This window comes from Bradyrhizobium sp. WSM4873, assembly GCF_055811355.1.
The window spans coordinates 334,758-422,510 of the sequence record NZ_JBVVPS010000001.1; the positions used below are offsets into that span (position 1 = coordinate 334,758).

Consider the following 87,753-nt stretch of genomic DNA (forward strand, 5'->3'; position numbering starts at 1 on the left):
GCTCGAGAACGCATCGTAGATCAGGCCGCCGGCGAGCGGGCCCGTGGCCATGCCGAGACTGCCCGCCATGGCGGTGCCGCCGATCACCGTGCCCATCATCTTGAGCGGAAAGTTTTCGCGGATCAGCACGGCGTAGAGCGGCATGGTGCCGGCATAGATGAAGCCGAAGACGGCCCCGACCGCATAGAATGTCGTGAGCTGGTGCGCGAAGACATAACCGAGTGCGCCGAACGCCTGCAACAGCAGGCCCGAGACGAGCACGCGCTTGGCGCCGAAGCGGTCACCCATCAGACCGAAGGCGATGCGCCCGCCGAGGCCGGCAAAACCCTCGATGCTGTAGATCGTCACCGCCGCGACCAGCGGGATGCCGCAGCTCACGGCATAAGAGACGGTGTGAATGATCGGGCCGGAATGGGTGGCGCAGCAGAAGAAATTGGTCGCGAGCAGGATCAGGAATTGCGGCGAGCGCAATGCCTCTCCCATCGACATCTCACCTTGCACGGCGCCCTCGCCCGCAGGCGCGGCCAAGGCGTGCGCGAGCGCCGGCGGGCGGCGCACCAGGAATGAGACCGGGATCATGATGGCGCCGACCACCAGCGCCACGATCTGCATCGAGGTGCGCCAGTCATGTCCGGAGACGAGCCAGGCCGCGAGCGGCGCCATCGTCATCGGCGCCATGCCCATGCCGGCCGACACCAGCGAGACCGCGAGGCTGCGATGGGTGTCGAACCAGCCGGTCACGGTCGCCATCATCGGCGCGAAGATCGCGGCACAGGACGCCCCGACCAGAAGGCCGAAGACGAACTGAAACGCAAGCAGCGAAGTGGCGTGGCTCGCCGCGAACAGGCTCACGGTCAGCACCGTCGATCCCGTCAGCACCACCAGCCGCGGCCCGAACCGGTCCGTCAGCGTCCCCCAGGCCATGCTGGTGCAGGCCATCGCCAGAAAGCCGATCGTCATCGCGCTGGAGATGCCGGTCACGGACCAGCCGGTATCCTTTGCGATCGGCTGCAGGAACACCGGCAGCGAAAACATGCCGCCGATGGCGACGCAGCCGAGCAAGCCGCCCGCGGCGACGATCACCCAGCGATAGGAGGAAGAGTTCATTTTTGGTCTCCCGTCAGGTCTGTCTGGGTGGAAGACGAATGGGAACATGGTGGGCCGACAGGCCGACGCAAGTTTTTGCGGCACGCATTTGTGACCTGCCAAACAAAAAATGCGAAAACAACCCCATGCACAGTAGCCGGGCGCTTTGGGATCAAGGACTTACAGCGCAGCTCTTTGCAGTGCGAAGAAAGACTCGCCGTTTGACTCGTCGGGCAAAACACCTGCATCATGGCATCATCCCGCCGCTCTTGATCGTCTTCCCTTGCGCAGCCGATTAGCCGTCTCCTCGCCCGCAAGGGTTCCGGCCAGGAGCCTGCATGACCATTCGCCCGATCGTCCGCTATCCCGACCGCCGCCTCACGTTGCCGGCCCGCCCCGTCACCGCGTTCGACAATGCGCTTCGCGAGCTCGCAACGGATCTGCTCGAGACCATGCGCGCCGCGCCCGGCATCGGCATCACGGCGCCGCATATCGGCGTGCCCTTGCGCGTCGTCGTGCTCGAGCTCGACGCCAAGGAGGGTGCGCAGACCTACGTCAATCCGGAGATCGAATGGGCCTCACCCGAGATGATCCTGCATCGCGAAGGCAGCGTCTCGATGCCCGGCGTCAACGACGACATCCAGCGCCACGCCCGCGTGCGGATCAACTATCAGGATCTCGACGGCGAGATGCACACTGAAGAATCGGAAGCCTTGCGTGCCGTCTGCCACCAGCACGAGATCGACCAGCTCGATGGGATGTTCTGGATCCAGCGGCTGTCGCGGCTGAAGCGGGAGCGGCTGGTGAAAAAGTTCGACAAGATGTCGCGCGGGTGAGCGTGCCGGCGAAGATCGGACTCGTGTGAAATCGCGCAGGCTGTTCGATGTGGAGAAGTCAAACGAGCCTGATATGATTGGAACGGTCGGCCCCGTCGGGAGGGAGACGAACGACATATTCAGGTCGTTGCGCCTGCGGCGCGGTTTGTTACACCATTGCGTCCGCGCCGATCCGCGGCTTCCAATGCCAGTGCAGCGACTGTCAGCGCGACACCGGCAGCGGCCACAGCTCCATCTTCGTGTTCGCGCGCAGCGCAGTCTCGGTGACAGGCGAGGTGCGCGAAATCGAGCGCACTGCCGACAGCGGCGCAGTCAAGCGCAAGGGATTCTGTCCGAGCTGCGGCTCGCCGATCTACAACAAGCCGGACGAGAAGCCGGAGTTCATCGGCATCCATGTCGGCACGCTGGACGATGCCAGCACGTTCAAACCGTCCGTCGTGCTGTTCTGCTCGCGCGGATATGCCTGGGACCACCTCGATCCCGAGATTCCCAAACTCCCGGAATGGCACCCGGGATCGCGCTGATTTCTTGCAGCTTGGGGGACAGCCAATGGCGATGAGCTTCGAGCTATCGATGCTGGCCGCCGCGATCGTCTGGGGCTTCGTACAGCTTGTCGCCGCCGCGCAAGCCGCGAACCTGCAGTACGGCCTCAGATGGGCTGCGAGCCCGCGCGACACCGAGATGCCGCCGCTCAAGGCCATCCCCGGCCGGCTCAACCGAAATTTCCGCAACTACATGGAGACGTTTCCATTCTTTGCCGCCGCGATCCTCATCTCTCACTCCGCAGGCGTTCACAACGAGCTGACTTATTGGGGATCGATCGCCTATCTTGGCGGACGCATCGCCTACACCGCGCTTTACCTATCCGGCATACCGCTCGTCCGCTCGCTGTTCTGGAATATCGCCAGCTTTGGTATGCTTGCTGTTTTGGCGGCGGCTTTCGTGCCTCACTGAAGCGGCGCGATGCGACTTTGCCGCGACGCCATCACGCCCGCTTCCCGCTCCGCTTGGTCATTGGCGCGTTGCGACGCTCGCGTTTGCCGCGCGCGATTTCCGTCGCCAGGGCGTCCAGCTTCGGCTCCCAGAAATTGCGGAACTGACCGACCCATGCATCCACCGCTTGGAGCCCCGCAGCATCGACCGAATAGAGCCGTCGTTGCGCCTCCGCCCGAACGGTCGCGAAGCCGCTCTCGCGCAGCACCTTGAGGTGCTGCGACACGGCTGCCTGCGTGATCCCGAACTCCGCTCCGATCACTTCGACGACCTCACCGGACGCCATCTCGCCGGGCGCAAGCAGCTCCAGGATGCGACGGCGGACAGGGTCGGCGAGGACCTCGAAGATTTGCATCAGCTTCCTGTGCCCGGATGCGCCACGTCGGGCGGCGTCTCTCCGCGATAGAAAGCGATGGTGCGGTCCGACCGCTGTTTCGCGGAGGCAGGATCCACGCCGCTTGCGACATGCGCCGCGCGCCAATACTCGCCGCTACTCGTCATGAATTCCTTGCCCGCGGGAGAGCCCATCCACGCCTCGGCCGTCTCATGGTCGACCGATGCCCCGGTCGCAACATATCGCTCCAGCCCCGCAATGGCGAGATCCCAACCGATCCCGACTGCCCCTGGACCGAACTGATTCCAATGATCCTCGATCATCGCGGTGTGCTCAAGCGTCAGCCGCGCCTGGCTTCGTTCTGTCGTCAGCTTGACGTCGATCCAGCTCATCGCGCCGCCGAATTCCCACGTCGCCGCAAAATGGGTCGGCGGCGTACATGCCGTGATGGTCCCGCCTGCATTCCCCTTGAGCTGGTACTTTCCGCCGAGCCGGAGATCTCCCTCGACCGGCAAGAACCAGCGCGGAATGCGTTGCTCGCTGGTCACTGCGTCCCAGAGATCGTCGACGCTGGTCTCGTAAAGCCGCGTCAGTGTCACCGCACTGGCCGCTTTCCCGTCCTTCTCGAAATTCCTCACCGAACGCGTAACCAGCCCCAATACCCTGACGACGTCGATCTCCATAGCACTTGCTCCCTGTCGTTTCGTGCAAGGATGAATATCGATCTATACTAATATAAGTCAACTCTTATATTCTGGCGAGATGCCGCTCAGATATTTGCCCGGCGGTTTCCCGAGCGCCTTCTTGAACATGGTGATGAAGGCCGCGACGGAGTCATAACCGAGATCGGCGGACACCTGCTGCACGCTCGCGCCGGAGGTCAGCTCGCGCAAGGCGACGATCAGGTGCAATTGCTGGCGCCAGCGCCCGAAGCTTAAGCCCGTCTCGCGGACAACGAGACGCGCGAGGCTGCTCTCGCTCAGCGCGACGCGAGCGGCCCATTCGGCCAGCGTCCTGCGATCGGAAGGGTTTTTTGCCAGCGCCGCGGCAATCTTCTTTAACCGCGGCTCGGGCGAGAGCGGCAGATGAAGCTGCTGAACCGGCATGCGGGGAAGCTCGCGCAGAAGGACGCTCGCCAGAAGGTTCACCCTCGCCTTGTCATCCGCGATCTGATCAGACAATTCGACGATCACTTCACGCAGCAGCGGGGAGATCGAGAGCGTGCAGCATCGATTCGGCAGGTCCACGGCGTCAGGCTCGATATAGACGAAGAACAGCCGGGCATTTTCTGTCGCGAGGTTGCTGTGCTGCAGGCCCCCGGGCACCCAAACCGCGCAATGCGGCGGCACCATCCACAGGCCGGTGGGAACGCGGCACGTCACGGCGCCTCCCAGCGCAAAGACAAGCTGCCCCTTGCGGTGGCTGTGATCGGGCGCTTCGCCTTTGGTCCCGATCACGTCGACGCGCACCGCGATAACGGGCGCGGAGACATCATCCACATCGAGATCAGGCCATGGAAAACGGAGCGGCTGCCGCATGCTTGCCGGTTTTTAGCAATTGATTGGCGGAACATCTAAATCGAACGGAGAGGAATGTCGATAGGCTGCTGTCTCCCGGCGGTGGTCGGGCACGCTCTGCGATCAGGAGAAACGACCATGCATGGTTTCACCAGTGCGACAGCAGCCGAGCTGGAACGCGGGGTCCGCACGCAAGCAGGCTCCGTGCGTGGCGGCCCGCGCGATGCAAGCGGCGTGATCGCGTTCAAAGGCATTCCGTATGCCGCGCCACCGGTCGGGCCTCTGCGTTGGTGCGCACCGCAGCCGCCGACGCCCTGGGAGGGCGTGCGCCATGCGCGCGTGTTCGGCGCGGGGTGTCTGTCGGCGCTCGAAAACGACCAGCGGCCGGGACCGCGCGACGAGGATTGCCTCTATCTCAACGTCTGGACCGCGGCGAAGCGCGCGGATGAGAAGCGGCCCGTGATGGTGTGGATTCACGGCGGCGGCTTTCAGTTCGGCTCCTCGGCCAATCCTGCAACCGATGGAGGCGCGCTAGCAGTGAAAGGTGTCGTCGTCGTCAGCTTCAACTACCGCCTCGGCATCCTCGGCTTCTTGGCTCATCCCGAGCTCGATGCGGAGGCGCCGTCAGGCAATTACGGCCTGCAGGATCAACTGGCGGCGCTGCGCTGGGTCAAGGCCAACATCGCCGGCTTTGGCGGCGACCCCGGCAACGTCACCCTGTTCGGCGAATCCGCCGGCGCCATGGCCATCGGCATCTTGATGGCCTCGCCGCTCGCGCACGGACTGTTTCACAAGGCCATTGGACAGAGCGGCGCGTTCTGGGACGGCAAGCACGGCCCACTCCAGGGCTTTGAAGAAGCCCGCGCGCGTGGTCTGGCTTTTGCCCGGCAGCAGGGCAACGGGTCGGTCGCAGCTTTGCGCAGCATGCCGGCCGATCGGTTGAATGCAGCCGCGCCATGGAGTTTCAGGACCAGCCCGGTCGTGACGGCCTTCTCGCCGAGCATCGATGGTCGTGTCGTGCCTGACGTGCCCGCGCGGCGCTTCCTGCGCGGCGAACAGATGCACATCCCGCTGCTGGCGGGCTGGAATGCCACTGAGGAATTTCCTTTCCGTTCGCAGTCACTTCCCGATCAATCGGCGCAAGCCTTTGTCGCCGCGGCCGAGGCGATGTTCGGCAGGGAGCACATGGCCGATTTCGTGAAGGTCTACCCCGCCGCGACCGACGCGGAGGCCAAGGCGTCCGCGTCCGCGCTCACCGGCGGCATCGTGGTCGGCGAGCAATGCTGGCAGTGGCTGCGTCTGCATCGGCGCGGGGGACGCGCGCCGGTCTACGGCTATCACTTCAGCCATACCTCGCACTACACGCCGATCGCCTCGCATGTCACCGAAATCCCGTTCGTGTTCGGCACACTGACACCGCAACAGGTGATCGGCAGCTCGGCACCGCCGGCCGAAGAGGACCGCGCGCTGGCGCGGACCATGATGGCCTATTGGGTGAATTTCGCAGCGCATGGCGATCCCAACGGATCAGGCCTGCCACCCTGGCCCGCCTATGACGAAGCAGACGTCGTGCAGATCCTGGGCACACCGATCGAAGCCCGCCCCAATCCGCAAGCCGCCCGCTTCCGCTTCCTCGCCAGTTTCAGACAGGACGGCATTTTGCCGATGCGCTGGCGGGAGCTGCCGTAAGGCTCAGGCCGGTTTCGCGTCACTATCCGCATAGGCGCGCATGAGGTTCGGCGTCCACCATGTCGCGACACCGGTTCCGGCGAAGTCGCGGTCTGTCGTCCAAACGTCAGCCTCGACGCTCCAGGCCAGCGCCAGCACATGCGCGTCGCGCTCGGACCCATTGCGGCTTGCCACGGCGTCGCGAAGCGTCTCTTCGCATCGGGCGAGCATAGGCTCCAATGCGGCTACCGGAACGATCGTGAGCAGCTCAGCCAACGCGTCCAGCAGCTCGGTCAGCTCCGGGCGCCGCAGCCCAAGCGCGATACGGCGACGCGCTTCCTGGACAACGCGGTCCGTCGTCACCAGGATCGCCATTTCAGCAGCCTTCAGGAGCGCGCCGGAGCTTCGGCCTCGAACGGCGGCAATCAGAATGGCTGCGTCAACGACGATCGTGGTTGACGGTCGTCTCATGCCTTCGACTTGGCCGTGAGCTTCTTCACGGCCGAGACCGACCAATCGACCGGATCGACGTCACCGAATTCAGCCAGCGCTGCGTTGTCCGCGGCCACGTCGCGTCCCTTCGCGAACCGCTCGGCCCGCGCCAGAACCGCCGCGAGCTTGCCTGAATCGACTGCCTTGAGGGGGATGAGCAGCCCTACGGTCCGCTCACCCGATTTGACAGGCGTCGGGCCGGGCAACGCACCGATGGCCTCGCCTGAAATCTTTTGCAAATCGCGGATGCTGATGTGCGCCATAGGGGCTTACATACACCCATATGTAATGCTTCGCAAGATGATCGACAGGCACCCGCGCCCTCACTCGCCCGCCATCAGCTCCTTCGCCAACGCCATGTAGGCCGGCAGCGTCATGGGGTCGTTGGCGGCATTGCCCGCTGCGGGGTGCGAGGCGTAGCGCGCGATCACCATCTCGGCCTTGGGATCGATATAGGTGCCCTGGCCGTGAACGCCGCGCGCCATATAGGCGCCGTGGGCGTTGTGCGTGACCCACCATTGATTGCGATAGGACGCACCGGGGAGCGTGGTGTAACCGGCGGGCTTGAATTTTTCGGGATCGCCGCCACGCGCGATGTCCTCGACAACAGATGAAGGCACGATCTGCCGGCCGTTGAAGCGGCCGTGATTGCGCATGATCTCGCCGAAGCGGGCGAGATCGCGCAAGGTGGTGGAGAGGCCGCCGCCGCCGCTTTCGGTGCCGATGCGATCGACGTGGTAATGCGCGTCTTCCTCCGCGCCCATCGGCTGCCAGATGCGCTCGGAGAGCAGATCGGACAAGTTCATGCCGCTGACGCGCCGGATGATCCAGGCCAGCACGTCTGTGTTGACGGTCTTGTAGGCAAAGGTCTTGCCGTGCTCGCCCTGCTTCTTCTGCGCCATCAGAAACTCGAAGATGGTGGTCGCACCGTCATAGTCGGGTGGAATCGGCGCCATGCCGTTGGCGCGCCGCAGTCCCCACACATGCGAGTTCTTGTCGGTGTAGACTTCGGTGTATTCGAGCCCCGTGGTCATATCCATGACCTCGTGCATGCGCGCATCGCCGAACGCGCTCGCCTTCAGCTCCGGCACATAGTCCGTGACGGGCGCCTGCGGGTCGATCTTGTCCTCGGCGACCAGAATGCCGGCGAGCACGCCCGTGAACGACTTCGTCACCGACATCGCGATATGCGGCTTGTGCGGCTTCAACGCGCCGAAATAGCGCTCATAGATCAGCTTGCCCCGATGCAGCACGGCGATGCCGTCGGTGTAGGTCTCCTCGAGCATCTTCGCGAAGGTCATGGGCCGGCCGTCCATCGTGGTCGAGGCCGACGCGCCGATGTCATGGTCTTGCCGCGGCAGCACCGACGCAGGCCCCGCCCCGCGCCAGACATTCACGGTCGGCACCAGCTGGCGGATGTTGCTCCAGGCCCAGCGCAGCTCGGGGAAGCTGCGGAACGAACCATCCTGGAAGCTGATGGTGCGGTCGGGGGAAGGCGGGAAGCCCTTCATCCAGCCGAGTGTTTCGGGATCGGTTTCGGCGGCGGTCGCGGGCGACTGACTCGGGGCGGTGGCGGCGGACATCAATATTGAACTCCGGAAGCGAACGACGGGGTCTCGTATCATGGAGATACGTGGCGAACATCCAATGTTTGCGCCGAGGTGACCGTCGCCGCGCGCTTGGCGGGTTCGTCGTCACGTCAGGCGGACCGACATGCCGCCGTCAACCGTCATGGGGCTGCCCGTCATGAACGATGCCCGGTCGCTCAGGAGAAAAACGGCCGCCTGCGCGATCTCCTTGGGACTGGCCATCCGCTTCATCGGGTGAAGCCCGGCGATGAAATTCAGGGCGTCTGGATTGCCCTCGCCTGCCGCCGGGGTGATGGTTCCTCCAGGCAGAAGCGCGTTGACGCGAATGCCTTCGGCGGCGTGCTCGGCGCCAAGCGATTGGGCCAGGCCGATCAGTCCCGCCTTCGAGGCTGCGTAGGCGGCCATCCCCGGCATGCCGCCGTTGCTGAAGCCAACGAAGGAGGAGGTCAAGACGATGGAGCCACCGCCCTGCTTGCGCAGTGCCGGGATTTGCGCCCTTGCGCCGAGGAAGGCGGAGGTGAGGTTCACCGCAAGCACATCGGACCAATTTTCGAACGCCATCTCGGGGACCGGCGTCATGTCGCCGACAATGCCGGCATTGTTGAAGGCGCCGTCGAGCTTTCCGAAGGTCTTGATGGCGTGTTCGACCAGACCTTCAGCGTATCCTGCGTCCCGAACGTCGCCCACGAGAAAAGTCGCGCGCCCACCGGCGCCTCTGATGCCGTCCACGACAGCCTGCAGCTCGGCGGGGCGACGCGCCCCGAGCACCACATTGGCGCCTTCGGACGCGAACAACGACGCTGCGGCAGCACCGATACCGCTGCTGGCGCCGGTTATGATGATCGTCTTGTTTGCAAGTTCCACCGTGAGACTCTCCTGATGTCGAAAAGGAGCCGAACAAGACATCAGGCACCGGCGAGCGGCCACCCGTTTCCCGAGGTGAACGCGGGATCACATCGTGGCGGTATTGATCCGCCAATGGCGGCCTGCCGGTTTCCGTGATCGGAAGCGACAGGCGCCGTCAGCGGACGCTACTTCAGCGGCAAGAAAACGTCCGCGACGGTCTCGTGCTCCGGCACCTCGGGGAAGAAGCTCAGCCGCTGGCAGTAGATCGGGAAGTCGCGGGCCTCCTCGCCGCTGGCCGGAAGCCAGTCGCGATAAAGGAAGAGCGCGGCCGGCTCGAGATTGTCGGTGTAGCCGACGACGCGCAGCACCGCGCAGCGTCCGCCGGGGATCTCGCCGGCCTTGATCTCTTCGCCGTTCGCCGCGGTCGGCTGGTCGGTCCCGACGCAGAGGTCCGTGCTGTACTCGGCCGGCGAGGCAGGACGCCGCTCGGAGCGCCAGACCGTGAAGGTCGGACTTGTCCTGGGGTGCAGGTTCGCCGCCTTGCGCCACGCGATGAAGCGCTGGATCGTGGCGGGAAGCGTCGCCGGGTCGCCGCGATGCTCCATGATCGCAACCGGCGTAGGGGGCACATCGCGGATCGTCACGTCGTCGGTGGTAAACGTCTTCTGCATGAGCGTGCTCCTGGCGCTGTCGAGAGGCCCTAAGGCCGCAAGCCACGGCTCCCAGTCGGGAGACTTCCGGAACGACGACGGCGATTGCCCGAACCGTTGCCGAAAGGCGCGGGCGAAGGCATCCGGTGCGTCGTAACCGGCATCCATCGCAATCTCCGTGACATCAAGAGCGTCCATGTAGGCCAGTTGATGCGAAGCGCGCTTCATGCGGGCCAGCTGGACATGCACTGATAACCCGAAGGTTGCCGAGAACTGCCGGTGGAAATGATATTTTGAGAAAGCCGCAACAGCACTCACCGTGTCCAGATCCAGATCATCGTCGAGATGCCGGTCGATATGATCCAGCACCCGTCGCATCCGGTCCTGATAGTTCTGCAGCGCCGCCTTCATCGTCCCTCCTCCGTGGCGGCTCCATCTAGTCGCTGACGGCGATGACACGCTCGACCGATCTTGCGGTATGGCAGGCATCCCGTCGATCCCATTTTGAGCGTGATGGGCGCCTGCGCAAGGATCAAGACGGCGGCAACGGACGTGGCGAACTTCAGCAAGATCTGGCCGCCGTCAAAACGGAAAAAGGGAGCCCGCATGTCGCGGGCTCCCTTCTCGTACATTCCGACGTAGCCGGCTGTCAGTGGCCAGCAGTCTCCAGCGCCTTCTGCACCATCGCGGTGTCGACATATTGCGTCATCCCGGCGATCTTGCCGTCCTTCACCAGATAGAGATGCGCGAAATTGGCGCGCATGGATTTGCCCGTCGCCTTGTAGGTCCCGGAGTAGACGCCGAAGGCGGCGACGCGATCGCCGTCTTCCAGATAGGTGTGAACGTCGGCACGATAGCCGGTCCATTCGGTGGCGAGACATCGGAACACGCCTGATATGATCGCGTCGGGTCCGACATAAGTGCCCGCATAAGGAAACCCTTCCGCTTCGGTCCATGCGGCATCCGGAGCGAGAGCGGCCAGCAAGTTGCGGCCGTTCTGTTCCGACGACGATCCCTCATAGGTGGCGCGGATCAGGTCGAGGTTCGCCCCCATCTCAACCCCATTTCATCTCGCCGGTGGCGACCTTGGCGCCGATGTCGAGCGCAACGCTCATGCCGAGGCCGGGGAAGCGCGCCTCCATCGCCGCCTTGAGCGCCGCGGACTCCTTGGCCTTGGCCAGCTCTTGGTCGAACGCCTTGAGGTAGGTGATGGTGTGCTCGACACCGGACAGATCGGTCTTTGCATCTACCGACAGATGGCCGGGGACGACGATCGCCGGCTTGCGCGCCGCGATCTTTTCGAGATTGGCGATCCAGGCGGCGCGCTGCTCCTTGGTCGGCGTGTCGGCGGTCCAGACATGGACGCCGGAGAAGATCAGCACGCCGCCGAACACCGCGTTGAGCGAGGGCACGAACAGATAGCGCCGGTTGGCCAGGCCGTCGGCGCTGACGATCTCGATGGTCTCGCCGTCCACGCTGAGCGACTTGCCGTCGAACGCTTCGGGAATGACCACATCGGCGAGCACCTGCGGGCCGTTCGCCTTGAGTTGCGGCCCCCAGACGGCAAGCTTCTTTTCGACGCTGGCGTTAATGGCCGCCACAGTTGCGGGCGCCGCGAGCACGCGGGCCTCCGGGAACGCCGCCTTGATGGCGCCGAGGCTGAAATAGTAATCCGGGTCCGACTGGCTGATATAGATGGTGGTGAGCTTCTTGCCGGTTGCCTTGATGGCGTCTGCGACAGCCTTGCCATCTGACAGCGTGAAGCCGCCATCGATCAGCACGGCTTCGCTCGGCCCGGACACCAGAACGGGAGCCCGGAAGAAGCCGTTCGGTCCTGCGGGAAAATGCTTCCAGGCGAGCCCGCCGGCGGCATGGCCGAGGCCTGCGGGTGCGAAGATGGCGGCAGCGCCTGCGGCGAGAGTGGTTTTCATGATGGTTCTCCTTGTCGGCATGCTGGTCTCCTGGTGCTGGTCTGGGATCGCGAAATGAAAGCTGGATGGTCCGGTCTGTGTTGATCGCTGCGCTCAGGCCGCCTTCAGTCCGTCGACAAGGACGTCGAGGCTGCCGAACAGCGCGCTTGCTTGCACGAGGCGGCGATCATGGCGCGTCCCGACGATGAGGGCCGGGACGCCGTTGGCGCCGAACCGGCGCATCTCGGCACGCGCAGCCTCGAGGCGCGCGCGATACGCGGCGATCAACGCGGCGTCGGGCGTTGCCAGACGCGCGGCAACCTGCGGCAAGTTCATCGCGCGCAGTACGTCCGACAGCACGGACATGTCCGTGCTGTCGCGGCCTCCGACATAGCGGACGAGTTGGAAGGCCTTCAGCGCCGCGAACTCCCGATCAGGTGCCGTGAGCGCAACAGCCGTGAGCGCCAGTGTTGCCGGGCCGGAATCGAACAGGCGCGTGCGGTCGCCCAGCACATCGCGGCGATAGGCTTCGCTGAAAGGCTGGCCGCTCAAGCGCGAAATCCGCTGGTCGTTGGTCCAGGCATAAGCGGCAAAGCCGTCGTCCATCGGACGGGCGCCCTCGCCGGCGAACAGGCCTGTCGGCGCAAGTTGGACCGCGAAATCTGGTCGGGCCACGAGCTGTTCGAGCAGCGCGGCGGCGCCGTAGCACCAGCCGCAGAGCGGATCGAACAGGTAGGTGACATGAATGGGCGCGGACATGGCGATCTCCTTGAAATGCAATGTGGCACGCGCGCATTGGTAGATAAATATCAACAAAATATACAGAATGTATGGTATTGGCTGACAATAGATCTGACCGGACGAACCAAATGAACCTGAACCGACTGGCCTATTTCGCAGCCGTCGTGGACACCGGATCCTTCACGCGGGCCGCCGAGCGGCTCGGCATCACCAAGGCCGTGGTGAGCCAGCAGGTGGCGCAGCTGGAGCGCGATCTCGGCACCAGTCTTCTGGTGCGCACGACGCGCCGGGTCCATCCGACCGAGGCGGGCCGCATGTTTCATGCGCGCTGCGTCATGATCTTGCGCGAAGCGGAGGATGCCTTCGACGAGCTCGCGCAGGCGGCCGCCGCGCCGACCGGCACATTGCGGATCACGGCGCCGAACGACTACGGCACAGCCGTCGTCGTTGCCGTCGTCACGGCCTACGCGGCACGCTATCCCAACTGCCGCGTGGAGTTGACGCTCGAAGATCAGACGGTCGACCTCGCCTCAGGCCAGATCGACATGGCGATCCGTGTCGGCTGGCTGGTCGATTCCAGCCTGCAGGCGCGCAAGATCGGCGCGTTCCGGCAATGTCTGGTCGGCGCTCCCGCATTCACGGATCGGATCGCCGCCGCGCGCGATCCCGACGATCTCGCGACGCTCCCGTTCGTCGCCAACATGGCGCTGCGCGAGCCGCTGCTGTGGCAGTTCTCGCGCGGCGATCTCGACCGACGCGCTGTGCGCCTGCAGGCCAGCATCGCCATCGACACGACGCCTGGGGTGCTCGCGGCCGTGCTCGCCGGCGGCGGCCTTTCGGTGCTGCCGGATTTCCTGGTCGCCGACGATCTCGCGGCCGGGCGCCTCATTCACATCCTGCCGCAATGGCAACTGCCATCCGGCGGCATCCACACGGTGTACCCGGCGGCTCGATTCCGCCCACCCAAGGTGACGGCGTTCGTGGAGATGCTGATCGCGGCTCAGCGACGGGCGGGTTCGGTCGAATGAGCCGCACGGCTTTGCTTATTGTTTGAAACAATGCTCGCGGTGCCACTTCAAGAAATGCGGATGTGGCCGATCCGACGCCCGGCGCGGCGCAAGCGCACGCCCCGTCTTGTTGATGATCGATTGCACTCCCCCCAGATCATTTGTCTGGCGCGAGATCAATATCTCCAAATCATCCGCGAAGCTGATGAGACCACGATCGAACATCCAATGTGCGGTGCCCGAAAGAGCAACCCCGTTGCTGATGATGTCCGGCCCGTTTGCCTCGACGGGTCGTATGTGAGCCGCCGCGACCTCCGCGCGCCCCATTCCATTGATGAGCTTGAGGCCGGTGACGGCGCAACGCTCGTCGTAGGCGCGGAGGACGACCCGGCGAAACACTCGATCGCGCAGAATTCTCGAAATCGTCACGCTAACACGGTCGCGCTGCTGCTCAATCGCGAATGGCACCTGAGGCTGGTCGTTAAGCTCGAGCAATGGGAGGTCGCCGTCGCGCCGTGGCAGCAGCGGCGCGTTCTCCGCGAAACCAAGCTCGCATATTCTGCTGAAATCGTCGGAAGAGATTGGGCGGACTGCGGACTGAGCGCGTCCTGAAATCCGTCCCTGCTCGTTAAGGACGCCGCGCTCTACTGGACCTGTCGGTCCATTGAATGGGACTGGATTGGCAAAATCGAGATAGCTTCCGGGTTCAATCAAAGCGAGAAACATCCCGGAAGTACCGGGATCGGGAACAACCTGCTGAACCCGAGCAATTGCAAAGTAACCGCGCGTTTCAGCAACCTTGCTCGGTTCGTAATATACTATCCAATCGCCGATGCAGGCTTCAACGCGATGAAGATATTGACTGGGAAATTGGTACTGCTCAGCGGGGCTGTCATCGTAGATCGAGTCCAATCGATGGATGAATACCCCAAATCCCATGATCTAAGCGGCGCTGCCTCTCCAGGAAACAACACCCAGCAACGCTGGTTCAATAGCAGTCACAACCCTACTCCCACTCGATTGTTCTGAAGCACGATAACGCATTGATCTGTCGAGGCCAACCTTTACGCCCGTGACTTGCCGCGCGTCAGTCGCGCGCCACCGACAGCCCCGCCAGCAGCGGCGCGTACGCGGCGAGCCTGCGGGACACGAACTCGGTGAAGAGCCGCACGCGCTTGGTCTTGCGCGTCTCTCCCTGTGTGAGGAGCCAAACCGTGCCGTACATGTGCAGGTCGGTGCCCGGCACTCGCACCAGCAGCGGGTCGGCATCGCCGACGAAGCACGGCAGTGTCGTGATGCCGAGCCCTTGCCGGACCGCAACGATCTGCGCCCCGGCGTCCGTGACCCTGAATGGAACGCCCGTGGTGCGGACCTCACCCGCGTTGGCCCAATCCGGGATGCCGTGAATGCTGATGACGATCCAGCGGATGGGATCAGGCGCGCCGGCACGCCACGCGGCCAGCCGATCCCTGGACGTGTAGACGGCGCCGAACAGCTCCGGTCCCTTCACGCCGTGAAGATTGAGCGGCAGGGTCTTGCGGTCGTAGACGACGCGGATCGCGACGTCGGCCTCCCGGTTGGTCAAATTGACCAGCTCGCCGAACGACAGGATATCCATCTCGATGTCGGGATGCAGACGCGCGAAATCGGCGAAATCAGGCATGAGCAAATGTGTCGCCATCGGCGGCGCCAGCGTCACCCGCAGACGCCCGCGCACGCTCTGATCGCGCCCGAACACGCGCGTCTCGAGCTGGTGTGACGAGGCTTCCATCTGGTCGGCGAATTCGAGGACCTCCTCGCCCGCAGCGGTCAGGCGGTAGCCCGAAGGCAGCTTTTCGAACATCTGGACGGCGAGGCATTCCTCGAGCTGGGCGACGCGTCGCAGCACGGTGGCGTGGTTCACGCCGAGCGCCTCGGCGGCGGCCCGCACCGAGCCTCCGCGCGCAACGGCTAGAAAGTAGCGAACGTCATCCCAGTCGATCATGGTGCAATCCCGCACCGCGCGGTGCGCCTTTCAAGTCCCATCCAACGCCTCGTACCGCAGTACGGGCGATCATCATAGCCGGTTCCGGCCAGAGGTGCCCATTCCGAACGACGGACACCGCTCTTCGCGGCTGGCGTCGGTCGTCCGGCCGGATCGATTTCGCACCACCGTTGTGCACGCTTCCGCACTCAACGCCTGACGCCGCCGGACCTATCTCGGGGTCGTCGGGGGCAGATGCTGTCCCGACACCACGACAGGAGAAATCATGGGAAAGCTCGACGGCAAGGTTGCGGTCATCACGGGTGGCGCGACCGGCATCGGCCGCGCCGCGGCAAAGCGCTTCATCGAGGACGGCGCTTTCGTCTTCATCTTCGGCCGCCGACAGCAAGCGCTCGACGCGGCTGTCACCGCGCTTGGGCCCAATGCCCGCGCGGTGAAGGGCTCGGTCTCGGATGAGGCCGACCTCGACCAGCTCTACGGGGCGGTGAAGGCCGAGCGCGGAACCCTCGACATCGTCTTCGCCAATGCGGGAGCGGGAAGCCAGCTTGCGCTCGGCAAGATCACTGCCGCGCACATCGACGAAACCTTCGACACCAATGTGAAGGGTACGATCTTCACGGTGCAGAAGGCGCTGCCGCTGATGCGCCGGGGCGGTTCGATCATCCTGACCGGATCGAGCGCCGGCACCACGGGCGCCCCGGCCATGAGCGCCTACAGCGCCAGCAAGGCGGCCGTGCGCAACCTCGCGCGGACCTGGGCGGAGGACCTGAAAGGCAGCGGCATCCGGGTCAACGTGCTGTCGCCCGGAGCGACCGCGACCGAACTCGCGAAGGAAGCGCTGGGCGAGGAAGGCCAGAAGGTCTTCGCCGCGATGACGCCGCTGCAGCGGATGGCCGATCCTGCGGAGATCGGGGCCGTGGCTGCCTTTCTCGCCTCGTCGGACAGCAGCTTCATGACCGCCAGCGAAGTCGCCGTCGACGGCGGCCTGGCACAACTCTGATTCCCGGCGCGGTCCCGCGCCTGACCCACACATACACACACGAAAGAGAAAGATCATGAAAAAACTCGAAAGCAAGATCGCAGTCATCACCGGCGGCAGCAGCGGGATCGGGTTGGCCACAGCCAAGCGCTTCGTGGACGAAGGCGCGCACGTGGTGATCACCGGGCGACGCGAGAAAGAGCTGAAGGAGGCCGCAGCCTTCATCGAGAGAAACGTGACGACGGTCGTGAGCGACGTGTCGCGCCTGGACGATCTCGACCAGCTCTATGCCGTCGTGAAAGAGAAACATGGTCACATCGACATTCTCTTTGCGAACGCGGGCGCGGGAACGATCGCACCGCTCGCAGGAGCGACCGAGGCCCATTTCGACCAGACCTTCGACGTCAACGTGAAGGGGCTGTTCTTTACGGTGCAGAAGGCCCTCCCCCTCTTCAGGGACGGCGGTTCGATCATCCTGAACTCTTCGGTGTCGAACGTGAAGGGGCTGCCGGGGTTCAGCGTCTACGCCGCGAGCAAGGCGGCGGTGCGCAGCTTCTCGCGCGCTTGGACGCTGGAGCTGAAAGACCGCAAAATCCGCGTCAATACGATGAGCCCCGGGCCAACGGAGACCCCGGCCCTAGCGACAACGACGGGCTTGACCCGCGAGCAAGCCGAGCAAGCCGCCGCCGGATTTGCTTCGCAGGTCCCGATGGGTCGCAGGGGCAAGCCGGAGGAAATCGCGGCTGCCGTCACGTTCCTCGCCTCCAATGAAAGTTCTTACATCACCGGCGTGGATCTCGCCGTCGATGGCGGCATGGCGCAGGTCTGACCGCGCCATCGACACCAGATCGGAGAAACATCATGAGCTACGCAATCATCGGCTTCGGCCATATCGGCCAGGCCCTGGCCAGGGCGTTTGACCGCAACGGCATCGAAGTATCCGTTGCAACCACGCGCGACCCGGAAAGCTTTGCATCCGCCGCGGCCGCGATCGGACCCACGATCATTCCCAAAAAGCTGGCGGACGCGGTCAAGGCGGACATCATCTTTTTGGCGGTCCGTTTCGAGTCGCACCAGGATGTCGCGAAGGCGCTACCCACCTGGCAGGGCAAGACCATCATCGATGTGACCAATGCCTACGGCGTGCCGCCTGAGAAACTGGGAGGACAACCTTCGTCCAGGGCCGTCGCGCAAGCCTTCACCGGCGGTCGACTGGTCAAGGGCTTCAACCATTTGGGTGCTGCCGCGCTTGCCCAGGATCCGGCCGTCCATGGCGGCAGGAGAGTCGTGTTCCTGGCGAGCGACGATGACGCCGCCTCTGCGGAGATCGGCACGCTTGCGGAAAAGCTCGGCTTCGCGACGATCAAGCTCGGCGGGCTTTCCGAAGGCGGAATGCTTGTGCAGGCGCGCGGAAACAGCTGGGGCCACCTGATCTTCAAGGATTTGGTCAAGTTCGGCTGATGAACACGAGGTCCCCACCTTGGGGATACGACACACGGGATCGGATCGCGCGCGATCCGATCCGAGCGAAATGGAGAAATCCCATGGGCACCGAAAAGAACGTCCAGACGGTGAAAGACTTCTTCGCCGCGATCGGCCGTGGCGACAGGAAGGCTCTGCTGGAGCTGGTCACTGAGGACATCGAGTGGATCATCCCCGGCGAGGACTGGCCGCTGGCCGGAACGCATCGCGGGCACGACGGGGTGACGGATCTGCTGGAGACGGCATCCAAGTCGATCGAAACGTCCACCGAACCCCGGGAGTTCGTCGCGCAAGGAGACCGGGTCCTGGTCGTCGGCTTCGCGACGGGAAAGATCAAAGCCACGAGCAAGACGTTTAGGGACGACTGGATCTTCGCCATCACCGTTCGCAACGGCAAACTGACGAACATCCGGGAGTACGTCGACACGCAAGCACTGGCGCAAGCCGCGCGCGCGTCGAATGCCCAAGCCTAAAGGAGATCCAGATGTACGACCAATCCAAGCTGTCCGAGTTGATCCGGTTCGCAAGATGAGATGCGGGCTCCACCGTCATCGACGTTCGCAAGGAGGTGGAGGCGGCCGGCTTCGTGCTGGACGCGGAAAGCACCCTGCTCGCGAACAAGGACGATCCGCACACGATCAAGGTGTTCGATCCCGCGATCAAGGGCAAGACCGATCGCTTCGCCTATCGGTTCGTGAAGCCGTGAGAGAGATCGTAGGGCGGACTATAGAAGCGTAACCCGCCATCTTGCGCGCGACTCGGCGAGAGACGGCGGATGACGCCTTGCGGCTAATCCGCCCTACGCATCCGCCGCGGGTCAATTGCAGGTCTTGAGCTTTGGGTGCAGCCGGATCACTTTTTAGGCGTGCCGGCAGATGGCAGCTCTGCCGACCCGCCGATTTTGTTCGCGACCACGTAGACGTCGACGCCGCTCATCGAGCATTCCTCGCTCGATGCCTGGTTTTTCGTGATGACCTCGATCGTCTTGCCATCCTTGGTGTGAAACGTGATGTCGTAAACCTGCTGGTAGAGGTCTTTGCCGATCTTTTCGGACGCGAGACGAACGGCCTTGGTCTGCGCCTCGACCGCTGACGGGATATCAATCAGGCCGGCGTTCTTGAGGTGCACGAGGGCCATGTTCGTGGGCCAACTCGCGCAGTCCGGAGACTTCGCCAGAGCCACCGCAGCCGGCATGGCAAATGTTGCGGCCATCACCACTTTCAACGCGGCGCGCATCAACGCACCACCTCGATGGTGTGGTGACCACTTTCCCGGATCTGCTTACGCCCATTGATGGGCGGGACGGCAACGTACATGCCGTCGCGGTCGCCGCGCTTGCAACGCGTCTTGCCACGCTTGAGCTTCGGAAGTCCCGTATCGGTCAACAAGGTATTCTCCGCTTCAAGGAACGGCAGCAATTGCATCGGCCAATCTATCAATTGTCCAAATCTCAAATGGTACATTCAATAGGGCGCGAACCTCTGCGACCAAAATTGGATGTGCCATTCCAGCGCGGCTCCAATCAACCTTCTTGTCGAGCGAAACTAGAACAACTCTCTCGTACATCTCGCCATCTAGCTGCGCCTCAAGCAAGCCCGTTAGCAAATCAACCCAGATAAAAAAATCACCGTCGCCCTCGTCTCGGAACCCAGGTGGCGTCTTGGTCTTCTTCCGAAGCGTTCCGATCTCGTGGAACATCGCCCTCGGCGCATAGGTCACGGACGCCTTTTCAGCCAAGACCTCAAAAAGAGACAGAGTCTTCCTGACGGTTGCCTCGTCATAAACATGTCCAGCGGGACCACCCAATGTTGGATCGATCATCTGGAGATAGAGCGGAAGATACTCCTTCAATAAGCTTATCAGCTCTTCGGGGTTTGGCGGCTTCTTACCCGGGTGATTGACCCTGCGGGCAAGAAACCCGAACAGATCCTTTGGCAAGATATGCCCACTTCGCACCGTCACTGAGTGACGTATGTACTGCACAAAGTTGTTGGTTCCGTCCTGCAGAAAATGCCCTGAGAGATCTTGCCACTGCCGATACCGGCTCTGCTTCCGCGCGGCGGTGGTCTGACTCAAGACGTAATTCTTCAAGAGATCCGCAGTGGTCAGCTCCTTGCCGCGCGTGTTGATGACTTCATAAACCTGGTAAGCCGATGACGGATCTGGATGAACAAAGACCGCAAAGTAGACTCGGTGCGTGAGAAACTCGGTCCATTTTCCAAGCCTCTTGAACGGATCTTGCTTGAGATCCTGCTGCAGCTTGTCCTTCAGGAAATTGTAGGACTCCGCGAGGCGTTTCGATACAGACTCATCGTCTCCGGTGTTCGACGGCACTTTGCCATCATCGAGAATCGCTTGAAACGTGGCGTTGTCTTCCTCGTCAGAGAGCACGACGCGAGGATTTGTCTCGTCTGAGTCATAGTCTATTGATCGTAAAAAGTCGGCTCGGATCCGATCCGCGAGCGCGGCTCTCCCGCGGGTCCGCGCTTCAAAATAGATTGCGTTTGCAAGGAGACTAAGAGTAATCAGCCGTTGTTGACCATCAACAACGTGCTTCTTCACGCCATCATCGGTGAGAATGATAAGGCCAAGAAAATACGAATCTGATTCGATTCCGTTGCTCAGGTCATTCCAAAACTCTGACACCTCGTCTTCTTGCCACGAGTATTCACGTTGAAACTGTGGCACCTCGAAGACAGAACTCGAGAGCAATGCCCCAGCAGTGCTGGCAGATGCGTTAAGGGGTGTTTGCAAGAGCACCTTCTCTGAACTGGGTCCCGGCACGCCTTCGAAGCTAGAAGGCCTTGGGCCGCAACCATAGATTACTTCACAAATTCCGCAAACCGACAAATGTTAACGGCTCCGCCCCCCTACTCCCACTCAATCGTCCCCGGCGGCTTGCTGGTCACGTCATACACCACCCGGTTCACGCCCTTCACCTCGTTGATGATGCGCGTGGCGGTCTCGCCGAGAAACTTCATGTCGAACTGGTAGAAGTCCGCGGTCATGCCGTCGGTAGAGGTGACGGCGCGCAGGCCGACCACGAAATCATACGTGCGGCCGTCGCCCATGACGCCGACCGTCTTCACCGGGAGCAGCACGGCGAAGGCCTGCCAGATGTCGTCGTAGAGGCCGTGCTTCCTGATCTGGTCGATGTAGACCGCGTCGGCTTTGCGCAGGATGTCGAGCTTCTCCTTCGTGATGTCGCCGGGGCAGCGGATGGCGAGGCCGGGGCCCGGGAACGGGTGGCGGCCGACGAAGATTTCGGGCAGGCCCAGCTCGCGGCCGAGCTTGCGCACCTCGTCCTTGAACAGCTCGCGCAGGGGCTCGACGAGCTTCATGTTCATGCGCTCGGGGAGGCCGCCGACATTGTGGTGCGACTTGATCGTCACCGAGGGGCCGCCGGTGAAGGAGACGCTCTCGATCACATCGGGATAGAGCGTGCCTTGGGCAAGGAAGTCGGCGCCGCCGATCTTCTTGGCCTCCGCCTCGAACACCTCGATGAAGAGGCGGCCGATAGTCTTGCGCTTGGTCTCGGGATCGGTGACGCCTTCGAGCTCGCCGAGAAACTGTTTTGAGGCATCCACGTGCACGAGCGGGATGTTGTAGTGGTGGCGGAACAGGTCGACCACCGTCTTGGCTTCGTCGAGACGCAGCATGCCGTGATCGACGAACACGCAGGTGAGCTGCTCGCCGATCGCTTCGTGGATCAGCACGGCCGCGACCGCGGAATCGACTCCGCCGGACAGGCCGCAGAGCACCCTGCCCTTGCCGACCTGGGCGCGGATCTTGGCGATCTCCTCCTCGCGGAAGGCGCGCATGGTCCAATCGCCGGAAAGGCCGGCGATCTTGCGGACGAAATTGCGGATCAGTTTGGCGCCGTCCGGCGTGTGCACCACTTCCGGGTGGAACATCAGGCCATAATATTTGCGTGTCTCGTCCTGGATGATCGCGAAGGGCGCGTTCGGCGAGGTGCCGGCCACCGAGAAGCCCGGCGGCATTTTCGTGATGCGGTCGCCATGGCTCATCCAGACCTGGTTCTTGCCGCCGGGTGACCAGACGTCCTCGAACAGCTTGCTCGGCGCCTTCACCTCGACGTCGGCACGGCCGAATTCGCGGTGATGGCCGCCCTCGACCGTGCCGCCGAGCTGCTCAGCCATGGTCATCTGGCCGTAGCAGATGCCCATCACCGGCACGCCGGAATCGAAGATCGCCTGCGGCGCGCGGGGCGAGCCCGCCTCATGCACCGACTCAGGCCCGCCGGAGAGAATCACCGCCTTCGGCTTCATCTCGTTGAAGGCTTGCTCGGCCTTGTTGAACGGGACGATCTCGCAATAGACGCCGTCCTCGCGCACGCGACGCGCGATGAGCTGCGTCACCTGGCTGCCGAAGTCGACGATGAGAATCTTGTCGTGCGCCGAGGCCACCGAGGGCGTCGACGCGGAGCGGTCGGTCTGTGCTGCTGTCATGGCAAGCAAATACGCGACCGCGCCCCTGCCCGCAACCGCGCGGGCCGCGCGCCCACATTCTTCTTTGGGCATGGACAAATCGATATAGGTCAGTATTATTGACCTAATATGGCCCATCAATCATTAAGAGCCGATCAGGGAGAACGTCATGCCACAGCACCATCAGCCATCAACGCTTGCCGAGCTCGGCCGCACCTGGATCGAGGCTTGGAACGCCCGCGATCTCGAACGCGTGCTCACGCTCTATGCCGACGACGTCGTGATGACCTCGGACCGCATCCCCGTGTTGGGCTTCGATGAAAGCGGCACCGTGCGCGGCAAGGATTCGTTGCGCGCCTATTGGGGCAAGGCGCTCGCCCTGTTGCCGAACCTGCATTTCTCGCTGATCGAATTGTTCGTCAGCCCTGATAGCATGGTGGTGCTCTACGAGAACGAGCGCGGCAAGCGCATCTGCGAATATCTGCGGGTGAATACGGCCGGAAAGATCGTGCAGGGGTCGGCGAATCATCCGGCGCATTGAGCGGTGCCAACTACCCACCACTGTCATTCCCCGCGAAGGCGGGGAATCCAGTACGCCGCGGCTTCTCCGTATCACAGCGCGGCCTCTGGAATACTGGATCGCCCGCCTTCGCGGGCGATGACAGCGAGAGTTAGGCGCGAGCATGCCCCAAGCGCTTCAGTGCGGGCGCAGCAATGACGGAGACTGTGGCGGGCGCATACGCTAACAACACCGCCGCCGGCACCAACAGGACATCAGCATGAAGCTTCCCACCTCCCCCTTCACCGTCACCGACTGGAGCAAGGTCGAGCCGACCATCCATCCCGGCGAGACCGGGCAAGCGCAGTGGCGCACGCTCAATATCGGCGATCTCCGGGTGCGGATGGTCGAGTATACGCCGGGGTATCTCGCCGATCATTGGTGCGACCGCGGCCACGTGCTCTACGTGCTGCAGGGCGAGCTTGACAGCGAGCTGCGCGACGGCCGCAAGTTCAAGCTCACGGCGGGGATGAGCTACCAGGTCTCGGATTTCGGCGATGCCGCGCACCGGTCCTCGACGGCGACGGGGGCGACGCTGTTTATCGTCGATTGAGCGCCCCGGAAGGGTTAATTTGCACCGCAAAATAGCAAAATCCGGCGACATCCCGAGCGGCGGGTGGTGCCTTGAAGTGGCCCCAAAATCTCGCTATATTGTGATCATCGATACTTGGCCGAACGACTGGGCCGCTTCGCTTCGTTGCTGACGGGCGCGCACGCTTCAGATGATTTCTCCAACATCGACTGATCAGGATTATGGGCGCAATAGTGCGTACCGGTCCGCGTGTTAACTTCTTAAGCAAAGGAAATTCCCATGGCTATGGGCACCGTGAAGTGGTTCAACAATCAAAAGGGTTTTGGTTTCATTCAGCCGGATGACGGCGACAAGGACGTGTTCGTGCACATCAGCGCCGTCGAGCGCGCCGGCCTCTCGACCCTCAACGAAGGTCAGAAGGTCTCGTTCGACATCGTCGCCGATCGTCGCAGCGGCAAGTCCTCGGCCGACAATCTCCGCGTCGGCTAAAGCCCGCGCCCCGTTCTGACCACGGACGTACCGGCAGAACGCAGACTTAGAAAACCCCGCGACCGGGTTCCGGTTCGCGGGGTTTTTGTTTGGGATCCCGTCATTCCGGGGCTCGCGAAGCGAGAGCCCGGAATCCATTCGGCCGCGGAGACTGCCGAGCGATGGATTCCGGGCTCGCCCTGCGGGCGCCCCGGAATGACCGTGAGATCAACCCGCCTTCTTCAAGACCGAGACGAAGAACCCGTCCGTCCCCGTCCGCCGCGGCGTCATCAGCCAGCCTTCCGGCGATTGCAGCGCGGCTTGCGCAAACTCCTCCGCCTTGTCCCAGAGCACGCTCGCGGTCTGCTCGGGCGGCACCACCGCGAACTCGGGATGGCGGCCGATGAACGCCCTCACCTGCTCGCCGTTCTCCTCTGAGAGCACCGAGCAGGTGATGTAGGCGATGCGGCCGCCGGCCTTGACCAGCGGAACCGCGCGCTCGAGCACCTCGGTCTGGTCCCGCAAGCGAATCTCCAGCGCGCCGGGGCGCATGCGCCATTTGGCATCGGGGTTGCGGCGCCAGGTTCCGGTTCCCGTGCAGGGCGCATCGATCACGACGAGGTCGGCGGTGGCGCTGATCTCGGCCAGCGGATCGGCCTCACCCTTGGGCGTGCGCACGTCGGCATTGTGGACGCCGGCGCGCGACAGTCGTTCGTGAATGGGCGCAAGTTGCCGCTTGTCGCTGTCGGTCGCGATCAGCCGGCCCTTGCCCTGCATCATCGCGGCGAGCGCCAGCGTCTTGCCGCCGGCTCCCGCACAGAGATCGATCACCTGCTCGCCGGGTTTTGCCGCGGTCAGGGCAGCTGCAAGCTGCGACCCCTCATCCTGCACTTCAATGGCACCCTTGATGAAATCCTCTTCGGCCTGGATGCCGGGGTTGCGCGCATCGGCCGAAAGCTCGATGCGCAGCCCGGTTGTGGACCACTGCGTCGGTTTCGCATGAAGATGAGCAAGCGCCCCCAGCACCTTGTCGCGATTGGATTTTAGCGTGTTGACGCGCAGATCGAGCGGCGCCCGGCTCGCCATCGCGGCCGCCTCCGCGACGCGCTCGTCGCCGAACGCCTTTGCCAGATACGGATCCAGCCATTCCGGATAGTCGCCGGCGATCGCGGCCGGGGCACTTTGAAGCGACCGCGAGGCGAGCGCGGCCTGCTCGGCCTCGGTCAAGGGCGCCGGAACAAAGCGGCTGCCGTCGAACAGCGCGGCCATGGTCGCGATATCCATGTTGCGCTCGAGGCGAAGCATGCCGATCAGCCGAGCACGCGCGGTGTCGGAATCCATCAGGTAGGCGCTCGAGGCATAGCGGCGCAGCACGTCCCAGACGAGGCCGGCAATGGCGGCGCGGTCGCCGGAGCCGGCGAAGCGGTGCGCGGTGCCCCACTCCTTCAGCGCCTTGGCCGCGGGCACGCGGTCTTTCTCGATGGTGTCGATCAGTTCGATGGCTGCGGACAGCCGGGCAGCGGGAGTCATTTGAATCTTTCAGATCAGGATCGGCGAGTAGCGCTTAGATCAGCAACAGCATTTTCAGCGCGAAGTAGATCCACATCGCGAGCAGGACGAGCACGCCGGCGAGCCAGATCGTGGAGCGGCGGCCAAGATTGTTTGAGGAGACGAAGATTCCGGCATGGACGAAGCGCGTCACCACGAACACCCAGGACATCAGCACGATGAACAGATCGGCATGGCGCAACGGGAGCGCCAGCGCGATCAGGGCGTAGAACAGCACCGGCAGCTCGAACTGGTTGCGGTAGCAATTGGCGATTTGTGTGGCGCCCTTGGGCCAGTTGGGCTCGCCGAGCGCAACGTCGCGGCTCTTGGTCTCGCCGGAGACGAGCGCGCGCCGGCGTCCCATCGCCATGGCGATCAGGAGCGCGAAGGTGAGACCGACCTGCACGAAGACCGGCAGCAAAACCATTTGAATGGACATCGGAATTTCCCGGGATTTTCCTATCCGGCGGAAGGCACAGCTAGCGTCCCTTAGCGGTCACCGCTGGTCCTGACAATCAACGAGTTGAACCGGCGTTCCCGATGAGGCGACCAACTGCCGACAGTTAAAGCGATTTTGGCCCCTCGGGGGCGCAAGGCGAGAGACCGCCATGAACACCCTCTTCAGCCAGTTCGCCAGCCTGAGCGGCGCGTTGACCGAGTCGGCCGACGGCCAGTTCGGCATCCTGATGTCGGCGCTGGCAGGCATCGCGACGGCGCTCGCGGTGGCGCTGGCGATGACGGTCTACTTCCGCATGAGCTATCGGACCTGGCGCGATGTCCTCAGGCATGGCCTCGCTGCGCTCGCCGCCCTCGCTCTGTTCGCTTTTGCCGCCTACGACATGCGCCATGCCGCGCTGGCCTATCTCGGCCTCAATCCGTCAAAACCCGCGGTCGAGTTCGAGATCCGCATGCCCAAGGAGACCTTGGCGGCGGCGTCCGACACCCAGATTGAGCTGCATACCGACCGAAACCAGACGCTGGCACTGGTCGAGGGCGTGCGGGAGCTCGGTGATGGCCGCTCCGTGCTGCGCGGCGCGGTGGTGCTCAACCACCGCACTGCGGACCGCGTGCTGGTCGTGAACCTGCCAGGCAAGGGCACCTTCGAATTTCGCCTCCGCCTGCCCGCCGAGCCGCATCGCTCGGAGCAGTTCGGTCCTCAATTCGGTCCTCAATTCGGTCCTTGGCACCTCGCCGACCGCATCGCCTCGCCGTTGACAAGCGCGGTCGCGCCGCAGGACGCCTACACAATCCGCTATCGCGTGCTTTAAACTTTGTTCGATCGCTGACCGCGGACGCGCCGTCATCGTTCCGACGTCGGGCGTGGCCTATGATCGATCCATGCCCGAATTTCGCCTGACGCAGATCTCCGACACCCATCTTGGCCGGCGCTTTCCTGGCCTGATCGCCAACTCCAGGCGCTCAGCGAGCATATCGACACCGATAGGCCCGATCTCGTCGTCAACACCGGCGACGTCTCGTTCGACGGGCCGACCAGCCGCGACGATGTCGAATTCGCCAAGGGCCTGCACGATGCCCTGCCCGTCGCCTGCCGCTACATCCCCGGCAATCACGACATTGGCGACAATCCGACCGCGATCGGCCCTGCGCCGAAGCCGCCGGTCGCGGAAGCGCATCGTCAGCAATTCCGCGAGATCATCGGAGAGGACCATTGGTCGTTCGAGGCCGCGGGCTGGTGCTTCATCGGCCTGAACTCGCTGGTGATGAATTCAGGGCTCGCCTTCGAGGCCGAGCAGTTCGACTGGCTTGCCTCGGAAGTTTCGCGCACGAACGGCAAGCCGGTGGCGCTGTTCGTACACAAGCCGATATTTCTCAACGGGCCCGACGACCCCGAGGCGCCGGAGACGTCGATCCGCTACGTGCCGCAGCCGGCCCGCGCGGGGCTGATTAAGATGTTTGCACATGTCGACCTGCGCCTCATCGCCAGCGGTCACGTGCACCAGCGGCGCGACTTCACCTGGCGCCACACCCGCCACGTCTGGGCACCGTCGGCCGGCTTCAAGATCAACGATGCGCGCCAGGACCGGATCGCGATCAAGGAGGTCGGGCTCGTGGAGTACCGCTTCCAGCCCGACGGCTTCGAGGTTCGCCACGTCAGGGCCGCCGGCCAGGTCGACATCGATATCGAGGAGCTGCTCGCCCAGATGGACGGCGAGCATTAGCGCTTCCCATGGCTGCTCAAGCGACGCTTTTGAGATCCTGCTGGATCGCTGCAAGCAAGGACTGCAGCGCGTCGCTGTTCACCGGCTTGGCCCCGGTGTTGGCGGGCTGAACATTGGCAGGCCGCGCGGCTTTGACCGGACGCTTGGGGAATGGCGGCGCGGGCATCGCGGATTGCGGGAACGCGCCAGCGTCCTCGGTGTGAACGAACTTGCCATGGATAACGTCGTCGCGACGGCCCATGACAAACATCGTCGCCCAATAACCGGCGGCCAGCAGGATTACGCAGAAAACAACAAGCTCTAACATCATCGCACCTGAAATATGCGCAATGATTCAATGCCTTCGCCTGCCCGTCAATGAACCGACGGTCACACCTGCGGCTTTTACGGGCGGGTGTGGCCGATCGGTCACTCTTTGTTAACCATACCGGCTCCCGAGGGGCCGAGAACGGCGGATCAAGCCCTATCCGGCCCGACCCGCACCAGCTGCTTGCCGAAATTGGCCCCCTTCAGAAGCCCCATGAAGGCGTCGGGCGCGCTCTCCAGGCCCTCGGTGACGAACTCCTTGTACTTGACCTTGCCCTCGCGGACCCAGCCGGACATGTCGCGCAGGAAGTCGCCATGGCGGGAGGCGAAGTCGGAGACGATGAAGCCGCGGAAGGTCAAGCGCTTGGTCAGGGTCGCGCGCATCATGCTGGCGGCCCATTTCGGCGGCTTCGCTTCAGTGTCGTTGTAATGGGCGATGAGGCCGCAGACGGGTACGCGCGCAAACGCATTGAGCAGCGGGAACACAGCCTCGAACACGGCGCCGCCGACATTCTCGAAATAGACGTCGATGCCCTTCGGGCAGGCGTCCTTCAGCTTCGCCGCCAGATCGGGATCGCGGTGATCGATGCAGGCATCGAAGCCGAGCTCCTTCACGACGTAATCGCATTTGTCCTTGCCGCCGGCGATTCCAACCGCGCGTGCGCCCTTGATTTTCGCGATCTGTCCCACGGCCGAACCGACCGCACCGGAGGCACCGGCGACGACGACGGTCTCGCCTGCTTGCGGCTTGCCGATATCGAGCAGGCCCGTGTAGGCGGTCATGCCGGGCATGCCCAGCACGCCGACGGCCGTCGAGATCGGCGCGAGCTTCGGGTCGATCTTGTTCAGCCCCTTGCCGTCGGAGATCGCGTGCGTCTGCCAGCCCGCGCGCGAGAGCACGATGTCGCCCTTGGCGAAGTTCGGATTGTTGGAGGCTGCGACCTCGCAGACCGTACCGGCTTCCATCACGCCGCCGACGGGCACCGGGGTTGCGTAGGACGGACCGTCGCTCATGCGCCCGCGCATATAGGGATCGAGCGAGAGCCAGATCGTGCGCAGCAGGACTTCGCCTGCGGCAGGCGTAGGAACCGCGAATTCCTCGATGCGGAAATCGGACGGCTTTGGCTCGCCAACGGGACGCGCGGCGAGAACGATGCGTTTGCCTTGGGACATGATGGCTTCCTCCAGATTGCTTTGTCGCAATCATTTAGGAGGTGGATGGGAATGAAGCAAACCCAACAGGCGCTGTCATGCCCAGCGATGGCGGGGCATCCAGTACTCCGAGACGGTCTTAATAGAGCCGAGAAGCCGCAGCGTACTGGATGCCCCGGTCGAGCCGGGGCATGACAGCGGAATGTGGAGCGCCTAACCCCCGCCCGGATAGTTCGGCGCCTCGCGCGTGATGGTGACGTCGTGGACGTGGCTTTCGCGCAGGCCCGCGCCCGTGATGCGGACGAACTGGGCCTTGTCGTGCAGGTCCTTCATGTCCTTTGCACCGACATAGCCCATCGCGGCGCGCAGGCCGCCGGCGAGCTGGTGCATGACGTTGCCGACCGGGCCCTTGTAAGGCACCTGGCCCTCGATGCCTTCGGGCACGAGCTTGAGCGTGTCCTTGATGTCCTGCTGGAAGTAGCGGTCGGCCGAGCCGCGGGCCATCGCGCCGACCGAACCCATGCCGCGATAGGCCTTGTAGGAGCGGCCCTGCCACAAGAACACTTCGCCTGGCGTCTCGTCGGTGCCGGCGAGCAGCGAGCCGACCATCGCGATGTCGGCACCTGCAGCGAGCGCCTTGGCGAGGTCGCCGGAGAACTTGATACCGCCGTCGGCGATGACGGGGATGTCGGACTTCTTCGCCGCCTCGACCGCATCCATGATCGCGGTGAGCTGGGGAACGCCGACGCCGGCGACGATGCGCGTGGTGCAGATCGAGCCCGGGCCGATGCCGACCTTGATGCAGTCCGCGCCTGCATCGATCAGCGCCTGCGCACCCTCGGAGGTCGCGACGTTGCCGGCAACGACCTGCACGGAATTGGACAGGCGCTTGATGCGGTTGACCGCATGGAGCACGTGACGGGAATGGCCGTGCGCGGTGTCGACCACGACGAGATCGACGCCGGCGTCGATCAGCCGCTCGGTACGCTCGAAGCCGCTGTCACCTACCGTGGTGGCGGCGGCGACGCGGAGGCGGCCCTGCGCGTCCTTGCAGGCCAGCGGATGGGCGACCGCCTTCTCCATGTCCTTCACGGTGACCAGACCGACGCAGCGATACTGCTCGTCGACCACGAGCAGTTTCTCGATGCGGTGCTGATGCAGCATCCGCCGCGCCTCGTCCTGGCTGACATTCTCGCGCACCGTAACGAGACCTTCATGCGTCATCAGTTCGGAGATTTTTTGCTGGCGGTCGGTGGCGAAGCGGACGTCGCGGTTGGTGAGGATGCCGACCAGCTTGCCCGGCGTGGACTTGCCCGCACCGGTGACGACGGGAATGCCGGAGATGCCGTGATCGCTCATCAGCTTGAGCGCGTCGTCCAGCGTGGCGTCGGGGCTGATGGTGAGCGGGTTCACCACCATGCCCGACTCGTAGCGCTTGACCTGCCGAACCTGGGCGGCCTGCCCTTCGGGATCGAAATTGCGATGGATGACGCCGATGCCGCCGGCCTGCGCCATGGCGATCGCCATGCGGGCTTCGGTGACCGTGTCCATGGCGGAGGCCATGATCGGGATGTTGAGCGGAATGGCGCGGGTGACGCGAGAGCGGATGTCGACCTCGCCCGGCATGACGTCCGACAGGCCCGGCTTCAGCAGCACGTCGTCGAATGTGAGGGCTTCGCGAATGCCTTGTTGCACCGTGGCCATGTGCCAACTCCTTCCGCGGCCCTGCCGCAAATAGCTATGGATGAGCGCCGCCCTCGGCGTACCTTGCGGCAACGCCGGAGAATCGGAGCCCATCGGTGGGGTTGACGCGGGTCGATAGCACGGGCGGGCGACGAATCAAAGCAATTCGGACCGCCGGCCAGCCATGCACAGGCTTTTTGGGCAAATTCAGCGGGGGATAGCCTCGCGGTGCCTCCTACTGGTGAACGGCGTCCCCCCGTGCCGGCCGATCATCGTGATCTCCGGTGAAGGGCGCACCCACCCGGGGTCACCCAGGATTTAGGTGCCATGCGTCGATCCGCAATGGTCGCGGCCCGGTGGCGGTGATAAGCCGCAATCCGCGCCCTTCCTTCCGATGTCCATTACCAATCCGTCATGGTCGACAAGCAACGCATCATTCCGCTGATCGTGGCCACTGCTCTCTTCATGGAGAACATGGACTCGACGGTGATCGCCACGTCGCTGCCCGCGATCGCGGCCGACATCGGCACCAGCCCATTGACGCTCAAGCTCGCGATCACGTCCTATCTGCTGTCGCTTGCGGTGTTCATCCCGGCGAGCGGCTGGACCGCCGACCGGTTCGGCGCGCGCATGGTGTTTGCGATTGCCGTCGGCGTTTTCATGGTCGGCTCGGTCGGCTGCGCGCTCTCGTCATCGGTCACCGATTTCGTATTCGCGCGCATCCTGCAAGGCATGGGCGGGGCGATGATGACGCCGGTCGGGCGCCTCGTGCTGTTGCGGTCGGTCGATAAGAGCGCGCTGGTCAATGCCATGGCGTGGGTGACGGTTCCTGCCCTGATCGGCCCCGTGATCGGGCCGCCGCTCGGCGGCTTCATCACGACTTACGCGTCGTGGCACTGGATCTTCTTGATCAACATCCCGATCGGGCTGCTCGGCATCTTCATGGCCTTGCGCTTCATCGATCCCATCAAGAGCGAGGAACGAGAGCCGTTCGACCTCTACGGCATGGTGCTCGCGGGCCTCGGGCTCGCCGGCATCGCCTTCGGGCTGTCGGTTGCCGGACTCAATCTGCTGCCATGGAGCACGGTTGCCGCCCTGGTCGTCGGCGGATCGATCTCGATGACGCTGTATGTCCTTCACGCGCGGCGAACGGGGTCGCCGGTGCTGGACTTCACGCTGTTGAGGCTGCCGACGCTGCGCGCGGCCGTTCTCGGCGGATTCATGTTCCGCCTCGGCATCGGCGCGCTGCCGTTCCTGTTGCCGCTCTTGATGCAGATCGGCTTCGGCCTCTCGCCGTTCAAGTCCGGCCTCGTCACGTTTGGCTCCTCGCTCGGCGCCATGGGCATGAAGGCGCTCGCCGCGCGCATCATCCGCGCCTTCGGCTTCCGCAACCTGATGACGATGAACGCGATCATCAGTGCAGTTTTCCTCGCCGCCTGTGCGCTCTTCACCGTGACGACGCCGCTGCTGATCATCATGATCATTCTGGTGGTTGGCGGCTTCTTCCGCTCACTCGAGTTCACCGCGATCAACACGGTGGCCTATGCCGAGGTCGAGCAGGCGCAGATGAGCCGCGCCACCACGCTCGTCAGCGTCAACCAGCAGCTCGCCGTCTCGGCCGGCGTCGCCGTCGGCGCCGCCTCCGTGGAGACGACGATGTGGCTCAGCCACGCCAGCGAGCTCAACGCCAGCGTGTTCGCGCCGGCCTTCCTCGTGGTCGCCTTGACCTCGGCGGCGTCGAGCTGGTTCTTCTGGCAGATGCCCGCCGATGCCGGCCACGAAGTCTCCGGCCGCAAGGCCGTGGAGATCGCAAGCCGCAAGGGTGCCGGCAAGGGCGCGGCCAAGGCGGCCGTCAAGGCCGCAACCGAGGATACGCAGGACGTGCGGGATCAGCGGCTGGGGTAGCCTCTCTTCTCGTCGTTGTTGCTATTCCGTCGCTCCGCCCCGAAATCCCGTCGCCAGCACATAGCGCTCCGAGGAATCCGCACGGCTCGCGGCCGGCTTGACGTGACGCACCGTGGCGAAATCGCGCTTGAGCTGGGCGAGCAGCTCGGCATCGGCGCCGCTCTGGAACGCCTTGGCCAGGAAGGTCCCGCCCGGCTTCAGCACATCGCAGGCAAACGCGGCGGCGGTCTCGATCAGGCCGACGATGCGAAGCTGGTCGGTCTTGCGATGACCGGTGGTGTTGGCAGCCATGTCGGACATTACGATGTCGGCGCCGCCGTCGAGCATGGCCTTGAGCTTGTCCGGCGCGTCATTGTCCATGAAGTCGAGCTGCGCGAACTCGACGCCGGCAATCTCGGGGATTTCCAGCAGGTCGATCGCAATGACCTTGCCCTTGCCGTCGACCGAGCCAACGCGCTTGGCGGCGATCTGGCTCCAGCCACCCGGCGCAGCGCCGAGATCGACCACCGCCATGCCGTGCTTGAGCAGCCGGTATTTGTCGTCGATCTCCAGCAGCTTGAAGGCGGCGCGCGAGCGATAGCCCAGCGCCTTCGCCTTCACCACGTAGGGGTCGTTGAGCTGCCGCTCCAGCCACAGCTTCGACGACAATTTGCGCTTGCCGTGGGTCTTGACCTGGACGTGCAAGCGGCCGGTGGTGTCCTTGGCCATCTCACCAGCTCCTGAGCGCGCCGTCTTCGCGCATCATCTCGACCAGCATGCCTTCGCGCAAGCCCCGGTCGGCGACGCGCAGGCGTGGCAGCGGAAAGGCGCGGCGGATCGCGTCGAGGATGGCGCAGCCGGCCAGCACGAGATCAGCACGCTCGACGCTGATGCAGCTGTTCGCGGCGCGCTCCTCGTAGCTCATGCCGAGCAGCTTGTTGATGGTCGCGGTGACGTCGGTATCGTTCATCCAGACGCTGTCGATGCGGCGGCGGTCGTAGCGCACGAGGTTGAGATGGATGCCGGCGAGCGTCGTCACGGTGCCTGACGTGCCGAGCAGATGCATATCAGTGAGATCGCCGCCATGCTGTTCGGCGAACGGCGCGATGTGATGGGCGACCTCGCGCTCCATCGCGGCGTAGATCTCGGGCGTCACGTCGCGGCCCCCGAACTGCTCGGCCAGCGTGACCACACCGAACGGAATCGACATCCAGGCTTTGATGCGCGGCTCCGGATTTGCGGCGTCGCGTTCGATTCGCACCAGCTCGGTCGAGCCGCCACCGATGTCGAACAGGATCGCGCCGCGTCCCCTGGGATCGACCAGCGGCGAGCAGCCGAGCACGGCGAGCGCCGCCTCGGTCTCTCGGTCGATCACCTCGAGCTCGATCCCGGTCTCGGCAGCGACGCGGCTGCGAAAGCCTTCGGCGTTCGAGGCGGCGCGGCAGGCTTCGGTGGCGATCAGCCGCAACCGCCGCGCCTTGCGCAGATTGATCTTGTCGCGGCAGATGCCGAGCGCCACGATGGCGCGCTCGATCGCGGCCTCGCTGATGCACCCCGTCGCCGAGACGCCTTCCCCGAGCCGGATGATGCGCGAGAAGGAATCGACCACGCGAAAGCCGTCGTGGGTCGGACAGGCGATCAGGAGCCTGCAATTGTTGGTGCCGAGGTCGAGCGCCGCGTAGACGCCGGTTCCCGGCGCTTGCGCGCCGACGGCCGGTTCAGTGGCGAACGCCGCCGCCATCGACCCCAGCTCACCGTGCGGCGCAAGGCCGTCGCGGAGCCGCGTGTGGTCATTCATACAAACTGTCTTTCCGCGGCCGATTGGGCCGATCTGGAATTGCTTTTTCGCCTGAAACATTAGCAGCGCGCCAATCCTGCGCAACAACGCATCACATGGGACCATGCCCATTCGTGCGTTGTCGTGAACGGGCCGGTGGGTTATTTTTGAGGGGTCCGGTCCCCCAGGCGCCCCCCAAACCGCGCATTTGCCGGCTTTTCAGGTCAATTCCATGCAAGAACACACCAAATCCTCCACGCTCGAAAACGCTATTGCACTGCAAAAATATGGTGTCGGGCAGCCGGTCCGCCGCAAGGAGGACGATACCCTGGTGCGCGGCAAGGGCCGCTACACCGACGATTTCAACCTGCCGGGCCAGGCCCATGCCGTGATCGTCCGCTCGACCCATGCCCACGGCGTCATTCGCGGCATCAACATCGACGCCGCCAGGGCGATGCCGGGCGTGCTGGGGGTGTGGACCGGCAAAGACCTCGATGCGGCCGGCTACGGCCCCTTCACCTGCGGCCTGCCGCTGAAGAGCCGTGACGGCTCACCCCTGCTCCAGACCAACCGCCAGCCGCTCGCAACCGACAAGGTCCGCTTCGTCGGCGATCCCGTCGCCTTCGTGGTGGCGGAGACGCTGGCCCAGGCGCGCGACGCGGCCGAGGCGGTCGAGCTCGATATCGAGCCACTGCCGGCGGTGACCGATCCCGAGGAGGCCGCAAAACCCGGCGCGCCGCAGCTCTACGACCACATCCCGAACAATGTCGCGCTCGACTACCACTATGGCGACATCGAGAAGGTCAATGCGGCCTTCGCCAGCGCCGCTCACGTGACCAAGGTCGACATCGAGAACACCCGCGTCGCCGTGGTCTCGATGGAGCCGCGCGTCGGCCTTGCCTCCTACGACAAGAAGACCGAGCGCTACACCATCCAGATGCCGACGCAGGGCGTCGCCGGCAACCGCGCCAACCTCGCCAAGAACCTGAAGGTGCCGAACGAGAAGGTGCGCATCCTCACCGCCAATGTGGGCGGCTCCTTCGGCATGAAGAACGTCAACTATCCCGAGTACATGTGCATCCTGTACGCGGCCAAGGAATTGGGACGGCCGGTGAAATGGCTCGACGAACGCTCGACCAGCTTCTTGTCCGACAGCCACGGCCGTGCGCAGAAGATTCACGCGGAGCTCGCGCTGGACGCCGAGGGGCATTTCCTCGCCGCCAAGCTAGGGGGCTACGGCAATCTCGGTGCCTACATCACCGGGGTCGCGCCCAGTCCGCTCTCGCTCAATACCAGCAAGAACTTTTCCAGCGTCTATCGCACACCGCTGATGGCCGTCGACATCAAGACGGTGCTGACCAACACCACGCTGATGGGCGCCTATCGAGGCGCCGGCCGGCCCGAGGCCAACTACTACATGGAGCGGCTGATCGACCGCGCCGCCGACGAGATGGGCATCAACCGCCTGACGATGCGCAAGCGCAACTTCATCAAGCAGAACCAGATGCCGTTCGCCGCGTCCTCCGGCGTCACCTACGACAGCGGCGACTTCCAGGCTGTCTTCAACAAGGCGCTCGAAATCTCCGACCACGAGAACTTTGCCAAGCGCAAGAAGGAGGGCAAGAAGTCCGGCAAGTTGCGCGGCATCGCCGTCGGCTCCTATCTGGAGGTGACCGCACCTCCCGGCGTCGAGCTCGGCAAGATCGTGTTCGATCCCGATGGCTCCGTGCAGCTCATCACCGGTACGCTCGACTACGGTCAGGGCCACGCGTCCGCATTCGCGCAGGTGCTCTGCCAGCAGCTCGGCGTCCCCTTCGACAGCGTCAAGCTGGTGCAGGGTGACAGCGACATCGTGCACACCGGCAATGGCACCGGCGGCTCGCGCTCGATCACCGCGACCGGCATGGCGATCGTGGGCGCCGCCAAGCTCGTGATCGAAAAGGGCAAGCGCGCCGCCGCGCACATGCTGGAGGCATCCGAAGCCGACATTGAATTCGAGGGCGGCAGCTTTACGATCGCCGGCACCGACCGCAGCATCGACATCATGGAGCTCGCCAAGCGCCTGCACGACGGCAAGACGCCGGAAGGCGTGCCCGACAGCCTCGACGTCGATCACACCAGCGAACCGGTGCCCTCGGCCTTCCCGAACGGCTGCCATGTCGCCGAGGTCGAGATCGATCCTGAGACCGGCGTCGTGCAGATCGTGCGCTACAGCGCGGTCAACGATTTCGGCACGGTGATCAATCCGCTGCTGGTCGCGGGCCAGCTCCATGGCGGCGTCGTCCAGGGCATCGGCCAGGCGCTGATGGAGCACGTCCGCTACGACGAAAGCGGCCAGCCGATCACGGGCTCGCTGATGGACTACGCTCTGCCGCGCGCCGAGGACGTTCCGAACATGACGATCGGCGACCACCCGGTGCCGGCCACGACCAATCCGCTCGGCAGCAAGGGCTGCGGCGAAGCCGGCTGCGCCGGCAGCCTGTCGACCGTCGTGAACGCGGTGATCGACGCGCTCTCCGACTACGGCATCAAGCACATCGACATGCCGCTGACCCCGGAGCGTGTGTGGCGCGCGATCCAGGATGCGAAGGGGAAAGCGGCGTAAGTCACGCTCTCTCCTTCGTCATGACCGGGCTTGTCCCGGCCATCCACGCCGTGAGGCATCAAGAACGTGGATGCCCGGGACAAGCCCGGGCATGACGGTGTTGTGACGATGTGCCTTTTTCGCGCCTACGCCGCCGCCTGCTCGCGCGGCTGGTAGATCGCGGTGTGCTGGCAGTGCGCCAGCGGCGTCGTGCCGTTGGCGACCACCAGCGCGTCGAGCTCGACGAAGCGGTGGCCTTTCTTCTCGTAATTCGCGGTGACTTTTGCCCGCGCGCTGATCTCGTCGCCAGCGCATGCGGCTGACAGCAATTGCATGCGGCTGCCGACATGGATCCATGGGCCGAGGATCGTGTTGTCCACGAGCACACGGTTCATCACCCGCTGGATCAGGCCAGGGTGGCCGAGCCCCTCGCGCGCGAAGATCGGATCGGCCTCACGGATGTCGGCGAGGTAGTCGGCTGCATCCTGCCCCGCCCAGCGGCGCGGCGTCGTGCCGAGCCATTTGCCGGTTTCGAAGGTTGCCGAGCTGACCGGCTTGCGCTCGGCAATCGCGGGGACCTCGACATAGTCGCTCAACGACACCGCAGTCGCAATCGCCGGCAGCGACGCCGTCCCCGTCGCGCAGAGCTCGGTGCGGCTGAACACCTCGATCGTGAGCAGGCCGTTGTGTTCGGTCGCATCGACATCGGCGGTCTCGCCGTCATAGACCGGCTTGATGAAACGCGCCTCGATCAACCCGCGCGACAGGAAATCGCGGCCCCAGCGCGCCACCGGCACATGCATCATGTAGGCGAAGACGTCGACGCCGGGGACCAGCCCGCCGGAAAAGCCGAAGCGGCGCGCCACATTGTCGTCATGCATCTTATTTTCGGACTGCTTGGCCGTGTTGTAGGCCTCGACGCGATAGGTTTCGAGCCGGTTCGGCATGGCTTGGCTTTCCCCAAATTCTTGTTGTTTCGGGCCGATCGTAGGCCCTGAGGAACCGGGGTCAATCCCCTCGCCTTTGCGGCCCGAATGGGGTACCACGCGGCTGCTGCGAAACCGCTTCGCAAGCCCCATCTACGGACAATGACGAACCCTCAAAACACCACCCGCATCTATGTCGACGCCGACGCCTGTCCGGTGAAGGACGAGATCTATCGCGTCGCCGGAAGGCACGGCCTGCCCGTGAGCGTGGTCGCGGGCAACTTCATCCGCGTGCCCCAGGATCCGCTGATCGAGCGGGTCGCCGCGGGTGCCGGCATGGACGCGGCCGATGACTGGATCGCGGAACGCGCCGGGCCCGGCGATATCGTCATTACCTCGGATATTCCACTCGCGAGCCGCTGCGTGAAGGCCGGCGCCGATGTGATTGCATCCAACGGCAAGGCGTTCACCGAGGAATCGATCGGGATGACGCTGGCGGTCCGCAACCTGATGACCGATTTGCGCTCGGCCGGCGAAGTCACCGGCGGTCCGAAATCGTATTCACCGCGCGACCGCTCGACGTTTCTGTCGACGCTCGACCAGACCATCCGCCGCATCCAGCGCCGCCGCGCCGATCAGGCCGCAACAAGACAGGACTGAGACACCGCATGGCGCCACCGCTGATTCAACTGCGCGATATCAAGCTGACCTTTGGCGGCACACCGCTCCTGGCGGGCGTCGAACTGTCGGTTTCGACCGGCGAGCGCGTCTGCCTGATCGGCCGCAACGGTTCCGGCAAATCGACGCTGCTCAAGATCGCCGCCGGCCTGGTCGAACCGGATGGCGGCAGCCGTTTCGTGCAGCCCGGCGCCACCATTCGCTACCTGCCGCAGGAGCCGGATTTTTCCGGTTTCTCCACCACGCTGGCCTATGTCGAGGCCGGCCTCAATGCCGGCGACGACCATTATCAGGCGCGCTATCTGGTCGAGCAGCTCGGTCTCAGCGGCGAAGAAGATCCGGCACATGTCTCCGGCGGCGAAGCGCGCCGCGCCGCGCTGGCGCGCGTGCTGGCGCCCTCGCCCGACATCCTGTTGCTGGACGAGCCGACCAACCATCTGGATCTTCCGACCATCGAATGGTTGGAGAGCGAACTGGAGAGCCGCCGCTGCGCGCTGGTGATCATCAGCCACGATCGGCGCTTCCTCGGCAATCTCTCGCGCAGCACCGCCTGGCTCGACCGCGGCCAGATCCGGCAGATCGACCGCGGCTTCAGTGCCTTCGAGGCCTGGCGCGACGAGGTGCTCGCGGAGGAAGAGCGCGACCAGCACAAGCTTGACCGCAAGATCGTCAACGAGGAGCACTGGTTGCGTTACGGCGTCTCGGGCCGCCGCAAGCGCAACGTCAAGCGGCTCGGCAATCTCCACGCGCTGCGCGACCAGCGCCGCACGCATCGCGGCGCGACGGGCAACGCCAACCTCGCGGCTGCCGAAGCCGACAAATCCGGCAAGCTCGTCATTGAGGCCAAGAATATCAGCCGGTCCTATGGCGAGCGAAAGATCGTCGACGGCTTCTCGATCCGCGTCCAGCGCGGCGACCGCATCGGCATCGTCGGCCCGAACGGCGCCGGCAAGACCACGTTGATCGAGATGCTGACCGGCGGCAGCGCACCGGACAGCGGCAGCATACGGCTCGGCGCCAACATCGAGATGGCGACGCTCGACCAGCATCGGGAAAGTCTCGATCCCAAGACGACGCTGGCCGAGGCGCTCACCGGCGGCCGCGGCGACCATGTCATGGTCGGCGGCAAGCCGAAGCATGTCGTCAGCTACATGAAAGACTTCCTGTTCGCCCAGGAACAGATGCGCACGCCGCTGGAGGTGCTGTCGGGCGGTGAACGCGGCCGGCTGATGCTGGCGCGCGCGCTGGCGAAGCCCTCCAACCTCCTGGTGCTGGACGAGCCGACCAACGACCTCGACCTCGAGACCCTCGACGTCCTCGAGGAAATGCTCAGCGACTACGAGGGCACCGTGATCCTGATCAGCCACGATCGCGATTTTCTCGACCGCGTGGTGACGTCCGTGATCGTGCCCGAGGGCAACGGACGCTGGCTCGAATATGCCGGCGGTTATACCGACATGCTGGCCCAGCGCGGCGCCGACGTGAAGCGCGCGACAGCGAAGGCCGTCGAAGAGACGAGAGAACAGCGATCAGCCGCGCCTTCCGGCGTCGCGAGACGACGGCTGACCTTCAACGAGCAACACGCGCTGGAGACGCTGCCCAAGACCATCGCCAAGCTGCAGGCCGAGATCGCCAAGCAGCAGCGCTTCCTTGACGACCCCGATCTCTTCCGCAAGGATCGCAAGCGCTTCGACCAGGCCTCCGACGCTCTGACGAAGGCGCAAAAGGAGCTGGCCGAGGCCGAAGACAAATGGCTGGAGCTAGAAGTGCGGCGCGAAGAGATTGAACAGGCCTAGCGTGCATTTCGCAAAAGTGGGCACCGCTTTTGCAAACGGAATGCGCGCCAACTCAGAGACTTCCATGACAACGACCCTTGCCGCCAAGATCGCCCGTGAGTACGGCACCCCCTGTGCCGTCATCGACATGGACAAGGTCGAGCGCAACATCGCCCGGATTCAGAAGGCCTGCGATGACTCCGGGATCGCCAACCGTCCCCACATCAAGACGCACAAGAACCCGACGATCGGCAAGATGCAGATCGCGGCCGGCGCGAAGGGCATCACCTGCCAGAAGCTCGGTGAAGCCGAGATCATGGTCAATGCCGGGATCGACGACATCCTGATCAGCTACAATCTGCTCGGCGAAGAGAAGATGGCGCGCTTAGGGGCGCTGCAGGCGAAGGCCAACATGACGGTCGCCGCCGACAATTCGACCGTCGTTGCCGGCCTGCCCAAGGCCGCCGCGGCCTCGGGCCGACCGCTGTCGGTCGTGGTCGAATGCGATACCGGCCGCAAGCGCGCCGGCGTCGAGACGCCCGTCGAGGCAATCGCGTTAGCGCGCGAAATCGCCGCGTCCCAAGGGCTCGAGTTCGCCGGCTTCATGATGTATCCGACCGAGACTGGCTGGGCGGACGCGCAAAAATTCTATGACGAAGCTCTGGCTGGCGTGCGCGCGCACGGGCTGGATGCAAAAATCGTCTCGACCGGCGGAACGCCGAACCTGAAGAATATCGGCAAGCTCAAGGGCGGCACCGAGCACCGCTTCGGCACCTACATCTACAACGACCGCATGCAGGTCGCCGCCGGCTCCGCCACCTGGGACGACTGCGCGCTGCACATCTATTCGACCGTGGTGAGCCGCGCTGCACCTGAGCGCGGCATTCTGGACGCCGGCTCGAAGACGCTGACGACCGACACCGGCGGCCTCGACGGCCACGGCCTCATCCTGGAGCACCCCGAAGCGAAGATCGCACGCTTCGCCGAAGAGCACGGCTTCCTCGACCTCTCCCGCAGCAACACCCGGCCCAATGTCGGCGACGTGGTCCGCATCGTGCCCAATCACGTCTGCGTCGTCGTCAACATGATGGACGAAGTCGTGATGGTGCGCGGCGAGGAGATCATCGGCACACTGCCGGTGGCGGCACGGGGAAAGCTGCGGTAGGGCTCCGTGGGATGGGTGGAGCGTGCGCTCTACCCGTCCTTCAGGGCGAGCCGTCGCAACACGCCCCTGGCCGCCGCAGCCCCCGTCGCGAACGAGGCCTGGAGCAAATAGCCACCCGTCGGTGCCTCCCAGTCCAGCATCTCACCGGCTGCAAACACGCCCGGCAGCTTGCGGATCATGAAGTCCGAGTCGAGTTCATCGAAGGAAATCCCGCCGGCGCTGGAGATCGCGCGCGCGATTGGCGCGACGCCCGTGAGCTTGATTGGCACCGCGTTGATGAGCTCGGCCAATCGTTCAGCCGACATTGCCGACAACGATTGGCGAGCACCGATGGCGGCTTCCTGCAACAGCCCGACCGCAACGGGCGGCAGCTGCGCAGCCTTGCGCAGGAAGTTGGAGAACGATTGCTTGCCGCGCGAAGCGGACAGGCGCTTGACGAGTTCGCCATGATCGATATCCGGCCGCAAACCGACCTGCAGGACCGCTTCGCCGTTCGCCGCGATCGCCTCGCGCAGTTCGGCCGACAACGCATAGATCGCCCCGCCCTCGATCCCGCCGCTTGTGATCATCGCCTCGCCGCGCGCGCGGTGCGGGCCGAAGGACAGCGTGATGCCCTTGAGCGGTTGGCCTTCGAAGCGCGCGCGGAAGATTTCGGACCATGCCACGGTGAAGCCGGAGTTCGCCGGCCGCAGCGGCGAGATCGCAACGCCTTTGTCGGCCAGGATCGTCGTCCAGCCGCCATCGGAGCCTAGTCGCGGCCAGCTGGCGCCGCCGAGTGCCAGCACTGTCGCATCCGCGGCGATGGTGGCGCCGCCGCCCAGTGTGTCAAAGACCAGTCGTCCGTCCCCGTCCCAGCCCATCCAGCGCTGGCGAAACGCAAAGCGCACGCCCGCGGCATCGAGCCGTCGTAGCCAGGCCCGCAGCAGGGGTGAGGCCTTGAACGCCTTCGGAAACACACGCCCGCTGGAGCCGACAAAGGTCGGCTCGCCCAGCGCCTCGCTCCACGCGCGCAGCGCGTCAGGCGGGAACGCTTCGATCGCCGCTTGCAACCTCTGCGCCGCCTCACGGTAGCGTGTGATGAACTGCGGCAGCGGTTCGCTGTGGGTGAGATTGAGCCCGCCGCGGCCGGCCATCAGGAATTTGCGGCCCGCGGACGGCATCGCGTCGTAGACGGTGACGCGAGCACCGGCTCGCGCGAGCACCTCTGCCGCCATCAGCCCGGCAGGGCCGGCGCCAATGACGGCGACGGCTGTCAGAGTTTTACCCCGGCACGCGCAGCGGCCTGCGCCACGTATTTCTGCGTCTGCTCGAAAGCCCCCTGCAGCGCCTTCGCCTTCGACATGTCGCTGATCTCGGCGAAATGCTCCGCGACCGCGTCCGGCGTCCACTCGGACTCCGGCAGGTTGATGCCTTCGCTCTCGACAATCTTGATCACCGCGAAGGAACCGGCGCCGGCGCCCATGATGGTACGGGTCGGCGCGTCCTCGCTCAGCATGTACTCGACCGCGGGCGTGATCGCGTTCGGCTTCATCAACTGCAGCGCCTGCGGCGGCAGCAGCTCTTCCGTCATGCGGGTTGCCGCCGTCGGCGAGATGATGTTGACGCGAATGTCGGTCTTGCGGCCCTCCTCCGCCAGCACGTTCATCAGGCCAACCATGCCGGATTTGGCCGCACCGTAATTGGCCTGGCCGAAATTGCCGTAGAGGCCGGAGGACGACGTCGTCAGCACGATGCGGCCATAGTTGCGATCGCGCATGCCGGCCCAGGCCGCCTTGCAGCAATAAAAGGTGCCGACGAGGTGCACGTCGAGCACCTTCTGGAAATCGGCCGCTTCCATCTTGCCAAACGACTTGTCGCGCAAAATGCCGGCATTGGCACACAAGAGGTCCACGCTGCCCCACTCCTTGGTGGCGCGCTCGACCATCGCCGTGACCTGCTCGAAATTGGAGACGTCGGCGCCATCTGCCATGGCGGTGCCGCCCGCTTTACGGATCTCCTCGACCACGGCTTCCGCCGGCGACAGCGAGCCGCCGCTGCCGTCGCGCGCGCCGCCGAAATCGTTGACCACGACCTTGGCGCCGCGGCTCGCCAATCCCAGCGCATGCGCCTTACCGAGACCATTGCCCGCGCCGGTGACGATGGCGACGCGTCCGTCGAACCTGATTGCCATGAGTGCAGTTCCTGCTTCTTCTTCCTTCTCCCCTTGTGGGGGAAGGTGGCATAGGCGGCCAACGGCCGCCGTTCCTGGTTAAAACGCCAACGCGTAGCGTTGGCTACGGCGCCGGATGAGGGGTCTCTCACAACGGATGTGCTCGCGGAGAGAGACCCCTCACCCGCCTCGCGTTCCGCGAGGCACCCTCTCCCACAAGGGGAGAGGGGTCGAGCGCACCGATTTGGACAACTTTTGAGCAGCGTTGGGGAGCCGGGTCAAGCCCGGCAAAAACTGTTAGCGTCAGGCGAAATAGATCAACCCGAGCCAGTCTGCGACCAGCGCGGGCTTGTCCTCGCCTTCGATCTCCACAGTGACGTTGGTGCGGGACTGCAATTCATTAGGCTTGCGCAGCTTGGCTTCCGCCAGCACGAAACGGCCGCGAACGCGCTTGCCCGAGCGCACCGGCGAGATGAAGCGCAGCTTGTCGAAACCGTAATTGACCCCCATCGTGGTGCCCGCGATGACGGGCATCACCTCGTAGGACATGATCGACAGCAGCGACATCGTCAGGAATCCGTGTGCGATCGTGGTGCCGAACGCCGTCTCCTTCTTCGCACGCTCCGGGTCGACGTGAATGAACTGGTGATCCTCGATCACGTCGGCATAGGTGTCGATGCGGGGCTGATCGACCAGGTGCCACGACGACACCCCGATCTCCTTGCCGACCATGGCCTGATAGGCCTCCAGCGCAATCGGCGGCTTCTTCCAGATTTCGTTCACTTAGGTCTCGCTCCGTGTTTTCGACAGCTCCGGAAAATCCTCTTCGCGGAATTCCCGGCCGCGCAGGGGATCGTTGCGATCGTCGTCGCGCTCGAGACGTCTGAGCTGAACGCGGCGGATCTTTCCCGAGATCGTCTTCGGCAGCTCCGTGACGATTTCGAGGCGGCGGATGCGCTTGAACGGCGCAAGACGCGTGTGGAGGTGCTTGAAGATGGAGAGCGCGGTTTCCGGCGAGCGCTCCGCGCCGGATGTCAGCAGCACAAACGCCTTGGGAATCGCGAGCCGGATCGGATCCGGGCTTGGCACGACGGCGGCTTCCGCGACGAGCTCGTGCTCGAGCAACACGCTCTCGAGCTCGAACGGGCTGATGCGATAGTCGGAGGATTTGAACACGTCGTCGGACCGGCCGACGAAGGTGAGATAGCCATCGTCGTCTTCGAACACGACGTCGCCGCTGCGATAGAGTTCGCCTTCGGCGCCGGATAGTCCGCCGTCGTCGCCCTGATAGCCCTGCATTAGGCCGGCGGGGCGGTTTTCGCCGAGCACCAGAGCCACCTCGCCCTCCTTGGCCGGATGACCATCGGCGTCGCTGACTTGCACGCGATAGCCCGGCAGCGGCCGGCCCATCGAGCCGATCTTGATCTTTTGCCCCGGCGAGTTGCCGGCGAGCGCCGTCGTTTCCGTCTGCCCGTAACCATCGCGGATGGTGAGGCCCCAGGCGGCCTGCACCTGGTCGATCACCTCAGGATTGAGCGGCTCGCCGGCGCCGCAGACCTCGCGCAACGCCACCTTGAACGACGCCAAATTCTCCTGGATGAACAGCCGCCACACCGTCGGCGGCGCGCACAGCGTGGTGACGCCGCAGCGGCCGATGGTGGCAAGCAGGCCCTTGGCATCGAAGCGCGGCTGGTTGACCACGAACACGGTCGCGCCCGCATTCCACGGCGCGAAGAAGCAGCTCCAGGCGTGCTTGGCCCAGCCGGGCGAAGAGATATTGAGATGGACGTCACCCGGCTTTAGCCCGATCCAGTACATGGTCGAGAGATGGCCGACGGGATAACTGCGCTGGCTGTGCCGCACCAACTTTGGCTTTGCCGTAGTGCCCGAGGTGAAATAGAGCAGCATCGGATCGCCGGCGTTGGTCGGACCGTCGGCTGCAAAGCTCTCCGACGCCATTGCCGCCTCATCATAGGAAAGCCAGCCATCGGAGGCCTCGCCCACGACGATGCGGACGATATTGTCGGCGCCAAGGCTTGCGAACTTCGCAACCTGGTCCTGCGCTGCCACCACCGCCTTCGCCTTGCCGCGATCGAGCCGGTCGCGCAGCTCGTCGGCGGTGAGCAGCGTTGTCGCGGGAATCACGACGACGCCGAGCTTGATCGCGGCCAGCATCGTCTCCCAGAGCGGAACGACATTGCCGAGCAGCAGCAGGAGATGGTCGCCGCGCTTGAGGCCCTGCGCGCGGAGGAAGTTCGCGACCTGGTTGGAGCGGCGCGACAACGCCCCGAACGAGAGCTTGGTCTGCCGGTCCTGCGCGGCATCGACGATCCAGAGCGCAGGACGATCCTTGCTGTCCGCATTCGCCGCCAGCTCGGCGTCGAACCAGTCGAGCGCCCAGTTGAACGGAACCGGATCGGGCCAGCGGAAGTCCTTGACCGCTGTCTCGTAGTCCGTGCGGTTATGAAGCAGAAACGCGCGCGCTTCCTGAAATGTCGTCATCAAGCTTTCCCGGCCAGCCCCCTAACGTGCTTGATAATTCCGGAAAAATCCACCCCGCCCTGGCCGGCTGCGTCGAATGACTGATAGATCTCCTGCGCATGTTTGCCGAGCGGCGTTGCCGCGCCCGCGGCCTTGGCGGCGTCCTGCGCCAGCGTCAGATCCTTCACCATCAGCGCCGAGGCAAAACCCGGCTTGTAATCGTTGTTGGCAGGCGAGGTCGGCACTGGCCCGGGCACCGGGCAATAGGTCGTCAGCGACCAGCACTGGCCCGACGAGGTCGAAGCGACGTCGAACAGCGCCTGGTGCGAGAGCCCGAGCTTCTCGGCCAACGCAAACGCCTCGCTCACCGCGATCATGGAAATGCCGAGGATCATGTTGTTGCAGATTTTTGCCGCCTGGCCCGCGCCGGCACCGCCGCAATGCACGATCTTCTTGCCCATGTTCTCCAGCACGGGCTTTGCCGCTGCGAACGCGTTGTCCTCGCCGCCGCACATGAAGGTGAGCGTCGCGCCCTTGGCGCCGCCGGTGCCGCCGGAGACCGGCGCGTCGACCGAAAGCACGCTGTGCTTGGCCGCCAGCACATGCGCCTGGCGCGCGCTCTCGACGTCGATGGTGGAACTATCGATGATCAGCGCGCCCTTGGTCATGACAGGAACGACCTCGCCCCACACGCCGAGCACATGCTTGCCGGCCGGCAGCATGGTGACAACGACATCGGCGCCCTTCACGGCGCCTGCCGCGCTCTCGGCGATGCCCGCGCCATCGGCCTTGGCCTGGTTGCGGGAGGCCTCGGCGAGGTCGAAAGCAACGACCTTGTGGCCGGCCTTGACCAGATTGGCGGCCATGGGGCCGCCCATGTTGCCGAGACCGATGAATGCGATCGTGGCCATCTTCATTTCCTCCGCTGAACGCTTCGTTGATTAGTTGAACTTCAATTCGTCGGCGCCGATCTCGGCGAGATACCGCGCAAGCATCTCCGGCGCGACGTCCTCGATCCGCGACGGCGACCACGTCGGATTGCGGTCCTTGTCGATCACGGCGGCCCGCACGCCTTCGCGAAAGTCGTCGCTGCGGAAGACTTCCAGCGCGGCACGATATTCGCGCACCAGGCACTCTTCCAGGCTCGACGCGGTACGCGCGAGCCGTAGCAGCTTGAGCGTCACCACCATGCCACGCGGCGATTTTTCGTTGAGCGTCTTCAACGTCGCCAGCGCGAACTCGGAACCGTCGCGCTTGAGCGCGGCAAAGATGTCTTCCATGCGGTCGAAGCCGAACAGTGCATCGATGATCGGCTCTTTTGCAGCCACCGGTCCCGCGGCTTCTCCAGTCGCAAAACCGTTGATGAGCTTGCTCACATCGGCCGCGGTCACGCCCTGGCGAACCTTGGTCAGCGCCTCGCGCAGCCCCGGCCATTTGGCCGCCGGCACCACAGCGTCGGCGAATTTCGCGTGAATCGCGTCGGGGCCGTTCATGGTCTGGCCGGTCAGGCCGAAATAAGTGCCGATCTCACCGGGCGAGCGCGACAATAGAAAGGTGCCGCCCACATCCGGGAAGAAACCGAGCCCGACCTCGGGCATCGCAAGCCTGGTGCGGTCAGTCACGATTCGATGGCTCGCATGTGCCGAAAGCCCGACGCCGCCGCCCATCACGATGCCGTCCATGAAGGCGACATAGGGTTTGGGGAATTTCTTGATCCGCGCGTTGAGGATGTACTCTTCCCGCCACAGGATCTTGCCGAGGTCGCCGTCGACCTTGGAGCTCTCCCAGAGCGCGCGGATGTCGCCGCCGGCGCACAGGCCGCGCTCGCCGGCACCTTCCAGCACGATCACGGCAACGGCTGGATCGGCCTCAAAACGGTCGAGCGCCTTATCGATGTCGCGAAACATCTCCAGCGTCACGGCATTGATCGCCTTCGGACGATTGAGCCTGATAATGCCGGCGGCGCCCTCGACCCGTGCGACGAGATCGCCCTCCTCCACACCACTCATCGGGCGCCCTCGATCAATTTGCGCGCCACGATCAGCCGCATGATTTCATTGGTGCCTTCGAGAATCTGGTGCACGCGCAAATCGCGCACGATCTTCTCGATGCCGTATTCGCTGAGATAGCCGTAGCCGCCATGAAGCTGGAGCGACTGGTTGGCGACCTCGAAGCCGACGTCGGTGCCGAAGCGTTTTGCCATCGCGCAGAGCATTGTGGCGTCCGTATCTTTCCGGTCGAGTGCAGCCGCTGCCCGCCACAAGAAGGTGCGCGCAGCTTCTAACTCGATCGCCATGTCAGCTAGCTTAAACTGCAGCGCCTGGAATTCGTCGAGCCGCTTTCCAAACGCCTTGCGCTCCTTCATGTAGGCGCGCGCCTTGTCGAGTGCGGTCTGCGCGCCGCCGAGCGAGCAGGCCGTGATGTTGAGACGCCCGCCGTCAAGGCCCGCCATCGCGATCTTGAAGCCAATGCCCTCCTCGCTCAAGCGATTGGCGACCGGCACGCGTGCGTTCTCGAAGATCACGGCGCGGGTCGGCTGCGCGTTCCAGCCCATCTTGCGCTCGTTGGCGCCGAACGAGACGCCCGGCGTCTTGCCGTCAATCACGAGCGTCGAGATGCCGCCGGGACCGTCGCCACCGGTGCGCACCATCGCGACCAGCAGGTCGGTGCCGCCGGCGCCGGAGATGAACTGCTTCTGGCCGTTGAGGACGTAATGATCGCCCTCGCGCACGGCACGGGTGCGGAGCGCTGCCGCGTCCGAGCCGGCGCCGGGCTCCGTCAGGCAGTAGCTCGCAATCAGCTCCATGGTGCAGAGCTTGGGCAACCATGTGTGGCGCTGGGTGTCGCTGCCATAGGCATCGATCATCCAGGACGCCATGTTGTGGATGGAGATGAAGGCCGACGTGGTCGGACAGCCGGTCGCCAGCGCCTCGAAGATCAGCGCAGCGTCGAACCGCGTCATGGCGGAGCCGCCGACATCGTCGCGGATGTAGATGCCGCCCATGCCGAGCGCTGCTGCCTCGCGCATCACCTCGACGGGAAAATGCTTCTCCTCGTCCCAACGCAGCGCATGCGGCGCGATCTTTCCCGCCGCAAACGCCAACGCCATCTCGCGAACCGCGATCTGATCCTCGTTCAGAGCGAACTGCATGATGGGCTGCTCATGTTTTACTCGTCATTGCGAGCGAAGCGAAGCAATCCAGACCGCCTCCGCGGAAAGATGCTGGATTGCTTCGTCGCTGCGCTCCTCGCAATGACGGCGGACGGGATCACTTCATCAGCGGGATCGAGAACTCCGCGCCTTCCTTGACGCCGGACGGCCAGCGCGAGGTCACCGTCTTGGTCTTGGTGTAAAAGCGGACCGAATCCGGGCCGTGCTGGTTGAGATCGCCGAAGCCCGACTTCTTCCAGCCGCCGAAGGTATAATAGGCGATCGGCACCGGGATCGGCACGTTGATGCCGACCATGCCGACGTTGACCTTGGCCGCGAAGTCGCGCGCGGCGTCGCCGTCGCGGGTGAAGATCGCAACGCCGTTGCCGTAATCATGCTCCGACGGCAGCGCCAGCGCTTCCTTGTAATCGTGCGCACGCACGACCGAGAGCACAGGCCCAAAAATCTCTTCCTTATAGATCCGCATGTCCTTGGTGACGTTGTCGAACAGCGAGCCGCCGAGATAGAAGCCATTCTCGTAGCCCTGCATCTTGAAGCCCCGACCGTCGACGGCGAGCGTCGCGCCTTCCTTGATGCCGATGTCGATATAGCCCTTCACCTTCTCGACCGCCTCGCGCGTCACCAACGGACCGTAATCGGCGGAGGGATCGATCGAAGTGCCGATCTTGAGCGACTCGACGCGCGGGACCAGCTTTTCCATCAAGCGGTCGGCTGTGGACTTGCCGACGGGGACCGCGACGGACACGGCCATGCAGCGTTCGCCGGCCGAGCCATAGCCGGCGCCGATCAGTGCGTCGACGGCCTGGTCCATGTCGGCGTCGGGCATGATGATGGCGTGGTTCTTGGCGCCGCCAAAACACTGGCAGCGCTTGCCGGTCTGCGCGGCGCGCTCGTAGATGTATTGCGCGATCGGCGTGGAGCCGACGAAACCGACGGCCTTGATATCGGGATCGTCGAGGATGGCGTCGACCGCTTCCTTGTCGCCGTTGACGACATTGAGGATGCCGGCCGGCAGGCCCGCCTCGATCATCAGCTCGGCAAGCATCATCGGCACGCCGGGATCGCGCTCCGACGGCTTCAGGATGAAGGCGTTGCCGCAGGCAATCGCGGGCGCGAACTTCCACATCGGGATCATCGCCGGGAAATTGAACGGCGTGATGCCGGCAACGACGCCGAGCGCCTGGCGCATCGAGTAGATGTCGATGCCGGGGCCGGCGCCTTCGGTGTATTCGCCCTTCATCAGATGCGGGACACCGCAGGCGAATTCCGCGACTTCGAGGCCGCGCTGGATGTCGCCCTTGGCGTCAGGAACGGTCTTGCCATGCTCGCGGGCGAGCAGTTCGGCGAGCTTGTCGTAGTCGCGCTGCACCAGCTCGACAAACTTCATCATGACGCGGGCGCGGCGCTGCGGGTTGGTCGCAGCCCATTCCGGCTGCGCGGCGCGGGCGTTCTCCACGGCAGCGCGGACCTCGGTCTTGGACGCGAGCGCCACCTTGGCCTGGACGTCACCGGTCATCGGCTCGAAAACGTCGGCGGTGCGGCCCGAGGTGCCCTTGACCTCCTTGCCACCAATGAAATGTCCGACTGAACGCATGGAATGGTCTCCTTGAGGCGAGCTTGAACGCTTTGACAAATCCTATCGACCTGCATTTTATAGGATTCAAGTCTGAGATAATGCACCATAGATGTGCGAAAATGCTGGATCAAGGCGCTATCGACTGGGACGACTTCCGCTTCGTGCTGGCCATCGTGCGGGGCGGCTCGGTCTCGGCTGCGGCAAAGCAGCTCGGCGTCGACCATGCCACCGTCATCCGCCGTGTCGACCGGCTGGAGAAGCACCTCTCGGCCAAGCTGTTTGACCGGCGCAAGACCGGTTACCTGCTGACAGAGGCCGGCCAGCGCGTCGCCGACAGCGCCGAAGCCATCGAATCGACCATCGTCGCCAACCAGGAGCAGGTCGGTGGCTCCGTGGCGCGGCTGACCGGCACGGTACGGATCGGCGCGCCAGATGGATTTGGCACCGCCTTCCTGGCGCCCCGGCTCGCTCCGTTCGCCGACCGGTATCCCGATCTCGATTTGCAACTGGTGGCCACCGCGCGGCTGTTCAGCCTCTCCAAACGCGAGGCCGATATCGCCATCAGCCTCACCATGCCGAAGGAAGGGCGCATCGTCGGCCGCAAGCTGCTCGACTACCGACTCGGACTCTATGCCGCACCCAACTATCTCGACCGCTTCCCGAAAATCACCTCGCGTGAGGTCCTGCCGCAACATCGTTTCGTCGGCTATATCGAGGAGCTCTTGTTCACGCCCGAGCTCGACTATCTGCCGCAGGTGTCGCCGAAGATCTCCGCGCGCTTGCGCAGCGCCAATCTGATCGCGCAACTCAATGCCACGCTCGCAGGCTTCGGTATCGCCGTGCTGCCGCACTTCATGGCGGCCGACTATCCGCAGCTGATTGCGGTGCTGGCGGAAGAGGTCTCGATCACCCGCACCTTCTGGATGCTGATGCACGCCGACAGCAAAGATCTGGCGCGGATTCGCGCCGTGGCGGATTATATTTCCGAGATCGTGGAGCGCGAGCGGGCGCTGTTTGCGGGGCGGACTTCGTAGGGTGGGTTAGCCATACAGATGCGCAAAGCGCATCTGCTCGGCGTAACCCACCAACTTCGTCCAGCACTCACCGAAGCATGGTGGGTTACGCCTTTGGCTAACCCACCATACGCGTTCAACGGCACCTCGGCCTAGCTCTGCTTCGGCTTCTTCGCCACCGTTGCCTTCGGCTCACGCCGCGCGCCGTCCAGCGCGCTGTCCTTGCCCGTCTTCAGCACCTCGTCCGACAGTTCGCTGGAGCCGGCGATGCGCGCCAGCAACATGGTGCCGGCCATGGTCGCCAGGGTCGCGATTGCCTGCTTGCGCGCGGCCTTGCGCGGCAGATTCGGGATAAAGTCCGTGATCATCTCGATCATCTCGTCGAGCTTGCCGGCAAAGGCCTTTCGCGTCTTCGGGCTCTCCCGGGCGATCTCGGCGCCGAGCGCGGGGATCGAGCAACCGTGACCGGGGTTGTCGCGATGCACCGTGGAGAGATAGGTCTCGACGATCTGACTGAGCTGCTTCTCCGGCGCGACCTGGTCGGACTGCTTGCGCCAGTGCTCCATCGAACGATTCATGGCGTAGTCGAACGCCTCGATCACCAGCGCCTCGCGCGAGTCGAAATGGGCGTAGAAGCCGCCATGGGTCAGGCCCGCTTCCTTCATCAGGTCGGCGACGCCAATGCCGTGGGCGCCCTTTTCGCGCAGCCGCACGGAGGCCTTCTTCACGATACGGTCGTGGGTTTCCTGCTTGTGTTCCCGGGAATAGCGCATGCGGATCTCATTGGATGTCGGAGGTCATCTAATAACACGGATATCGGCCTGACGGCGCATTAATTCCTGGTAAAATTGTTGCCGATCATGGAAAAGGTCGCCGTTGCGTGCACCGCAAGTGCCCCCTTACCATCGCGGACGAAGCCCTCGGTGTAGCTGGTCTGGCGTCCCAGCTTGATCACCTTGCCTTCGGCGGCGATCAGCCCGGACCGGACCGAGAGCGGACGCAGGAAGGCCATTTTCAGATCGAGGGTGACGGAGCCCTGCCCGGACTCCAGCCTGGTCGAGATCGCACATCCCATCGCGGTGTCGATCAGCGCGGCGGCTGCGGCTCCGTGCAGGATCCCGATGGTGTTCTCGAGATCCTCACGCGGCTCGAGTTCCATGACGATCCGGCCCGGCTCGACCACGGCCATGACGAAGCCGATCAGCTTGGCAAACGGTGGCGGCGGCAACCGTCCGTCGCGGATGCCCAGCATCGCATCCATGCCTGACAGGCCCATCGCCACTTTCGCAACCGGCGCAGGCACCTGCCACTCCACCAGCCGCTCGCGCCGCTGCGCGGGCGAAAACAGGTCGAGTTGATCGACGTTGGTCATCGCGGCCTCTTTGTATGATTTTCATCATACTATTCTGCGGACTTCGCGCTGGCAACTGCCTCCTCGCCCGCTTGACAAGCCGGGCGTTTCGGCCCGGAAGTGATCCCGACAGGCGCGCCCTCGCGCAAGTCCACGAAACCTTCGAGATGCCACCATGGAAATGCTCAACAACCACTGCGGCGTAACGCGCGATGCGCGCGGCGTCGTTCATGTCGCGATCTGCAACGCCGGCTCGCTGAACATTTTGGGCTCGCCCGTCACCGAAGCGGTGCGCAAAGGCTTGCAGCAGCTCTCGTCGGACCGCAGCATCCGGGTTGTGGTGCTGCGCGGCCAGAGCGAGAAGAGCATGATCGGCGGCGCCGACATCAAGGAGATGGCCGGGCTCGACCAGAAGTCCGCCGAGGCCTTCATCAGCCGCCTGCGCGACCTCTGCGAGGCCGTGCGCCAATTCCCGGTCCCGGTGATTGCGCGCATGCCCGGCTGGTGCCTCGGCGGCGGGCTCGAAGTCGCTGCCGCCTGCGATTTCCGGATCGCCGCCCATGATGCGCATTTCGGCATGCCGGAGGTGCGCGTCGGCATTCCCTCGGTGATCCATGCCGCGCTGCTGCCGCGTCTGATCGGCTGGGCCCGCGCGCGCTGGCTGGTGATGACCGCGGAGAACATCGACGCGCCGACGGCACTGGCCTGGGGATTGGTCGACAAGGTCGCGCCGGAGGGCGGGCTCGATGCCGAGGTCGAGCATCTCGTGACGGCACTGCTCGAATGCGGCCCCGAGGCGCTGCGGTCGCAGAAGGCATTGCTGCGGCAGTGGGAGGAACTGCCGCTCACGGAGTCGGTGAATCTGAGCGTCAAGGTCTTTGGCGAGTCGTTCCTGACCGACGAGCCGACGCGGCTGATGGGCGCGTTTGTGAATCGGAAGCGATAGGGCCACCAGCAACGGTGTCATGCCCGGCGCAGGCCGGGCATCCAGTACTCCGCGCGCCATCGGTTCAATCACAACCGCCTGGGCGTACTGGATCGCCCGCTTGCGCGGGCGATGACAGCAAGTTGTGGGACAACTCTTCGGCTCGCACGACCAAATCTCATGCGAACCACAAGATTTTCTCATGCCGGACGCAGTTGCATTTTTTGCGCCGCATCATATGATGATCATAATCTTACATGTCCGACATCGTAGGGAGTCTCCCCCATGGCAGAAGCCGCCGATCCCGTCGTCATCGTCTCCGCCGTCCGTAGCCCGCTCGGCCGCTTCATGGGCGAGCTGTCGCCGCTTCCCGCACACAAGCTCGGTTCGCACGTGATCGGCGCGGCACTCGAGCGTGCCAAGGTTGCGCCGGAGAAGGTCGGCGAGGTCTTCATGGGCTGCGTCCTTCCCGCCGGCCAGGGCCAGGCCCCGGCGCGCCAGGCTGCGCGTGCCGCCGGCCTGCCCGACGCCACTGGGGCGACCACCGTGAACAAGGTCTGCGGCTCCGGCATGAAAGCGACCATGCTGGCGCACGACATCATTCGCGCCGGCTCGGCCGAGATCGTCGTCTCCGGCGGCATGGAGAGCATGAGCAATGCGCCGTATCTGCTGGCGAAGGCGCGCGGCGGCTACCGCGCCGGCCATGACCGCATCATCGACCACATGATGATGGACGGGCTGGAAGATGCCTACGAGACCGGCCGCTCCATGGGCGATTTCGGCGAGGCGACGGCAGAGGCCTATCAATTCACCCGCAAGGACCAGGACGCCTATGCGATGGAAACGTTGAGCCGTGCGCGCAAGGCGGTCGAGGGCGGTGCGTTCAAGGCCGAGATCGCGCCGATCACGCTGAGCGAGAAGGCAGGTCCCCGCACCGTCGCCAATGACGAGCATCCGCTGAAGGTCGATCCCGCAAAAATCCCCGGGCTGAAGCCGGCGTTCCGCGCCAACGGCACCATCACGCCGGCGGCCTCCTCCGCCAACGCCGATGGCGCCGCTGCGTTGGTGCTGACCAAGCGCTCGCTCGCCGATCGCAGCGGCCTGCCGGCTCTCGCCGTGATCAAGGGCCACGCCACCCACAGCCAGGAACCGCAATGGTTCACCACGGCGCCGATCCCGGCGATCCGCAAGCTCTTGGACAAAGTCGGCTGGAGTGCCGGCGATGTCGATCTGTTCGAGATCAACGAAGCCTTCGCCGTGGTGGCGATGGCGGCGCAGCGCGATCTCAGCATTTCCCGCGACAAGCTCAACATCAACGGCGGCGCCTGCGCGCTCGGCCATCCGATCGGCGCCACCGGCGCACGGCTGATCGTGACGCTGCTGCATGCGCTCGAGGCGCGAAACCTCAAACGCGGCGTAGCGGCGCTCTGCATCGGCGGCGGCGAAGCCACTGCGATCGCGGTGGAGCGCCTGACGCACTGACGTAAAAGTCCGGAAATGAGGGAACTCTGTCATTTCAGACAGACGCGTCCCGTGCCATTCTGCAAACTCGCGCAGGTGTTTCAAATCCTGCCCATCAAGATTGAGGCCCAATGATCTCGAACTGGCTCGCGGCAGCACTCGGCCGCCGCAATATCCATTACGGCTGGGCGATGGTCGGCGTGACCTTCCTCACCGCGCTGATCAGCGCCGGCACGGTCGGCGCGCCCGGCGTGTTCATCGTTCCGCTTCAGAAGGAGTTCGGCTGGAGCACGGCGGAGATCTCCTCCGCACTGTCGATCCGCTTCATCCTGTTCGGGCTGATGGCGCCGTTCGCGGCCGCGCTTCTCAACCGCTACGGGCTGCGCAACGTCACGCTGACCGCGCAGCTCATCGTCGTCTCGGCGCTGGTGCTCTCGCTCGGCATGACAGAGGTCTGGCAGCTCGTCGCGCTGTGGGGTGTGGTGATCGGGATCGGCACCGGCATGACTGCGCTGGTGCTGGGCGCCACCATCGCGACGCGCTGGTTCGCGGCGCGGCGCGGCCTCGTCGTCGGCATCATGACCGCGAGCGTCGCCACCGGCCAGCTCGTATTCCTGCCGCTGCTGGCAAGCCTCACCGAACGTTTCGGCTGGCGGCTTGCACTCGGCTTTGTCTGCATCGCGCTTGGTGTTTCCGCCCTCGCGGTCCTGCTCGCGATGCGCGACCGTCCGAGCGATTTGGGCCTGCGCCCGTTCGGCGACGAAGGCACCACCCCCCTGCCCGCGCCGCCCGTCAGCCATGGCTCGATCACCGGCGTCGCACTCGGCACGCTGCGCGACGCCTCGAAGAGCAGCGCGTTCTGGGTCCTGTTTGCGACGTTCTTCGTCTGCGGTGCATCGACCAATGGCCTCGTGCAGGTGCATCTGATTCCGATGTGCCTCGATTTCGGCATCCCGCAGGTGCAGGCCGCAGGCTTGCTGGCTGCGATGGGCATCTTCGACTTCTTCGGCACCATCATTTCGGGCTGGCTGTCGGACCGCTACGACAACCGCTATTTGCTGTTCTGGTATTACGGCCTGCGCGGGCTCTCGCTGATCTTCCTCCCCTTCAGCGATTTCTCGTTCTATGGGCTCTCGATCTTCGCGATGTTCTATGGGCTCGACTGGATCGCAACCGTGCCGCCCACGGTGCGCCTCACCGCGCAGAAATTCGGACCCGAGCGCGCCAATCTGGTGTTCGGCTGGATCTTTGCCGGCCACCAGCTCGGCGCCGGCACCGCCGCCTTCGGCGCCGGTTTCTCGCGGACGGTCTATCAGAGCTACCTGCCCGCCTTCTTCATCGCCGGCGCGCTCTGCGTGTTCGCATCGCTGATCGTGCTGACGCTGTCGCGACAACCGAAGCCAAAGCCGCAGGCCGCGATGGCTTAGTATCTGATCGTGGTGGTGACGCCGAAGACCGCGGCGTCACCGATCCGCGCAACACCGCTCTGGTCGTCCGGATTCTGGACGCCGCCCGAGGGACGGAACACATATTGGAAGTACGGCGCGATCAGCCAGCCCGGCTTGATGTGCGCCTCGTAGATCATCTCGATCAGGGTCTCGTTGCTGCGCACCGGGCTCTGGATGCCGGAGTAGAGCTGGGTGTCGACGTCGAGATTGCGCGCGGTGTTCGAGATGCGCATGTAGGCCGCGGCCACGCCAAAGCGGTCGAGCGAACGGCCCGGGACGAAGCCGACAAAGCCGATGCCGCCGTCGAGATAGAGATCGATCAGGTTCCGGTCCGGCGGGCTGTAGGCGATGCGGCCGAACGCGGTGACGCCCGGGATCGAGGCCGACGTGCTGTTGTCCTTGACCTCCGGCGGGCGATAGAGCACCTGCTCGATGACGGCAAAGACTCCGTAGTTGCCGCGAAGCCTTGCCGGAATGCCGCTGCCGTCGCGATCGGCGATCGACCGCCCATCCGCGGCAAAGCGCTGGCTGTCGAACGAGCCATAGTGCTTCCAGGCGCCCGGCGTGACATTTCCGGCAAGCGATCGGCCGCCGATATCCATATCGTAATTGAAGCGGACCTGCCCGATCACCCACGGCGGGTCGTTGAAGCGAAAGGCGAGACCATGATGGTCGCGAAGCTGCGGATCTGCATCGCCAGGTCCTGACGGATCGCCGTTGAAGACAGCACCGAATGCCGTGATCTGATCCGTCAGCGCGGCCTTGATGCGAATGCCAGGCACCGCGATTGGCGGAGCCGGGCCGCCGGCCGGAAGGTTCGACGCCTTGATCGCCGGCCAGCCGAACGTGCCGTTGATGAAGAGGTCGTCGGTCTGGCTGTCGAAGAACTCGACATCGGCGGCCTCCTGGCCGGCCCTGATGTTCAAGCGGTCGTTGAAGAAGCTCTGCTCGAAATAGGCATTGTAGAGCCGCTGGTCCGGCAGCGCCTCGATCTCACTGATGGTGGCGAGATTCATGACGTAGTTGCGGCTCAGGCCCCGCCCGTAGATCACGAAGGCATTGGCGTAGAAACGGCCACCGGTCCAGCCGACCAGCTTGTCGAGATCGGCATCGACCGACAGATCGAGCCGGCCGAAATGGATGGCGCCGCGCTTAACACCGCCCGACACATTGCCGATATTGTCGCCGATGTAGGTGGCGCCGAAATTCAGGCCCTTGTTGGCGAGGCCGTCATGCCACGCGTTGAACCATCTTGGAGCCAGCCACTCCGCCGCGCTCTCGTCCTTGGCGCCGGCGAGCGCGCCGGTGCTCGCCACTGTCGAGGCCAGCACAATCGCGGCCGCATTTCGCAGCGAAAATTGATGTGCACTCGCGATCACGGCTGATACCGGCTGGCGTACGCTATTTGAAAATACCGGTACGCCGCATGAAGAGATAGGCCGCACCGACCGACGAGGCCATCAGGAGCGCCGCCCAGAAAAATCCGCTCTCGACATCGGTCAGCGGCAGGCCCTTGGTGTTCATGCCGAAGATACCGGTGATCAGCGTCGGCGGCAGCAGCAGCGAGGTTACGATCGAGAGCGTGTGGAGGTGGTTGTTGCTTTCCTCCTCGTTCTTGAAACGCAGCTCCTCCTCGAGCAGGCGGCTGCGTTCGCGCAGCTCGACGATATCGTGGTCGAGGCCGTCCAGCCGCTGCGCCAGCTTGCCGGCCTGGATTCGCAGGTCCGGCGACAGGTGGTCGGTGTTCTTCTGGTCGAGGCGATGGAACAGCGTACGCAGGCCGGTGAGCTGGCGATGCAGCCTGACGCAGGTCCGGCGCAGCCGGCCAAGATTGCGGCGCATCTCCGGCTTGGCGTCGTCGGCCAAAATCCGCTCCTCGATGTCGTCGATCTCCTGGCCGAGCTTGTCGGCCATCCTATCAAGCGTGTCGGCGACCTCGTCGACGATCTTTTCAAGGAGATGGGCGACGTTGTCGACGCGGTAGCCGCCTTCGAGCACCCGGCGTGTCGCATCCGCCGAGCACAGCGCCTGATGGCGGCCGCTGATCAGGAGCCGCTCGGTCATGGCGAAGCGCAGGAACGCGGTCTCCTCCGTCGCGCTGTCGATCTCGCGCACGAGGTCGGAGAATACGCCGTAGACGCAGTGGTCGATGACGTGAAGCTGCTGGAAGGTGTCGTTGGACAGCAAGAGCTCGCGCGCGAGCGGCGGCAGCTGTGACGCGGCGATCCACGGCCGTGCGCGCGTGTCCGTGAGGTTGAAATGCAGCCAGAGCCGGCCGTCGTGACTGAACCCGATCGGCTGGTCGATCGGCAGCGCCTCGGCGCCGCCGTCGCCGTGGAGGCGGAATGCCCATACCAGGCCGGGAATGCAAGGCACGGAATCCGATATCGCGCTGACAAGCTTAGCCGGCTCAGCCATGACCAACCCCAACGTCAACGAACGCCCCGCTCCGCAAGATGGCTGACGGCATCTTCCGGACCCTCGCGGGTACTCAATTACGGCATTGTTACAGTTTGATGATGACGCCCTACTCCGCGGCCAGCCCGGTGGTGGCCAACTCGGCTTCCCTGATGTAGTCGTGCACGACGCGGCCGAACGGCAGCGTCAGGTCGGCGATGTAATGATGCGCGCCGAGGCAGCGGCGGACCGGGAAATCGGCTACGGGGGCATTGACATGCGGCACCAGATGCAGCCGGCCGGGCCCCATCCAGGAGCCCTTCGGCACGATGTCGATGAGGTTGATCGCGACGAGCTGGCAGATCTCGAGGCGGCCGTCGACGCCGGGGATCATCTTCAGATTGACCTGCGTCTTCGACAGCGTCGCCCGGGTCAGGTCTCCGTTGCCGGCCATGCTCTCGTGCTTGTAGCCCATCGTGCCCATGGCGACGAGCTGGCCGGCATATTCCAGCGTGCCCGTGAGCGTGTCCTTGACGATCTCGAGCTTGGGATGAGCGTATTTCTTGGGAAAGCCCCATATCTCGCGGCCGGCGGCGATCGGCGGATCATCGTCCAGATACATCTGCGAGACGAAGTTGACCTCCTCGCCGTGCAGGCGCGCGGGGATGACGAGGCCAGACTCGGTGTAGCTGCCGAAGCCGGACGAGTCCGGCATCCTGATCCATTCGTAATGCACGATCGGCTGGTCGATCGGCTCCAGCGGCTCAGGCAGGCCGGCGCGGATCAGCTCCGGATCGGTCGCGTAGGTGATGACGAGGAATTCGCGGTTGACGAAGCGATAGGGCCCCGCCGGATAGCTCGGCCCAGCCGCCGGCATGGATGGAAGCCTCAGTAAATCTTCCCTGCGCATCGCCGGTCTCCTCTCGTGGTGCTCATGTGATGCCCGCCCGGCAGCGTCAGGCGGCGATGCAGATTGCTAGCCGCCGTCATTGACTGCGATGTGAAGGATTTCCGTCATCCGCACGACCGCAGCCATTCTTAGGGCGCTCATGGTGCATGCAAGCGATGCATCGGCGCCAGAATGTCATCACGCCGTCACCGCCCGACGCAATCGTTTGGCCTCTGTCATTGAAGCATGATCTCCATGCTTGCCAGGAGGCACACCATGGACGCCCGAACGTCGCAACCGGCTCATCAGACCCATCAGCCTCCCTCGCGAGGCTGGCGGCCCGAGCGCTGCGACCGCGTTGCGCTGGTGTTGCAAGGTGGCGGCGCGCTCGGCGCCTACCAGGCCGGCGTCTACCAGGCGCTGCACGAGGCCGGCATCGAGCCCGACTGGGTCTGTGGCGTCTCGATCGGCGCGATCAACTCCGCCATCATCGCAGGCAACAAGCCGGAGAAGCGGCTCGAGGCGCTGCGCATCTTCTGGGAGCGCATCACCAACCGCAAGATCTGGCACTACACGCCTGACGGAGACATCTTCCGCCAGTGGCGCAATCTCACCAGCGCGTGGATGACGTCGGCGATGGGCCAACCGGGCTTCTTCAGCCCGCATCAGGTCAATCCCTGGCTGAGCCCGGTCGGCGCCCGGACCGCCACCAGCTATTACGACACGATGCCGCTGAAGGAGAGCCTGCTCGAGCTCGTCGACTTCGACCTCATCAACGAGAAGAAGGTTCGCTTCGCGGTCGGCGCCGTCAACGTGCTCTCCGGCAATTTCATCTATTTCGACAATTCCCATGACGAGATCGAGCCGGAGCACATCATGGCTTCCGGCGCCCTGCCCCCGGCACTGCCGATGGTACGGATCGGCACCGATCATTTCTGGGACGGCGGCATCGTCTCCAACACGCCGCTTCAGCACCTGCTCGACCAGGAAGACGCGCTCAATTCGCTGGTGTTCCAGGTCGACCTGTTCAGCGCACGCGGCGTGCTGCCGCGCTCGATCCAGGACGTGATGGCCCGCCACAAGGACATCATGTATTCCTCGCGCACCCGCCACAACACCGACGTCTACCGCCGAACCCACAACCTCAAGGTCCTGCTCTACAAGGCCTTGGCCAAGCTGCCCGACGAGCAGCTCTCCGAGGAGGAGCGCAAACTCAAGTCAAGCCTGCGCCACATGCCGGAGATCGCGATCCTGCATCTGATCTACCAGCAGAAGGCCTACGAGGGCGACGCCAAGGACCACGAATTCTCGGGCACCTCGATGCGCGAGCACTGGACCTCCGGCTACGAAGACACCAAGCGCACCCTCAAGCGCCGCGACTGGATCAAGATGCCCGACGAAGGCATGGGCCTCGTGGTGCACGACGTGCACCGGGAGACGGAGAGCGCGTAGCTCTATCGTCCCGTCGCGATCACCCAATTCCCGTTCCCGGCTTGCAGGCACACTTTCGCATTCTCGCGGCTCATTTTGCCCGAGCTTTGCTCTTGTCTTCGCACCCTCTCGAAGGAAAGGGCGCAGGGAAGGCCGGGCGCCGGCTGGCACCCGTAGTCCCGTGTGCGAGCAAGACGCGCACGGGGTGGACGACAGGTGACGCCGGCAACCGGCCTTCCCTGCGCGAATGGTTTTACGGCTTATGACGCGCTCTCCCCGGGGAGCGATGCACTATTGCCCCCGTCGCCTTGCGGATGGCTGATGTGCTGACCCGGTTGGGCAGAGCATCACCACAAGACTTGACGCACAGACCCCGGGCGTCAGGACCACACGATTTTGCCGTCCGCGCACCTCCCCGCCCCTGTCCTCGATGCCTGGCGTGCGCTCGCCATCGAGACCGAACGAGGAGGCTGTCAGCGCCGTGTCGTACCGCGTGTGCAGCTGCTCACGGGAAAACCCGCCCTGCAGCCTGCCCAGCGCGCCGACGCAGTCGCGGCCACCGCCTCCCGGCCCGCGTCTCGTGACGATCGCGAAACGCCCTTGTAGCAGGCCGGGATGCGCGCAAACTACGCCTTATCCGAACTTCTGTAAATACGAATATTATTTCAGTGCGGGGTTGACAAGGTGTTCCGCGCGATGGCGCACCAGGTCTCGTAACGCACCTGCCGGCCCGCGTCTCAAGCGACCGAACCGCCGCGCGGGTTGACGATCGTGTAGCCACGCAATGAACGCGCATGCATTCGCGTCGCGTGTCCGCCCGAGTTGGCGTCGTACGCCAGCCAGATATCCCCGCTTAGGTGTTGCTCGAGGACGAACACATGTCCGTGTCGGGCTGCGACCATTCCCGGTGCGGGTGATGTCCGCGGGAAGCGCAGCCAGTTCGACGCGAGATTCAATTCCGGCACGATACGGCCGAACACGCGCAGAGCAGCGCCGCAGCCGCAGAAGGAGGAAGGGCAACCTGCCGGACGACCACCGACGATGCGAGCGCCGGAGAGGCTCGCCGTCGCGGCGCCGCCTGCGTCGGTCACTGTCAGTTGCGTCGCGCGATAGGATTGGAGTGAGGACCCGGGCGTTAGGAAGGACCTGGACGTCCGCTCACGACGCATTTGCGAATACGAGAAGTCGCAGGGCATCGTGACGTTGCATTCGGGTGCTTGATGAATGCGATAAGGCCGTGCTTCGGAAGCGACGAAACTAAAGGCAACGAAGAAACACGCGGAAAGAACCGACTTGAACATTGCAGGGCTCCAACTGAGGGTCCCTGCCCCTGCAAAGAAATCAACAACAGTTTGGCTGAAATGGTCTCAAATGACGGCTGAAAGTGGCTGCATTTGCGGGCCGATTTTGGCAATCAATATAGCCACACGTAGTGGCGGAAATCTTTAACTCGCAGAAAACGAATGCGTGTCTGCGCAATCGAGACGCGACCGCTTTGCATTTGTTCGTCGCATCGTTGCGCGCCGCGGCACGATCGGCAGAGCGCGCAATTGCGCAGGCGCGCCCGGAAGCCATAGCCCGGCCGGTGATTGTCGCGCGAATCGTCAGCCCCGAGTCTTCGCCAAGCCCGGTCCTGCGGTTGTCGCAAAGTCCGACTTTGCCGCACCGAGCGCTGCGGCGAGCTCGTCGATGTGGTAGGGTTTCGACAGGATCCGGATCCCGGCCATTTCGGCGTCGTGAACCGCGGCTTCGGCGTATCCGCTCGTCAGCAGGACCGGGATGTCGCTTCGCCGTCGCTGAATTTCGCGCGCCAGTTCGACACCGTTCATGCCGCCCGGCATCATGATATCGGAAAACACCAGATCGACCGAGCGGCCGTCCGCCAGGGCACCGAGAGCCGCCGCAGCACTGGCCGCGCGCGTGACCTGGTAACCGAGTTGCGCAAGCATCTCGCTGACCAGCGCGGCGACCTCGTCGTCGTCCTCGACGAGGAGAACCCGGCCATGATTGGCCTTCTTGGGCCGAGCCCTGTTCAGGTCGATGAGATGCCGTTCACCCGAAGGAATATTCCTGGATCGCGGCAAATAGAGCTCGATGCTGGTGCCCTCGTCGACGATCGATTTTATGCGAACCATTCCGCGTGACTGCGTCGCAAATCCGTGGACCTGGGCAAGCCCCAGGCCCGAGCCTTTCCCGACATCCTTGGTCGTGAAGAACGGTTCGAAGACCCGCGCCAGGATCTCGGGGCTCATTCCAACACCTCTGTCGACCACGGACAGACGAACGTAATCGCCCGCGATCTCGTCCTCGGTCAGGCCGGCCAGGTTCTCCCCCCGGACAACGATGGTGCCACCGTTCGGCATCGCATCGCGGGCGTTGACCGCCAGGTTGAGAATGACCAGCTCGAGCTCTCCCGGATCGACCTCAACCGGCCAAAGGCCCTCGGGAAAATCAAACTCGACGTGAACGTCGCCTCTCAGGCTCCGATCGAGCAATTCGCGCATGCCGCCGATCTGCGCTGGGATGTCGACGGCCTCGGGCCGGAGCTTCTGCCGCCGTGAAAAAGCCAGAAGCTGCCTGGTCAGGCCGGCACCCCGCTGCGCCGCCTGAACCATTCCCTCCAACAGACGACGCCGCCGATCAGGATCAGTCTGCCGATCGAGCATGTCCAATCCACCGGAGATCACCATCAGCAGATTGTTGAAGTCGTGAGCTACTCCGCCGGTCAATTGTCCGATGGCTTCGATCTTCTGGGCCTGACGAAGGGTCTCCTCGACGCGGGCGCGCTCTTCCATTTCGGCCCGCAGATGCTTGTTGGCCTCCTCGAGGGCGCGGGTACGCTCGACCACGAGCTTCTCGAGCTCCTGGGCCGTCCGCTCGCGCGCCTGCAGCAAGGTCCGAATTTCATATTGCCGCCGGCGGGCCCGCATCGCGGATTGAATTGCGCTCGTCAGCGTGATCGGCTGAACCGGGCGCTCGAGCAGCGAAACGTTGCGGAGTGTCTCGACGATGCTGCGGCGCCAGGCAACCACCGCCGGCTGCTCCCGATGGCTGGTGAGAATGACAAAGGGCAAGTCGGACCAGGGCGGCTGCCGCTCGATCCAATGTGCCAGCGGCTGGGTATCCTTCCCGAACAGGCCCTCCTCGGCGAGAAGCACCGCGCCCACGCCCGCCGACATCTCGCTGACGAGTTCAGGCAGACCACGACAATTGATTGCTACGAGATTCGAATTGCGGAAGAGCTCGACCGATGCCGGTCCATCGCGGCCGATCGGAGCAAACACCAGGACGCAATGATCGCGGTCGGCGCTCATTCCGACAGCCCTTCCGGCATTTCCGTGCCCGAGTAACGCGGATTCCCGGAAAAGATGCCGCTGAACCCGGTCAGCGGAGGACCTACCGTAATGCCGGCACTGCCAAGACGAAACTCGCGGATGGAATTTTCATGATTGCCGCTGCGCTTCTTCACGACCGAGAGCGCACGCCGCACCGTTCCGCCGACTTCGAAATAGCGCAGCATGAGCACGGCATCGCTCAAATAGCTGATATCGAGAGCCGTTTCCATCGGACCGACCAGCCCATGCTGAGCGAGGATCAGGACGGTCAGCACGCCTTTCTGTCCGAGATAGCTCAGGAGCTCGTGCATCTGGAGGATCAGAAATCGCTCATCCGGCATTGCGTTGAGGTAGCCGTTCAGACTGTCGATGATAACAATTCGGGCGTTATCGTTTTCGACGCTGTTGCGCACATTGGCGGCGAATTCGCCGGGGGACATCTCGGCGGGATCGATCTGTTTAAATCGGATGAGCCCCGATTGCAGATGGCTTTCAAGGGGCAGGCCCAGCGTTCGAGCCCGGGCCTCCACTGTGCCGCGACCTTCGTCGAAGGCAAAGAACACCGCATGCTCACCGCGATCTGCCGCCGCGATCGCATAGGTCAGCGCGAGAGAAGACTTGCCGACACCGGCGGCGCCCAAGAGCAGCGCACTGGTGCCGCGCTCGAGCCCTCCTCCCAGGAGTTGGTCGAGTTGCGCATTGCCGCTGGGCGTTAACTCACCGATGAACGAGGTGTGATGTTCGGCCGCCACCAGACGGGGAAATATCCGCACCCCTCCTGCTTCGATCGTGAAATCGTGGAAGCCGCCGCGAAAACGAATGCCGCGCATCTTGATCACGCGAAGTCGCCGGCGCTCTGCTCCATAATCAATGGCGAGCTGTTCGAGCATCACGACGCCATGCGCGATCGAATGGAGCTGCAGATCGTCCTGGGAGGACGAGAGATCGTCGAGGAGAATGACCGTGCAATTGCGGTTGGTGAAAAAGTGCTTCAGCGCCAGAACCTGGCGCCGGTACCGCAGCGGGTTCTGCGCAAGGAGGCGGAGCTCGGACAGGCTGTCCAGCACGACGCGCGCGGGATTGATCCGTTCGACCTCCTTGAATATCAGGCCGGTGGTTTCGCTCAGCTCCATTTCGGCGGGATGGAAGACGGTGAGCTCGCGCTCCGGATCGAGCGTCGTCTCCGGCGGCACCAGTTCGAAGATGTCGACGCCTTGCAGCGACCAGCCGTGCCGCTGTGCCACCAGCGTCAGCTCACGCTTGGTTTCCGACAAGGAAATATAGAGCACGCGTTCACCGCAACGGGCGCCCTCGAGAAGGAATTGCAGCGCCATCGTGGTCTTGCCCGAGCCGGGCCGACCCTCGTAAAGGTACATGCGATTGGGATCGAGCCCGCCGTAGAGGATATCGTCGAGGCCGTCACTGCCGGTCGAAATCCTGGGCAACTCTTCGGGGTCGCTGGTTTGCGCCCGGCTTGATGAATTGATCATTGAACCCCCATGAAGCTCCATCGCCGACGTGCGCTCCGGCCCCGAGATGGGACGCGCGGTCAGCGGCCCGGTCCCAGCCGGAAGGCGAAATCTGGCAAAGAACGCCTAAGCTGGGTTCCAAGTTCCGCCTGCGGACGCATGTCCGCCAGACCGCCTGCCGCGGAACCGTTCTCGACCCCAATTTTGCGTTCTACCGCCGGCCCGAAAAGCCGCGCCGCCTCACTGCATCATCGCGGCCGCGATCTTCTCCGCCGACATCAGGACCGGAAAATTGGTGTTGGCGCACGGCACCACCGGGAAGATCGAGGCATCGACGACGCGCAGGCCCTGCACGCCCTTGACGCGCCCCTCTGGATCGACCACCGCCATCGGATCGTCGGCCCGGCCCATGCGGCACGAGCAGGAGGCGTGCCACACGCCGATGGTCGCCTTGCGCACGAAGGCTTCCAGCGCCTCGTCATCGTTGATGACGTCGTCGAAGGTGAAGCCCTCGACCACGAAATTGTCGATCATGTAGTGGCGCAGCGCTGCCGGCCCGTCCATCAGGGCCGCGGCGATCTTGGTCAGAAACCGATTCTTGGTGTTGACCACGCCGATCTTGCGCACGCGGTCGGTATAGGAGGCCGGGAACGGCTTGTCCGTCACGGCCCTGACAACGTCGCTCATCTGCACGGCCGCCATCTTGCGGAAACCGCTCATCAGCCGATCGAGGTCGCGCCGGTCGGACAACAGGTTGAACTCGACGATCGGCTCGACGACCGGATCGCGCGAGGCAAGCTTGACCTGTCCCGTCTCGGAATAGGTCTTGTTGACGAATGTCAGCAGCGATCCGATCTGCTCACCCACCGCGTGCCAGGCCGATTTGCTGAGCAGGACGACGAACATGTCGCCTTTCGGTACGCCTTCGAGCCCGGACGAGTAACGCAGGCCGAGCTGCATGTGTCGCCGGGTGTGCTCATTCATCCGCGCGCCGCGGCGAACAAAGGACGACAGCGAGATCGAGGGATGATCCATCAGGCGCTGGCCGACGCCTTGCAGCCCCATCAGCACGGGAATGCCCATATCCTTGAGGTGACCGACCGGGCCGATGCCGGCGCGCAACAGATGCGCCGGCGAATGGATGGCGCCGCTGGAGAGAATGATCTCGCGGGCGCGGAATTCCTGCTCCCGCCCGTCGACCATCGCCTTCACGCCGACGCACCGCGTGCCTTCGAACAGCAATTCCCTGACTTGCGTGTTGGTGGAGATCGTGAGGTTGGCGCGCTTGCGCGTGTCGCGATCGAGATAGCCCATGGCAGCCGAGACGCGTTGCTCGGCCTGGTTCGAGTGCGTCACGGGGAAAAACCCGTCGACGAACTCGCCGTTCTGGTCGGGCAGGAACTGATGTCCGGCCTGCTGGAAGGCTTGCGCGAACGCCTCCGAATGCCGCGTCCAGTGCTCCCTGGGGATTCGGCGGACCGGGATGCGACCGTCCTTGCCGTGGTAGGGCCCATCGAAATCGAGGTCGCGCTCGACCTTCTTGAAGAAGGGCAGCACATCGTTCCAGCTCCACCCCGCAGCGCCGCGCGCTTCCCATTCGTCGTAGTCGGTCGGCGCGCCGCGGTTGGCCATCTGGCCGTTGATCGAAGAGCCGCCGCCAAGCACGCGAGCCTGCTCGTATTTGCGTAAGGGCGGACGCCCTTCGTTCGGATTGTTGTGGCTGACGATCTGCGTCGTGACCTTGAGTTCGGTCCAGTGGAAGCGCGGATCGAAATAGGCCGTCCCCGGATAGCTGTCCCTGATCTCGGCCGGCTCATCTCCGGGCGGTGTGTCCTGTCCAGCCTCGCAGAGCAGGACCTTGTTGGCGCTCCTGGCGGAGAGCCGGTGGGCCAGCACGGACCCCGCCGAGCCGCCGCCCACGATAATGAAGTCGTACACGATTGGCGCTTCCTCTTGTTCTTATCCGGGAAGCGTAGCGCGTTATTGTTTTGAGGTCACGTCATCACTGCCGCGGCAAAGCGCGAGCACAACGCCGCCGACGCCGAAGGCACCGCCCGGCGGCAGCCATCTGCCGTCCGGTCAGCAGGTGACGAGGTAGCGAGCCAGAAGGCTTTACGGCTTCCTCACGAAGCCCACGCGCAACCGCTCGGCAAACCAAACTACAAAAATTGCAGCGAACGACAGACCGAAAAATATGGCTGTCCAAAGCAGCGCGTTACCAGCGTTTGTCATGACTTCCCTCCCTTGTTCCAGACGAGAGGCTTGCAGACAATTGGACACGAGGCGTTGCGATGGATCAATTTTGCCCATGCGCGATTGGGGCAAAATCCGACATCAGCAGTCCGCAGTGGTAGGGAGCTACGGCCTGATCGAAAAATTCTCCGGCGGCCCTGGCTTTCGCAACGGCTCCGCCAGCCGCGCGAACTCGCACAGCAGCGACCGCGTCTTCCTGGGATCGATGATCTCCTCCACCCAGAACTTTTCGGCGGAGCGGAACGGCGAGCGCAGCTTGTTGAGGCGACCCTCGATCTCCTTCAGCTTCTCCGCCTTGTCCTCGGCCGCGTCGATGTCCGCGCGATAGGCGGCTTCGATGCCGCCTTCGAGCGGGAGCGAGCCCCAATAGGCCGACGGCCAGGCATAGCGGATCGAGAAGCGGTCGGCGGGCTGATGCACCACGCCGGCGACCCCGAAGGCATTGCGCAGGATCACCGTGCACCAGGGCACCGTGGTCTGGTTGACCGCGGCCATGGCGCGAACGCCATGGCGGATGGTGCCCGCCTTCTCCGCATCGAGGCCGATCATGAAGCCGGGGCAGTCCATGAGATAGACGATCGGCAAATGGAAGGTCTCGGCGAAGTCCACCCAGCGCACCACCTTCTGGCAGGCATCCGCGGTCCAGGAGCCGCCATAGTGAAAGCTGTCGCTGGCGAGCACCATCACCGCCCTGCCCTCGAGCCGCGCGAGGCCGACAATGATCGGCTTGCCGAAATTCTTGGCGACCTCGAAGAACGAGCCCTTGTCCACGACCTGTTCGACGATCGGCCGTATCTTGTAGACCTGCTTGCGGTTACGCGGCACTGCGTTCACTAGCGCCTCATCGGTGCGCTCCGGATCGTCGGTGCAGGGCAAGGTCGGCGGCAGCCCGTCAACCGACGACGGCAGATAGGACAGGAATCGCCGCGCGCAGGCGAAGGCCTCCTCCTCGGTGTCGACGGCATGATCGACCGCGCCGGCGCGGGTCTGGATGTCGGCGCCGCCGAGCTCTTCCTTCGAGAGGTCCTGCCCCAGCGCCTTCACCACCGGCGGGCCTGCGACGAACATCGCAGACTTCCGGGTCATGATGGAATAGTGGCTGGCGGCAAGTCGCGCAGCACCGAGCCCTGCGACCGAGCCGAGGCCGAGCGCGACCACGGGCACGCGCGACAAATTCTCGGTGGTGAAGCGATACCAGCGTGTACCGCCGATGCCGCCCGGCAAGTTCGCCGCGCCCTTGGTCTCGATGGTCTTGACCGAGCCGCCGCCGCCGGAGCCTTCGATGATGCGGACGATGGGCAGGCGGAGATCATGAGCCATCTCCTCCGCCATCAGCGGCTTTGCGGAGATGGACGCGTCCGCCGAGCCGCCGCGCACGGTGAAATCGTCGCCGACCACGACGACGGTGCGGCCTTCGACGCGCGCGCGGCCGAACACGCAGTTCGCCGGCGTCAATTTCTGCAACTCGCCGCTGGAATCGTACTCGCCGACGCCGGAGACGGCACCGATCTCGTGAAAGCTGCCCTTGTCGGTCAGTCTGTCGATACGCTCCCGAACAGTCAGTCGGCCCTGGTCATGCTGACGCTTGACCTTGTCAACGCCGCCCATCTCCCGCGCGAAGGCTTCGCGCCGGGCGAGCTCGTCGAGTTCCGACTTCCAGTTCATTCACTCCCTCCGAATTGATCGGCTTGTTATTGTTGTGCACGGCCATGGCGACCGGTTTGCGCGGGATGCGGGCGTTGAAGACGTCGCCTTCCGCGCCGTCCATCAGGCTGCCGAGCGAGCGGCCGAGCGCGACCATCAACGGGGCGACCTCGGCATGCAGACGCTCTTCGTCGTACATCGACGATAGAAGACCGATCGTGATCACCACAAAGGTCTGGTACTGCGGCGACCAGATCGGCACCGCGAGCCCGTTGATATGCGGGCTCCACAGGCCGCACGCGACGACATAGCCGCGCTCATGCAGCGACTGCCGGTTGGCCTCGATGCGCGGCCGCAGGATCTTCGCGGCCTCGGGAGCTTCCCGCTCCATGTCCGCGATGAAGGCATCGCCGACCTCGGGCGCCAATGCCGCGGTGTAGGCTGCGCCCGCAGCGGTCGAGGCCATCGAGATGCGGCTGCCGGTGCCCTCGTGCAGGCCGAGTGCCGAAGCCGAGCGCGCGAACTGGAGATAGACCAGATGGAAGCGATCGGGGACCACGAAGCCTACCGTGCCGGGCAATTGCTCGGCGACTTCCTGGAGCCGCTGACGGATCATGCTGCGCAGCTGCGCGCCCTTCATCATCGAGGCGCTCATCGCCACCGCGCTCGGCCCGATGCGATATTTCTGATCGCGCGGCAGATAGACCAGCTGCCCCATCCGCGTCAGCGTGTGCGTGAGCCGCGACACCGTCGAGCGCGGCAGGCCGCAGCGATTTGAAATCTCGAGATTGCCGAGCCTGCTATCGTGGCCCTCGAAGCATCGCAACACGTCGAACGCGCGCGACACCACCTGGATGACATCACCCTCGCCGGCTTCGCCAGCGAGCGCACCTTGCCTACTCAACCGCTCCGAACGTCGTCCCATGATCCCTACCGCTTGTTCCGCTGTGCGGAATTAAATTCCGCTTGCAGAAGAAACTACCTCAGGCATTTTGCGACCACAACAAAAAGGCGATGGCATGCCAGAAATTAAGATCGTCACGGAGATCGCCGGACGCGTCTGCGCAACTCCCGTGCAAGTTGGAGGAACCGTTGCGGACGGTGAGGAGATTGTGGTGGTCGAAGCGATGAAGATGGAGATACCCGTGCTTTCTCCTGTGAGCGGCGAGATCACATCGCTTCTGGTGAAGCTCGACGACGTCGTTGCCGAGGGACAGACGATCGCGATCGTCGCGAACTGACCGCATATCCGTCGTTTTCCGCGACATTCTGTCAGCCTCATTGCTACGTTCGCGGTACGTCGTTGCCATCGCCTGATCGCAATGACATGATCCGTTTCAAACAAAACCTGTTTCAAACAAAGAAAGAAAATCGTCGCGGCAAACGCGAGGATCATTGGAGGGAAACATGCTTCGTGGGCTGATCATGCTCGCGCCTGCCTTGGTGGCGGGCATTTCTTTTGCGTCTACACGCTATGCAGCCGCCGAAGACATCAAGCTGCCGGCGACATTGACGTTCACCGCCTATGACACCGGCACCGCCGGCTTCAACATCGCGGTCGGCGTCGGCAAGATGATGAAGGACAAATACGCGAGCGACGTGCGCGTGCTCCCCGCAGGCAACGACGTCGCGCGTCTGGCGCCGCTGCGCGCCAAGCGTGCGGTTTCCGCGGCGATGGGATCGGGCACCTATTTCGCACAGGAAGGCGTGTTCGAGTTCGGCTCCAGGGAATGGGGCCCGCAACCGCTGCAGATCATGCTCTCATCCGTCGACTGCAATTGCGGCACGCTCGGCGTGGCCGCGGATACAGGCGTGAAGGAACTGAAGGACCTCAAGGGAAAGCGTGTCGGATTCGTCGTCGGCTCGCCAGCGCTGAACCAGAACTCGCTCGCGGTGCTCGCCTTCGCCGGCCTGACGCAGAAGGACGTCAAGGTGGTCGAGTTCGCGAGCTACGGCGCGATGTGGAAGGGCTTGATCAACAACGACACCGACGCAGCCTTCGGCACCACCATCACCGGCCCCGCCAAGGAAGCCGAGACCTCGCCGCGCGGCCTGGTCTGGCCGCCGCTGCCCGCCAAGGACAAGGAAGGCTGGGCGCGGATGCAGAAGGTCGGCTCGTTCTTCTTCCCGCAGACCGCGACCTGCGGCGCCGGCATCTCGCCGGACAAGCCGATCGAGCTCGGCAACTACCCCTACCCGATCTTCGTCGCCTACGCCTCGCAAGCCCCCGACCAGGTCTATGCGATCACCAAGGCGATGATCGTGAACTACGATTCCTACAAGGACTCCGCGCCCGGCGCCGGCGGGCTTGCGGCCGATCGCCAGACCAAGAACTGGGTGGTGCCGGTGCATCCAGGCGCGGTGAAGGCACTGAAGGAAGCCGGGCAATGGAGTGACGCGCAGGACGCGCACAACAACAAGCTGATCAAGCGCCAGGAGGTGCTTGGCGCAGCGTGGACCGACTACGGCAAGTCCAATCCGCCTGCGGATGACAAGGCGTTCCTCGACGGCTGGATGAAGGCGCGTGCCGCAGCGCTTGCGAAGGCCGACATGCCGAACGGGTTCGAGGATTAGTTCTCAGCGTTAATTGCCCACGCGCGGGGTCGATCATGTCGTCTGCTTCAGTCTCCACCGCCCCGCAGGACGGGGCCAAGCGGATCGTGTTCGACGATCCTCATGGCGCCGCCGGCAACATGCAGGAGGCGGAGGTCACGCGCGTGCGAAGCTTGCGCGGTGCCTGGCGCTGGATGCTCGTCGTCGCGACCGCAGCGACCATCCTGCTCTGCATCAACCAGCAATTCTCGCTGCGCTTCTTCGTCGGCTACACCCAGCTCAACACGGAGTACTTTTATCTCCTGATCGCGCTGATGCTGCCGTTCACGTTCCTGATCTTCCCGGGGACCCCGCGCGCGCCGCTCGACCGCATTCCCTGGTATGACCTTCTCTGCTTTGTCGTGACTTTTGCCGCGGCGCTCGTGTTGATGTCGAACGTCCGCAAGGCCGCGGAAGCGGGCTGGGAATTCGGGGGGGCGCCGAACAGCGTGACCGCCGCGGGTCTCGTGATGTGGGTGATGCTGATGGAGGCGCTGCGCCGGACCGGCGGCTGGAGCCTGTTACTGAGCGTACTTCCCTTCACCGTCTATCCGCTGTTCGCAGAATCCAGCTGGTTAGGTCCGCTCCGCGGCACGCAGTCGACTCTGGAGCAGGCGACCGCCTATCACGTGCTGTCGGGCGAGAGCCTGCTCGGCATTCCCATCCAGGCGTTCGCCGACACCGTAATCGGCTTCCTGGTATTCGGCACCGCGCTGATGATGACGGGCGCCGGAAAGTTCTTCATCAATCTCGCCTTCGCCCTGTGCGGCACGTTCCGTGGCGGCGCGGCCAAGGTCTGCATCTTCGCCAGCGGCCTGCTCGGCATGATGTCGGGCTCGATCATCTCCAACGTGCTCACCGCCGGCACGATGACCATTCCGGTGATGAAGAAGAGCGGCTTTCGCGCGTCCTACGCCGGCGCGATCGAGGCTTGTGCCTCGACCGGCGCGGTGCTGGCTCCGCCGGTAATGGGCGCGACCGCCTTCGTGATCGCGCAATTCCTCAATGTCAGCTACGCCGATGTCGCGATCGCGGCCATCATTCCCGCCGCGCTGTATTACGTCGGCCTGTTCATGCAGGTCGATTCCTACGCCGCACGACACGGGCTGAAGGGCATTCCGCGCGCGGAGCTGCCGCGGGTCATGGATACGATCAAGGATGGCTGGTACTACGTCTTCGTGATCGCGCTGCTGATCGTGATGCTGCTCTACTTCAAGCGCGAGAGCCATGCGCCGTTCTACGCCACCGCCCTGCTTCTGGTCCTCAACCAGCTGTTCGCGAAGGACACGCGCTGGACTGTCGCGACCATCGGCAAATTCCTCGAGGTCAACGGGCGCACCTTCGTCGAGCTCGTCGGCATCCTCGCCGGCTGCGGCCTGCTGATCGGCGCCTTCTCGATGACCGGCGTGGTGTCGAGCCTCGCCAACGATTTGCTGCGCATCGCCGGCGACAATCCGTTCCTGCTGCTCGGCATGTGCGCACTGACCAGCCTGATCCTCGGGCTCGGCCTGACCACGACGGCCTGCTACATCTTTCTCGCCATCCTGGTCGCGCCGGCGCTGGAGAAGCTCGGGTTGAACAGGATGGCCGTGCACATGTTCATCTTCTACTGGGGCATGCTGTCCTCGATCACCCCGCCAGTCGCGATCGCCTCGTTCGCGGCCGCAGGCATTGCCGGCTCGCCAGCGATGAAGACGGGCTGGGAATCGATGTGGGTCGGCAGCATCATCTATTTCATCCCGTTCTTCTTCGTGCTCAATCCCGCGCTGGTGCTGCAGGGGCCGAGCCCCTATCTCGCCGGTCTCGGGCTGATGGCACTCGCGGCGTTCGGCACGCTGTTCATCTGCGGCGGCATCCAGGGCTACCAGCCCTTCGTCGGCGATCTCCGCGGCGCCGGTGCGCTGGAATGGCCGATCCGCGTGCTGCTGGTGATCGGCGGGTTCGTGGTGGCCACCCCCGGCGGCGGCATCATGCCGCTGTCGCAGATTCAGGTGACGCTGCTCGGCCTCGCCATCCTCGTCCCTACGGTTTTGCTCGCCCTGCTGCTGGTCCGGCGGCAGACCGTGGAGCCGGACGGGTTGCGCGTGCCCTGATTGCGTTGCACAAAGAGAGGCGATGAAACCGCTTTCGCCTCTCGCCACCGCCTGGACCCGTTCGAAGCCGCCTTTGCTGCGGTTTCTGGACAATTGCCTCAACGAATTCTCGGCGGAGACCTCCGGCACAGTCGCCGATTACATTCCCGAGCTGAGCAAGGCCGATCCTGCCTGTTTTGGCGTCAGCCTCGCGACCCTGGACGGTCATGTCTACGAGGTCGGCGACTCCAGGGTGCCCTTCACCATCCAGTCGATGTCAAAGCCGTTCGTGTTCGCACTGGCCCTGGACCTGCTCGGCGCAAACAGGGTCGAGAGCGCGATCGGCGTCGAGCCTTCAGGCGATCCCTTCAACTCGATCCGGCTCAACTCGGAGAACCATCCCTTCAACCCCATGGTCAATGCCGGCGCGATCGCCTGCACCGGGCTGATCCACGACAGCAAGGGTCCAGATGCCTTCGAGCAAATTCGCCTCGCGCTCAGTCGTTTTGCCGGCCGCGACCTCGCCGTCGACGAGGCCGTCTACGCCTCCGAAAGCCAGACCGGCGACCGCAACCGCGCCATCGGCTATCTTCTCAAGACCAATGCGGTGATCTCGGACAATGTCGCCGCCGTACTCGACGTCTATTTCCGGCAATGCGCGGTGCTGGTCACCGCGCGCGACATCGCGGTGATGGCGGCAACGCTCGCGAACCGCGGCGTCAACCCGGTCACAGGCGAGCAGGTGCTGACGCCTTACGCAATCTCGCGCACGCTGTCGGTGATGACGTCGTCGGGCATGTACGACTATGCCGGCGAATGGATCTACCGGATCGGCATCCCCGCCAAGAGCGGCGTCGGCGGCGGAATTCTCGCAGCCCTCCCCGCCCGCCTCGGGCTCGGCAGCTATTCGCCAAGGCTCGACAAGCACGGCAACAGCGTGCGCGGCATCAAGGTCTGCGAGGCGCTGTCCTCGCATTACGATCTGCATATGCTCAACCGCAGCGACGATGCGCGCAACGCCGTCATCGCCGATTACGACATCGGCAAAAGTCCGTCGCGGCGCGTGCGCCGCCAGCAGGAGCGCGATATTCTCGCGGCCCACGAACAGGAAGTGCGGATCATCGAGCTGGTCGGCACGCTGTCGCTGTCGGCTGTCGACTATGTCTCGCGCCGGCTTGCGGGCCGGCCGCGGCCGCAATTCGTGATCTTCGATCTCCACCGCGTCACCTCCACCACGCGCGCCGGAGCGCGGCTGGTGGCCGAAGCGTTCGAGGAGCTGGCAGCGCTGAATGTGACTGTCGTCCTGTCAGGCGTCAGGCGCGCCTCCAAGGAATGGGACAGCCTGCGGGAATGGACCGCCGAGCTCAAGAACGTCCGCGACTTCTATCTGCTCGACACCGCGATCGAATGGGCCGAAGACCAGATCATCTATCGGTACGGAGGTTCGATCGATTTCCACGAGACCACCGAGCTTGCCGAACAGCCGCTGCTGGACGGCATGAGCGAGGAAGAGCTGACCGACCTCGCCTCGATCTGCACGATCCGGACCTATCAATCCGGGACAAAGATCCTCACCACGGGCGATCCCGCCGATGCTCTGTTCTTCCTGCGCAGCGGCGCCGTGCATGTCACGCTGCCCGACGGCGTGCGGCTGGCGACGCTCACCGCCGGCATGGCCTTCGGCGAAATGGCCCTGATCGAGACCACTCGCTCCGCCGACGTGTTCGCGGACATGGCGGCGACCGCGTTCGAAGCGCCCCTGAAAGCGTTCGAACGCTTCCGCAAGCAACACCCGCACGCCAGCGAACGCATCATGCGCAATCTTGCGCAGCTTCTCGCCGACCGCCTGATCGTCGCCAACGCCAGGGTGGATATCCTGACGTCGACCTGAGCGGCCTAGCGGCCCGCCGCCTCGCTGATCCGCCGATTGATCTTGGCCGCACTCGCCTTGAGCAATTCGGATGGCTGCTGGCCGGTCGCGGCGCACAGGCAGGCCCAGTAATAGATGACATCGCCGAGCTCTTCGACGAGGCCTGCCTGGTCAAGCCAGTCATCGCGCAGCAGCTTCTTGATGTGCTCAGCGACCTCGCCGGATTCGCCGGCGAGACCGAGGCCCAGATAGGACAGCCGTTCGTTGGACGGATGCTCATCGACTCTTGCAACGGTGGCGGCCCAGGCCGCATATTCATCGATTGTCATGAGCATCCCTCACAGCAATTGCTCGATCAGCCTACCACTTCGGTGACCGGCTGAAGGTCGATCTCAAAGGTCTCCAGAAACTTTGACGTCATGATGTAGAATCCGACCGAGAGCTGCAGTTCAACCAGCGCGGCCGGCGTCAGCTTCGATGAGATCGCCTTGAACGTCGCATCAGTCGGCTTGTTCAATTTCACGATCTCGTCGGTGAAGGCGAGCGCGGCACGCTGCACCTCGTCGAAGCACTTGGCATCCTGCCAGTTCTCGATCGCTTCGTTCTGCTCGTCGGTGACGCCGACATTCTTGCCGATGCGCTTGTGCGCGACGATCTCGTACGGCGCCTCGCACAAAATGCCGGTGCGGGTGATCGCGAGTTCGCGCACGATCGGATCGAGCTCCCCCTTGTGGCGGATGGCGCCGCCGAGCCGGCAGTACTGCTCGAAATAGCTCGGCGAATGCGACATCATCCGGAAGATGTTGGCATTGCGGTTCTTGTCGAGGATCTCGCGGGTGCGGTCGGATGCCTTGGACGGGTCGCTGTAGTTGATACGGGCCATGATTTTCCTGAAGTTTTTCCCTAGGCCTTTGATGCTTTTTGTCGCTAGCGGCGAAAGTTCCACGAAACTGTATTCTTGCGCGTCCGCAGGAGCAACAACATCGAGTCAAAATGCCGCCGCATTGCTGAACGACCTTGGCACAGTCGATATTCGCCGCGTGGGGACTTGATCGCGGCGGATACTCGCAAGGGGTGTTCCGAGTAAAAACAATTGGCCATTGGGCGCTAACCGCGCATCGATGAGTCACGCCCAAGTCTAGGGAGAAAATGGCATGAAGGAAGCCACCAAGGGGGCGGCCTCGGAAGCGTTCGCGCATATGCTGGCGGTGATGGCGATGCTCGTCATCGCCAGCATCTTGTTCTACGGGCGTTAGTTAAGAGTCGCGTAGGAGTTTTCGTCATTCCGGGGTGGCCCTCGCACAAGCCAGGCCCAGAATTCCCGTTCCAGGCTCGGTCTCTCAGGACCGCCCCCGAATGACGAATCCCACTATGATCTCTTCGTGAAAAACGGCACAATCTTCCCAGCGAACAGTTTGAAGCTCGCACTGACCTCATCGCCGATGGCGAGATCATTCTCACCATGCGCCATCATGCGAAAACCCTCGGCGCAATCGACCAGCAGGATGTTGTAGGGCACGTGGGACCGCGTCTCAGGCGTCGCGGCGCGGCAGACCAGCGATGCCGCGTAGACCCTGCCCTTGCCGCTGGCGTGCTGCTCGCGCGGATCGGACGCGCCGCAGGCCGCGCAGAAGGCGCGGTTGAAATACTGCACATGCTTGCATGAGGTGCAGGTCTGAAAGGTGATGACCTGCTCACCTTGGGTCCAATCCGCGATTCGCTCGCTCATCGCACCCGCTCCAGGAACATGGTCACGTGGGACGACAGCACGCCGCCATCCCCGTGCAGCAGCGCGATCGAAGCGTCGCGCACCTGACGATCCGCCGCCCGCCCCGTCATCTGCAGATGCGTTTCCACCAGATGCGCCATGGCGCCGCCGACGCCGCAATGACCGTAGCTGAGCAGGCCGCCATGGGTGTTCAGCGGCATCGCGCCGTCTCGGCTGAAATGGCCGGCGCGCACGCGCGCGGCTGCCTCGCCGCGGCCAGCGAGACTGAGGTCTTCCAGCAGCGTCGCGAGCGTGATCGTAAAGCTGTCATAGATCGCGGCGTAGCGCACGTCGGAGATCGCAAGGCCGGTCGCGTCCTTGGCGCGGCCGACGGAGATCTCGGCGCCGAGTTCGCTCAGGGCGGGCGCTGCAGTGACGTGCTGATGGGTGTGGGCCTGGGCACAGCCGCGAATGCGCACGCCGGCCTCTCCCGTCCGCTCGCGGCTGATCACGAAAGCCGCGCCGCCGTCGGAGACCGGGCAGCAATCGAGCAGCTTCAGCGGCATCGCCACCGGTTTGGAAGCCATGACGTCGGAAACAGTGATGGAATCGCGGAATTGCGCGCCGGGATGGGTGCAGGCATGAGCGCGCATCAGTACCGCGAATTCGGCGAGGTCTTCTTCCGTCACGCCGTATTCGTGCATGTACCTGTTCGCGACCAGGCCGTAGTAGGCGGGAATGGTCGGTCCGAGCGGCACCTCGTAATCGGGATGGCCGACCTGTGCCAGCGCCTGGATCGAGGCATCGCGGCTCTGCCCGGTGAGGCGGTTCTCGCCGGCGACGACGAGCACATTGCGGGCGACGGCTGCTTCCACGAGATGATGGGCGAGCATGGTCATCGCGAGCCCGGTCGCGCCGCCGACCTGGACGGCATGGGCGTAAGCGGGCCGGATGCCAAAATGTTCGGCAAAGACGGTCGCCAGCATGATGTGCGGCGATACGGTGGAATAACCGCAGAGGATGCCGTCGATCTCGGCGCGCTTGAGCCCGGCATCGTCGAGCGCGGACTGCGCGGCCTTGCTCATCAAGTCGAGCGACGATAAGCCTTCGTGCTTGCCGAAAGATGTGAGGCCGACGCCGGTGATGAAGCTCATGGGCGCACCAGTGCATCGTCATTCCGGGGCGGCGAACGGGTGACGCCATCGCGGACCATGGCGTCGATCTCGTCGGCGGAATAGCCGACCTCACGCAGGATTTCCGCGCCGTGCTCGTTGAGCTGCGGGGCAAGCCGCACCGGTTCGGCCTCGGTCTCGGACCAGGTCGCTGTCACCCTCATGCTTCGGATCGGCCCTTCGGTTGGATGGTTCACCACCGGGAAAAAGTTGGTCGCCTCCAGATGCTCATCGTGCAGCATCGACGCGAGGTCGTGCATCGGCATCACAGGCACGTCCGCCTTGGTCAGCAGGTCGATCCATTCCTCGGTGCTGCGCGTCTCGAAGATGCGCGCGAGTTCGGCATAGACGATGTCGATATTGGCGGCGCGGCCGGCGAATGTCGCGAATCTCGGATCGGCGCGCAGATCCTCGCGTCCCGTCGCTTTGAAAAAATTCTCCCACTGCTTGTCGTTGTAGACGATGACGCTGAGATAGCCGTCCGACGTCTTGTAGGGCCGACGGTCGCGCGAGAGGTGGCGGGCGTAACCGCCCTTGTCGAGCGGGGGCTCGTAGGTGAGCCCGCCCATGTGGTCGCCCATGACGAAGCCGGCCATGGTCTCGAACATCGGGATGTCCACGCGCTGGCCGCGTCCGGTGCGGTCGCGGTGCACGAGGCTGGCGCAGATCGCGCCGACGGCGGTCAGGCCGACGATGCGGTCGACCAGCGCGTTCGGCACATAGCGCGGCACACCGTCACCGGTCTGCGCCATCAAGGCCGGCAGCGCGGTGGCGCCCTGGATCAGATCGTCATAGGCGGGCTTTGCGGCATACGGCCCGTCCTGGCCGAAGCCGAACACGCCGGCATAGACCAGCCGCGGATTGATCTCGGAAACAACGTCATAGCCGAGTTGAAGCCGCGCCATCGCCTGCGGGCGGACGTTGTAGACGAGAACGTCGGCATCTTTCAGCAAGCGCAGCACGGCCTCGCGGCCGGCGGGCTTTTTCAGGTCGAGGCAGATCGAGCGCTTGCTGCGGTTGGTGTTGAGGAACACCGGGCCCATGCCCGCGTGCCGCATCGGGCCAATCAGGCGCGTGACGTCGCCGTCCAGCGACTCCACCTTGATGACGTCTGCGCCGTAGTCGCCGAGCATCTGGGTCGCATAGGGACCCATCAGCACGGTGGTCATGTCGACGACCTTGATGCCCTTCAGCGGCCCCATCGTTCGCTCCCGATTGCGCGGGCTCAGATGAGCCCTGCGATTTCGGTCCAGCTAACGGCAGCGGCGGCGCCTGCGCAAGGGCGGCCGGCGTATGGCCGCATGCGCCGGCCGCGAAAGGCCGCTATTTCTTCTGACGGGATTCGCGCACCTTGAGGAGACGGTCGAGCTCCTCGTTCTGCTGGTTGATGCGGTCCGCGATCCGCGACTCGTTCTGCTCACCCGAGGCGGCCGCGGCCTGCTCGATGAGCTGACGGATATTGTCCTCGAGAATCGCGATGCGATCGTTGAGAGCGTCCATCGACAGCGAATCTTCGTAGTCATTGCTCATGATGCATCCCCTGCAAATCGATCAAGAGCTTTAAGGGCCCCCGGCGGGCCCACCATGATCTAGCGCAAGATTAAGAAGGTGGGCACAGCGCTTCGCGCCTTGCTCACCGTGCAGCCTTACTTCAGCGGCTCCAGCACGGAGACGTAGTTGGCAACCGCCGCACCGCCCATGTTGAAGATGCCACCGAGTTTGGCGTTCTTGAGCTGCATGCCCTCGGGCGCTTGGCCGGCGAGCTGCATCGCGGTCATCACGTGCATGGAGACGCCGGTGGCGCCGATCGGATGGCCCTTGGCCTTCAGGCCACCGGACGGATTGACCGGCAGCTTGCCCTCCTTGAGCGTCCAGCCTTCCTTGATGGCGCGGCCGCCCTGCCCCCTCGGCGTCAGCCCCATCGCTTCGTACTCGATCAGCTCGGCGACAGTGAAGCAGTCATGGGTCTCCACGAAAGAGAGATCGCTGAGCGCAACACCCGCCTTCTCCAGCGCGCGCTGCCAGGCGACCGTGCAGCCCTCGAACTGGAGGATGTCGCGCTTGGACATCGGCAGGAAATCCTGGGCGTGCGCAGTGGCGCGGAAGCCGATCGACTTGCTCATGCCCTTGGCGGTTTCCGCGTCGGCCAGCACCAGGGCAGCGGCACCGTCCGAGACCAGCGAGCAGTCGGTGCGCTTCAGGGGGCCGGCAACGTAGGGGTTCTTCTCACTCTCGGCGCGACAGAAGTCGAAGCCGAAGTCCTTGCGCATCTGGGCGAATGGATTGGCGACACCGTTCTTGTGGTTCTTGGCCGCGATCAGCGCCAGTGCATCGGACTGGTCGCCGTATTTCTGGAAATAGGAGCTGGCGATCTTGCCGAACACGCCGGCGAAGCCGCCGACGGTGTCGCCGTCCTCGGGCAGATAGGACGCCTTGAGCAGGTTCTTGCCGATCTCCGGCCCCGGCGTGCGCGTCATCTGTTCGACGCCGACAACGAGGACAATCCTGGCCGCGCCGGCCGCGATCGCGCGCACGCCCTGATGGACGGCGGCGGAGCCGGTGGCGCAGGCGTTCTCCACCCGGGTCGCCGGCTTGAAGCGCAGCTGCGGGTCGGCCTGGAGCACCAGCGAGGCGGTAAAATCCTGGGGCGAGAAGCCGGCGTTGAAATGGCCGAGCACGATCTCGTCGACATCGCCGGCCGAAATGCCGGCATCCGCCAGCGCCTCATTGGCGACCTTCACCACAAGGCTTTCCACGGTCTCGGTGTCGAACTTGCCGAACGGCGTATGCGCCCATCCGACGATGCTGGCGGTCATGGTCTTTCTCCCTGGCGGTCTCTTGCTGACCTAAGTCTTAGCCCAGCGATGGCAAGACTTCACGCGGGTTTAAGGGCCTGGAGGGTGCGCTGGCAGATGGCAGTTATGCCGGCCCAGTTCCCGGCCCTGATCTCCGCCGCCGGGCACAGCCAGGAACCGCCGACCGCGACCACATTGGGCTCCGCGAGCCAGGTTGCCGCATTGGCCTCGCCGACCCCACCGGTCGGGCAGAACCGCACGTTCGGGAACGGTCCACCCAGCGAGCGCAGCCCCTTGATGCCGCCGGCCTGCTCGGCCGGGAAAAATTTTGCGACGTCGAAGCCGTAGGACAGCGCCATCATCAGCTCCGACGCCGTGGCGATACCCGGCGCAAACGGCAAGGAGCTATGGGTGGCGGCCTTCAACAGGTCCGGGGTCAAGCCCGGGCTGATGCCGAACGCAACGCCGAGCTTCTCGACACGCGTAAAGTCGGCCGGATTGAGAATCGTGCCGATGCCAACCACCGCCTCGGGCACCTCGGCCATCATCGCCCTCGCCGCCTCAATCGCAACCGGGGTCCGCATGGTCACCTCCAGGGTGCGGACGCCGCCGGCCACCAGCGCACGCGCCAGCGGCACCGCATCCTGAATCCGCTCGATGGTGAGGACGGGAATGACGGTCGCGGCCTTGAACAGCGCGGCGAGGTGGTTCTGCTGGGCAGTCGTGGTCATCTTGGCTTTCGTTTCACTTGGTCACTTGACGCGTCGTCGCCGGCCGGTGCCGTTTCTTCGGCGGCATGGCATAGCCCGGAATGATGGCGCCGGAATAGCAGATCACGAGGCTGGCGAGGCGGTGCCCGGCCTGGGCGGCCTCGACCGGGTCGGAACCGGCGAGCCGTGCAGCGATATAGGCCGCCGCAAAGCTGTCGCCGGCCGCGGTGGTGTCGACCACGGGCTTGGTCATGGGCTCGGCGCGGACCTCGTAGGGCCCCCCGGGAAAACGCAGCAGACTGACCGGCTCGGCGAGCCGGAATACGAGCTCGGGGCTCGGGATGCGCGCCATCAACTGCTCGTGGCTCTCGCCGGGATAGAGGGCGAGCAGATCCTCGGTCGAGGTCAGCACGATGTCGGCGGTCGCGAAGGCCGCTGAAAACACCTCGCGCGCGACGTCGCGATCCGGCCATCCGCGCGCACGAAAATTGGTGTCGAACACGAAGCGGGTGCCGAGCAGGCGCGCGCGCTTGATCGCCGCGAACAGCCGCTCGCGCCCGGCCGCGTCGTAGATCGAGAGCGTGATCGCAGAGAGATAGACGATGTCGTAGCTCATCAAGGAGTTGAGGAGATCGTCCGTCTCCGGCAGATTCATCAGCTGTCGCGCCGCCGCACTGTCGCGCCAGTGGAAGAACTGGCGCTCGCCCTTCGCATCCAGCTGGATCATGTAGAGGCCGGGCAGCTTGCCGGGCAGGCGCGCGACGCGCCTCGTGCCGACGCCCTCCGCAGTCCAGGCCGCGATCATCTCATCGCTCAGGGCATCGTCGCCAAGCGCGGTAAAATAATCGACTTTGACCTGGAGCCGCGCGAGGTACACGGCCGTGTTGAGAGTGTCGCCGCCGAATCCACGCGAGTAGAGGCCACCACCCTGCCCGCTGGAATGTCCGGCGGATTGTCCACCCTGGGCCTGCCGGAGCTCGACCATGCATTCGCCGATGCAAGCAACGCTCGCCATCACTTTACCCGCTCAGTCAGAGATCAGGCGACGAAATTGCCGCCGAGCTCGTCTTCGATGTGAATGCGGATGATGTCGTCGAAAGTCTTCTCGGCGGTGGTGAAGCCGAGCTCGAGCGACCGCTTTGCATTGAAGTTGCGCGGCCAGCCGCCGACGATGCCGACGATGAAGGGATCGGGCTCCCGCTTGATGCGAGCAGCGACCTTGTCGCCGGCGACGCGCTTCAGCGCAGCGATCTGCTCGCCAACCGTCGCCGACAGGCCCGGCATGGTCAAATTACGGCGCGGCCCCACTGCGGCCAGGTCCATGGTGCCTGCATGCAGCAGGAAGCCGACGGCGGAGCGCGGCGTGGCATGCCAATGGCGGACGTCCTCGGACACGGGAAGGACCGCTTCCTTGCCGGCCAGCGGCTCGCGCAGGATGTTGGAAAAGAAGCCCGATGCCGCCTTGTTGGGCAGGCCGGGCCTGATGCAGATGGTCGGCAGGCGGATGCCGATGCCGTCGAGGAAACCGCGGCGGGAATAGTCGGCCAGCAGCAATTCGCCGATCGCCTTCTGCGTGCCGTAGCTCAGAAGCGGCGTGTGGAAGAACTCGTCGCCGATCGCATCGGGGAACGGCGCGCCGAACACCGCGATCGAGGACGTGAAGACCACGCGCGGCTTGTAGCCGCCGCCGGCGAGCCTGACGGCATCGAGCAGCATCCGCGTGCCGTCGAGATTGATGCGGTAGCCCTTGTCGAAATCGAGCTCGGCTTCGCCCGAGACGATCGCGGCGAGATGAAAGATCACGTCCGGACGGCCGGCGATCAGCTTTTCGGCCGCACCCGGCACGGCGAAATCGCTCGACATGGTCTCGACGGCAAAAACGGCTTTTTCCGGCGCCTTCGGCTCGACCACGTCATGCATGGTCAGCTTGGTGATGTCGCTCTTGCCGAGCCGGCCGTCGCGCAACAACCGTTCGCAGAGTTTGCGGCCGACCATGCCGGCGGCGCCCAGAACCAGAATGTGCAAGAGCCTACTCCTTTTTATTGGCCGGAACGCGCCGGTTTCGGCGATTCGTCCTGGCGCGCTCTCAAGGCTGGCCCCGCGATCATTCCTTCACGGCGCCGGTCATCGCCGACACATAGTACTCCACGAAGAAGGAATAAAGGATAACTACCGGGACCGAGCCGGTCAGAGCCGCCGCCATCAACGCGCCCCAATGGTAGACGTCGCCATTGACGAGCTCGGTGATCGCGCCGACGGGGATCGTCTTGTTCTCGGACGAGGAGATGAAGGTCAGCGCGTAGATGAACTCGTTCCAGGACAACGTGAAGGCGAAGATGCCCGCCGAGATCACGCCCGGCAGCGAAAGCGGCAGCGTGATCTTCATCAGAATCTGCAGCCGCGTCGCCCCGTCGATCAGCGCACATTCCTCCAGCTCATAGGGGATGGTGCGGAAATAACCCATCAGGAGCCAAGTGCAGAACGGGATCAGGAAGGTCGGATAGGTCAGGATCAGGGCCAGATTGCCGTCGAACAGGCCGAGCTGAAACACGATCGCCGCCAGCGGGATGAACAGGATCGAGGGCGGCACGAGATAGCCGAGGAAGATCGCAAGGCCGACATAGCGCGATCCCTTGTAGCGCAGGCGCTCGATCGCATAGGCAGCGCAGACGCTGGCGAACAGGGAGATGAAGGTCGAGGACACCGAGACGATCACGGTGTTCCACATCCAGAGCGGATAGTCGGTGTCGAAGAACAGCTTCTTGATGTGCTCCAGCGTCGGATGCACGATCCAGAACGGATTGTACTTTTCGTAGTCGTACATCTCCGCGTCCGGCTTGAACGTCGCGATCGCCATCCAGTAGAACGGGAACAGCAGGAAGAAGATGATCAGGCCGAGCGGAAAGTAGACGCGGAGAAACCTCCGCGGGAAGCTTTCGAGGTAGTCCATTCCGACGCTTTGGTCGTCCGCCGTGGTCATGGTCAGTCCCTCCCGCCCTGCTGCCAGCGGGAACGCTGAAGCCCGAAAAAGCTGAGCAGGATCGCCGCGACCAGGAACGGAATCATCGCGTTCGAGATCGCCGCGCCCTCGCCGAGATTGCCGCCGGTGATGGCGCGCTGGAACGACAGCGTCGCCATCAGATGGGTGGCGTTGATCGGCCCGCCCCGCGTGATGGTGTAGATGAGTTGGAAGTCAGTGAAGGTCATCAGCACCGAGAACGTCATCACCACCGCGATGATCGGCGACAGCATCGGCAGCGTGATGTGACGGAATCGCTGCAGATTGGTGGCGCCGTCGAGATTGGCGGCCTCATAGAGCGAGGGCGAGATGGTCTGAAGTCCCGCCAGCAGCGTGATCGCCACGAAGGGCACGCCGCGCCAGATGTTGGCGGCGACGACCGACCAGCGCGCATTCCAGGGATCGCCGAGGAAGTCGATATAGCGTGTGATCAGGCCGGCCTTGATCAACACCCAGGAGATGATCGAGAACTGGCTGTCGTAGATCCACCAGAACGCGATCGCAGAGAGCACCGTGGGCACGACGAAGGGCAACAGGACGATGGCGCGGACCATCGACTTGAACGGCAGCCGCTCGTTGAGCAGCAGCGCCAGGTAGAGTCCGATGGCGAATTTCACCGCGCTGGCGGCGACCGTGTAGAAGATGGTGTTGAACACCGACAGCCAGAACACCGAGTCCTTCGAGAGCGAGACGAAATTCTGGAAGCCGATGTAGCGCCCGGCGCCACCGATCTTGGTGTCGGTCATGCCGAGCCAGAAGCCCAGCGCCAGCGGGTAAGCCAGAAACAGGATAAGGATCGCGATTGCCGGCACCATGAACATCGCGCCGAGAAAATGCCGGCTTTCGAATGCTCTGGTCCACAAGCTGGGGCGCTTGACCTGCGCGACTGCGGACTCGGCCATAACTGCCATGTCGGATTCCCCTCGACGAAAAGTCGCGGGGGGGGGGGGGGGGGGCGGGCGGGGGGCGGCGGGGGGGGGGGGGCGCGGCGGCGGGGGGGGGGGGGGGGGGGGGGGGGGGGGGGGGGGGGGGGGGGGGGGGG

Annotated in this window: 84 protein-coding genes and 2 pseudogenes (1 of these 86 cut by a window edge); 29 read left to right on the forward strand and 57 right to left on the reverse strand. The window is 64.3% G+C overall.

Annotated elements, in window-relative coordinates:
- A protein-coding gene (locus AC0L21_RS01645; protein WP_473257312.1) for an MFS transporter crosses the window boundary here: on the reverse strand, positions 1–1,107 show its 5' portion. The gene continues 114 nt to the left of window position 1, outside the view; only the first 1,107 of its 1,221 coding nucleotides appear in the window; the start codon lies at positions 1,105–1,107; its stop codon lies beyond the left edge, outside the window.
- Positions 1,108–1,424: 317 nt separating this feature from the next.
- Between AC0L21_RS01645 and AC0L21_RS01650 the strand changes: the two genes are divergently transcribed.
- From AC0L21_RS01650 to AC0L21_RS01660, 3 genes are all read left to right on the forward strand, one after another.
- On the forward strand, positions 1,425–1,922 hold the full coding sequence (locus AC0L21_RS01650; protein WP_473257314.1) for a peptide deformylase: 498 nt from the start codon (positions 1,425–1,427) through the stop codon (positions 1,920–1,922).
- Between the two features lie 77 nt (positions 1,923–1,999).
- A complete protein-coding gene (locus tag AC0L21_RS01655) occupies positions 2,000–2,446 on the forward strand; it encodes a GFA family protein (protein ID WP_473257316.1) in 447 nt (148 codons plus the stop codon).
- Positions 2,447–2,471: 25 nt separating this feature from the next.
- Positions 2,472–2,876, forward strand: a complete 405-nt coding sequence (locus AC0L21_RS01660) for an MAPEG family protein (RefSeq protein WP_473257318.1) — start codon at positions 2,472–2,474, stop codon at positions 2,874–2,876.
- A 31-nt stretch (positions 2,877–2,907) separates the two neighbouring features.
- On the opposite strand, the gene AC0L21_RS01665 is transcribed toward AC0L21_RS01660, so the two are convergent.
- The 3 genes from AC0L21_RS01665 to AC0L21_RS01675 are packed head-to-tail and all read right to left on the reverse strand — an operon-like array spanning position 2,908 to position 4,787.
- Positions 2,908–3,270 carry an ArsR/SmtB family transcription factor gene (locus tag AC0L21_RS01665; RefSeq protein WP_007609182.1) on the reverse strand — a complete coding sequence of 121 codons (363 nt, stop codon included), beginning with the start codon at positions 3,268–3,270 and terminating at the stop codon, positions 2,908–2,910.
- Positions 3,270–3,932, reverse strand: coding sequence for an SRPBCC family protein (locus tag AC0L21_RS01670; protein WP_473257321.1), 663 nt, complete (start codon positions 3,930–3,932; stop codon positions 3,270–3,272). The genes AC0L21_RS01665 and AC0L21_RS01670 overlap by 1 nt, the downstream gene beginning before the upstream one ends.
- A 57-nt stretch (positions 3,933–3,989) precedes the next feature.
- Positions 3,990–4,787, reverse strand: a complete 798-nt coding sequence (locus AC0L21_RS01675; protein WP_473257324.1) for an AraC family transcriptional regulator — start codon at positions 4,785–4,787, stop codon at positions 3,990–3,992.
- A 117-nt stretch (positions 4,788–4,904) separates the two neighbouring features.
- On the opposite strand from AC0L21_RS01675, the gene AC0L21_RS01680 reads away from it, so the two are divergent.
- The gene (locus tag AC0L21_RS01680) at positions 4,905–6,455 is read left to right on the forward strand and encodes a carboxylesterase/lipase family protein (protein WP_473257326.1); all 1,551 of its coding nucleotides are present in this window, start codon (positions 4,905–4,907) and stop codon (positions 6,453–6,455) included.
- 3 nt (positions 6,456–6,458) lie between these two features.
- Here the strand turns inward: AC0L21_RS01680 and AC0L21_RS01685 are convergent, their stop codons facing one another.
- From AC0L21_RS01685 to AC0L21_RS01720, 8 genes are all read right to left on the reverse strand, one after another.
- A complete protein-coding gene (locus AC0L21_RS01685) occupies positions 6,459–6,905 on the reverse strand; it encodes a PIN domain-containing protein (RefSeq protein ID WP_473258361.1) in 447 nt (148 codons plus the stop codon).
- A complete protein-coding gene (locus AC0L21_RS01690; protein WP_473257328.1) occupies positions 6,902–7,189 on the reverse strand; it encodes a hypothetical protein in 288 nt (95 codons plus the stop codon). Before AC0L21_RS01690 ends, AC0L21_RS01685 begins: the two co-directional genes overlap by 4 nt.
- A 60-nt stretch (positions 7,190–7,249) precedes the next feature.
- On the reverse strand, positions 7,250–8,509 hold the full coding sequence (locus AC0L21_RS01695; RefSeq protein ID WP_473257331.1) for a serine hydrolase domain-containing protein: 1,260 nt from the start codon (positions 8,507–8,509) through the stop codon (positions 7,250–7,252).
- Between the two features lie 111 nt (positions 8,510–8,620).
- Entirely contained in the window at positions 8,621–9,379 is a 759-nt protein-coding gene (locus tag AC0L21_RS01700; protein ID WP_473257333.1) for an SDR family oxidoreductase, read from the reverse strand.
- A gap of 167 nt (positions 9,380–9,546) precedes the next feature.
- On the reverse strand, positions 9,547–10,422 hold the full coding sequence (locus AC0L21_RS01705; RefSeq protein ID WP_473257335.1) for an AraC family transcriptional regulator: 876 nt from the start codon (positions 10,420–10,422) through the stop codon (positions 9,547–9,549).
- Positions 10,423–10,660: 238 nt separating this feature from the next.
- The gene (locus AC0L21_RS01710; RefSeq protein WP_473257337.1) at positions 10,661–11,065 is read right to left on the reverse strand and encodes a nuclear transport factor 2 family protein; all 405 of its coding nucleotides are present in this window, start codon (positions 11,063–11,065) and stop codon (positions 10,661–10,663) included.
- 1 nt (position 11,066) lies between these two features.
- On the reverse strand, positions 11,067–11,963 hold the full coding sequence (locus tag AC0L21_RS01715; protein WP_473257341.1) for an MBL fold metallo-hydrolase: 897 nt from the start codon (positions 11,961–11,963) through the stop codon (positions 11,067–11,069).
- A gap of 72 nt (positions 11,964–12,035) precedes the next feature.
- The gene (locus AC0L21_RS01720) at positions 12,036–12,680 is read right to left on the reverse strand and encodes a DsbA family protein (protein ID WP_473257344.1); all 645 of its coding nucleotides are present in this window, start codon (positions 12,678–12,680) and stop codon (positions 12,036–12,038) included.
- A gap of 110 nt (positions 12,681–12,790) precedes the next feature.
- On the opposite strand from AC0L21_RS01720, the gene AC0L21_RS01725 reads away from it, so the two are divergent.
- A complete protein-coding gene (locus AC0L21_RS01725) occupies positions 12,791–13,690 on the forward strand; it encodes a LysR family transcriptional regulator (RefSeq protein ID WP_473257346.1) in 900 nt (299 codons plus the stop codon).
- A gap of 15 nt (positions 13,691–13,705) precedes the next feature.
- Here AC0L21_RS01725 and AC0L21_RS01730 read toward each other — a convergent pair whose 3' ends face one another.
- Positions 13,706–14,608, reverse strand: a complete 903-nt coding sequence (locus tag AC0L21_RS01730) for an HNH endonuclease (protein ID WP_473257348.1) — start codon at positions 14,606–14,608, stop codon at positions 13,706–13,708.
- A gap of 148 nt (positions 14,609–14,756) precedes the next feature.
- Positions 14,757–15,653, reverse strand: coding sequence for a LysR family transcriptional regulator (locus AC0L21_RS01735; RefSeq protein ID WP_473257350.1), 897 nt, complete (start codon positions 15,651–15,653; stop codon positions 14,757–14,759).
- A gap of 265 nt (positions 15,654–15,918) precedes the next feature.
- On the opposite strand from AC0L21_RS01735, the gene AC0L21_RS01740 reads away from it, so the two are divergent.
- The 5 genes and pseudogenes from AC0L21_RS01740 to AC0L21_RS01760 form a co-directional block, all read left to right on the forward strand.
- Positions 15,919–16,653, forward strand: a complete 735-nt coding sequence (locus tag AC0L21_RS01740) for an SDR family NAD(P)-dependent oxidoreductase (RefSeq protein ID WP_473257352.1) — start codon at positions 15,919–15,921, stop codon at positions 16,651–16,653.
- A 55-nt stretch (positions 16,654–16,708) separates the two neighbouring features.
- A complete protein-coding gene (locus AC0L21_RS01745) occupies positions 16,709–17,461 on the forward strand; it encodes an SDR family NAD(P)-dependent oxidoreductase (protein ID WP_473257354.1) in 753 nt (250 codons plus the stop codon).
- 32 nt (positions 17,462–17,493) lie between these two features.
- Entirely contained in the window at positions 17,494–18,093 is a 600-nt protein-coding gene (locus AC0L21_RS01750; protein ID WP_473257356.1) for an NADPH-dependent F420 reductase, read from the forward strand.
- Positions 18,094–18,176: 83 nt separating this feature from the next.
- Positions 18,177–18,587 (forward strand): nuclear transport factor 2 family protein, encoded by a 411-nt coding sequence (locus tag AC0L21_RS01755; RefSeq protein ID WP_473257362.1) that lies wholly within the window; start codon positions 18,177–18,179, stop codon positions 18,585–18,587.
- Positions 18,588–18,670: 83 nt separating this feature from the next.
- Positions 18,671–18,820 (forward strand): annotated as a pseudogene (locus tag AC0L21_RS01760) (class I SAM-dependent methyltransferase); the annotation flags it as partial.
- 146 nt (positions 18,821–18,966) lie between these two features.
- Here AC0L21_RS01760 and AC0L21_RS01765 read toward each other — a convergent pair.
- From AC0L21_RS01765 to guaA, 4 genes are all read right to left on the reverse strand, one after another.
- Positions 18,967–19,350 carry a hypothetical protein gene (locus AC0L21_RS01765; protein WP_473257364.1) on the reverse strand — a complete coding sequence of 128 codons (384 nt, stop codon included), beginning with the start codon at positions 19,348–19,350 and terminating at the stop codon, positions 18,967–18,969.
- A complete protein-coding gene (locus AC0L21_RS01770; protein WP_473257367.1) occupies positions 19,350–19,538 on the reverse strand; it encodes an integrase in 189 nt (62 codons plus the stop codon). Before AC0L21_RS01770 ends, AC0L21_RS01765 begins: the two co-directional genes overlap by 1 nt.
- A complete protein-coding gene (locus AC0L21_RS01775) occupies positions 19,516–20,868 on the reverse strand; it encodes a DUF262 domain-containing protein (RefSeq protein WP_473257371.1) in 1,353 nt (450 codons plus the stop codon). Before AC0L21_RS01775 ends, AC0L21_RS01770 begins: the two co-directional genes overlap by 23 nt.
- 116 nt (positions 20,869–20,984) lie before the next feature.
- The gene (gene guaA, locus AC0L21_RS01780) at positions 20,985–22,583 is read right to left on the reverse strand and encodes a glutamine-hydrolyzing GMP synthase (RefSeq protein ID WP_473258363.1); all 1,599 of its coding nucleotides are present in this window, start codon (positions 22,581–22,583) and stop codon (positions 20,985–20,987) included.
- 148 nt (positions 22,584–22,731) lie between these two features.
- On the opposite strand from guaA, the gene AC0L21_RS01785 reads away from it, so the two are divergent.
- From AC0L21_RS01785 to AC0L21_RS01795, 3 genes are all read left to right on the forward strand, one after another.
- Entirely contained in the window at positions 22,732–23,103 is a 372-nt protein-coding gene (locus AC0L21_RS01785) for a nuclear transport factor 2 family protein (protein ID WP_473257375.1), read from the forward strand.
- Positions 23,104–23,341: 238 nt separating this feature from the next.
- Positions 23,342–23,674, forward strand: coding sequence for a DHCW motif cupin fold protein (locus AC0L21_RS01790; protein ID WP_219683300.1), 333 nt, complete (start codon positions 23,342–23,344; stop codon positions 23,672–23,674).
- A 258-nt stretch (positions 23,675–23,932) separates the two neighbouring features.
- Entirely contained in the window at positions 23,933–24,142 is a 210-nt protein-coding gene (locus AC0L21_RS01795) for a cold-shock protein (protein ID WP_007592195.1), read from the forward strand.
- Between the two features lie 207 nt (positions 24,143–24,349).
- On the opposite strand, the gene AC0L21_RS01800 is transcribed toward AC0L21_RS01795, so the two are convergent.
- Positions 24,350–25,651 (reverse strand): RsmB/NOP family class I SAM-dependent RNA methyltransferase, encoded by a 1,302-nt coding sequence (locus AC0L21_RS01800; protein WP_473257378.1) that lies wholly within the window; start codon positions 25,649–25,651, stop codon positions 24,350–24,352.
- A gap of 34 nt (positions 25,652–25,685) precedes the next feature.
- A complete protein-coding gene (locus tag AC0L21_RS01805; RefSeq protein WP_473257380.1) occupies positions 25,686–26,108 on the reverse strand; it encodes an MAPEG family protein in 423 nt (140 codons plus the stop codon).
- Between the two features lie 169 nt (positions 26,109–26,277).
- On the opposite strand from AC0L21_RS01805, the gene AC0L21_RS01810 reads away from it, so the two are divergent.
- Both AC0L21_RS01810 and AC0L21_RS01815 read left to right on the forward strand, forming a co-directional pair.
- On the forward strand, positions 26,278–26,937 hold the full coding sequence (locus tag AC0L21_RS01810; RefSeq protein ID WP_473257382.1) for an acriflavin resistance protein: 660 nt from the start codon (positions 26,278–26,280) through the stop codon (positions 26,935–26,937).
- Positions 26,938–27,007: 70 nt separating this feature from the next.
- A pseudogene (locus AC0L21_RS01815) lies at positions 27,008–27,849 on the forward strand (metallophosphoesterase family protein).
- A gap of 16 nt (positions 27,850–27,865) precedes the next feature.
- Here AC0L21_RS01815 and AC0L21_RS01820 read toward each other — a convergent pair.
- From AC0L21_RS01820 to guaB, 3 genes are all read right to left on the reverse strand, one after another.
- Positions 27,866–28,156 carry a hypothetical protein gene (locus tag AC0L21_RS01820; protein WP_473257384.1) on the reverse strand — a complete coding sequence of 97 codons (291 nt, stop codon included), beginning with the start codon at positions 28,154–28,156 and terminating at the stop codon, positions 27,866–27,868.
- 149 nt (positions 28,157–28,305) lie between these two features.
- Positions 28,306–29,328 carry an NADP-dependent oxidoreductase gene (locus tag AC0L21_RS01825; protein ID WP_473257386.1) on the reverse strand — a complete coding sequence of 341 codons (1,023 nt, stop codon included), beginning with the start codon at positions 29,326–29,328 and terminating at the stop codon, positions 28,306–28,308.
- A 192-nt stretch (positions 29,329–29,520) separates the two neighbouring features.
- A complete protein-coding gene (gene guaB, locus AC0L21_RS01830; protein ID WP_007609139.1) occupies positions 29,521–31,011 on the reverse strand; it encodes an IMP dehydrogenase in 1,491 nt (496 codons plus the stop codon).
- 393 nt (positions 31,012–31,404) lie between these two features.
- On the opposite strand from guaB, the gene AC0L21_RS01835 reads away from it, so the two are divergent.
- Positions 31,405–32,895, forward strand: a complete 1,491-nt coding sequence (locus AC0L21_RS01835; RefSeq protein ID WP_473257388.1) for an MFS transporter — start codon at positions 31,405–31,407, stop codon at positions 32,893–32,895.
- A 21-nt stretch (positions 32,896–32,916) separates the two neighbouring features.
- On the opposite strand, the gene AC0L21_RS01840 is transcribed toward AC0L21_RS01835, so the two are convergent.
- On the reverse strand, positions 32,917–33,603 hold the full coding sequence (locus AC0L21_RS01840; RefSeq protein ID WP_007592230.1) for an RlmE family RNA methyltransferase: 687 nt from the start codon (positions 33,601–33,603) through the stop codon (positions 32,917–32,919).
- Between the two features lies 1 nt (position 33,604).
- The gene (locus AC0L21_RS01845; protein ID WP_473257390.1) at positions 33,605–34,672 is read right to left on the reverse strand and encodes a Ppx/GppA phosphatase family protein; all 1,068 of its coding nucleotides are present in this window, start codon (positions 34,670–34,672) and stop codon (positions 33,605–33,607) included.
- A gap of 211 nt (positions 34,673–34,883) precedes the next feature.
- Between AC0L21_RS01845 and AC0L21_RS01850 the strand changes: the two genes are divergently transcribed.
- A complete protein-coding gene (locus AC0L21_RS01850; protein WP_473257392.1) occupies positions 34,884–37,256 on the forward strand; it encodes a xanthine dehydrogenase family protein molybdopterin-binding subunit in 2,373 nt (790 codons plus the stop codon).
- 125 nt (positions 37,257–37,381) lie between these two features.
- Here AC0L21_RS01850 and AC0L21_RS01855 read toward each other — a convergent pair whose 3' ends face one another.
- Positions 37,382–38,182 carry a hypothetical protein gene (locus AC0L21_RS01855; RefSeq protein WP_473257395.1) on the reverse strand — a complete coding sequence of 267 codons (801 nt, stop codon included), beginning with the start codon at positions 38,180–38,182 and terminating at the stop codon, positions 37,382–37,384.
- A 141-nt stretch (positions 38,183–38,323) separates the two neighbouring features.
- On the opposite strand from AC0L21_RS01855, the gene AC0L21_RS01860 reads away from it, so the two are divergent.
- From AC0L21_RS01860 to AC0L21_RS01870, 3 genes are all read left to right on the forward strand, one after another.
- Positions 38,324–38,821, forward strand: coding sequence for a YaiI/YqxD family protein (locus AC0L21_RS01860; protein WP_007609125.1), 498 nt, complete (start codon positions 38,324–38,326; stop codon positions 38,819–38,821).
- Between the two features lie 8 nt (positions 38,822–38,829).
- Positions 38,830–40,635 (forward strand): ABC-F family ATP-binding cassette domain-containing protein, encoded by a 1,806-nt coding sequence (locus tag AC0L21_RS01865; protein ID WP_473257398.1) that lies wholly within the window; start codon positions 38,830–38,832, stop codon positions 40,633–40,635.
- A 64-nt stretch (positions 40,636–40,699) separates the two neighbouring features.
- Positions 40,700–41,779, forward strand: a complete 1,080-nt coding sequence (locus AC0L21_RS01870; protein WP_473257401.1) for a D-TA family PLP-dependent enzyme — start codon at positions 40,700–40,702, stop codon at positions 41,777–41,779.
- 29 nt (positions 41,780–41,808) lie between these two features.
- On the opposite strand, the gene AC0L21_RS01875 is transcribed toward AC0L21_RS01870, so the two are convergent.
- The 8 genes from AC0L21_RS01875 to AC0L21_RS01910 form a co-directional block, all read right to left on the reverse strand.
- Positions 41,809–43,035, reverse strand: a complete 1,227-nt coding sequence (locus AC0L21_RS01875; protein ID WP_473258365.1) for a BaiN/RdsA family NAD(P)/FAD-dependent oxidoreductase — start codon at positions 43,033–43,035, stop codon at positions 41,809–41,811.
- Entirely contained in the window at positions 43,032–43,949 is a 918-nt protein-coding gene (locus AC0L21_RS01880) for an SDR family NAD(P)-dependent oxidoreductase (protein WP_473257404.1), read from the reverse strand. Before AC0L21_RS01880 ends, AC0L21_RS01875 begins: the two co-directional genes overlap by 4 nt.
- A 282-nt stretch (positions 43,950–44,231) precedes the next feature.
- Positions 44,232–44,711, reverse strand: coding sequence for a MaoC family dehydratase (locus AC0L21_RS01885; protein ID WP_473257409.1), 480 nt, complete (start codon positions 44,709–44,711; stop codon positions 44,232–44,234).
- On the reverse strand, positions 44,712–46,430 hold the full coding sequence (locus tag AC0L21_RS01890) for an AMP-binding protein (protein ID WP_473257411.1): 1,719 nt from the start codon (positions 46,428–46,430) through the stop codon (positions 44,712–44,714). It abuts the gene before it with no gap.
- The gene (gene mmsB, locus AC0L21_RS01895) at positions 46,430–47,320 is read right to left on the reverse strand and encodes a 3-hydroxyisobutyrate dehydrogenase (RefSeq protein ID WP_473257413.1); all 891 of its coding nucleotides are present in this window, start codon (positions 47,318–47,320) and stop codon (positions 46,430–46,432) included. Before mmsB ends, AC0L21_RS01890 begins: the two co-directional genes overlap by 1 nt.
- A gap of 30 nt (positions 47,321–47,350) precedes the next feature.
- Positions 47,351–48,418: an enoyl-CoA hydratase/isomerase family protein gene (locus tag AC0L21_RS01900; RefSeq protein WP_473257416.1), complete on the reverse strand. Its 1,068-nt coding sequence runs from the start codon at positions 48,416–48,418 to the stop codon at positions 47,351–47,353.
- Positions 48,415–49,560, reverse strand: a complete 1,146-nt coding sequence (locus AC0L21_RS01905) for an isobutyryl-CoA dehydrogenase (RefSeq protein WP_473257418.1) — start codon at positions 49,558–49,560, stop codon at positions 48,415–48,417. The genes AC0L21_RS01900 and AC0L21_RS01905 overlap by 4 nt, the downstream gene beginning before the upstream one ends.
- A 118-nt stretch (positions 49,561–49,678) precedes the next feature.
- Positions 49,679–51,175: a CoA-acylating methylmalonate-semialdehyde dehydrogenase gene (locus tag AC0L21_RS01910; protein WP_473257420.1), complete on the reverse strand. Its 1,497-nt coding sequence runs from the start codon at positions 51,173–51,175 to the stop codon at positions 49,679–49,681.
- Between the two features lie 101 nt (positions 51,176–51,276).
- Between AC0L21_RS01910 and AC0L21_RS01915 the strand changes: the two genes are divergently transcribed.
- Positions 51,277–52,191, forward strand: coding sequence for a LysR family transcriptional regulator (locus tag AC0L21_RS01915; RefSeq protein WP_473257422.1), 915 nt, complete (start codon positions 51,277–51,279; stop codon positions 52,189–52,191).
- Between the two features lie 131 nt (positions 52,192–52,322).
- On the opposite strand, the gene AC0L21_RS01920 is transcribed toward AC0L21_RS01915, so the two are convergent.
- Positions 52,323–52,943 (reverse strand): TetR/AcrR family transcriptional regulator, encoded by a 621-nt coding sequence (locus AC0L21_RS01920; RefSeq protein ID WP_473257424.1) that lies wholly within the window; start codon positions 52,941–52,943, stop codon positions 52,323–52,325.
- A gap of 59 nt (positions 52,944–53,002) precedes the next feature.
- Entirely contained in the window at positions 53,003–53,542 is a 540-nt protein-coding gene (locus tag AC0L21_RS01925; RefSeq protein WP_473257427.1) for a PaaI family thioesterase, read from the reverse strand.
- Positions 53,543–53,696: 154 nt separating this feature from the next.
- Here AC0L21_RS01925 and AC0L21_RS01930 point away from each other — a divergent pair, with 154 nt between their 5' ends.
- The 3 genes from AC0L21_RS01930 (at position 53,697) to AC0L21_RS01940 (ending at position 57,334) form a co-directional block, all read left to right on the forward strand.
- On the forward strand, positions 53,697–54,467 hold the full coding sequence (locus tag AC0L21_RS01930; protein ID WP_473257429.1) for an enoyl-CoA hydratase: 771 nt from the start codon (positions 53,697–53,699) through the stop codon (positions 54,465–54,467).
- A gap of 264 nt (positions 54,468–54,731) precedes the next feature.
- Entirely contained in the window at positions 54,732–55,928 is a 1,197-nt protein-coding gene (locus tag AC0L21_RS01935) for an acetyl-CoA C-acyltransferase (protein ID WP_473257432.1), read from the forward strand.
- 110 nt (positions 55,929–56,038) lie between these two features.
- Positions 56,039–57,334 (forward strand): MFS transporter, encoded by a 1,296-nt coding sequence (locus AC0L21_RS01940; protein WP_473257435.1) that lies wholly within the window; start codon positions 56,039–56,041, stop codon positions 57,332–57,334.
- Here AC0L21_RS01940 and AC0L21_RS01945 read toward each other — a convergent pair.
- The 3 genes from AC0L21_RS01945 to AC0L21_RS01955 all read right to left on the reverse strand — a co-directional run bounded on the left by AC0L21_RS01945 (position 57,331) and on the right by AC0L21_RS01955 (position 60,662).
- Complete coding sequence (locus AC0L21_RS01945) at positions 57,331–58,734, reverse strand: carbohydrate porin (RefSeq protein WP_473257437.1); 1,404 nt, start codon at positions 58,732–58,734, stop codon at positions 57,331–57,333. The genes AC0L21_RS01940 and AC0L21_RS01945 overlap by 4 nt on opposite strands.
- 22 nt (positions 58,735–58,756) lie before the next feature.
- Positions 58,757–59,773, reverse strand: a complete 1,017-nt coding sequence (locus AC0L21_RS01950) for a transporter (RefSeq protein WP_473257442.1) — start codon at positions 59,771–59,773, stop codon at positions 58,757–58,759.
- A 109-nt stretch (positions 59,774–59,882) separates the two neighbouring features.
- Positions 59,883–60,662, reverse strand: coding sequence for an acetoacetate decarboxylase (locus AC0L21_RS01955; protein ID WP_473257445.1), 780 nt, complete (start codon positions 60,660–60,662; stop codon positions 59,883–59,885).
- 255 nt (positions 60,663–60,917) lie between these two features.
- Here AC0L21_RS01955 and AC0L21_RS01960 point away from each other — a divergent pair, with 255 nt between their 5' ends.
- A complete protein-coding gene (locus AC0L21_RS01960) occupies positions 60,918–62,093 on the forward strand; it encodes a patatin-like phospholipase family protein (RefSeq protein ID WP_473257447.1) in 1,176 nt (391 codons plus the stop codon).
- Between the two features lie 716 nt (positions 62,094–62,809).
- Here AC0L21_RS01960 and AC0L21_RS01965 read toward each other — a convergent pair.
- The 6 genes from AC0L21_RS01965 to AC0L21_RS01990 form a co-directional block, all read right to left on the reverse strand.
- Complete coding sequence (locus tag AC0L21_RS01965) at positions 62,810–63,373, reverse strand: hypothetical protein (RefSeq protein ID WP_473257450.1); 564 nt, start codon at positions 63,371–63,373, stop codon at positions 62,810–62,812.
- 303 nt (positions 63,374–63,676) lie between these two features.
- Complete coding sequence (locus AC0L21_RS01970; RefSeq protein WP_473257453.1) at positions 63,677–65,386, reverse strand: response regulator; 1,710 nt, start codon at positions 65,384–65,386, stop codon at positions 63,677–63,679.
- On the reverse strand, positions 65,383–66,897 hold the full coding sequence (locus AC0L21_RS01975) for an ATPase domain-containing protein (RefSeq protein WP_473257456.1): 1,515 nt from the start codon (positions 66,895–66,897) through the stop codon (positions 65,383–65,385). The genes AC0L21_RS01970 and AC0L21_RS01975 overlap by 4 nt, the downstream gene beginning before the upstream one ends.
- A 219-nt stretch (positions 66,898–67,116) precedes the next feature.
- Complete coding sequence (locus AC0L21_RS01980; protein ID WP_473257459.1) at positions 67,117–68,814, reverse strand: GMC family oxidoreductase; 1,698 nt, start codon at positions 68,812–68,814, stop codon at positions 67,117–67,119.
- 420 nt (positions 68,815–69,234) lie between these two features.
- Positions 69,235–70,794: an acyl-CoA carboxylase subunit beta gene (locus AC0L21_RS01985; RefSeq protein WP_473257461.1), complete on the reverse strand. Its 1,560-nt coding sequence runs from the start codon at positions 70,792–70,794 to the stop codon at positions 69,235–69,237.
- Positions 70,724–71,698 (reverse strand): IclR family transcriptional regulator, encoded by a 975-nt coding sequence (locus AC0L21_RS01990; RefSeq protein ID WP_473257463.1) that lies wholly within the window; start codon positions 71,696–71,698, stop codon positions 70,724–70,726. Before AC0L21_RS01990 ends, AC0L21_RS01985 begins: the two co-directional genes overlap by 71 nt.
- A 94-nt stretch (positions 71,699–71,792) precedes the next feature.
- Here AC0L21_RS01990 and AC0L21_RS01995 point away from each other — a divergent pair, with 94 nt between their 5' ends.
- The 4 genes from AC0L21_RS01995 to glsA all read left to right on the forward strand — a co-directional run bounded on the left by AC0L21_RS01995 (position 71,793) and on the right by glsA (position 77,328).
- Positions 71,793–72,014: an acyl-CoA carboxylase biotin carboxyl carrier protein subunit gene (locus AC0L21_RS01995; protein WP_473257465.1), complete on the forward strand. Its 222-nt coding sequence runs from the start codon at positions 71,793–71,795 to the stop codon at positions 72,012–72,014.
- A 166-nt stretch (positions 72,015–72,180) separates the two neighbouring features.
- Positions 72,181–73,347 carry a TAXI family TRAP transporter solute-binding subunit gene (locus AC0L21_RS02000; RefSeq protein WP_473257467.1) on the forward strand — a complete coding sequence of 389 codons (1,167 nt, stop codon included), beginning with the start codon at positions 72,181–72,183 and terminating at the stop codon, positions 73,345–73,347.
- A 35-nt stretch (positions 73,348–73,382) separates the two neighbouring features.
- On the forward strand, positions 73,383–75,458 hold the full coding sequence (locus tag AC0L21_RS02005; protein WP_473257469.1) for a TRAP transporter permease: 2,076 nt from the start codon (positions 73,383–73,385) through the stop codon (positions 75,456–75,458).
- A gap of 22 nt (positions 75,459–75,480) precedes the next feature.
- The gene (glsA, locus tag AC0L21_RS02010; RefSeq protein WP_473257471.1) at positions 75,481–77,328 is read left to right on the forward strand and encodes a glutaminase A; all 1,848 of its coding nucleotides are present in this window, start codon (positions 75,481–75,483) and stop codon (positions 77,326–77,328) included.
- A 5-nt stretch (positions 77,329–77,333) separates the two neighbouring features.
- On the opposite strand, the gene AC0L21_RS02015 is transcribed toward glsA, so the two are convergent.
- The 12 genes from AC0L21_RS02015 to AC0L21_RS02070 all read right to left on the reverse strand — a co-directional run bounded on the left by AC0L21_RS02015 (position 77,334) and on the right by AC0L21_RS02070 (position 87,622).
- Entirely contained in the window at positions 77,334–77,636 is a 303-nt protein-coding gene (locus AC0L21_RS02015) for a nucleoside triphosphate pyrophosphohydrolase family protein (protein WP_473257473.1), read from the reverse strand.
- A 26-nt stretch (positions 77,637–77,662) separates the two neighbouring features.
- Entirely contained in the window at positions 77,663–78,190 is a 528-nt protein-coding gene (locus AC0L21_RS02020; protein ID WP_473257475.1) for a carboxymuconolactone decarboxylase family protein, read from the reverse strand.
- Between the two features lie 486 nt (positions 78,191–78,676).
- A complete protein-coding gene (locus tag AC0L21_RS02025; RefSeq protein ID WP_473257477.1) occupies positions 78,677–79,036 on the reverse strand; it encodes a Zn-ribbon domain-containing OB-fold protein in 360 nt (119 codons plus the stop codon).
- Positions 79,033–80,169: a thiolase family protein gene (locus AC0L21_RS02030; RefSeq protein ID WP_473257481.1), complete on the reverse strand. Its 1,137-nt coding sequence runs from the start codon at positions 80,167–80,169 to the stop codon at positions 79,033–79,035. The genes AC0L21_RS02025 and AC0L21_RS02030 overlap by 4 nt, the downstream gene beginning before the upstream one ends.
- Positions 80,166–81,389, reverse strand: coding sequence for a CaiB/BaiF CoA transferase family protein (locus AC0L21_RS02035; protein WP_473257484.1), 1,224 nt, complete (start codon positions 81,387–81,389; stop codon positions 80,166–80,168). The genes AC0L21_RS02030 and AC0L21_RS02035 overlap by 4 nt, the downstream gene beginning before the upstream one ends.
- 121 nt (positions 81,390–81,510) lie before the next feature.
- The gene (locus AC0L21_RS02040) at positions 81,511–81,717 is read right to left on the reverse strand and encodes a hypothetical protein (RefSeq protein WP_007592312.1); all 207 of its coding nucleotides are present in this window, start codon (positions 81,715–81,717) and stop codon (positions 81,511–81,513) included.
- Between the two features lie 116 nt (positions 81,718–81,833).
- Entirely contained in the window at positions 81,834–83,003 is a 1,170-nt protein-coding gene (locus AC0L21_RS02045; protein WP_473257487.1) for an acetyl-CoA acetyltransferase, read from the reverse strand.
- A gap of 59 nt (positions 83,004–83,062) precedes the next feature.
- Positions 83,063–83,713: a bifunctional 4-hydroxy-2-oxoglutarate aldolase/2-dehydro-3-deoxy-phosphogluconate aldolase gene (eda, locus tag AC0L21_RS02050; protein WP_473257489.1), complete on the reverse strand. Its 651-nt coding sequence runs from the start codon at positions 83,711–83,713 to the stop codon at positions 83,063–83,065.
- Between the two features lie 13 nt (positions 83,714–83,726).
- Positions 83,727–84,707, reverse strand: coding sequence for a sugar kinase (locus tag AC0L21_RS02055; RefSeq protein WP_473257491.1), 981 nt, complete (start codon positions 84,705–84,707; stop codon positions 83,727–83,729).
- A gap of 23 nt (positions 84,708–84,730) precedes the next feature.
- The gene (denD, locus tag AC0L21_RS02060; RefSeq protein ID WP_473257494.1) at positions 84,731–85,717 is read right to left on the reverse strand and encodes a D-erythronate dehydrogenase; all 987 of its coding nucleotides are present in this window, start codon (positions 85,715–85,717) and stop codon (positions 84,731–84,733) included.
- A 79-nt stretch (positions 85,718–85,796) separates the two neighbouring features.
- The gene (locus AC0L21_RS02065) at positions 85,797–86,672 is read right to left on the reverse strand and encodes a carbohydrate ABC transporter permease (RefSeq protein WP_473257496.1); all 876 of its coding nucleotides are present in this window, start codon (positions 86,670–86,672) and stop codon (positions 85,797–85,799) included.
- 2 nt (positions 86,673–86,674) lie between these two features.
- A complete protein-coding gene (locus AC0L21_RS02070) occupies positions 86,675–87,622 on the reverse strand; it encodes a carbohydrate ABC transporter permease (RefSeq protein ID WP_473257499.1) in 948 nt (315 codons plus the stop codon).
- Between the last annotated feature and the right edge of the window lie 131 nt (positions 87,623–87,753).

What these genes read in the sequence shown, in the direction of transcription:
- AC0L21_RS02020 (WP_473257475.1), bottom strand. Translation starts at nt 78,190, where the DNA reads ATGGCCCGTATCAACTACAGCGACCCGTCCAAGGCATCCGACCGCACC.
- AC0L21_RS01960 (WP_473257447.1), top strand. Translation starts at nt 60,918, where the DNA reads ATGGACGCCCGAACGTCGCAACCGGCTCATCAGACCCATCAGCCTCCC.
- AC0L21_RS01840 (WP_007592230.1), bottom strand. Translation starts at nt 33,603, where the DNA reads ATGGCCAAGGACACCACCGGCCGCTTGCACGTCCAGGTCAAGACCCAC.
- AC0L21_RS01695 (WP_473257331.1), bottom strand. Translation starts at nt 8,509, where the DNA reads ATGTCCGCCGCCACCGCCCCGAGTCAGTCGCCCGCGACCGCCGCCGAA.
- AC0L21_RS01675 (WP_473257324.1), bottom strand. Translation starts at nt 4,787, where the DNA reads ATGCGGCAGCCGCTCCGTTTTCCATGGCCTGATCTCGATGTGGATGAT.
- AC0L21_RS02015 (WP_473257473.1), bottom strand. Translation starts at nt 77,636, where the DNA reads ATGACAATCGATGAATATGCGGCCTGGGCCGCCACCGTTGCAAGAGTC.
- AC0L21_RS01950 (WP_473257442.1), bottom strand. Translation starts at nt 59,773, where the DNA reads ATGGCTGAGCCGGCTAAGCTTGTCAGCGCGATATCGGATTCCGTGCCT.
- AC0L21_RS01685 (WP_473258361.1), bottom strand. Translation starts at nt 6,905, where the DNA reads ATGAGACGACCGTCAACCACGATCGTCGTTGACGCAGCCATTCTGATT.
- AC0L21_RS01835 (WP_473257388.1), top strand. Translation starts at nt 31,405, where the DNA reads ATGGTCGACAAGCAACGCATCATTCCGCTGATCGTGGCCACTGCTCTC.
- guaA (WP_473258363.1), bottom strand. Translation starts at nt 22,583, where the DNA reads ATGACAGCAGCACAGACCGACCGCTCCGCGTCGACGCCCTCGGTGGCC.
- AC0L21_RS02035 (WP_473257484.1), bottom strand. Translation starts at nt 81,389, where the DNA reads ATGGGGCCGCTGAAGGGCATCAAGGTCGTCGACATGACCACCGTGCTG.
- AC0L21_RS02000 (WP_473257467.1), top strand. Translation starts at nt 72,181, where the DNA reads ATGCTTCGTGGGCTGATCATGCTCGCGCCTGCCTTGGTGGCGGGCATT.
- AC0L21_RS01770 (WP_473257367.1), bottom strand. Translation starts at nt 19,538, where the DNA reads ATGCAATTGCTGCCGTTCCTTGAAGCGGAGAATACCTTGTTGACCGAT.
- AC0L21_RS01905 (WP_473257418.1), bottom strand. Translation starts at nt 49,560, where the DNA reads ATGCAGTTCGCTCTGAACGAGGATCAGATCGCGGTTCGCGAGATGGCG.
- AC0L21_RS02055 (WP_473257491.1), bottom strand. Translation starts at nt 84,707, where the DNA reads ATGGCGAGCGTTGCTTGCATCGGCGAATGCATGGTCGAGCTCCGGCAG.
- AC0L21_RS01730 (WP_473257348.1), bottom strand. Translation starts at nt 14,608, where the DNA reads ATGGGATTTGGGGTATTCATCCATCGATTGGACTCGATCTACGATGAC.
- AC0L21_RS01915 (WP_473257422.1), top strand. Translation starts at nt 51,277, where the DNA reads ATGCTGGATCAAGGCGCTATCGACTGGGACGACTTCCGCTTCGTGCTG.
- AC0L21_RS01715 (WP_473257341.1), bottom strand. Translation starts at nt 11,963, where the DNA reads ATGCCGACAAGGAGAACCATCATGAAAACCACTCTCGCCGCAGGCGCT.
- AC0L21_RS01660 (WP_473257318.1), top strand. Translation starts at nt 2,472, where the DNA reads ATGGCGATGAGCTTCGAGCTATCGATGCTGGCCGCCGCGATCGTCTGG.
- AC0L21_RS01790 (WP_219683300.1), top strand. Translation starts at nt 23,342, where the DNA reads ATGAAGCTTCCCACCTCCCCCTTCACCGTCACCGACTGGAGCAAGGTC.
- AC0L21_RS01665 (WP_007609182.1), bottom strand. Translation starts at nt 3,270, where the DNA reads ATGCAAATCTTCGAGGTCCTCGCCGACCCTGTCCGCCGTCGCATCCTG.
- mmsB (WP_473257413.1), bottom strand. Translation starts at nt 47,320, where the DNA reads ATGGCCACGATCGCATTCATCGGTCTCGGCAACATGGGCGGCCCCATG.
- AC0L21_RS01880 (WP_473257404.1), bottom strand. Translation starts at nt 43,949, where the DNA reads ATGGCAATCAGGTTCGACGGACGCGTCGCCATCGTCACCGGCGCGGGC.
- AC0L21_RS01800 (WP_473257378.1), bottom strand. Translation starts at nt 25,651, where the DNA reads ATGACTCCCGCTGCCCGGCTGTCCGCAGCCATCGAACTGATCGACACC.
- AC0L21_RS01865 (WP_473257398.1), top strand. Translation starts at nt 38,830, where the DNA reads ATGGCGCCACCGCTGATTCAACTGCGCGATATCAAGCTGACCTTTGGC.
- AC0L21_RS01890 (WP_473257411.1), bottom strand. Translation starts at nt 46,430, where the DNA reads ATGACGACATTTCAGGAAGCGCGCGCGTTTCTGCTTCATAACCGCACG.
- AC0L21_RS01985 (WP_473257461.1), bottom strand. Translation starts at nt 70,794, where the DNA reads ATGAACTGGAAGTCGGAACTCGACGAGCTCGCCCGGCGCGAAGCCTTC.
- AC0L21_RS01900 (WP_473257416.1), bottom strand. Translation starts at nt 48,418, where the DNA reads ATGAGTGGTGTGGAGGAGGGCGATCTCGTCGCACGGGTCGAGGGCGCC.
- AC0L21_RS01805 (WP_473257380.1), bottom strand. Translation starts at nt 26,108, where the DNA reads ATGTCCATTCAAATGGTTTTGCTGCCGGTCTTCGTGCAGGTCGGTCTC.
- AC0L21_RS01755 (WP_473257362.1), top strand. Translation starts at nt 18,177, where the DNA reads ATGGGCACCGAAAAGAACGTCCAGACGGTGAAAGACTTCTTCGCCGCG.
- AC0L21_RS01820 (WP_473257384.1), bottom strand. Translation starts at nt 28,156, where the DNA reads ATGTTAGAGCTTGTTGTTTTCTGCGTAATCCTGCTGGCCGCCGGTTAT.
- AC0L21_RS01850 (WP_473257392.1), top strand. Translation starts at nt 34,884, where the DNA reads ATGCAAGAACACACCAAATCCTCCACGCTCGAAAACGCTATTGCACTG.
- AC0L21_RS01965 (WP_473257450.1), bottom strand. Translation starts at nt 63,373, where the DNA reads ATGTTCAAGTCGGTTCTTTCCGCGTGTTTCTTCGTTGCCTTTAGTTTC.
- guaB (WP_007609139.1), bottom strand. Translation starts at nt 31,011, where the DNA reads ATGGCCACGGTGCAACAAGGCATTCGCGAAGCCCTCACATTCGACGAC.
- AC0L21_RS01925 (WP_473257427.1), bottom strand. Translation starts at nt 53,542, where the DNA reads ATGACCAACGTCGATCAACTCGACCTGTTTTCGCCCGCGCAGCGGCGC.
- AC0L21_RS01930 (WP_473257429.1), top strand. Translation starts at nt 53,697, where the DNA reads ATGGAAATGCTCAACAACCACTGCGGCGTAACGCGCGATGCGCGCGGC.
- AC0L21_RS02065 (WP_473257496.1), bottom strand. Translation starts at nt 86,672, where the DNA reads ATGACCACGGCGGACGACCAAAGCGTCGGAATGGACTACCTCGAAAGC.
- AC0L21_RS01795 (WP_007592195.1), top strand. Translation starts at nt 23,933, where the DNA reads ATGGCTATGGGCACCGTGAAGTGGTTCAACAATCAAAAGGGTTTTGGT.
- AC0L21_RS01650 (WP_473257314.1), top strand. Translation starts at nt 1,425, where the DNA reads ATGACCATTCGCCCGATCGTCCGCTATCCCGACCGCCGCCTCACGTTG.
- AC0L21_RS01855 (WP_473257395.1), bottom strand. Translation starts at nt 38,182, where the DNA reads ATGCCGAACCGGCTCGAAACCTATCGCGTCGAGGCCTACAACACGGCC.
- AC0L21_RS01825 (WP_473257386.1), bottom strand. Translation starts at nt 29,328, where the DNA reads ATGTCCCAAGGCAAACGCATCGTTCTCGCCGCGCGTCCCGTTGGCGAG.
- AC0L21_RS01725 (WP_473257346.1), top strand. Translation starts at nt 12,791, where the DNA reads ATGAACCTGAACCGACTGGCCTATTTCGCAGCCGTCGTGGACACCGGA.
- AC0L21_RS01670 (WP_473257321.1), bottom strand. Translation starts at nt 3,932, where the DNA reads ATGGAGATCGACGTCGTCAGGGTATTGGGGCTGGTTACGCGTTCGGTG.
- AC0L21_RS01785 (WP_473257375.1), top strand. Translation starts at nt 22,732, where the DNA reads ATGCCACAGCACCATCAGCCATCAACGCTTGCCGAGCTCGGCCGCACC.
- glsA (WP_473257471.1), top strand. Translation starts at nt 75,481, where the DNA reads ATGAAACCGCTTTCGCCTCTCGCCACCGCCTGGACCCGTTCGAAGCCG.
- AC0L21_RS01690 (WP_473257328.1), bottom strand. Translation starts at nt 7,189, where the DNA reads ATGGCGCACATCAGCATCCGCGATTTGCAAAAGATTTCAGGCGAGGCC.
- AC0L21_RS01705 (WP_473257335.1), bottom strand. Translation starts at nt 10,422, where the DNA reads ATGAAGGCGGCGCTGCAGAACTATCAGGACCGGATGCGACGGGTGCTG.
- AC0L21_RS02045 (WP_473257487.1), bottom strand. Translation starts at nt 83,003, where the DNA reads ATGACCGCCAGCATCGTCGGATGGGCGCATACGCCGTTCGGCAAGTTC.
- AC0L21_RS01990 (WP_473257463.1), bottom strand. Translation starts at nt 71,698, where the DNA reads ATGGGACGACGTTCGGAGCGGTTGAGTAGGCAAGGTGCGCTCGCTGGC.
- AC0L21_RS01745 (WP_473257354.1), top strand. Translation starts at nt 16,709, where the DNA reads ATGAAAAAACTCGAAAGCAAGATCGCAGTCATCACCGGCGGCAGCAGC.
- AC0L21_RS01940 (WP_473257435.1), top strand. Translation starts at nt 56,039, where the DNA reads ATGATCTCGAACTGGCTCGCGGCAGCACTCGGCCGCCGCAATATCCAT.
- AC0L21_RS01910 (WP_473257420.1), bottom strand. Translation starts at nt 51,175, where the DNA reads ATGCGTTCAGTCGGACATTTCATTGGTGGCAAGGAGGTCAAGGGCACC.
- AC0L21_RS02070 (WP_473257499.1), bottom strand. Translation starts at nt 87,622, where the DNA reads ATGGCAGTTATGGCCGAGTCCGCAGTCGCGCAGGTCAAGCGCCCCAGC.
- AC0L21_RS01870 (WP_473257401.1), top strand. Translation starts at nt 40,700, where the DNA reads ATGACAACGACCCTTGCCGCCAAGATCGCCCGTGAGTACGGCACCCCC.
- AC0L21_RS01920 (WP_473257424.1), bottom strand. Translation starts at nt 52,943, where the DNA reads ATGCGCTATTCCCGGGAACACAAGCAGGAAACCCACGACCGTATCGTG.
- AC0L21_RS01740 (WP_473257352.1), top strand. Translation starts at nt 15,919, where the DNA reads ATGGGAAAGCTCGACGGCAAGGTTGCGGTCATCACGGGTGGCGCGACC.
- AC0L21_RS01975 (WP_473257456.1), bottom strand. Translation starts at nt 66,897, where the DNA reads ATGATCAATTCATCAAGCCGGGCGCAAACCAGCGACCCCGAAGAGTTG.
- AC0L21_RS01810 (WP_473257382.1), top strand. Translation starts at nt 26,278, where the DNA reads ATGAACACCCTCTTCAGCCAGTTCGCCAGCCTGAGCGGCGCGTTGACC.
- AC0L21_RS02040 (WP_007592312.1), bottom strand. Translation starts at nt 81,717, where the DNA reads ATGAGCAATGACTACGAAGATTCGCTGTCGATGGACGCTCTCAACGAT.
- eda (WP_473257489.1), bottom strand. Translation starts at nt 83,713, where the DNA reads ATGACCACGACTGCCCAGCAGAACCACCTCGCCGCGCTGTTCAAGGCC.
- AC0L21_RS01710 (WP_473257337.1), bottom strand. Translation starts at nt 11,065, where the DNA reads ATGGGGGCGAACCTCGACCTGATCCGCGCCACCTATGAGGGATCGTCG.
- AC0L21_RS01955 (WP_473257445.1), bottom strand. Translation starts at nt 60,662, where the DNA reads ATGCGCAGGGAAGATTTACTGAGGCTTCCATCCATGCCGGCGGCTGGG.
- AC0L21_RS01970 (WP_473257453.1), bottom strand. Translation starts at nt 65,386, where the DNA reads ATGAGCGCCGACCGCGATCATTGCGTCCTGGTGTTTGCTCCGATCGGC.
- AC0L21_RS01750 (WP_473257356.1), top strand. Translation starts at nt 17,494, where the DNA reads ATGAGCTACGCAATCATCGGCTTCGGCCATATCGGCCAGGCCCTGGCC.
- AC0L21_RS02030 (WP_473257481.1), bottom strand. Translation starts at nt 80,169, where the DNA reads ATGAGCTTCATCACCGGCGTCGGCCTCACATCTTTCGGCAAGCACGAA.
- AC0L21_RS01720 (WP_473257344.1), bottom strand. Translation starts at nt 12,680, where the DNA reads ATGTCCGCGCCCATTCATGTCACCTACCTGTTCGATCCGCTCTGCGGC.
- AC0L21_RS01935 (WP_473257432.1), top strand. Translation starts at nt 54,732, where the DNA reads ATGGCAGAAGCCGCCGATCCCGTCGTCATCGTCTCCGCCGTCCGTAGC.
- AC0L21_RS01680 (WP_473257326.1), top strand. Translation starts at nt 4,905, where the DNA reads ATGCATGGTTTCACCAGTGCGACAGCAGCCGAGCTGGAACGCGGGGTC.
- AC0L21_RS01735 (WP_473257350.1), bottom strand. Translation starts at nt 15,653, where the DNA reads ATGATCGACTGGGATGACGTTCGCTACTTTCTAGCCGTTGCGCGCGGA.
- AC0L21_RS01860 (WP_007609125.1), top strand. Translation starts at nt 38,324, where the DNA reads ATGACGAACCCTCAAAACACCACCCGCATCTATGTCGACGCCGACGCC.
- AC0L21_RS01765 (WP_473257364.1), bottom strand. Translation starts at nt 19,350, where the DNA reads ATGCGCGCCGCGTTGAAAGTGGTGATGGCCGCAACATTTGCCATGCCG.
- AC0L21_RS02025 (WP_473257477.1), bottom strand. Translation starts at nt 79,036, where the DNA reads ATGAGCGAGCGAATCGCGGATTGGACCCAAGGTGAGCAGGTCATCACC.
- AC0L21_RS01845 (WP_473257390.1), bottom strand. Translation starts at nt 34,672, where the DNA reads ATGAATGACCACACGCGGCTCCGCGACGGCCTTGCGCCGCACGGTGAG.
- AC0L21_RS02005 (WP_473257469.1), top strand. Translation starts at nt 73,383, where the DNA reads ATGTCGTCTGCTTCAGTCTCCACCGCCCCGCAGGACGGGGCCAAGCGG.
- AC0L21_RS01995 (WP_473257465.1), top strand. Translation starts at nt 71,793, where the DNA reads ATGCCAGAAATTAAGATCGTCACGGAGATCGCCGGACGCGTCTGCGCA.